The following is a 94,214-nucleotide window of genomic DNA, read 5'->3' as shown; positions in this document are numbered from 1 at the left end:
ATGAATTACGTGTTCACTCTTGAGACTTGGTATTCATTTTTCGTCTTGCGACGTTAAGAAGCCGTATCTTCGAGTGCCCACACAGATTGTCTGATAAATTGTTAAAGAGCAGTGCAACGCGGCTTTCGCTCACCGTTGCGAGGTGGCGTATATTACGCTTTCCCGCTTCAGAGTCAAGCGTTTATTTTCGCTTTTCTCCGTGAGGTTCTGGTCTGAACCCCGCTGACCCGGCGGCCTGTGTGCCGTTGTTCCGTGTCAGTGGTGGCGCATTATAGGGAGTTATTTCTGCCTGACAAGAGGAAATTTAAAATAATTTTCTGAGTGCGCACTTTTTATTCTTTACGTTTATTTTGCCGACGATTTGTTGGTTAAATGGGCTATTTCACGGGCAAAGTGCGCAACCTGTTCCCAGTCGGTGTACACCACTTCTTTACTGGTATCCGTTTCGCCGCCCGACATTTTCATAATAAGCTTGATCATCAGACGGTCATACCAGCGATAGCGGGGATAGCGAAGCGCGCCTGCAATGACGGCACAGTAGTCAGGTCGCCACGGAGAGCTCATTAAAAACTTACGCGCGTAGCTGTTAGTCTGCGGCGTCCGTTTTTCAGCTTTACGCGCCACCAGGTTAACGGAATAAAAGGCGCTCGGCATTCCGTTCAACCGCTTGGCGTATTTCTTAACGAACTCCTGAAAGGCGCTGTGGTAATGGCCATAACGAATAGACGCGCCAATCACTACGCGATCATAGCTATCCCAGTCCGGTTCTTCTGCGCGATGCAGATTAACGACATCGGCCCAGATCCCCATCTCTTTGAGTTCAGAAGCCAGATAAGAGGCAATTTCGCGCGTTTGTCCGTCCCGGGTAGAGAAAAGAATCAATGTTTTCACGTGTTACTCCATTATTCACGCCAGAAAGTCGGGGTAAAAAGTACCAGCAAAGTGAATACTTCCAGACGACCAAATAGCATGTTGGCGATGAGTATCCATTTCGCAACCGGATTCATACTGGCGAAGTTATCAGCAACCACCCCCAGCCCCGGTCCCAGGTTATTAAGCGTAGCCACTACCGAGGCGAAAGCCGAGAAATCATCTACGCCTGTAGCGATAATGGCCAGCATACTGACGATAAATACCAGCGCGTAGGCAGAAAAGAATCCCCAGACGGCTTCCAGAATACGTTCTGGCAGCGCCCGGTTCCCCAGCTTAATACTGTAAACGGCATTCGGATGCACCAGACGTTTGAGTTCGCGGTTCCCCTGTTTAAACAACAACAGTATACGGATGACCTTTAACCCCCCGCCCGTTGACCCGGCGCAACCGCCAATAAACGCGGAACATAGCAGCAAGACGGGCAAAAACAGCGGCCAGCGCGCAATGCTGTCCGTGGTAAACCCTGCCGTTGTCGCCATCGACACAACCTGGAAGAACGCCTGATTTAGCGTTGTCAGCGCCGAGTCGTAGATATTATGGAACCACAGTACCAGCGTGCAGATCACCACCAGCGTCAACTGTACGCCGATGAACATGCGGAATTCCGGATCGCGCCAGTATACCTTCAGGCTACGCCCGCTTAATAAAGAGAAATGCAGGCCATAGTTACAACCGGAGATCAGCAGGAAAATAGCGATGATGGTATTAATAGTGGGACTATCAAAATAGCCTACGCTGGCGTCATGCGTTGAAAAGCCGCCGATAGCGATAGTGGAGAAGCTGTGTCCGATAGCGTCAAACGCGGGCATCCCTGCAAACCATAGCGCCAGCGCGCAGGCTACCGTTAGCAAGACATAGATAAGCCACAGCGTTTTCGCCGTCTCGGCAATACGCGGGCGCATTTTGTTATCTTTCAGCGGCCCCGGCATTTCCGCCCGATAGAGCTGCATCCCCCCGACGCCGAGGATAGGGAGAATCGCCACCGCCAGCACAATGATCCCCATACCGCCAAACCATTGCAGCATCTGACGATAAAAGAGAATGGCGTGCGGTAATGAATCCAGCCCCACCAGCGTAGTGGCGCCCGTGGTGGTTAACCCGGAGAACGATTCAAAAAAAGCATCGGTAATGGTGAGGTTTGGGCTTTCCGAGAAAATAAACGGCAGCGCACCCACGCTGCCCAGCACGGTCCAGAACAGCACCACGATAAGAAATCCTTCGCGGGATTTCAGCTCGCCCTTTTCCCTACGGTTTGGCCACCACAGTATGGAACCGATCGCCAGCGCGACAAAAAAGGTCTGCGTGAACGCTCTTCCTGCGCCATCACGATATATTAGCGCTACCAGTCCCGGGAGAATCATTGTCCCCGAAAATAAGATAACCAGTAGTCCAACGATTCGGGTAATGGCGCGAAAATGCATCTCTGCCGCTTCCTTTATTCTTAAAAATGAGGTGGGGATTATTCTTCAATCGCTAACAATTGCAATGAACCACGGCTAAAATCCGCCAGTTTTGTGGAAAATGCATTCACATGAGCAAAAGGAAGCGCCACCCTGAGCCGAACAGACGCCTGATAATCGCTGGAAACGATCTTCCCGGCAAACTGTCCTAATAATGCTTCGATTCCGGCCAACTGACCGTACTCACACTGCAAAGTATATTCGGTTAATGGCGTCTTGCGTTGTGTGGCAAGCTGACGTAATGCCTGGTTCACACCGCCGCCATAGGCTTTTACCAGCCCGCCCGTACCCAGCAGAATACCACCATAGTAGCGCACGACGACGGCAGTAATTTCTCCGACGCCGCAGCCCATCAATTGCGCAAGCATCGGCTTGCCTGCCGTTCCCGCCGGTTCGCCGTCGTCTGAAAAGCCCAGTTGCTGTGAGTCGTCCGGCGCACCCGCCACCCACGCCACACAATGGTGGCGCGCATCAGGGTGCTCAGCTCTGACTGACTCAACAAACGCTTTCGCCGCGTCTACGCCATCGGTATGCGCCAATAGCGTAATAAAGCGGCTTTTTTTGATCTCTTCAACAACGGTGACCGGCGCTGCAGGGATTAACCAACTGTCCATTACGCCAGTTTTAAATCCCGCGTCATGTTTTCCACGCCGTTTTCGTGGATGACCACGTTATCTTCAATGCGAATACCGCCGAAAGGCTTGAGCGCTTCAATTTTCTGCCAATTGAAGTGCTTGCTGAACGGGCCTTCGCGCCACGGCGCTAACAGCGATTCGATGAAGTAAATCCCCGGTTCGATGGTCAACACCATTCGCGGCTGTAACACACGCGTGCAGCGCAGATACGGGTATTTGGACGGTGCAGCGAGATGCGTACCGGAATCATCCTGCATAAACCCGGCCACATCGTGTACCTGCAGACCCAACGGATGACCAATACCGTGCGGCATAAACGGCCCGGTAAGATCATTTTCCACCATCGCCTCTTCACTCATGTCGGTAATGATTTGATGTTTACGCAGCAGCTTCGCGATGCGCTGATGGAACTGAATATGATAATCCACATAGCTGACGCCCGCCTTCATGGTAGCGATCAGCGCCAACTGTTCATCGTTAACATCTTTCACCAGGTGGGCGTAGTCGTTATCGCTTTTCGCCGACCAGGTCCGCGTCAGATCCGCCGCGTAGCCATTGTATTCCGCGCCCGCATCCAGCAGGAAACTGCGCATTTCAGACGGTGCCTGATGATCCAGTTTCGTGTAATGCAGCACGGCGGCATGTTCGTTCAGCGCCACAATGTTGCTGTATGGAACATCGGTATCGCGATGTCCCGTGGCGGTCAGGTACGCCAGGTTGATGTCAAACTCGCTCATGCCGGAACGGAAGGCCTCTTCCGCCGCACGATGACCGCTCACCGCCATTTTCTGCGCTTCGCGCATACAGGCCAGTTCATAATCCGTTTTATAGGCGCGGTAGTAATGCAGATAGTCGATAACACCTTTCGGGTTGATGTTGCTGGCGGCGATATCCAATTGTAGCGCGCGCTCAGGAACCGGGCCGATATAGCCGATATTGCCACGCGCGGCAGGCAGCTGGCTGCCGATGCCATCCGCTTTCGGTAAGGCGACGACCTCGACTTCTTCTGTCCAGAAGGACGTTGGCAGCGGTTCAACGTTATGCCAGTAATCGACTGGCAGATAAAACCACAATTTGGGTTTGTTGACGCCATCGACCAGCAGCCAGCAATTTGGAACCTGAGTTACCGGCACCCACGCTTTAAACTGCGGATTGACCTTAAACGGATAAGGGTGATCGTCGAGAAAGACGTTGAAAAGCTCGCCGGAATGAATAAGTAACGCATCCAGCTTAAAGCGCGCCAGAACATCGCGCGTCCGTTCTTGTAAGGTAACAATATGATTTTTATAGAGCGCGGCCAGTGATTCCATTTTTTACCCTTCTGTTTTTTTGACCTCAAGTTTCCGCATCTTAGCACATCGCCCCACGAGAGCGTGATCTCTGCCGAGCGTGATCACATCGGCATTTCTTTAATCATTTATTTGCATTTTATTAACACAAAATACACACTTCGCTTCATCTGGTACGACCAGATCACCTTGTGGATTCAGGAGACTGACATGCTTTATAAAGGCGACACCCTGTACCTCGACTGGCTGGAAGATGGCATCGCCGAACTGGTGTTCGATGCTCCAGGCTCGGTCAATAAACTCGACACCGCAACCGTCGCCAGCCTCGGCCAGGCGCTTGAGGTGCTGGAAAAGCAACACGATTTAAAAGGGCTGCTGCTGCGCTCTAATAAAGCGGCCTTTATTGTCGGCGCGGACATCACCGAATTTCTTTCACTGTTCCTCGTCCCCGAAGAGCAGTTAAGCCAATGGCTGCATTTCGCTAATAGCGTCTTTAACCGTCTGGAAGATTTACCCGTACCGACCCTTGCCGCCGTAAACGGCTATGCGCTGGGCGGCGGGTGTGAATGCGTGCTGGCGACCGATTACCGTCTGGCGACGCCAGACCTCCGTATCGGCCTGCCGGAAACTAAACTGGGCATCATGCCGGGTTTCGGCGGCTCCGTTCGTCTGCCGCGTATGCTGGGCGCGGACAGCGCGCTGGAGATTATCGCGGCAGGTAAAGATGTCGGTGCTGAGCACGCGCTGAAAATCGGCCTTGTGGACGGCGTGGTCAAACAAGAGAAGCTAATTGAAGGCGCGATAGCGGTGTTACGCCAGGCCATTACCGGCGATCTCGACTGGAGAGCTAAACGCCAGCCGAAACTGGAACCGTTGAAACTCAGCAAAATTGAAGCAGCGATGAGCTTTACTATCGCTAAAGGCATGGTCGCACAAACGGCGGGTAAACATTATCCGGCGCCGATGACCGCAGTGAAAACCATTGAAGCCGCCGCGCGTTTTGGTCGTGAAGAAGCGCTGAATCTGGAAAATAAAAGCTTTGTTCCGCTGGCGCATACCAATGAGGCTCGTGCGCTGGTCGGTATCTTCCTCAACGATCAATATGTAAAAGGTAAAGCCAAAAAGCTGACCAAAGATATTGAGACGCCGAAACAGGCAGCCGTACTGGGCGCGGGCATTATGGGCGGCGGTATCGCTTACCAGTCGGCCTGGAAAGGCGTACCGGTCATCATGAAAGATATCAACGATAAATCGTTGAACCTCGGCATGACCGAAGCGGCCAAGCTGCTGAACAAACAGCTGGAACGCGGCAAGATCGACGGTCTGAAGCTGGCGGGCGTCATTTCGACCATCCACCCGACTCTCGATTATGCCGGTTTCGATCGTGTAGATGTTGTTGTCGAAGCGGTGGTCGAAAATCCCAAAGTCAAAAAAGCGGTACTGGCGGAAACCGAGCAGAAAGTGCGCCCGGAAACCGTGCTGGCCTCAAATACCTCTACCATCCCGATTGGCGAACTGGCAAGCGCCCTGGAACGTCCGGAAAACTTTTGCGGAATGCACTTCTTCAACCCGGTACACCGGATGCCGCTGGTTGAAATCATTCGCGGCGAGAAGAGTTCAGACGAAACCATTGCCAAAGTCATCGCCTGGGCAAGCAAAATGGGCAAGACGCCGATTGTAGTCAACGACTGCCCCGGCTTCTTTGTTAACCGCGTGCTGTTCCCCTATTTCGCCGGTTTCAGTCAACTGCTGCGCGACGGCGCGGATTTCCGCAAAGTCGATAAAGTGATGGAAAAACAGTTCGGCTGGCCGATGGGCCCGGCCTATCTGCTGGATGTTGTCGGCATTGATACCGCGCATCACGCGCAGGCGGTAATGGCGGCAGGCTTCCCGCAACGGATGCAGAAAGAGTATCGCGATGCGATCGACGCTCTGTTTGATGCTAACCGTTTCGGACAGAAAAACGGTCTGGGCTTCTGGCGCTATAAAGAAGACAGCAAAGGCAAGCCGAAGAAAGAAGAAGATGCCGCGGTGGATGACCTGCTGGCAAGCGTCAGCCAGCCGAAACGCGACTTCAGCGACGACGAGATAATCGCCCGTATGATGATCCCGATGATTAACGAAGTGGTTCGCTGTCTGGAAGAAGGCATTATCGCAAGCCCGGCGGAAGCCGATATGGCGCTGGTCTACGGCCTGGGCTTCCCTCCGTTCCACGGCGGCGCATTCCGCTGGCTGGATACACAGGGCAGCGCGAAATATCTTGATATGGCGCAGCAGTATCAACACCTCGGCCCGCTGTATGAAGTGCCGGAAGGGCTGCGTAATAAAGCGCGCCATAACGAACCTATTATCCCCCGGTTGAACCAGCCCGTCCGGTTGGTTCTCTGAAAACGGCTTAAGGAGTCACAATGGAACAGGTTGTCATTGTCGATGCTATTCGCACCCCGATGGGCCGTTCGAAGGGCGGCGCGTTTCGCAACGTGCGGGCAGAAGATCTCTCCGCCCACTTAATGCGTAGCCTGCTGGCGCGTAATCCGTCGCTTACAGCGGCGACCCTCGATGATATTTACTGGGGCTGCGTACAACAAACGCTGGAGCAAGGCTTCAACATTGCCCGTAACGCCGCGCTGCTGGCAGAAATTCCCCATTCGGTACCGGCGGTCACCGTCAACCGTCTGTGTGGTTCCTCGATGCAGGCGTTACACGATGCAGCGCGAATGATCATGACCGGCGATGCGCAGGTTTGTCTGGTTGGCGGCGTGGAGCATATGGGGCACGTGCCGATGAGCCACGGCGTGGATTTTCACCCGGGTCTGAGCCGCAACGTCGCCAAAGCGGCAGGGATGATGGGGCTAACGGCGGAAATGCTCTCCCGCCTGCACGGCATTAGCCGGGAAATGCAGGACCAGTTCGCCGCGCGTTCTCACGCTCGCGCCTGGGCCGCCACGCAGTCTGGCGCATTCAAAACGGAGATTATCCCGACTGGCGGTCATGATGCAGACGGCGTGTTGAAGCAGTTTAACTACGATGAAGTGATCCGCCCGGAAACCACGGTCGAAGCGCTATCAACGCTGCGTCCGGCATTTGATCCGGTTAGTGGCACGGTCACGGCGGGCACCTCATCCGCGCTTTCCGATGGCGCTGCCGCCATGCTGGTAATGAGCGAAAGTCGTGCCCGTGAGCTGGGCCTGAAACCTCGCGCCCGTATTCGCTCAATGGCAGTGGTGGGTTGCGATCCGTCAATTATGGGTTACGGGCCGGTTCCGGCATCAAAACTGGCGTTGAAAAAAGCGGGACTGTCGGCCAGCGATATCGATGTGTTTGAGATGAACGAAGCGTTTGCCGCACAGATCCTGCCATGCATTAAGGATCTGGGATTGATGGAGCAGATAGACGAGAAGATCAACCTCAACGGCGGCGCGATCGCGCTTGGTCATCCGCTCGGCTGCTCCGGAGCACGTATCAGCACCACGCTTATCAACCTGATGGAGCGCAAAGACGCGCAGTTTGGTCTGGCGACGATGTGTATTGGTCTGGGTCAGGGCATCGCCACGGTGTTTGAGCGGGTTTAATTAAAGATAATGTCCCCTAAATAATTCACGTTGCAGCGCGGCGGCAACTGAGCGAATCCCCGGGCACATAGATAACTATGTGCCCGGGGTGAACAAAGGCAGCCAACAAAGAGGCAGCGTGAGTTATGACGGGGAACAGTTTAGTTGCCGTTTTTCCCGCCCGTCAGGGGCGGGTTTTTTCACCGTGTGGCCTACTCTACTCAGTAAGCGCTTTGGTCAGGCTAAATGGCATAGCCTGATATCCACGCGCACCATGTATTTGCATTTCGACCGCAGGCTCTTTTTCTCCCCATCTGAACTCTTCCAGATACGGGTTAGGCAAGCTAGTAAATGCGCCTACCGACAAATCAAACTCACCACCTGCTGTTGCGGAATACACGAACACAGAATTCTTGTCAGTCTGGTACTCGGTGATAGAGGTTACCGGGCTAAACCACTCGTTCCCGCGCTCTTTACCGTATTGCCAGATCTGTTGGACTGTCTTGTTTTTCTGGTCGATTTTGTAAATCACGGAGCGGCTGTATTTCATACTCTGCATAGCAGGCTGTTCTAAGCCGCGGCCATCGCCATTGTCGAAAGCGGAAAGGTATAAGATATCGCCTTTACTCTTACTATCAATTTTAAAGGCCGTATGTTGCGTCCATGTCCAGTCGAAGTCACCCTCACAGCCACTTTCCTGGCAGGAAATTTTTTGGCCTTTGCTATCCACAGGCGTCAGAATTGCGGCATTAAATGGCGCTTTCCAGCCAGCAGGCGTACCCAGTATCCACTTCACTTTCTTATCGCGACCGATTTTGATAATCGCACTCTGGTGGCGGGAGCTGATGATGATGGAATCATCTTCACTGTCATAGTCGACGCTGTTGACATGCGCCCAGTTGCGGCCAGCCCCACTACCCACGATATCCCCGAATTTGTCGGAGGAGTCCAGCGCCGCCAGATCTTCTTCGCTCAACGTATGGCCGGACTGGCTGGCGTCGATATTCAGGCACACTGCGCCCTGATCGAGGGTTTTCATTATCACATCACGATAAGGATCGAGGATATCAAACAGACGCCATTCATCCACTACCACGCCGTTCTGATCAACTTCGGCAATCACATCACGCACGGTACGAACATTTTTCCCATCAGGACGTTTATAGTTAGAGCTGGCTACACGCAGGAAGTAGTGACCGTTGGCCGCGTTATCCATTGAGTGTGAAAAATCGTTATAATTATCCGGCAGGCGGCGGTTAAAGATTTCACGCCCCATGATATCGTATTTCACATAACGCTGACCGTAGCCCCACGATAGTGCGCCATCCTGGTTTTGTTTAAAGCCCATCATAACGCCAGCACGATAAATTGACTTTAAATCATAAATTGAACTTGGATTCATAAACCAACGAATATCACCGGAGGTGTCGATAATAGCGTTAGCTGTAGTGAAGTTCCATTCTAATGCACCCCCAGTAGGGTTGTTCCAGACAGTACGCGTTCCATTCCCAGACTTATCTTTCGTATTATTCAAAAGATACAAGCGATCTTTAAATTCTGGGGAAACCTTTTTAACATCGATAGTAAAGAGTGCTGATTGTTCTTCTTTTGTACCCGCTGATTCACTATAAGCAGGCGGTGCATACATTTTATAGCTTTCTTTTATATTTTCGGTTTTACTACCCTGGATTCTTGTATATTCAACTTCAACGGTATTGACATAATCCGGGTAAAGACCAAAGACGGGAATACCGCCATACGTTAAAAGGTATTTATTATTAACTTTATACGCGATCTCCTGGCCATTTTCTTTGGGTACAATCCGCACATGCACGTCACGTAACTGGTAACCGCCATTACGAATAACGGCGGTTAACGGCGGTTAACGGCGGTTAACGGCGCGATATCATAGGGGTTCATAACAACTTCGCCAATTTTTCCCTGGACCTGATAGTCCACTTTAGCGCCGCTGGCGCCGCCGATGGCGAAAGCAGTAGAAGGTACTGATGACAAAATTGCAACAGATAATGCGAGAGAAGTTAAAGCATATTTAAATTTCATAACACTCTCCATCTTATAAATAAATAACTAACTTTCCATTTTATGTTTCTTTTATAAAAATAAATGAAGCATATATAATTAACTATTTTTATTGATAGCCTCAGGACATAATATTACTTAATTTATTACACGCAATACAAAGCCTGTAGATATTCAATATCATAACGTTTTATAGTTGACGATTAATTAATATTTAAGAGGACTTTTAGGTAGGCTAACGTAAAAAGGGACGCTACTGCGTCCCATAAAATAGTTAAATAAATGCGAACGCATCGCCAAACAGACGATCTTCCCGCGCGTTACGCTCATGACAGAACAGATCGCGGGCGATTTTCGCCATCTCAAAACGTCCGGCAATATAAATATCGTGCCCCGCCAGCGTACCATAATCCTGCAATACCGCCGTAAGTACCGTTCCTGTACGTCCACGCCAGCCTTCTTCCGGCTGCTCGACCACAGGTTCAATACGCAAATTCGGATGGTTAACAGAGAGTGCTTCCAGCTCAGAGAGATCATAGAGGTGCTTTTCTTCGCGACTACCCCAGTAAATGGTAACATCGCGATTCGGGTTGCGCGCTAATGCCGTCAACAGGATGGAGCGCACATAAGAAAAGCCCGTACCGCCCGCGATCAGAATCAACGGACGCTCTTCATCGTCACGTAGCCAGGCGTCGCCATGCGGAATATCGACGACGATTTCCCGGTCTTTCAGAATCCGATCCATGACCGCCATCGCATACAGATTGAGCTCGGAGGCGCCAATGTGTAATTCAATAAACCCTTTCTCGTCCGGCGTTGAGGCCATCGAAAACGGGCGTTTGTCACGCTCGTCCATTACGACCATCAAATACTGACCAGCGCGGAATGTAAACGCCGCGTCCGGCACTAAACGAACCCGATATACGGTATCGGTGATAGCTTCTACCGAGGTCACTTTACAGCTTAAGGTTGTCATGCGCTCCCTCTGTCGGGTGTCGGGTCAATACCGACATTTTTCAAGCCGAGTCGCCGCAGCCTGAAATGTCGATGTCCGCTTTCAGTTATTTAAAGATAGCCAGCTCATCCCAAATCGCATCAATACGTGCGGTAACTTCAGGATCTTTAACAATAGGACGACCCCACTCGCGTTGGGTTTCGCCCGGCCATTTGTTTGTGGCATCCAGCCCCATTTTTGAACCCAGCCCGGAGACCGGCGAGGCAAAATCCAGGTAATCAATCGGCGTATTTTCAACCAGCACCGTATCCCGCGCAGGGTCCATACGGGTGGTAATCGCCCAGATCACATCATTCCAGTCGCGTGCGTTAACGTCATCATCGCAAACGATAACAAATTTCGTATACATAAACTGGCGCAAAAACGACCAGACGCCCATCATGACGCGTTTCGCATGACCAGCGTACTGCTTTTTCATCGTCACTACCGCCAGGCGGTAAGAACACCCTTCCGGCGGCAGATAAAAGTCGACGATTTCCGGAAACTGTTTTTGCAGAATAGGCACGAAGACTTCATTGAGCGCCACCCCTAATACCGCAGGCTCATCGGGCGGACGCCCGGTATAGGTGGAGTGATAGATGGCATCCTCACGCTGCGTAATATGCGTGACGGTAAAGACCGGAAAGTTATCCACTTCATTATAATAGCCCGTATGATCGCCATACGGTCCTTCCGGCGCCATCTCTCCCGGCTCAATGTAACCTTCAAGGATAATCTCGGCGCTGGCAGGCACTTCCAGATCGTTAGAAAGGCATTTAACCACTTCAGTTTTCGTGCCGCGCAGCAGGCCCGCAAAGGCATACTCCGACAGAGTATCGGGAACAGGAGTCACGGCGCCAAGTATCGTCGCCGGATCGGCGCCCAATGCGACGGAGACCGGGAAACGTTCACCCGGACGCGCGGCTAACCACTCCTGAAAATCCAACGCGCCGCCGCGGTGAGACAGCCAGCGCATAATCAGCTTATTTTTACCTATCAACTGCTGACGATAAATGCCCAGGTTTTGCCGTTCTTTGTGCGGGCCACGCGTTACCGTCAGTCCCCAGGTAATCAGCGGCGCGGCGTCGTCCGGCCAACAGGTCATGACAGGAAGACGCGTTAAATCGACATCATCGCCAGACGCGATTTTCTGCTGGCAAGGCGCGCCGCGTAACCGTTTCGTCGGCATATTCAGCACTTGCTTAAACTGCGGCAGCTTGTCAAACAGATCGCGAAAGCCTTTCGGCGGCTCAGGTTCTTTCAGAAACGCTAATAATTTACCCACTTCCCGTAAGGCGGAAACATCATCCTGCCCCATGCCCATCGCCACGCGTTTTGGCGTGCCAAAAAGGTTGCACAGCACCGGCATGGCGTAACCTTTAGGACTTTCAAACAGCAACGCCGGTCCACCGGCACGCAGCGTGCGGTCAGCGATTTCCGTAATTTCCAGATGAGGATCCACAGGTAGCGTGATGCGTTTTAGTTCCCCCTGTTGCTCAAGTAGCGTCAGGAAGTCGCGTAAATCGTGATATTTCATGGCGTCCATTGTAGCCTCTTGGTAAGCGCATCATTATACGGCGTTCATCATCGGGATGCTGTATTTTTGTTAAATTAGCGTGAACTCTGGCAACCAACGCTAATCCAGATACGGCTTAAAGGATGAAGTGTATAATTAACTTCGCGCATGGCTTTTGCTATGCTTGCGCCCCGAACAAGCGGATAAGAGTCATTATGCAATCCTGGTATTTACTGTACTGCAAACGCGGGCAACTTCAGCGTGCTCAGGAACACCTCGAAAGACAAGCGGTAAGTTGCCTGACACCGATGATCACCCTGGAAAAAATGGTACGCGGAAAACGTACCTCCGTCAGCGAACCGCTCTTTCCTAATTATCTGTTCGTTGAATTTGATCCGGAAGTGATACATACCACTACAATCAACGCCACGCGCGGCGTCAGCCATTTTGTGCGCTTTGGCGCGCATCCTGCGATCGTGCCTTCCAGCGTTATTCATCAGCTTTCTATCTACAAGCCCGAAGGCGTTGTCGATCCTGAAACCCCCTATCCCGGCGATAGCGTCATCATCACGGAAGGCGCATTTGAAGGGCTGAAAGCGATTTTTACCGAACCGGATGGCGAAACGCGTTCGATGTTACTGCTTAATTTACTCAATAAAGAAGTGAAGCAGAGCGTAAAAAACACCGGTTTTCGCAAGATTTAGCGATCGTTCAGAATACAACCTCAAATAAGGTTCTGGCGTTGGCATCTGTCATCGCCGCTAACCATTGCGGATCTTCACCACGCCATAGCGCTATGCGCTCCAGGATGTGAGGCAGATACGCGGGCTCGTTGCGTCGTGACGTTGGTTTCGGCGTAAGATCGCGGGGCAACAGATACGGCGCGTCGGTTTCTATCAGTAGCTTTTCCGCTGGAATAAACGGTAAGAGTTCACGTAGCTCAAGCCCGCGTCGTTCGTCGCAAACCCACCCGGTAATACCGATATAGAGCCCTCTGTCCACACAGGCCTGCATTTGCTGGCGTGAACCGGTAAAGCAGTGCAGTATTGCACCAGGAAGACTATCCAGCCAGGGATCAAGCAATGCCAGAAATCGCTCATGCGCGTCCCGGCAGTGCATAAAGATTGGCATCTGCAATTCGGCGGCAATTTGTAGCTGCGCCTGAAAGGCACGCTCCTGCTCCTGCGGCGTGGAAAAATTGCGATTGAAATCCAGCCCGCACTCACCGATAGCGACGACTTCCGGCTGGTTCGCCAGCGCAATAATGGCGTCTTCAGACGCGGGTGACCACTGACTGCTGTCATGGGGATGGACGCCAGCCGTCGACCAACAATGGGGGTAGCGCCGCGCCAGTTTTAATGCCTGCTGACTTTCATGGATGTTCGTTCCGGTCAGTAGCATACCTTTTACTCCCGCCGCAAACGCACGGGCGACCACATCATCACGATCTTTTGCAAACTGGCTACTGGTTAAATTAACGCCAATATCAAACATGCTTGCCCCCATATGACAACCGCCCTGGCGGGCGGTTGTGTTTAGTCTTCAGTGTGCTCGGCCTTTTCGGTTTCGGCCTCGTTATCTTCGTCGCGCGTCCGTCGCTTACCGACATAAAAGCGTGAGCAGAAAACGCCAATTTCAAACAGGCAGTACATCGGTATCGCCAGCAACGTTTGCGAGAAAACATCTGGCGGCGTAAGCAGCATTCCCACAATGAATGCCCCGACCAGGATATAAGGCCGTTTTTTACGCAAATCTTCTGGCGTGGTGATGCCCATCCAGCACAGCAACACAATCGCCACCGGCACTTCAAAGGCTACGCCAAAGGCCATAAAAAGCGCCATAACAAAGCTAAGATAGCTGGCGATATCTGTCGAAACCTGTACCCCTTCCGGCGCCGTATGCGTCAGGAAACCAAAGGCCAAAGGGAATACGACAAAATAGGCGAAGGCCATACCAATGTAGAAAAGCAGCGAGCTGGATACCAGCAGCGGTACGACCAGACGACGCTCATGCTTATACAGCGCCGGGGCGATAAAGGCCCAAACCTGGTACAAAATGACAGGCGCGGATAAGATCAAAGACACCATGAAGGTGAGTTTGATAGGCGTAAAAAACGGCGACGCCACATCCGTCGCAATCATTGTCGCCCCTTGCGGCATCTGTTTAATCAGCGGTGCGGCGACTAAATGATAAATATCATTGGCGAAATAAATTAACGCCAGAAAAATCAGAAGCACTGCGACGATGCAGTTTAGCAGGCGCTTACGCAACTCGATCAGATGCGTGATAAGCGGTTGAGTATCTTCTACAGCCATGTTTACGGTTTATCACTCGACGAGGGGGAAGATTCGACAACAGGCGCAGCGGATTTCTTCTCGGCGTCTATCGTGGCTACGGAAGCGGTTTCCGTCGACTCAGGCACGTTAGCTTTAACGGGCTCCGGCTTTTGTTCCGGCGCGCTCGCCTGTGTTTCAGCGGCGGCAGGGGTGACGCCCTCATGCTGCGTTTCGTTCCCTTTTACCACCGGATTATGGATGGTATGCGCTTCATCGCTCGCTTGTTCGGGATCGTTAGCGCTGTAGGTGCGTTTCATCGACTCCGCCGCCTGACGCAGTTCATCCATAGATGCTTTCAGCTCGGGAGTCAGATTTTCCAGGCTCGCCTTTTCGACTTTTTTCAGACTGTCCTGGAACTCCTGAAGTTTCAGTTCCTGAGTCAGTTCATTCTGAACCGTTGTCGCAAGGGACCGCAACGCGCGAATCCAGCCCGCTACCGTTTTTACCGCTACTGGCAATCGTTGCGGCCCCAACACAATGAGGCCGATAACGAACACTAACAGCAGTTCGCTAAAACCGATATCAAACACGGATTATACCTGCTCTTTATCTTGGCTTTTAGCGTCTTCCTTTTTCGCTTCGCCTTGCTTATCCGCGATAGATTTAGCGGTAAAATCAGCGTCCTGACTGGTTTTATCCTGTTTGGCATCATCATCGCTCATGGCCTTTTTAAAGCCTTTGATAGACGCGCCAAGATCGGAACCGATGGAACCGAGTTTTTTGGTGCCGAACAGCAGTACGACGATAACGGCAACAATCAACAACTGCCAAATACTGATACCACCCATACATGTTCCTCTGTGATAGATGATGAATTAATAGGGCCGCATTATACACATTATCCTTCGCGCTGCCTCTTTGTTAGCCGCTTTCGCCCGCCCTATTCACATACTTTTACATACGACCGGGACGACATTGACTTGCGGCCTAAGTACTGCCTCGAGTGATAATATGTACCTGCGTGACACAACCGGCGTTGAGCGATAAAAAATCTCAACGAGTTTTACGCCAGCCAACCAGCCAGACAACTACGCCGCCGACCATGAGCCAGCCAGGCATCAATCCCCATTCAGGGCGGTTGACGAGTAAGAATGACCCGCTCAGTAACAGCGTTGCGCCAATTCCCAATAAATAACGAGACTGACTTTGGCGCACATGGTTTACCTGTAACTCGCGCGCAATCTTATCAACACTGTGCTGTAAATATTTGCCCTGGCGCAAACTGTCGTACACCAGTTCAGGTATTTCTGGCATTTTTTCGACCCAGAACGGCGCTTTTTCTTTAAGAGCCCGCGTGAGAGCCGGAATACCCACCTGATCTTTGATCCAAGACTCAAGAAACGGCTTCGCCGTTTTCCACAAATCAAGCTGAGGATAAAGTTGCCGCCCAACCCCTTCAACATACAATAATGTTTTCTGCAACAACACCAGTTGCGGCTGGACTTCCATGTTAAATCGACGCGCTGTATTGAAAAGGTTTAACAACACATGACCAAACGAGATTTCCGCGAGCGGCTTTTCAAAGATAGGTTCACAGACGGTGCGGATGGCAAACTCAAAATCTTCAACGTTGGTATCTGGCGGAACCCAGCCTGAATCGACATGCAGTTCTGCCACCTTTCGGTAATCGCGATTAAAAAACGCGATAAAGTTTTCAGCCAGATAACGCTTATCTTCTTTGTTTAGCGACCCGACGATACCGCAGTCAATGCCGATATATTGCGGGTTTTCAGGGTGTTCATGGCTGACAAAAATATTTCCCGGATGCATGTCCGCATGGAAAAAGCTGTCGCGGAAAACCTGGGTGAAGAAAACTTTAACCCCGCGTTCCGCCAGCAGTTTCATGTTGGTGCCGTTCTTTTCCAGCGCCGCCACATCCGAAACCGGAATGCCGTATATCCGCTCCATCACCATCATGTTCTGGCTACAGTAATCGGAGTACACCTCCGGGATATACAGCATGGGACTATTTTCAAAATTGCGGCGTAACTGAATTGCGTTGGCCGATTCCCGCAGCAGATTCAGCTCATCGATCAGCGTTTTCTCATACTCACGCACCACTTCCGTCGGGCGCAGACGACGCCCATCCGGCAACAGGCGTGGTACCCAGCGAGCAAGGCGATAAATCAGTTTCAGGTCTGCCTGAATTACCGGCAAAATATCCGGGCGAATGACCTTAATAACCACTTCTTTACCGTTTGATTTCAATCGCGCGGTATGTACCTGGGCGATTGACGCCGACGCTAAAGGCTGGATATCAAAGTCGTCAAACCAGGCTTCGACTGGTAGCCCCCCCATCGCCTCTTCAATCTGGGCTTTCGCCAGCCGACCATCGAATGGCGCGACTTTATCCTGGAGCAAAGCGAGCTGATCGGCGATTTGCGGCGGGAACAGGTCACGGCGCGTGGAGAGCATCTGACCAAATTTGATCCAGACCGGTCCCAGCTCTTGCAACGCCAGTCTTAATCGTTCACCCAGCAATTTATCTTTATGCCGGTTTGGCATCCAGAACAGCGAATAGCGCCATAATCGGAGTGGCAGTGTAAGACGCATTCGGGGGATGAGTTCATCAAGGCCGTAGCTTAAAAACGTGCGGATGATGAAATATAGGCGCCGTACTTCACCTGGCGTCATTTGGCCTCCAGTTTTTCCAGCCGTGTGGTCAGAGAATCTACGGCGCGCTCAACAGCCGCGTTTTCTTCGGCAAACCATGCGACTTCCAGCGGGCCAGGCGCCATACGCCACTCTTCAGTGATCGCTTCAGCGGCATAACGCTGCTGGCGTTGAAACCCGTGGCGCAGGAATTTAGCCCCGCCACGCACGACCTTACCGATACTTTCCGCCGCAATATCACCCGTGTATGGCGCCAACAGCTCCGCAGGATCGAATTCGGCGAGATCGGCGAGCGCCACAAAATTTTGCACGACCTGAATATCGCCCTGCACTTCCAGTTCGCCGCTGCGAATAAGCGTGGCCAACTGCTGACGATCGCGTAGTTTTGGCAAAACGCTAGCTTGAGTGATTACCGTACAGTCCGCTTCGCCTTCCCATGCCCCCAGCACATCAACCTGGCGTTCACTGAATACCAGGACTAATGGCGTCGAAAATCCCTTTAGTTTCACACACAGTACTTTTCCCTGTAAGCGCGTTCTGGCTGATTTCAGCGCTGGCGAACGATACAGAAACGTATTGAGGAGACCTTCAATTCCTGCGGTCACTAAGGGTTTAAAAGGCATTCCACCCTCCTAGAATTTATAACCACGGTGCAATGCCACAACGCCCGCCGTCAGATTGTAATAATCCACGCTCTCAAATCCGGCGTCCTGCATCATGGCTTTTAAGGTATCCTGATCGGGATGCATACGGATGGATTCCGCGAGATACCGATAGCTATCCGCATCGTTCGCAACCATCGAGCCAATACGCGGTAAAATATGGAAAGAATAGGCGTCATACGCTTTACTCAGCGGCTCAATGATAGGCTTAGAAAATTCAAGCACCAGTAAACGTCCGCCGGGTTTCAACACACGGAACATTGACCGCAGCGCTTTTTCTTTTTCCGTTACATTGCGCAAACCAAACGAAATGGTAATGCAATCAAACGTATTATCAGGGAAAGGCAGAGCTTCGGCATTCGCCTGCACATACTCTACGTTGCCGATCACGCCGATATTACGCAGCTTCTCACGCCCCATTTTGAGCATGGAATCATTAATATCCGCCAGGATAACTTTGCCAGTCTCCCCGACCATACGTGAAAATTTCGCGGTAAGATCGCCCGTACCGCCCGCTAAATCGAGAACGGTTTGTCCACGACGCACGCCACTGCAATCAATGGTGAAGCGCTTCCACAAACGATGAATGCCAAATGACATTAAATCATTCATCACATCGTACTTTGACGCCACAGAATGAAAAACGTGGGCCACCATGTCAGCTTTCTGCTCTTTAGCGACGGTCTGAAAGCCAAAGTGCGTCGTTTCTTGTGAATCTTCCACCATCTCAGTGCCTGCTTATCGATAAAAATATTCAAGAAGTGTAACAGATTGGGCCAATTTGCCCTACTCTGCGCCAGGACTAAACTACTCCGTATGGGTTAACTTAACTGCTGCTTCACCCGTTCATCATTGGGATAATGTTCATCCTGCCGCCCTTCAGGGATCGATCGTAAACGATATTCTTCATCTTGCGTAACGGCCTGTTCCGCTAAATCCGGATTAATCTCGCGTTTGATTTCCACGCCTAGCCCCCGGAAGGCCTCCGCCTGCGCCAAAACGTTGCCACGCCCCGATGCAAGTTTTTTCATCGCCTGGCGGTAGTTATCCTGCGCTTTATCCAGACTCTGACCGATCGCTGACATATCATCAACGAACAACCGCATTTTATCGTAAAGCTTACTGGCTCTGTCTGCGATGTGCTGCGCATTGCGGCTCTGGTGTTCATAGCGCCACAGGTTGGCGATTGTCCGTAACGCCACCAGCAGCGTCGTGGGGCTTACCAGCATAATGTTATTTTTCAGCGCCTCGGTTATCAGTTCGGGCTGTTTATCTAGCGCCAGCAGGAAAGCGGGTTCTACGGGGATAAACATCAGAACATAATCCAGCGAGCGGAGGCCGGGAAGCTGCTGATAGTCTTTGCGCCCCAGTAAGCGAATATGATTGCGCACCGAGGCGATGTGCTCTTGTAAAGCGGCCTCGCGCGTATAGTCATCTTCAGCGTTAAAGTAACGCTCGTAGGCGACCAACGTCATTTTAGCGTCGATGACCACATCTTTGCCCTGCGGCAAGCGGACGATGACATCCGGCTGCATCCGCGAGCGCGCATCGTTCTCAATACTGACCTGGGTTTCGTATTCGTAGCCTTCACGCAGTCCGGATGCCTCCAGCACCCGCGCCAGCACAACTTCGCCCCAGTTTCCTTGCGCCTTATTGTCCCCTTTCAGGGCGCGCGTCAGGTTGATCGCTTCCTGCGCCATTTGCGCGTTAAGCTGCTGCAAATTACGAATTTCGTGCGCCAGCGTATGCCGCTCCTGCGCTTCTTTGCCAAAACTCTCCTGAACCTGGCGGCGAAAACCGTCCAGTTGCTCACGCAGCGGCGTCAGCAGGCTATTCAGGCTTTGTCGGTTTTGTTCGTCTACGCGACGATTACTGTGTTCAAAAATACGGTTCGCCAGATTTTCAAACTGCTCGCTTAAACGCTGTTCGCTGTTGATCATCTGACGGATTTTGTCTTCCGCGTGTTGTTGAGTCGCTTCCAGACGGGTCGTGACTTCACGCAGATCGGCTTCCAGAGAGGTATTAATACTGTGCAGGCTACGCAGTTCGTTATTAAGTAACTCGCATTCACTGCGCCAGTGCGCTTCTTGCGCTAATTGCTGCCGGGCCGCGCTAAGTTCGATATCCAGCTCACGCCGTTCTTCGATAAGATCGGCGCGGATTTGATCGGCATGCGCTTTCGTCGCCAGCCAGCCAATCACCGCCCCAGCCGCCAGCGCCACGACGGCGCTTATCATAAGAGTAATATCCACAACACCTCTCCTGGAACCACACTGTCCTGCACAAAATAGAATTGTGCTGTATAAACGTCCAGTTTAAAAGGGATTTCCTGCGAGGCGCCACGCAAAAAGAAAAGGCCGAACGCGTCGGCCTTTGCAAAAGAGAGGAGAATTACAGCAGACGACGGGCCGCTTCCACGACGATTTTCACCGCGTGGCTTTCAGTTTGTTTCATCGTTTCCGCATTCGGAATCTCTTGTTGGGTACGGTTGACGATAACGCCCGCCACCATACCTGCGCGTAACCCTTGGCTTGCGCACATGGTTAACAGCGTAGCGGATTCCATTTCGTAGTTCATCACGCCCATCGCCTGCCACTCTTCCATAGAACCTTTGAAGCGACGCACAACGCGGCCAGAATAGGTGTCGTAACGTTCCTGACCCGGATAGAAAGTGTCGGAAGAGGCGGTTACGCCAACGTGAGTCGTGGCGCCAATCGATTTCGCGGCTTCAACCAGCGCAGTGGTGCAGGCAAAGTCGGCAACCGCCGGGAATTCCATCGGCGCAAAATGCAGGCTCGCCCCATCCAGACGTACGGATGCGGTCGTTACCAGAACGTCGCCGACGTTGATGTGCGGCTGAATAGCCCCCGTGGTGCCGATACGCAAGAAGGTACGAATACCCAGTTGCGCCAGTTCTTCCACGGCAATAGAGGTAGACGGGCCGCCGATACCGGTAGAGCAAACGATAACTGCTTTGCCATCCAGCTCAGCGCGCCAGGAGGTGAATTCGCGGTGAGATGCCAGCTTAACCGGCTTATCCATCAGCGCGGCGATCTTTTCCACACGCTCAGGATCGCCAGGGACGATGGCGAGCTGGGCCCCTTGTAAATCGTTTTTGGTGAGGCCGAGATGAAAAACATCAGACTTGGACATATAAAACTCCTCTGTGAATCGGGTTTGTCAGAAGAAGCAAAGAGACACTTTACCTAAGGCATAAAGATATTTTCGTGACAGCCATCACTATGGCGTAAAACAATTGCACTCGTTTACCATTAAAAAGTGATGCGCATCACAATAAATAATCAATATCGCCAGGCATTGCACAAAAGATAGCCGCTTTAAGGCAATGTGGTTTGTTACACACTGTCTATAGTTAAGATTGCGCTATTTTTTAAGGGTACGGAGAATACCATGACAACGACACATCCATCCGGCTTTGCACCTGCAGCTTCCCCACTTGCCCCTACGATGATTCATACGCCTGATGGGGCCATTAGCGCGGGGATAACGTCGATTCCCTCTCAGGGCGACGATATGCCAGCCTATTACGCCAGACCAAAGGCAAGCGACGGCGCGCTGCCTGTGGTCATTGTGGGACAGGAAATTTTTGGCGTACATGAACACATTCGCGATATTTGCCGACGACTGGCGCTGGAAGGCTATCTCGCTATCGCGCCGGAGCTCTATTTCCGCGAAGGCGACCCCAATGATTTCGCCGATATACCCACATTATTGAGCGGGCTGGTGGCTAAAGTACCCGATTCGCAAGTCCTTGCCGACCTGGATCACGTCGCCAGTTGGGCTTCGCGCAACGGCGGGGATGCGCATCGGCTGATGATCACCGGTTTTTGTTGGGGAGGCCGGATTACCTGGCTATACGCCGCGCACAACCCACAGTTAAAAGCAGCGGTAGCGTGGTACGGCAAGCTGGTGGGCGACACGTCACTCAATTCGCCGAAGCATCCCGTTGATATCGCCACCGATCTTAACGCGCCGGTACTGGGTTTATACGGCGGGCAGGATACCAGTATTCCACAGGAGAGCGTGGAAACCATGCGTCAGGCGCTACGCGCCGCTAATGCGAAGGCGGAAATTGTGGTCTATCCCGATGCAGGGCACGCGTTTAATGCCGATTATCGTCCGGGCTACCACGAAGCCTCAGCGAAAGACGGCTGGCAAAGAATGTTGGAATGGTTCGCGCAGTACGGTGGGAAAAAAGGCTAACCACAGCGCATTACGATGTTTGTTGGGCCTACGAGACCGGAGTCGGTGTAGGCTCAACAAATCGTCATCGCCACGTTAGCTATGCTTTACCACAGCATTTTTTATATTTTTTGCCGCTGCCGCAGGGACAGAGATGGTTACGACTGACGGCTCCTGTGTCTTTACGCGCGTCCTGCGCCAGCCAGCGCATGATCGATGCCATCGGATAGCCTTGCGCCAGCAGCTCCCGCCAGACATTCATATACGGCGTAACGTGCTGGAAAAAATGTTTATAGCCCGCACACAAGTAATTATGCGCAGGATGACCGGACGGCGAGACGGCAAAGCGATGCTTCGGACAGCCGCCATGACACGCAAAGCGGTAGTCACAGCGACGACAATCGGCGGTCAGGGTCTCCCGCTTGGCCTCGCCAAACGCAATAGCCCGCTCGCTATTATTTAAGGTTTTGATGCTGTGCTGGTGGATATTCCCCAGCAGATGCTCCGGGTAGACAAAGTGGTCACAGTTGTAGAGATCGCCGTTCGACTCCAACGCGAAGGCATGTCCACAAGTCTCGGAATGTACACACAGTACCGGCTGCTGCGCCGTCCAGGCGGCTAACGCCACGTCAAACATCTGCACATAGACGCGGTCTACGTCGCGACGAACCCAGATATCAAAGATCTGGTTGAGAAATTCGCCATATTGCCACGACGGTACCGTCCATGGCGCCAGCTTTGCCGCGCTTTCGCCGGGCATCACCAGATTAAGTACCGATGAGTTATCGGTGCTCATTCGCTCTACCAGCGGGATAAACTGAATAAAACGCGATCCCGCCGCCAGAAGAAATTCGTAGACGTCTGCTGCATGACCGACGTTATGTTTTCCCACGACGGTTAAGGTATTAAAGTCAACATGGTGCGCTTTAAGCCGCGCCATGGCTGCGACGACCTGTTCATGAGTTCCTTTTCCAGCGCGATTAAGCCGATAGTGGTTGTGTAACGACGCCGGACCGTCGATAGAGAGACCGATGAGAAAATGCTGTTCAGCGAAAAAGCGCGCCCACTCGTCATTCACCAGGATGCCGTTCGTCTGTAACGCATGAGTGATTTTTCGCCCATCGCCGTACTTTTCACACAATGCGACAACCCGGCGGAAAAATGGCAGCCCCATCATGGTCGGTTCGCCGCCCTGCCAGGCAAAGTCAATGCGGTCGCCACTCTGCGCGGCAATATGCTGGCGTATAAACTGTTCCAGCGTCTCGTCCGACATTCGCCAGTTTTTATTGCGTTCCGGGTACAGCGCCTCTTTTTCAAGATAGAAGCAATATGTGCAATCAATATTGCAGATCGCGCCGCCGGGTTTGGCCATTACGTGACAACCTGCTACCGCCATGTCAGACATCTCCGTTAAAAAATAAGGTTCACCAGCGCCATGAGACAATGCGACGTTTATCGTCGCCAGGGAACATAACAGAATGGAAAACCTCGTTTTGTGCTATGAGAGCGCTGGGCGATCATGACAGGAAAAACGATCTGCGAGGCAATAAAATCCGCCGCGCTGCTTCCGGGGACGCTATCCGCCTGGTTGTCATTCATACGGAGAACCTTTTTATTATCAAGATCGCCAAATAGCCAGATCCTGAAAAAGACAGCGCGGAAAATAAGAAAAAGGGAAATGAGAAAAAAGAGGAGATAGAGGCGCTGTTAATCAGGTCAGGCACGGGCGCTACCCGTCAAAGGGTAGCGCCGCATTGCTGCCGGATAAACGCAGCGGCCAGGATGGGTTATTTCGCCTGACGCAGATTGTGCGCCGCTTTGACCATGTTCGCTAACGCCGCGCGGGTTTCAGGCCAACCGCGAGTTTTCAGACCGCAGTCCGGATTCACCCACAGGCGTTGTGCCGGTATACGCTGTGCCGCCTTCTTCAGCAGGGCTTCAATCCACTCGACGCTCGGCACGTTCGGCGAGTGAATATCGTACACGCCCGGCCCGATTTCGTTCGGGTAGTCGAACGCTTCGAACGACTCCAGCAACTCCATATCCGAGCGGGAGGTCTCAATGGTGATCACATCCGCATCCAGCGCGACGATCGAATCCATAATGTCGTTGAACTCGCAGTAACACATGTGGGTGTGGATCTGGGTTTCATCCTTCGCCACCGCCGCGTTAATGCGGAAGGCTTCCACACCCCATTCCAGATAGGCGTCCCAGTCGCTGCGACGCAGCGGTAGACCTTCGCGCAGCGCCGGTTCGTCAATCTGAATAATCCCAATCCCCGCCGCCTCCAGATCCGCGACTTCATCACGCAGCGCCAGCGCAATCTGTTTCGCAATCGTTTCGCGGGTCACGTCTTCGCGGGGGAATGACCAGCAAAGAATAGTCACCGGGCCGGTCAACATCCCTTTTACCGGCTTGTCGGTCAGCGACTGGGCATATTTCGCCCACTCCACGGTAATCGGTGCCGGACGGCTGATATCGCCAATCACTACCGGCGGTTTCACACAGCGGGAGCCATAGCTTTGCACCCAACCATTCTGGGTAAAGACGAAGCCGTCCAGATGCTCGCCGAAGTATTCCACCATGTCGTTTCGCTCGGCTTCGCCGTGTACCAGCACATCCAGCCCTAAACGCTCCTGCTCGATGATAGCCTGTTTGATATGTTCGGCGATGCCGGTGCGGTAGTTATTCGCGTCGAGGTTGCCCTTTTTGAAGTCCAGACGCAGGCCGCGAATTTCCGTGGTTTGCGGAAACGAACCGATAGTCGTCGTCGGCCAGGCGGGAAGTTTAAAGCGGGCGCGTTGCGCTTCAGCGCGCACCTCATACGGATTCTCACGCTGGCTGTCCTGCGCGGTGATCGCCGCCAGGCGTTTTTCTACCGCGGCATTATGTACGCGACGGGAGTGACGACGAGCCTGAATCGGTGCGCTCCATTCCTCAAGCGCCGCCGTTTCGCCGCTGTTCAGCGCATCGCGCAGCAACGCCAGTTCACCGCATTTTTGCAGCGCAAAGGCAAACCAGCTTTTAACTTCCGTATCCAGACGCGTTTCGACGCTGAGATCGATCGGGCTGTGCAGCAAAGAGCAGGAGGATGCTACCCACAGCGCGCGTTTGCCCACAAGGGCGTTAATCTGCGCGTATTTTTCGGTCAAATCGGCGCGCCAGACATTACGCCCGTTAATCAAGCCTGCGGAAAGCAGCCAGTCGACCGGCAGACGTTGATGCAGTTCCGCTACATCATCTTTGCCATGAATGAGGTCAACATGTAGCCCCTGTGCCGGTAGCGCGATAATAGTGTCCAGGTTTGGCGTCACGCCTTCAAAATAGGTCGTCAGCAACAGCTTCACCTGGCCGGCGAGCGCGTCGTAAGCCGGTTTGAAGGCATCCAGCCACGCCTGCGGCAGTTCCAGCACCAGCGCTAGCTCATCAATTTGGACCCACTCAATACCACGTTTTGCCAGTTCAGCCAGCACGTGCTGATACACCGGCAAAATGTCTTTCAGCAACGTCAGGCGGTCAAACGGCTCGCCTTTCACTTTACCCAGCCACAGATACGTGACAGGCCCCAGCAGTACGGGTTTGATCTTATGCCCCAGCGCCAGCGCTTCGTCCACTTCCTCCAGCAACTGTGTCCAGGTGAGTCTGAACTGCTGGCCTTTGCTGAACTCCGGTACTATGTAGTGATAGTTAGTATTAAACCATTTGGTCATTTCCGCTGCCGCCGCCGGTTCGCCGGTTGGCGCGCGACCGCGGCCAATGCGGAACAGAGTGTCGATGTCCACGGAACCGTCGTTGTTCTGATGACGAGCCGGCACATTGCCTAACAGCAGGCTGGTGGTCAGAACATGGTCGTACCAGGCAAAGTCGCCTACCGGTAACAGGTCAATACCCGCTTGTTTCTGCTGCTCCCAGTGACGCGCGCGCAGTTCGCGCCCCACCGCCAGTAACGCTTCACGCGTTGAGTTCCCCGCCCAGTAGCTCTCTTGCGCTTTTTTCAACTCGCGACGCAGGCCAACGCGAGGAAAACCGAGGGTATGAGTCAATATTGTCATTTTACTTCCTCTCTTATTTTATTGAATCTGAAAGTAAAACTCTAAATAGTTCGGCTTGCAGGAAGGCGGCGACACAGCGCATCCCCAGGAGCTTACTGAAGTAAGTGACTGGGGTAAGCAAGGAAGCCAACGCATCTGCAAGTCGAAATATGACGAGTTTTAGACGTCTGGATGTTTACACATCCATAATGTAAAGGTACTGTATATTCCTCAAGCGCAATTTGTTCATGGCGAAGTGAAGGACTTTCATGATCGAAATTAAACATCTGAAAACACTCCAGGCATTGCGGAATAGTGGATCGCTGGCTGCTGCTGCTGCGGTGCTGCACCAGACCCAATCCGCTCTGTCTCATCAGTTCAGCGATCTGGAACAACGCCTTGGCTTCCGCCTGTTCGTGCGTAAAAGCCAGCCGCTGCGCTTTACGCCGCAGGGGGAAGTTCTGCTGCAACTGGCAAACCAGGTGCTGCCGCAAATCAGCCGTGCGCTGCAGGCGTGCAACGAACCGCAGCAAACTCGTCTGCGCATCGCTATTGAATGTCATAGCTGTATTCAGTGGCTGACCCCGGCGCTGGAAAACTTCCGTGCAAGCTGGCCGCAGGTAGAAATGGATTTCACATCCGGCGTCACTTTTGATCCGCAACCGGCCTTGCAACAAGGCGAGCTGGATTTGGTGATGACGTCGGATATTTTGCCGCGCAGCGGGCTGCATTATTCGCCGATGTTTGATTTTGAAGTCCGACTGGTGCTGGCGCCCGACCATCCGCTGGCCAGCAAAACGCAGATTACGCCGGAAGATTTAGCCAGCGAAACGCTGTTGATTTACCCGGTGCAGCGCAGCCGACTGGATGTCTGGCGACATTTCCTGCAACCGGCGGGTATCAGTCCGCTGCTGAAAAGCGTGGATAATACGCTACTGCTGATTCAGATGGTGGCGGCCAGAATGGGTATTGCCGCCCTGCCGCACTGGGTGGTGGAAAGCGTTGAGCGCCAGGGTCTGGTGGTGACCAAAACCCTGGGTGATGGTCTGTGGAGCCGCCTGTATGCCGCCGTGCGCGACGGCGACCAGCGTCAGGCGGTGACCGAGGCGTTTATTCGCTCGACGCGGGATCACGCCTGCGATCATCTGCCGTTTGTGCGGAGCGCGGAGCGACCCATTTTCGATGCACCCACAGCGAAGCCAGGATCACAGCCGCGCCTGTAATAAAGCTTGGCCAGTGGGGCTGCTGATGCCAGATGGCAAGATTAACCAGCAGTCCTGCGGGAACATGCATATTATTCATGATACCCAGCGTCCCGGCGTCTACCTGGGTAGCGCCATAGTTCCACATAAAGTAGCCAATGCCGGACGCCACCACGCCGAGAAACACCAGAATGCTCCATTGCAGCGTGGTTTCCGGCAGCTTTTGCGCGTTCCCCAACAGCGACCACGCCACCGCCGCCACCAAAAACGCTCCCAGATAGAACCACGCAAAGGCGTTGTGCTGCGGCATGGGACGGGTCTCCATCAGACGTTTATACCCCACCATTCCGATAGCGAAACTGATATTAGAAAGCTGCACCAGGAGCAAACCGACCCAAAAATGGTCGGTCACGCGATCGTAGCGAATAATCCCGGCGCCAATCACCGCCAGCAACGCGCTAAATGCATAGCCCCAGCGCAAACGACGCTGACTCATCACATCGTAAATCAGCGTGATATAGAGCGGCGTCAGAACGGTAAACAGCAGCAGTTCGGATACGGTCAGATAGAGGTAAGCATGGAAGCTCAACATATACATGATGCCAAGCTGCATCGCCCCCACCAGCATATACAGGCTGATGGTTTTTAGGTTGTGCCCGCGAGTACGCAAAAACGGCAGAAAAACGAGCGCCGCCAGCCCAACGCGTATCAGCACCGCGAAATAGCTATCGACATGCCCGGCAAGATACTCGCCAAATAGACTAAAGGAGAAAGCCCACAGGATAGTGGTAATGATGAGTAGCGCCACAATGGATGTCTCTTAGAACAGGGAACACCCATTGTAGCGGAGAGTGAAGTTGACAACTGGTCAACTAACAAACAATCACATCAGCGTAAGAAAAGATCGCGCAGGTAATGCGGCACGGCGTTATCCGCGTTGATGCCGATCACCTCAAGTTCGGGATACAGGTCTTTCAGACGCTGGTGCGCATTGCCCATGATGCAGCCTTTGCCCGCCATCGTGAGCATTTCAGCGTCGTTCATTCCGTCGCCAAAGGCGATACACTCTTTCAGGCTGTACCCCATCGCCTGAGCGACCGCCTCCAACGCATGACCTTTCGACACTCCGCCCGCCATCACTTCCAGACAGGTTAGCGTGGAGAAGCTCACGTTTACCCGATCGCCCCAGCGCGCGTTAATCGCCTGCTCCAGCGGCAACAACTTTTCATGAGTGTCGCTGGTGAAAAACACTTTGCTGACGCCCTCCGGCTCCAGCAGCGCAGGCTCAAACAGCGAATAGTTAAATACCGCCTCTTTGAAAAAACGCATTTCATCGGGGCGATGACGATTCATAAACCATTCGTCGTCGCGATAAACGTTAGTCACGATGTCCGGGTTCGCATTCACCACGCCGAACAGGTCGCTGGCAATGTCGCTGTCCAGATTATGCGTAAAAACCAAATTCCCGTCGGTATCGTGCACTCGCGCGCCGTTGGAGGTGATCATGTAAGACTTGATTTCAAGATTATCGCGGATTTGCCCTACATCGACATGATGACGACCAGTGGCAAAGACAAAATGGATGCCGCGTGCGGTCAACAGCTTCAGAGTCTCTTTAGCATAAGGGGACAACGTATGGTCGGGGGAGAGCAGCGTGCCATCTAAATCAGACGCAACAACCTGATACATAATAAAATTTAACCTCTAAGCAAAGCGATTTCCGCTGGATAAATTAGGCTTGTTGAAAAATTCAACAATGGCGTTAAGCGCGACTGAGCGCATGGCGTCCTTTTCAAAAAGGATCTCATGGTACGCGCCTTTGATAACCAGCGGTTTTCCCCCTTCACAAGGGTATCCCGCCGCGGCGCGAATTTCACAAAAACGATCGTGGGTGCGGTTATCCACTACCCGCTCTTCTTCCGCCTGAATCAGTAGCGTAGGCGTCGTGTCATCGCTCGCCCCAGCCAGTACCTGCTCACCCGCCAGAATGCCTTCGCGTACCCAATGCCAGGTGGGGCCGCCAACGCGCAGCTGCGGCTCGTCGGCATAAAATCGTAAGTTGCGCTGATAACGCTGGCGGCTGTGGGTCAGCGCATTCATCCCAAACGGCAACGCCCGCCACTGACCGGTACCAATAGCGTAATCTTCACGGATACGCTGGTGCCCTTCGGCCCAGTCGAGAATATGGCGCACCATAAAGGAAGGCAAGCGTATCACAATACCAAACATCGGCGCGGTGAGCGCAATAGCGTCGCACCGCACACGATGGCGTTGCAGGAACAGGGTGGCTATCGCGCCCCCCATTGAGTGCGCCAGGATATAACGCTTACGCCACGGCCCCGGCTCAATTTCCTGCTGCCAGAACGCCGCTAAGTCCTCAACATAATCGTTAAAATGATCAACGTGGCCCCGATGCGGGTCCGATAACATCCGCCCGGAGCGCCCTTGACCACGGTGGTCGATGATGAAGATATCAAAACCGAGATGAAAAAGGTCATACGCCAGTTCAGCGTATTTTACATAACTCTCAATGCGGCCAGGACAAATGACGATCGTCCGATCGTTAGAATCATTCCGAAAACGGACAAAGCGCACCGGAATGTTACCCACGCCGATAAACTCCGCCTCTTCCCGCTGACGCCAGAAATCGGTCAGCGGCCCCATAGCAAAAGCGGCAAACGCATTTTCTCTTGTTTCCCAGTCATTTTGCTGCTGAAACATCGGGTTTTCGGCCTCGTTTACCAGGTAAAATCGTTTTTTGCGTCGTGCCTGACACAACACAGCGGCAGTAGCGTATTGTGGCACAAAAACAGACAACCAAGGAGTTTCGCATGACCTTTGAATGGTGGTTCGCCTATCTACTGACCTCAACTCTGCTGAGTCTTTCTCCGGGTTCAGGCGCCATCAATACCATGACGACGTCTATCAACCATGGATATCGTGGCGCAGCGGCTTCTATCGCCGGACTCCAGACCGGACTGGGGATACATATCGTACTGGTGGGCGTCGGACTGGGTACGCTCTTTTCGCGCTCGCTCCTCGCTTTTGAAATTCTGAAATGGGCTGGCGCGGCTTATCTTATCTGGCTGGGTATCCAGCAATGGCGCGCCGCAGGCGCTATCGATCTGCATACTCTCGCCCAGACGCAATCGCGGGGTCGGCTGTTCAAACGGGCGATATTTGTCAATCTAACCAATCCCAAAAGTATTGTCTTTCTTGCCGCCCTGTTTCCGCAATTCATCATGCCGCAGCAACCGCAACTGGCGCAGTACCTCATTCTCGGCGTCACCACGATTGTGGTGGATATGATTGTGATGACCGGTTACGCCACACTGGCGCAGCGCATTGCCGCCTGGATTAAAGGACCAAAGCAGATGAAGGCGCTGAATAAAGCGTTTGGTTCGTTGTTTATGCTGGTAGGCGCGCTCCTGGCGTCGGCAAGACACGCGTGATAGTCGTGCCGGACGATGTTTATCCGGCCCGGAGGTAAATTAGCGCGAAATAATCAGGTGAATACCAAAGCCCGCAAACAAAGCGCCGGCAAAGCCATCAATCCATTTCGCCAGACGCTGATAGCCGCGGCGCATTTTCGGCAGCGCGAACAGGCTGGCGACTACGGTAAACCAGGCCAGCGTTTCCAGGGTAATTAACGCGAAAATACCCCAGCGCGCCGCAGCGCCGACGTTATCGCCGACAAACAGTGAAAAAACGGAACCAAAATAGATAATCGCTTTAGGATTCGACAGATTGGTCAACAGCCCTTTGAGAAAACTGCGCCCGCTCTGCGCCAGTTCAATGTGCGGAGAAGACGCCGCCGCATCCTGTTTTTTCAGCGCGCCGCGCAGCATCTGATAGCCCATCCAGCACAGGTACAGGCCGCCGCCTACCATAATGATCGTATGCAGCCAGGCCATTTTTTCGATGATGAGATGCAGGCCAAGCAGCGCCACGCCCGCCCATACCATCACGCCGCAGGTAATGCCCAGTACGCCCATCATCGCTTCTTTACGCGAACGGCTGACAGCAGTTTGAGACACGAAGAAAAAGTCGGGGCCAGGGCTCATTAGCGCAACGATGTGCACCATTGCCACGGTGAAAAATAGCATCAACATAAAAATGGCTCGCGGGGAAATAGTTCAGTGAGTCACCATCCTGGCACTTTTTTGCCGGGCTGACTACTCTTCGTCATCACCATCGACATGCGCGCGGATGAGCGCCATGAATTCTTTCCCGAAGCGCTCCAGTTTGCGCATCCCAACCCCGTTAACGCTTAACATCTCGCTGGCGGAAACCGGCATCTGTTCCGCCATTTCTATCAACGTGGCGTCGTTAAAGACCACATACGGCGGGATATTCTCTTCATCAGCGATAGCTTTACGCAGCTTGCGCAACTTAGCGAACAATTTGCGATCGTAATTACCGCCGAACGATTTCTGCATCACGCGGGGTTTGAGGGCGACAATGCGCGGCACCGCAAGCTTTAGCGGAACGTCTCCACGGAGTACCGGACGCGCGGCATCCGTCAACTGTAATGCGGAGTGCTGCGCAATATTTTGCATTACCAGCCCCAGATGAATGAGCTGGCGAATCACGCTCACCCAGTGCTCATGGCTCTTTTCGCGTCCCATGCCATAAACCTTGAGTTTGTCATGACCGAAATCGCGGATGCGTTGGTTATTCGCGCCGCGGATCACCTCGACAACGTAGCCCATGCCAAAACGCTGGTTAACCCGACCAATGGTAGAAAGCGCAATCTGGGCATCGTTTAAGCCATCATATTGTTTGGGCAGATCGAGACAGATATCGCAGTTGCCGCACGGTTCTTGTCGGCCTTCGCCAAAGTAATTAAGCAATACCAGGCGGCGGCAGGTTTGCGCTTCGGCAAAAGCGCCCATCGCATTCAGCTTATGCCGTTCAATATCCTGAAGCTGTCCGGCTGGTTTCTCTTCCAGACAACGACGTAGCCAGGCCATATCAGCCGGATCGTAAAATAGCATGGCTTCCGCAGGCAGTCCGTCGCGCCCGGCGCGGCCCGTTTCCTGATAGTAGGATTCAATATTACGCGGGATATCGAAATGCACGACGAAACGTACGTTAGGTTTGTTTATGCCCATTCCAAAAGCGACGGTCGCCACCACGATTTGCAGATCGTCGCGCTGAAATTTTTCCTGCACATCGGCGCGAATAGCGTTTTCCAGCCCCGCATGATAGGCCGCCGCGCTAATGCCGCGACTTTGCAAGCGCGCGGCGGTATCTTCCACTTTCGCCCGACTGTTGCAGTAGATGATACCCGATTTGCCGCGTTGCTCCTGAACATAGCGCATTAGCTGGTCGAGCGGCTTAAACTTCTCCATCAGCATGTAGCGGATATTCGGTCGGTCAAAGCTACTGATCTGGATTAACGGATCGTTAAGCCCAAGCAGACGAATAATATCCTGGCGCGTGGTGTCGTCGGCGGTGGCGGTCAATGCCATAAACGGCAAAGCGGGAAAACGCTGGCGAAGCTGACCGAGAGCCGCATATTCCGGACGGAAATCATGTCCCCATTGCGAGATACAGTGCGCTTCATCCACCGCCAGCAATACCGGATTCCAGTGCGCCAGATGATCAAGAAAGTTGTCCAGCATCAGGCGTTCCGGCGCAATATACAGCAGACGAATCTGTCCGGTACGGCACCCCGCCATCACCTCAAGCTGCTGCTCGCGGCTTTGAGTGGAGTTCAGACAGGCCGCCGCCACCCCGTTCGCCAGTAGCTGATCGACCTGGTCTTTCATCAACGAGATCAGGGGCGAAACGACGACGGTCAATCCGTCCAGCAACAACGCGGGGATTTGATAGCACAGAGATTTGCCGCCGCCGGTGGGCATGACGACCAGACAGTCGCGACCGGAGAGCGCAGTATCAATAATCGCTTCCTGGCCCGGGCGAAACTGTTGGTAGCCAAAGGTTTCCTGCAAAACCTGTTTGGCCCCTGATTCCAGACTCAACACTTCCGCCTGCGCCACATTAACCCCGTTCACCATAAATCAAAACAGGCGCTATTTTCAGCGCCTGCGAGAGAAACTGCAATGTTTAAAACACAATCCAATCAGAAGATATCGTTAAGCATCACGCCGACGCCGACACGTGTCTGATTAAAATTATAGTCGATCAGCGATTCGCCATAGCCGCTATACACCTGGGTATAAAGCCGGACATGTTTAGTGACCGGATAGCTTAATCCAACTTCCGCGCCGCCGTAGCCTGTATTCCAGTTGTACTGGCCTTTGGCGCTTAATACCGCCTCGCCCAGGTGATAACCGATTTTAAGCTGGTAATAACCCATATATTTGGTGATGTCCGGATTATCGTCGGTACTGCCAATCACGTACCATGGTTTGACCTCTACCAGCCAGTTACCGTTTTCGGCCATCAGACGGGTATACAGACGGTTCCAGCTACGCGAGGTGGGGTCCGAACGTCCGTTAGAGTCATGGTTGTAGCCCATCTCTACGTCGCGCAGCGTCCAGCCGGCAAAGCGATAATCGGTAGCAAAACCAAGAAAAAGCTGCGGTTCGTAGTTGGTTTCGCGAAACGGCGAAGACTCTTTACTGTTGGAAAGCTGCCACCAGGATTTCTGCGTATAGGAAGCGCCCAGTACCGAGTTCGGCCCCAGTATTCCGCGCCACAGCGGAAACGCCAGGCTCAACTGAAATTTCACTTCATCTTTACGTGCGTTTTCAGACCAGTTGTAGGTACTTATGGCCTCTTTGTTCAGATCGCTGGTGTTCGTGTAGATCAAGTAGTTCGTGTCATAAGGGTAAAGCGTAAAAGGGTTATCATGCTCCTGTAGCATGTTAGCGATGATACTTCCCCGTACTGCAGGCGCATCATGAACCTCTTTTATCGTAGCTTCTTGTGCATATGCCGCTAATGGCAGTAGCGTGGCTGGCAACAACCCTCTCAAAATCGCCCGCATTCTTGACGTTCTCCTGACGAAGTATTTTCAGCTTGAATCATTCTCTGCCAACCATTTTTACATATTTACACACATAGCCGTTAGTTATCCCTTCTTAAAGTAGAAAACAACAATTAAGAAGCATAATATCAACATTTAATTAACCAATGGAGTGTCAGGAATCTATGTCCGCTGTACTTACCGCTGAACAAGCTCTGAAATTAGTGGGTGAAATGTTTGTCTACCACATGCCGTTTAATCGGGCGTTAGGGCTGGAGCTGGAACGCTATGAAAAAGCGTTCGCCCAACTGGCCTTCAACAACCAGCCGATGATGGTCGGCAACTGGGCGCAAAGCATTTTACACGGCGGCGTGATCGCCTCTGCGCTGGATGTCGCCGCCGGACTGGTATGCGTCGGCAGCACGCTAACTCGCCACGAAACCATCAGCGAAGATGAACTACGCCAGCGCCTGTCGCGGATGGGAACGATTGACCTGCGCGTTGATTACCTGCGTCCGGGCAGAGGCAACCGCTTTACGGCCACCAGTAGCCTGCTGCGCGCAGGGAATAAAGTGGCCGTCGCCCGCGTGGAATTACACAATGAAGATCAGCTGTACATCGCCAGCGCCACCGCTACTTATATGGTGGGATAAAAGCAGGTAAACTGTTGTTACACTTCAGATACGAGTTTTCCGGATGGACGCAAAACAAACACGGCAGGGCGTATTACTCGCTCTTGCCGCCTATTTTATTTGGGGGATCGCCCCCGCGTATTTCAAGCTGATCTATTACGTTCCCGCAGATGAGATCCTGACGCACCGCGTGATTTGGTCATTTTTCTTTATGGTGGCGCTGCTTAGCGTCAGCCGGCAGTGGCGACAGGTTAAGCGCTTACTGAAAACGCCAAAGAAGATTTTCCTGCTGGCCCTGTCCGCCGTACTGGTCGGCGGTAACTGGCTATTGTTCATTTGGGCGGTAAATAATCACCATATGCTGGAGGCCAGCCTGGGTTATTTCATTAATCCGCTGGTTAACATCTTGCTGGGGATGATTTTTCTTGGCGAACGCTTCCGTCGAATGCAGTGGCTGGCGGTGATTCTGGCGGTGTGCGGCGTGCTGGTGCAACTCTGGACCTTTGGCTCGCTGCCGATTATCGCGCTGGGGCTGGCGTTTAGTTTTGCGTTTTACGGCCTGGTGCGTAAGAAGATCGCCGTTGAAGCGCAGACGGGTATGCTGGTCGAAACGCTATGGCTGCTGCCGGTCGCGGCAATTTATCTGTTTGGCATCGCCGATAGCCCTACCAGCCATATGGGGCAAAACGCACTATCGTTGAACTTACTGTTAATGGCGGCGGGTGTGGTCACTACGATTCCGCTGTTGTGCTTTACCGGAGCGGCTACGCGTCTGCGTCTTTCTACACTGGGCTTTTTCCAGTATATCGGCCCAACGCTGATGTTTTTACTGGCGGTGACGTTTTATGGCGAAGTGCCGGGCGCGGATAAGATGGTGACATTTGCGTTTATCTGGGTCGCGCTGGCGATTTTCGTGATGGATGCGATTTATACGCAGCGGCGTAAGCATTAAATAATAAAATGGCAGCTATTATCTGGCTGCCATTTTATGTTATTTCTTCTTAGTAAATAGCAATACAATAAATAATATAATATTTGTTACTGGAAACACGCCCAACACACCAATAAACTTATTCCAACCAACAAACGTTAAATAGCGGGCATGGATCTGGCAAAAGCCGAATCCCAACGCTATTCCAATCCCCCTCAAATTTAATGAAGTACAAATCGACAGTACACCGAGCAGGACAATAGCAATCACCCACCATCCAATCCAGGCTTTAATGAATTCGGCTTTAGAAAAAGGGTCTTTACCAAAATAAATTTGCCAGAAATTTTTCTTTTGCATTTTATGAAATCCATTCATTGAAATTGTTAATTACCAGATAATATATTTAATTATTATCGATTGCTGTACAGCGTAATTATCATGACATTAATTACCATTGCTGTCATTAGAAAATTCAGTGTAATATATTTACATGTGAGATCTGAAGTTGGTTATCAATATGGAAAAAATAATATGATTAGGATTATTAAAGATATTTTTCACCCTTCCCCAAGGGATACATTGAAGCGAGCAAAGTTTGTTATTTATACATTATCATCATGGATAATATTATTTACTATAATGCCTAAAAACCAATATCTTAATTTAATATTTATTATTGCCAATACCTATATCCATATTAATATTGGCGCGAAGAGAATCAGAGATTCAGGTTGCAGGGCACTTTATTTCATCGCATTGTCTATAGGTGTAAATGTCTTCTGTACAGTCAGTGTCGCACTCAATGGGGCTGATTGCGATAACATTGGTATACAACTCAATATTGCCTGGGTAATACTCACAACACTACTGCTATCTTTCATCGCTTCTTCAAAACAAGAACTTTCCTCATGATGAAGAACTTCCAACGGACTGGCGGTTAAATCGCCAGTCCGTATATTTTACAGCCAGTTCTTGCGCTTAAAGTACAGATACGGCGCAAGCCCCGCCAGAATCATAAAGATAATCGCGCCTGGATAACCAAAGCTCCACTTCAGTTCCGGCATAAACTCGAAGTTCATCCCATAGCTGGAAGCGACCAGCGTCGGCGGCAGGAACACCACGGAAACCACCGAGAAGATTTTGATAATACGGTTCTGCTCGATGTTGATGAACCCCATCGCCGCCTGCATCAGGAAGTTCACCTTCTGGAACAGCGATTCATTGTGCGGTAGCAGAGATTCGATATCGCGCAGGATCTCACGCGCCTGCTCCAACTGTCCGCCCGGTAAGCGCGCCTTGCGCACCAGGAAGTTCAGCGCGCGCTGGGTATCCATCAGACACAGGCGTACCTTCCAGCCGATATCTTCCAGTTCCGCCAGCGTGGAGAGCGCTTCGTCGTATTCATCGCCCTGATGCCCTTCCATAATGACGCGGCTCAGTTTTTCCAGATCGCTGTAGATGTTTTCGATTTCATCCGCCAACTGTTCAATTTTGGTTTCGAACAGATCGAGCAGTAGTTCGTAAGCATTACCATCGACCATCGCCTGGCTGCGGGCGCGCATACGATACAAACGGAAGGCGGGCAGTTCGCGTTCACGCAGCGTAAACAGACGGCCATCGCGAATAGTGAATGCCACCGTAGAGTTACCGGCATGATCTTCCGCATCTTCGAAGAAGAAGAAGGAGTGGATATGCAGTCCGTCTTCGTCTTCAAAGAAGCGCGCGGATGCTTCGATATCTTCCAGTTCAGGACGCGTCGCCAGACTCTGGCCCAGCTCAGATTGTACGCGCAATCGCTCGTCGTCGTCCGGTTCGACCAAATCGACCCATACGGCATCAATCAGGCTTTGTGACTCCTCGACTTCCAGCCGGGTCAGTCGGTTTTTTTCCAGTTGAAATGCGCTCAGCATGACCGGGACTCCCAATGCGTAAAAATATCGGACAGTTCAGATGGGCACACAGAAACAAATTGGGTTTCAGACCATTAAACAGCCTGACTCAACGCGACGGGAAAAAATGAAAGGTCGCTGACAACCGCTAAGGCTATCAGCAAAAAGGGATAGCCTTAGGAGTTGATCCTGGATGACAGGATAATGAGCCAGTATCTACTGGGTGTGTCCAAGGCGAATGTCCTCTTAGCGTAATCGTGGGCGCATGTTACGCCAGCAAAAATTTGCCGTCAACACGCAACGAAACGCGAAAAAGCAATAATTTCCCCTTATGCAGAAAGGTTAGCAGAGTGAGAGTATTTATCTATGATTTCAGAATATTAACATCAATATATCGCCGGATGGCGGCTTCGCCTTATCCGGCCTACAAATCAAAATGTTAGCCAGCGCGTAGGCCGGATAAGACGCGCCACCCGGCACTATGAGAGTCGGTCAAACCGTTTCCAGCTTCGCATACGCGGCAACCAGCCATTTGATCCCTTGCCCCTGAAAAGCCACCTGCAACCGGCTATGCTCGCCGCTGCCCTCCAGGTTGACAATAGTTCCCTCGCCGAACTTCGCATGGCGCACGCGTTGGCCGAGTTTGTAGCCTGTGTCGTTTTCCGCCAGCGGCGTTCCCATTCGTTGATGGCTCACCGGACGACTGACGGTGGCGCGCAGACGGACCTCTTCCACGCACTCCTCCGGCAACTCGCCGATGAAACGCGACGGGCGATGGTAGACCTCTTTACCGTACAGACGACGCGTTTCGGCATAGGTTAGCGTCAGTTTCTGCATGGCACGGGTAACGCCGACGTAGGCCAGACGACGCTCCTCTTCCAAACGCCCGCCCTCATCCAGCGACATCTGGCTGGGGAACATGCCCTCTTCCATGCCGACAATAAACACCTGTGGAAACTCCAGGCCTTTGGCCGAGTGCAGCGTCATCAGCTGCACCGCATCCTGCCAGGTATCCGCCTGCCCCTCGCCCGCTTCCAGCGCCGCGTGAGAGAGGAAGGCCTGCAACGGCATCAAATCTTCATCTTCGTCGTTGTAGCTGAACTGCCGCGTCGCCGTCACCAGTTCCTCTAAGTTTTCGATGCGCGTCTGGCCTTTCTCGCCTTTTTCTTGCTCATACATGGTGCGCAGGCCGGAATCTTTGATCACTCGGTCAGTCTGCACATGCAGCGGCATGTCGGCGGTTTCCTGCGCCAGGGCGTCGATCAGTTCCATAAAGCGTTGCAGCGCGCTGGCCGCACGCCCGGCCAGGGCTTTTTCCTGTAACAATTCACGGCACGCCTGCCACAATGTTAGCTGGCGATCGCGCGAGGTCTGGCGCACCACGTCCAGCGTGCGGTCGCCGATGCCGCGCGTTGGGGTATTCACCACGCGTTCAAAGGCAGCATCATCGTTGCGATTGGCAATCAAACGCAGATAAGAGAGCGCATCTTTGATCTCCTGGCGTTCGAAGAAGCGCATCCCGCCGTAAATGCGGTACGGCATGCTGGCCTGTAATAACGCTTCTTCCAGCACGCGCGACTGGGCGTTGCTGCGATAAAGGATGGCGCATTGCGCAAGCGCGCCGCCGTTGTCCTGCCAGGTTTTGATACGGTTAACCACAAAGCGCGCTTCATCCAGCTCGTTGAAAGCGCAGTACAGCGATATCGGTTCGCCATCAACGCCGTCAGTCCACAGCTTTTTACCCAAACGCCCGTTGTTGTTTTCAATCAGAGCGTTCGCCGCGCTAAGGATGTTGCTGGTCGAGCGGTAATTCTGCTCCAGACGAATGGTCTGCGCGCCGGGGAAATCATTCAGGAAGCGCTGGATGTTCTCTACCTGGGCCCCGCGCCAGCCGTAGATCGACTGGTCATCGTCGCCAACAATCATCACTTTACCGGTATCGCCCGCCAGCAGACGAACCCAGGCGTACTGAATGTTGTTGGTATCCTGGAATTCGTCCACCAGGATGTTAGTAAACCGCTCGCGATAGTGTTGCAGGATGTGCGGCTTGTTCAGCCATAGCTCATGAGCGCGCAGCAGTAGCTCGGCGAAATCCACCAGACCAGCGCGATCGCACGCTTCCTGATAGGCCTGATACACCTTCTGCCAGGTCTGCTCCACCGGGTTGCCATAGCTTTGGATATGGTGCGGGCGTAGCCCTTCGTCTTTCTGGCTATTGATGTACCACATCGCCTGACGCGGCGGCCACTGCTTCTCATCGAGGTTCATCGCCTTAATCAGGCGTTTAAGCAAACGCATCTGATCTTCGCTGTCGAGAATCTGGAAATCCTGCGGCAAATTAGCGTCCATATGATGCGCGCGCAGCAGGCGGTGCGCCAGACCGTGGAACGTCCCTACCCACATTCCGCCCTGGCTGGTCCCCATCAACTGGCCAATACGATGGCGCATTTCCGCCGCCGCTTTGTTGGTAAAGGTCACCGCCATGATGGAGTATGGCGAGTTGTTTTCTACGCTCAGTAACCAGGCGATACGGTGCACCAGCACGCGGGTTTTCCCGCTTCCCGCGCCCGCCAGCACCAGCATGTTGCTACGTGGCGCGGCCACCGCTTCGCGCTGTTTATCATTAAGGCTGTCGAGCAGGTAAGAAACGTCCATTGGCACCGCCGCGTAAAAACATGAAAACTAAAAACGCCCGGTGGCGCTTCGCTTACCGGGGCTACTTATCGTAGGGCGGATAAGCATAGCGCCATCCGCCAGAATAACTGGGAATTTATACAGAACTACTGGTGATTATATCAGCGAGGTGAGAGATGCCAACCGCGAAATTTCGATATGCGGCAGTAAACGGCTGTCCTGCGTCCGCATCAGGTCGGCATTTTCAGGTTTAATCCAGCAGGCCTGCATCCCACAGCGAATAGCGCCAGCCACATCGGTAGTCAGATCATCGCCGACATGCAGGATCTCGCCGATCGGCACATGCAGTTTTTCCGCCGCCAGGAAATACATGTCGCTAAACGGCTTGGAACGTCCATCCGGGCCGGCGCGCAGTACAAACTTAAAGTAATCGCCGAGGCCAAACAGTTCCGGCTGGGCATTGCCGTTAGTGATCGCCACCAGCGGCCATTTTTTCGCAAGCTGCTGTAACGTCTCATGGGTAGCCTGCGGAACCTCAATCTGGCTGCGCCATTTGGCAAAATGCATCATCGCCGCATTCGCGCCGGCAATGGCCTCCTGCGCCGATAATCCCGCATCCCGCATGGCCTGCTCTATCGCACGATGGCGCCAGCGGGTAACGTCATGATAGATTTCCGGCTCCGCTTCACGCACCGCCTGCCGTATCCGCTGTAAATCGACGTTTTGAAACGAACGTAGCGACGGGTGATAATTTTGCATAAAAGCGAGCGCTTCCTGCTCAGTACGCAAAATCACCGGACGGTTATCATAAAGGGTATCATCCAGGTCAAAGGTGAGCGCGGCAATACGCCCCAAAGGCCGGTAAAAACGCATTATTTCCCCCGTTTAGCGCGCGGATGCGCCGCGTCGTACACTGAAGCAAGATGTTGAAAATCAAGATGAGTATAAATTTGGGTAGTGGAAAGGTTGGCATGACCCAGCAGCTCTTGCACGCCGCGCAGATCGCCGCTCGATTCCAGCATATGGGTCGCGAACGAATGGCGCAGCTTATGTGGATGCACGTGGCTGTTTAGCCCCTGCTTTATGCCCCATTCGGCGAACCGTTTTTGGACATTGCGCGCGGAGATACGCTTGCCGAGCTTCGACAGGAATAACGCCTCTTCATCGCTGGCGAACAGGCCGCGCAGATCCAGCCAGTGCTCAATCCACGTCACCGCGTTACGGCCAATCGGCAGGCGTCGCTCTTTGCTGCCTTTACCCATTACCCACACTTCGCCGGTATCAAGATCGAGGTGCTTTATATCCAGGCCAACCAGTTCGGATAAACGCAGCCCCGCGCCGTACATGACCTCCAGCATCGCCCGGTCACGTACGGCGAGCGGATCGTTAAGATCGATGTCCAGCAGGCGGTTAACGTCGTCGACATCAATATTTTTCGGCAGATGACGCGGCGCTTTCGGTGCGGAGACGCCCTTCGCCGGGTTAGCTTTCAATTCGCCCTGACTGACTAACCAGTCAAAAAAGCTTCGCAATGCCGAGAGACGTAGCGCCAGACTGGCAGGGCCAAGCCCTTTGCGCCGACTGCGCACCGCAAAACTGCGCACAATCGCAGCGTCACATTGTTGCCAGCTTTTCAGCCCGGTTTCTCCGGCTAAAGCGATAATGGCATCAAGCTGACGCTGGTAGTTCAGCAGGGTAATGGGGCTAAGCTGGCGCTCCACGTCTAAATAGCGCAGGAACCGCGAGACATCCAGAGAAAGCGCGACATCCGTCATACGCGTTTAATCCAGCGTTCCAGCAGTTCCGGCAGCATCAGCGCGATCTCCTGTAAAAGCTGCGTCCCCTGCCCCGGCTGATAGTGGTGCGGGTCACGGCTGCTGAAGAGAATCACCCCGAGGTCGCCATCGCTGCCCATCATCGACATAGCTACCGAGCCTACAGCCTTCGCCTCCGGCAAGACCACCAGCAGTTCCGGGCCGTTTAGCGGGCCAAGATAATGCTGCGACTGTCCCAGTCGTTGAATACGCAGCGGCTCGAAGGCCTGACGGTTTAAAGCCAGATGCGTATAGCGCGATGGCGCGCCAAGACGCCACCGATCCGGGAACAAACGCAGCGTCGCGCCGGCAAGCCCCAAATCGCGCGCCCAGCGGTGAAACCGCACCAGCATCTCATCCAGACTATCCGCGGCGACCAGACGGCTTTGCAGATGCAGCAAGCGATAAAACAGGCTTTCATTGGCATGAGCCTGTTCCATCAGCAGCGTCATATTTTCTTCAAGCACATTGATGTGATTACGCGCGCGGGCCATATGCCACTCAACGAGCGAAACCGTTCCCCGCACGGGATGTGGAACACGCATCGCTTCCACGGCATGGGCGTTACGGATAAAAAACTCAGGGTGGTGGCGCAGGTAATCGACGACCGCTCGATCGTCCAGTTCCGTGAGCGTTTCCTGTAGTTCTTCCTCTGGTTGCTTCATAAATGGATAAATCCGTCGTAGATATGTGCCGCCGGACCAGTCATGTATAACGGATGACCCGGACCTTTCCAGGCGATATCCAGCCGACCGCCCGGTAATTCCACGCGTACTTCTTCAGCCAGCAGCCCCTGCTGAATCCCCACGGCAACGGCAGCGCACGCGCCGCTGCCGCACGCGCGGGTCTCCCCTGCGCCGCGTTCATAGACTCGCAGCCGGATATGCTCACGTCTTACAACCTGCATAAAACCAATGTTGGCGCGTTCCGGAAAACGCTCATGGCTTTCCAGAACCGGCCCCAGTGTTTCAACGGCCGCCGTGTCGACGTTATCAACCTGAATGACACAGTGCGGATTACCCATTGAAACCACGCCGCACAATATGGTCTGTTCCGCCGCTCGCATAATATACGTCTTTTCCGCTTTGTTGGCGCGAAAAGGCACCTGCGCGGGTTCAAAGTTTGGCTCGCCCATATTGACGCGTACCAGTTCATCTTCCGTGACGCTCAGTACCATCCGGCCATTCGCGGTACTGACCCGAATGTCGCGTTTATTGGTTAGCCCTTTCAGGCGAACAAATCGCGCGAAACAGCGCGCGCCATTGCCGCACTGCGAGACTTCACTGCCGTCGGCGTTGAAGATGCGGTAATGAAAGTCCAACTCAGGATCATAGGGCGGCTCAACCACCAGCAGCTGATCGAACCCTACGCCCAAGTGTCTGTCGGATAGCCGACGAATCAGTTCCGGCGAAAAAAAGACATTCTGCGTTACCGCGTCGACGACCATAAAATCGTTGCCAAGGCCATGCATTTTAGAGAATTGCATCATTCACTCCGTTCACGCGGGGACAGAAAACTATCCTCAGTAATTGACCTGGGACGGGCCATCTCCCGTTGCGCGATCGTTCTTATCGGGCATCGTGGACTGCGTTTGCGAATCGACTTTTTTCGTCGGCGGCGGCGCATTTTTATCGGCTGGCGGGAAATAAAGCGGCCCTTTCAAACCGCAGCCCGTCAGGCTGAACAGAGTCAGAAGTACAGCGAGTGTCTTAAACACGTTTTTCATTATGGATTGCCTGTAAGTTCATGCTTTCTATTTTCTATCATCGCAGGAGAAGGCGTAAAAGCAAGCGTTTAGGGGCTCTTTATAAAATCTGAAAAGCGGCGCGTTGCCATGATTATTGCGCATTTACATCAGGAAACATGCTTTGCTCATCACTTTAGGTTTACGTACCACGTCCGGATGACCTTATGCAATATCGTAATTTGTTTTGCCTTTTTTCGCTTTCACTTCTGCTACCTCCCGCCTGGGGATGCCGGCTGAGTGAATCTCCGCACAATGTTTATCAACGGCAAGGCAGCGGCGTGGTTTATCTCCAGCCAGAAGAGGAGAACAATCTTTCGTTGCCGGAGGTGAATTTCAAACGCCTGCGTCGGTTACCCAATTCATTGATTAACCCGGCAAATCAGGGCTGGAACTGGATAGCCCAGCCCCCTTCCTGAACCGGGAAATTAACGCCGGAAAAGAGCATGGCTATTTTATGCGTGATAGCCAGCAAGGTCAGGGTATTCATGTCTTTAGCATCAATGGGACGCTAAAAGTCACCAAGCGTTTTGCGTATGACAACCGCTATGTTTATACGTGGATTGGCAGCCAGCTTTACCGAACAGCATCCCCCTGCCCGGATAAGACGCATACTCTGAATAGGAACGTCATGTACACCAATAATAAAGATATCATCATCATAACGCAGGCGCAGGAATGCCAAAAATGACGCCGCTAAACCGTTTTGCGCGTTTGAATAAACATCTGAAAAACGCCCTTCGGGGCGTGGGGATCGGTTCATGCATTTACGTCATTGTTGAAAGCGTTATGCACGGCACGATAAACGGTGTTGAAGCTGCCGGAGTCCTGACGATAAGCGCGGTACTCGGTCTGCTTAGCGCTCTTTTGGATATCAAAGCAAAGCCGCGCGCCCCCTTAATCCTGTTGCATTTTCTCCTCTGCGGCGGCTGCGTCGCGCTGATGGTGGCAATGCTGTCGGCTCTGAACCATTTCCCGGTTAACGCGTCCGTCATACTTATCACCAGTGCGCTATTTATCGTCATTTATCTACCGCTGGGTTTTATCCTTTACCGCTCACAACGGTAATTCGTATCGGTTCCAGAAGCTGACGCTTCCCCTTATACTGGCGCTATCACTCAATAGCGAGATAAAACAATGAACGACAGTGAATTTCATCGCCTGGCTGACGCCCTGTGGCTCACCATTGAAGAATGCCTCGATAGCTGGGACGGCGATAGCGATATCGACTGCGAAATCAACGGCGGCGTGCTGACCCTCAGCTTTGAGAACGGCAGTAAGATCATTATTAACCGTCAGGAGCCGTTGCACCAGGTATGGCTGGCGACCAAACAGAGCGGCTATCACTTTGACCTGAAAGGTGACGAGTGGATTTGCGATCGCAGCGGCGAAACCTTCTGGGAGCTGCTGGAGCAGGCGGCGACGCAGCAAGCGGGTGAAAAGGTGAGTTTTCGCTAAGTTTTAATTCCGCAGGAGAGCCAGAAGAATAGCGCTTTCCTGCATATATTTAACGAGATATGCGGTCGTATTACCAACCCCGAAATGTGAAATACAGCCAGGTTGCCAGAAACAGCGCGGGCCATACACTCAACCAACCAACCCAAAAACCGTAGCGTTGCCAAAAGGTTAGATTAAATAGTGGCTTCTGCTCGGTAAAAAGTTGACGTAACGCTGGTGACCAACGTTTTTCCTTGATTTCATTGCTGCAATGCTTGCATATCGCTAAACCAAACTTATCTCTTTTTCTCGCTTGAGACAAACCACATGTACGGGTCCTTTTTTGGCGAATAATCAACCATACATCCTGATTATTACAATAAGGGCATGTTTCATGTGTGGGTAGGGTTGCCAGAGGCAGCACATCAATATGGTGAGTAATAACAAAAAACATATATCTCTACCCTATTGTTCCAGGTTTCTGGCAACAGCCATTTTAAAAATATCCTGTAACTCATCCGAGTCATAATCGAGATCGTTTAGAGAGATATTCATCACGCGATTACTTTCATGCTTATTCAATAATGACAGAAAATTATTACGCATTTTCTCATTAGTAATTCGCTGACAATAAAGCTCAACATCTTTGACAAAAACGGCCAGCACAGGCGTATTATCGCTAACACGCTCACCAACATAGTCGATTTCATGCCAGTAAACTATTGGTAGTCTGGTTGTGTGTAATGTTACTCCCTCCTGGTTCAACGTTAGCTGTGGCTTTCCTGAAAAGGCAGAGTACCAGTAAGCACTTGCGCCTGCTATCATGAGGAGTATTAAAAAAACACACACCATCTTTAGCATAATACTATAATTTAGAAAGAGGCTCATCATAAGAGCTATAGCTACCACTGAATAAAACAGAGCTAATTTTATTTGTCGTTTCTTATTCACGTAAATAAGAATAGGGTTGTTTATTGACATATAATATCCTTTTATAAAAACATCCATAAGAAACCATTAAAGAGCTTTTGTTTCTAATATGGTTTTTCAAAACATATTTACGAAAACAATGAAGAACGCGATAGCGTTTTGAACGGTCTGAATATTACTACATAAATTGTATAAGAAAAAATATTGTCTAAACCTTGTTCCGCTCAATGAGCATTCTTCGAATGTAGGCTGGATAAGGCGCGTTAGCGCCGCCATCCGGCACAGTATCGCTCTAAAGCCATAACCATATTGATAAGAATAATGGCCGCACATGTGAGCATTAACGCGATAAAAAACAAAAAGGCGATACCGTACAATCCCCATCCCAGGTCATAGAGAAAATGGTAATTGTCGCAGGAGATGATCACATCCAGGCCGGGGCATACTTTTCCCCATCGCCCCCAGTAAGACGCATCCCAGAGTTGCAAACTGGCCATGCTGGCGCATAGCGAGAGCAGGCACCCAGCAGATATAAAACAGAATAACTTATTTATAAGAATGAAGCCGAGGCTGACCATCGCCATGACTATCCCTAACAAAATGAACGCATCTGCCACCTCAAACCTCCTCCTGTAAACCAAATGCGGAGGTCACGGTAACGAAGTTGGGTGAAGTTAATGTGAAGCGGTGAACGCCGGCCGGGCAGCTTTGCCCGGCGCAGCACTTACGAAAAATACTGCTGCAATAGCGGCGCGTCATGATCCTGGTTTGCTGGCGGCACGGTGTTGATAGGCTGCGTACGGAATGGGATCACCTGCGCGCGGCCATCGGTTTTCACTATCTGGTAGAACTGCGGCAGGTTAAAGTTGATAAAACTGGAGCCATACGTGAAGCGATCGTGCGATGACGAATAGAAGCGACTGACGTCGCGCACCAGTTCTTCCTTGCTACCCTCGCAGTGGTGATACACTTCCGCCCGGTTACTTTCATCCAGAATATAAATATTAAAGCCTTTCTCATCGCCCGTTTCTTCAAAGAAGAACTGGATAATCCCTTCGTTGGCGAAGCCATCCACCACTGACGGCAATTTCACCTGGTTGGTTTCCACCTGTACCGACAGCCCGTGCAGCTTGTTATGCGAAATCGCGCCGTAGAATTCGATAGCGTTCTCCAGCTTCTGCACCGAGACATTCAAGCGTTCGAAGAATAGCCCCCACGTCTGCCCGGAAACCCGCAGCGCCTTGAAGCGACCGGTCTCCTGACGGGTGCTGGAAAGACGTAGCTCGATACATTCGGAGACCAGTTGCTGCACGCGGGTGCGAATCAGACCGCGAAGATGCTGACTGTAGCAGAACACCTCCACGCTATCCGGCGGCGCGGCATCCTGGTGCATTTTCCCCAGAATCGTTTTCAGCGCTTCGATCATCGCCTGCTCGCCGTTAAAGTGCAGAGTACGCACTTCGTTCCACGAGTTGCGATATAACAAGTCGATACTGCCTATCAGACAGTTTTGCTCTTCGCCAAAGCTGAAAACGTCCAGCTTACGGAAGTCAAAATGGACCACTTTATTGCGAAACGCCGCCGTCGGGTCATATTCGAGGTTAACGATAATCGCCAGATGGCGAATTTCACAGGGGCTGTAGAGCGCTTTCGGCGTCGGAGCAGGCAAGCGCAGCGGGAAATGGTGCGAAACATCGGCGACCATCTCCTGCAACTTAGGCAGGTCGACAATACCGTTGCCCTTAATAAACAGATGCGTTCGCGACGTCAGCAGGCCGTTGAACCACGCCCACGCGACCAACTTATTAAGATAACGGTTATATTCCAGCGGCTGATGGCTGATGATGGAATCCATGTTCGGCGCGCGGTTGTAGAGATACCAGCCTGAACGGTTGGCACGTCCCGGCGGCACATGGATAAAGGTTAAATTCGGCTCAGACAGATCCGGCGATATCTGCGGGTTCACCAGCGTGACTTTACCCGGCAACGCTTCAAACGCCGCGTACAGCTTACGCGTCAGTACGCCGATATCCTGCGGGCTGGCACTCACGCTGAGGTTGTTGCGCCGCGCAAAGCGAATCAGATTACGATAGCTTTGCATCATTGCGTCGAGCAATTCGTTGTGGGCTTCGCGCACCTGATCGATTTTCCAGTTTGCGCGATTATCGAGCATGGTCAGACGCGCGTCGTCCCATCCCCACTCGCTGACCAACTGGCTTAATACTTCCCGACGCCAGCCTACGCAGGCGCGCTCGCGACTTAATTTCTCGCACACTTTCAGGTAAAAGCAGCGGCGGACTAAATCCAGCCGCGTCGGATCTTCAATCGCCGTCAGGTATTCAGTGACCCGTTCCAGCATCATGCAGTAGGGATCGAGTCCAAACGACACGATTTCACCGTCATGCAGACGTTGTTTAATGTCTTTCGCCAGCAGACGTGGGTTGGGGTATTCCCATGAATAGGCTTCCAGCAACAGCGTTTTCAGCACCGCTTTGTACGGCGAGTCAATGCTCTTGTATAGCTGCCACAGGCTGGCGCCAAAGTACTCTTCGGCGGAGAGCGAGCTTAAGCCCCCCAGATCCAGCCATTCGTTTGGCGTTAATACGCCCTGCGCGTAGAGCGTCATGACATAGTCGTCGTAATGCTCTTCTTCGTCGCACGGCACCATGCTCCACAGGATACGCTTCCCGGCCAGGCGCACAGCGGTACGATAAAACTCATCAAGCAACAGGATATGCTGCGTAGAACCACAGTCTTCCCCGCCCAGACTGCCGCTTTCGTTATGGCGGAAACGGTTCTCGTCGATTAGGAAGAAGCTCACCTCAACGCCAAGCGAGGCGGCCCAGCTTTCCAGCAGGCTACACTTACGTTGCAGCAACTGACGCTCTTCGCCGTCGAGCCAGGACTGATGGCACACCCAGATATCCAGGTCGGACGAGCAGCTCTGCCCGACCGAGGAGGTGCTGCCCATGGTGTAAACGCCGGTAATCGGCAACTCGCCCTTCGGCGGATCCTGCGGCGTCATACCGCGGTACAGCTCAAGTTCGTTCAGATAGTGGCGTTGGGTTTCATCAGGCGTGTAGAAGCAAATACCGCTGGGAACGTTACCATCAAGGTAACCCGGCATCAGTGGATGGTGATAGTGCAATAATGTCGGCAGAAGACTGTAAACCTGCTGAAAAGCGGGTCCCATGGCAGCAAGCGCGCGATCCACACGCAGTTGATTTATGGCATCCAGTCTCTGTTTCAGAGTCTCAATATAGAGGTACAAGACGTATCGCCTGATGTTGCTACCCGTCATGGTGCAGGTCAGTACTTCACCGTCGCCATTCGGGATAAACCGTATGTCAAAAATAACCGTTACCCTTTCTCGCCTGCATATTTTTATCTAATACCGACGAAAAAATGGTCTAAAACGTGATCAATTTAACACCTTGCTCATTGACCGTAAAGAAAGATGCGCTACATACAAGTGTAGCACCGTTCGCTGCGTGTAAATTCTTAAATACGGGCTGGCGGTTTCTCGTCATTATTCACTGTCATTGACGACACTGCGCCTTATCCTCTCACTCACGGTGACCGGAAAACTAACATACTCTCTATAAGGATGTTAGGATGGTCAATGATTGATAATGACGGTAACAAGCATGTTAGACAATGTTTTAAGAATTGCCACACGCCAAAGTCCCCTTGCGCTTTGGCAGGCACATTATGTCAAAGACGCATTGATGGCAACCCATCCGGGACTGACGGTAGAACTGGTGCCGATGGTCACACGCGGCGACGTGATTCTCGATACTCCCCTGGCGAAAGTGGGCGGTAAGGGACTGTTTGTTAAAGAGCTTGAAATCGCGCTGCTGGAAAAACGCGCTGATATCGCCGTGCACTCAATGAAAGACGTTCCGGTGGCCTTCCCGGACGGTCTCGGTCTGGTGACCATTTGCGAGCGCGAAGATCCGCGCGACGCGTTTGTCTCGAATAAATATCACAGTCTGGACGATCTGCCCGCGGGTAGTATCGTCGGGACGTCCAGTTTGCGTCGACAGTGTCAACTGGCGGAACGCCGTCCGGATCTCATTATCCGTTCGTTGCGCGGCAACGTCGGCACACGTCTCGGCAAGCTGGATAACGGCGACTATGACGCCATTATCCTGGCCGTGGCCGGTCTGAAACGCTTAGGTCTGGAGTCGCGCATTCGCACAGCCTTGCCGCCCGACGTTTCGCTTCCTGCCGTAGGCCAGGGCGCCGTCGGGATTGAGTGTCGTCTTGACGACGCGCGAACACAGGCGCTGCTCGCACCGTTGAATCACTCGCAAACCGCGCTACGTGTAACGGCGGAACGCGCTATGAACACCCGCCTGGAAGGCGGATGTCAGGTGCCGATTGGCAGCTATGCAGAAATCATCAACGGTGAAATTTGGTTACGCGCGCTGGTTGGCGCACCGGACGGTTCGGTGATGGTGCGCGGCGAACGTCGTGGTTCTCCCGAGCAGGCGGAGCAAATGGGCATCTCGCTTGCAGAGGAACTGCTGGAAAACGGCGCACGCGCGATTCTGACAGAAGTTTATAACGGCGAGACGCCCGCATGAGTATTCTGATCACCCGCCCCTCTCCCGCAGGGGAAGCGTTAGTGAGCCGTCTGCGCGCACTGGGGCAGGTGGCCTGGAGTTTTCCACTGATTGAATTTGTCGCCGGCCGGGAGCTACCCACCCTGGCCGACCGCCTGGCGACGCTGACGGAAAACGATCTGGTTTTTGCCCTTTCACAGCACGCCGTCGCCTTTGCTCACGCCCAGCTCCAGCGGGATGGCCGAAACTGGCCTGCGTCGCCGCGCTATTTCGCGATTGGCCGCACCACGGCGCTCGCCCTTCATACCGTTAGCGGGTTCGATATTCGTTATCCATTGGATCGGGAAATCAGCGAAGCCTTGCTACAATTACCTGAATTACAAAATATTGCGGGCAAACGCGCGCTGATTTTGCGTGGCAATGGCGGCCGCGAACTGCTGGGCGAAACCCTGACAGCTCGCGGAGCCGAAGTCAGTTTTTGTGAATGTTATCAACGATGTGCGAAACATTACGATGGCGCGGAAGAAGCGATGCGCTGGCATACTCGCGGCGTAACAACGCTTGTTGTTACCAGCGGCGAGATGTTGCAACGGCTCTGGTCGCTGACTCCCGAGTGGTATCGTGAGCACTGGTTACTACGCTGTCGGCTATTGGTCGTCAGTGAACGTCTGGCGCACCTTGCCCGGGAGCTGGGCTGGCAAGATATTAAGGTCGCTGATAACGCCGACAACGATGCGCTGTTGCGCGCATTACAATAACTCTCATAATGGGATGCCATAATGACGGAACAAGAAAAATCCTCCGCCGTGGTTGATGAGACCAGGGAGAGCGTGGAAACCACGCCACAGCCAGTTAATACCGAGAAAAAAAGTAAGAACGGCGCCGCGCTGGTATTAAGCGCGGTGGCGATCGCGATTGCCCTGGCGGCAGGTATTGGGCTTTATGGCTGGGGGAAACAGCAAGCAACCGCGCAAACGGAAACCAGCGATGCGCTGGCGACGCAACTGACCGCCTTGCAAAAGGCGCAGGAGAGCCAAAAAGCGGAGCTGGAAGAGATTATCAAAAAACAAGCGGCGCAGTTAGAAGACGCGAATCGCCAACAGGCGGCGCTGGCGAAACAGCTTGATGAAGTACAACAAAAAGTCGCCACCATTTCCGGCAGCGATGCTAAAACCTGGCTGCTGGCGCAGGCTGATTTCCTGGTGAAACTCGCCGGACGCAAGCTATGGAGCGATCAGGACGTCACTACCGCCGCTGCGCTGCTCAAAAGCGCTGACGCCAGTCTGGCGGACATGAATGACCCCAGCCTGATTACCGCACGACGCGCGATTACTGACGATATCGCCAGCCTGTCATCCGTTGCGCAGATCGACTACGACGGCATTATTCTCAAGCTCAATCAGCTCTCTAACCAAATCGATAACCTGCGTCTGGCGGATAACGATACCGATGGTTCGCCGATGGATTCAGACAGCAGCGAGCTGTCCAGCTCGTTAAGCGAATGGCGCGTTAACCTGCAAAAAAGCTGGCAGAACTTTATGGACAGCTTTATTACCATTCGCCGCCGCGATGATACCGCCGTACCGCTGTTGGCGCCCAACCAGGACGTCTATTTACGCGAAAATATTCGCTCCCGCCTGTTAGTCGCCGCGCAGGCCGTGCCACGCCATCAGGAAGAAACATACCGTCAGGCGCTGGATAACGTTTCGACCTGGGTTCGCGCTTATTACGATACTGACGACGCCGCGACAAAAGCCTTCCTGGAGGAGGTCGATAAATTAAGCCAGCAAAATATTACGATGGATCTGCCGGAAACCCTGGGAAGCCAGGCGATTCTTGAAAAACTGATGCAAACCCGCGTGCGTAATCTGCTGGCGCAACCGACAGTCTCTACGGCAGCGCCTGCCACGCAGACAGACGCTCCGGCAGCCGCGCCGCAAGGAGAATAATGATGCTAAAAGTATTATTGCTCTTTGTGTTGTTGCTCGCGGGTATCGTGGTCGGCCCGATGATAGCCGGTCACCAGGGCTATGTGTTAATCCAGACCGATACCTACAACATTGAAACCAGCGTCACCGGACTGGCGATCATTCTCATCGTCGCTATGGTGGTGCTATTCGCCATTGAGTGGTTACTACGCCGTCTGTTTCGTACCGGCGCACACACCCGCGGTTGGTTTGCCGGTCGTAAACGCCGTCGCGCCCGCAAGCAGACCGAACAAGCGCTGCTGAAGCTGGCGGAGGGCGACTATCAGCAGGTTGAAAAGCTGATGTCAAAAAATGCCGACCATGCTGAACAACCGGTGGTCAATTATCTGCTGGCGGCAGAAGCGGCGCAGCAGCGCGGCGATGAAGCACGCGCTAATCAGCACCTTGAACGTGCGGCAGAGCTGGCGGGGAACGACACCATCCCGGTCGAGATCACGCGCGTGCGCTTACAGCTGGCGCGCAATGAAAATCACGCGGCGCGTCACGGCGTGGACAAACTGCTGGAGGTCACGCCGCGTCACCCGGAAGTTCTGCGTCTGGCGGAGCAGGCCTATATTCGCACCAGCGCATGGAGTTCTTTACTGGATATCATCCCATCCATGGCGAAAGCGCACGTCGGCGATGAAGCGCATCGCGCCATGCTCGAACAACAGGCGTGGATAGGACTCATGGATCAGGCGCGCGCCGAGCAGGGCAGCGAAGGATTACGCACCTGGTGGAAAAACCAAAGCCGTAAAACCCGCTATCAGGTGGCGCTGCAGGTCGCGATGGCCGAGCATCTGATCGAATGTGACGATCATGATATGGCGCAGCAGATTATCATCGACGGTCTGAAACGCCAGTATGACGATCGGCTGGTGCTGCCCATTCCTCGCCTCAGAACCAATAATCCGGAACAACTGGAGAAAGTGCTGCGTCAGCAAATCAAGACGGTAGGCGATCGCCCGCTGTTATGGAGCACGCTCGGCCAGTCGCTAATGAAACACGGTGAATGGCAGGAGGCGACTCTGGCTTTCCGCGCCGCGCTAAAACAACGCCCGGACGCGTATGATTATGCCTGGCTTGCCGATGCGCTTGATCGACTGCATCAACCGGAAGAGGCTGCCGCCATGCGGCGCGACGGCTTGATGCTGACATTACAGAACAATCCCCCGCAGTAATTCCCTCTTGCCCGGTGGCGCTTCGCTTACCGGGCTTACCGCCTACACAAAATCATTCGGGATGCATAAAAAAACGCCTGCCCGGTTAAGGGGCAGGCGTCAAAACAGGTCTGTATGACAACATAAAGGGGTGCTTCACTCAACGTTGTGTCCAGGGTGTTTGATGAGGCGTAAGCGACATCTGTCAGTGGACGATAAGCACCGTAAACGGCTCTGCATCATTCCTGAGTTTATGAGGCCAGAAGGCGAACATAAGAGATGGAATGAGCATCTACCCGTACATTATTGCACATAACGTGCCATCTTTGCACCGCTAAAAAACAGGCGCAGGCGTTAAAAAAACGTAGAGAATTCACGCGATTGACATCCCCCCGCTGCTGGCGAGGTTTTAGCGTGTCGCCCGGCGGAGACAGAACAGGATGCTTTTTACAAAGTGATTATAAATCAATAGATTACTCGTCACCGAATAGCGACAAATGAAGCTTGGGATATCGCCAACAAATCATAATGGCAACACGTGCGGGATAAGGGGTTGAAAAGGAACAGAAAACAAAAAACCCCGCCGAAGCGGGGTTTAAAATTGGTCGGCGAGAGAGGATTCGAACCTCCGACCCACTGGTCCCAAACCAGTTGCGCTACCAAGCTGCGCTACTCGCCGATATACTGCTTTTTTGAATTTTTAGTTCAATTCATTGAGTCGTGGTGCGAGGGGGGGGACTTGAACCCCCACGTCCGTAAGGACACTAACACCTGAAGCTAGCGCGTCTACCAATTCCGCCACCTTCGCGTTTCACAACTCTATATTAATGGGGTGGCTAATGGGATTCGAACCCACGACAACTGGAATCACAATCCAGGGCTCTACCAACTGAGCTATAGCCACCACTGAAACTTTTTACGCGGTATTAAACCACCGCAGCTCAAGCACCTAAATAAATGGTACGCCCGACAGGATTCGAACCTGAGACCTCTGCCTCCGGAGGGCAGCGCTCTATCCAGCTGAGCTACGGGCGCTTAGCGCCGTTGCGGGGGTGGATAATACGGACTTCACACCCCGCTGTCCAGTGCCTTTTTAAATAAAATGCGCGTTTGGTTATGCTTTGCGCATTTTGGCGCTTATTCCCCCACCTTGTGGGCGGTTCCGTGACGATTCAGGCCGAAAACTTTGTAGACCAGCGTGACGGCCAGCAGGAAGATGACGCCGACAAACAGCGACATGCGCGTATCTTCATTAAAGTACATGCCGATTAAAACGCAAACCAGAAACGCCATCGTCAAATAGTTCGCCCACGGAAACATAATGGAACGAAAAGGATGATCCGCAATCGCTTCTTTATGCGCCCGACGAAAGCGCAGTTGGCTAATCAGAATGACAAACCACGGCACCATCCCCGGCAGTACGCTGGCGCTATAAACGTAAACAAAGACGCGCTGCGGATTGGGGATGATGTAGTTCAGGCAAGAACCTACCAGCAAAATCAAAATAGAGAGCGCCACGCCCGCGACCGGCACGCCGTGGCGAGAGACTTTCGCGACTGCCGCCGGCAGTTGACGGTTTTTCGCCAGCGCGTAAAGCATACGCCCACAGCTATACATTCCGCTGTTACAGCCGGAGAGCGCCGCCGTCAGCACGACAAAGTTGATAATGCCTGCCGCGGCGGTGATGCCGATTTTCGCAAAGGTGAGCACAAAGGGACTGCCGTTGCTGCCAATCTCATTCCACGGGAAAATGGTGACGATCACGAAAATCGCGCCAACATAAAAAATCAGGATACGCCACAGCACCTTACCCACCGCGCTACGCAACGTCACCTGCGGATTCTTCGCTTCACCGGCGGTAATACCGATCAACTCAACCCCTTGATAAGAGGCCACCACGATACATAATGCGGTCAGAAAGCCTTTCCAGCCGCCGGCAAAAAAGCCGCCATGCTCGGTCAGATTACCAAAGCCAATCGCCTGGCCGCCGTTACCAAAGCCGAAGAAAATCACCCCCAGACCGATGATGATCATCACAATAATCGTGGTGACTTTGATCATCGCAAACCAGAACTCGATTTCACCATACAGGCGCACCGCAGCCAGATTCGCCAACGCGACCAGTCCGACGGCAATCAGCGCCGGTATCCACTGCGCCATCTCCGGAAACCAGAACTGGACGTAGACCCCAATGGCGGTAATTTCCGAGATCCCGACCGCCATCCACATAAACCAGTATGACCAGGCGGTAAGATAGCCAAAAAAAGGACTCATATACCGGTGGGCGTACACGGCAAAGGAGCCGGTAACAGGTTCCAGAAAGAGCATCTCCCCCATCGAACGCATGATGAAAAAGACGAACAATCCGGCGATGATATACGCCAGCAGCACTGACGGGCCCGCCCATTTCAGCGTACTGGCGGCGCCCATAAAGAGTCCGACGCCGATGGTGCCCCCGAGGGCAATCAATTCAATATGACGAGCTTCCAGCCCACGCTGTAGCTCCGGTTTTTTCTCTGCCATAAATCCTCATGTCGTGTTTGCAACGGTTCCGGTAGTACCGGTTATTGTTATGGGTACATCGATTGTTGCGAATATTTTCTTAAATTTGGACAAATGGCAAATGGAGCATTAAAAAAATGCACTTATTGTGTAATAAATCATCGATTATGTTGTAAATGAGCAGCGCCATAAGCACAATCCGCTGCTCAAGTCATCAGAAGGGAGAATTAGAGATCGCCAGTATAGTGCCAGCGAAGGTAGCGCAGCAGACGCATCTGGCGGGTAATACGCTTCGGTTGCGAAAGCAGACGATACAACCACTCCAGCCCCAGGTTCTGCCATATTTTTGGGGCGCGTTTGACGTGACCGGTAAACACATCATAGGTCCCGCCCACCCCCATATATAACGCATGGGGATGCACTTCCCGACAATCGCGCATGAGTAATTCCTGTTTTGGCGATCCCATCGCGACGGTGACAATTTTCGCGCCGCTGGCATGGATACGCGCAAATAGCGCCTGACGCTGCTCCGGCGTAAAGTAACCATCCTGGCTACCCACAATATTGACGTTCCACTGCGTCCGCAGTTTTGCTTCCGTCTGCGCCAGCACCTCAGGCTTGCCGCCGACAAGAAATACCGGTGTGCCTTCTTTCCCCGCGCGCGCCATTAACGCTTCCCAAAGGTCGGCGCCAGCCACACGAGAAACCTGCGCCTGCGGAAATTTTTTACGTATTGAACGCACCACGCTGATGCCATCGGCATATTTAAATTCCGCCGCCCCTATCAACGCGCGGACTTCCGGATTATCTTCCGCCGTCAGCAGCTTTTCGGCGTTGATCGCCACCAACGTGCCTTGCTTCAGTTGACCATCGGCAAACAGATAATTCAGCGCGTGTGACATGTCGCGCCAGCCAATCAGAGGTAACCCGCGCAGCGAGTAAAGGGGCGCAGCGGCATTATTGGTCATAGTTTTCCTTCCACCTGTGCCTGAGGGAGCGAAGTTGTACGTTTATGAATCAGTCCGGCGCTATCAAATAACCAGAACAGAAGCTTAGCGACCAGCAGGCTGGCGCCAAAAACCACCAGGAAGAAAACCACGCGCGAAACAAACGAATCCAGCCCTTCTCGCGCCAGCACAATCATATTAAAGATGGCGCCAAAGCAGAAACTGTGCAGAATCGCCGCCTTATAGCGATTGGGCTCCCGGTTACCCAGTTCATACAGCCAGTCGAACCATTTGATAATCAGCCCGACGACGATCGCGCCGAGCGGAATAAACAGCGCCCCGCCCATAACCACCAGCGATCCGATAAGCGTTGGCGATATCGCCAGGCCAGAATGGTTGTTCAGGACTTCCCAGGTGAAGTAATTCGCAGAATTCAGCACGATACTGGGTCGCCCCGGCCATAACCAGGTGGGAATAAAGACGTAGAAATCACGCACGATAGGGGCCAGCCCCTGAAAATCGATATTGTGGTAATTTTGCAACAGCAGCGCCAGATTCTCCCACGGCGAAAAGGTATCGCGCGTCAGATAAAGAAACGTATAGAACGCCTCATCGCCGCTCACATTTAATCCGTAGCGTTTGAGCGCCAGCCAGAACATACCGACAATCCCCAGCACGCCCGCCGCCGCCAGCATCCACAGGCTGATCCAGCCCCGAATAATGCCGATAAACAGGAAGATAGCAAACGCAATAATGATGTTAGCGCGCGTGCCGCCGACAATCATGTAGGTCAACAGACCAAACGCGACGGTGCTCACCAGAAAGAACAGCCACGCTTTGCTGTCCTGGCGCAGGAAATAGACCACCAGCATCGCCGGAATGAAGAAATAGAAGAACCGTTTTAACGCCACGCCGGAGACTTCGCTGGAAAATATCTGGCTGTAGGAGTGCAGCCGGAACAGCAAAAAGCCGTTATGCATAAAGAAAATCGCCACGCTCACCAGCGCGATGCCCATCAGGATCACCCAGGTAAGGTGGGTTTCCACCCGGTTCATGGTAAATAGCGGCTTGCGTGGTACATCCACAACGCGTTTGCGTAAACGCGTTTTATAGGTCACGTAATATACGCCGTAGAAACAGGCGGCGGATAATAGAGCCTGCAATAAGATTTCCGGCGGCGCGACGCCAACGTCGAAACGAAATACCAGCACGCTGGTTAGCGGAAAACCAAAAAAGAAGGTCAACAAAAACAGCAACGAAAAGAAAACGTTGAAGTTAAAACGCACGCGGCGGAATTCAAACCAGGTCAGCGTGGCGATAAACAGCGTAGAGAGCAGCCAGACCACCAGCAGCCCGCTGAATTGCATTAAACTCATTCGGCTTCTCCTGCGGCGATTCTCAACGCATTATGCCACGGTTGCAGGTAGTTGGGGCTAAAGAAGGTGATGCCGCTTTTATCTACCGATGCGAGCTGACGCTGCGCCTCGCGCACGACCTGCTCATTAAGATCGTCCGTGGTAAACAGGACGGGCAGATGCTGTTCCGCCATATCCTGCCAGAAAGGATTGTCGCGATTCAGTACGCACGGGATATCGGCCTGAATTAGCAGACACAACGTCCCAATCCCCTGTTGTCGGGCAAAAATAAAATAACCGAGGTCGCACTGACGCAATAGCGCAAGATAGGCATCAAATTCCATTTTTTCGCTAAGAATTTGTAGATTTTCGGCGCTAAATAGCGCCAGGCCGGCCTGACGAACCTCATCAATATAGGCCTGGTTATTGGCCGGATAGCCCATCGGCACCACCACGTTTACCGTATCACCAAACTGCTGATACACCGCCCGTAACGCCGCAATGTGTTGGTTACTGCGATCGCCGGAGTTCCCTACCAAAATGGTCAATTTCCCCGCACGTTGGCGCTCTTTTGCCATAGCATTCAGGGAAGGGTCCATGCGCGTCGGAAAATAGAGCAACTCGCCGCGTACGCCCGGGTGCTGGCGCGCAAAATAGCTGAGATCGCCGCGCGTCGCGAATACGCCCCCTACTCGCCCCTGCGCGATACGACGAAGCGGGTAGAAAAGGCGGAATTTCAGCCCGTTGGACACTTCGTAGAGATCCGCGCCCCAGATATGCCAATAAAACTGGGCTGGCTTAATACCGCCGCTTAACAGCGCCAGCCACAGACTGGTGTTGAACTGACCGTGAAAGAAGAATCTTTGTCGACGATTTGCTTTCGCTTTGGCGATAACCGCCTGCGCCAGCGCTTTCTTACTGCCATAAAAACGAAGCGAGAGCGCCGGACAGCTTTCCGTGAAGCCGTTATCTTCACCGGCAACCATAAATTCGCGCGCGTGCTCGCTTGTGGCAGCCAGCGTATCATTGAAAAACCGCAGCACGGTGTGGTTATGGTGAGGGATATCCGATCCCAGGACGTGAATCAGTACAGTCATGCTCGCCTACGCCAGAGTAAAAATACGCCGCAACAAAGTGAAAAATAGACAATATAGGTGACCATATAAGCCTGTGCCGCACCCAGCGCGCCGTGAGCGGGAATCAGCCAGTTAGCGAACGCCGTTAACAGAATGAACTGGCTAATTTCAGCCAGAATGTAAAATCGCAACGACGCTTTGGCAATCACCAGATAACCGAAAACATAGGCGCCGACTTTCAGCACGTCGCCCACTAACTGCCAGGCGAACAGATCGCGCATCGCGGTGAATTTGGCGGAAAAAAGCAGCCAGATAGTAAAATCGCGCAGTAGCCAGACGGTAAAACTCGCCGCCGCAACCGCCGGTAAAACAAATTTCAGCGCTTTTACCACTTCACGCGTAATGTCCTGTTTTTCCGTCAGGCGTGAGAGCGTGGGTAACAGGTAAACACTGAAGGAGGCGGTGATAAATTGCAGATAGGCGTCAGAAATACTGCTTACGCCCTGCCAGATCCCGACATCGCTCCAGCTATAGTGCGCGGCCAGTTGGTTTCGCATCATCACATAGGCGACCGGCATCGTAACGGAGGTAATCAGCGCCATCAGGGTAAATTTACTGAGCTGCTCTGCCAGACCGTTGTTCCAGGAGGGCTTGAGATAGCGTAGCGGGACGGTGCCGCGCTTAATCAGTATTATACCGGCAGGTACTACTACCAGCGCCGGCACCAGCGCCAGGCCAAGCAGAGCGCCTTCATAGCCGCCGACACGGTAGCAGAGATACCAGGCGGCGACGCCCAAAAAGCTGCCGACAATTAACGATAAGGCATTACCCGACGCGTCACGAAAGCCCTTCATTAGCGCCAGCAGCAGGTTCGCCCAGGCGATCCCCATTTGTACCAGTGCAACCAGACGCACCAGCCCTTGATAGTCCGTGTGACCGAACAATCCCTGGCTAATCGGCGCCGCCGCCAGCAGGAAGACCAGCGCCAGCAGCGTAGAGAACCCCAATACCATCGCGGAGGAGGTTCCCACCACGGTACGTAACTGCGCCGGGTCATCATGATGTTGTGCGACGAGTTTGGTAACGCCGTTAAATATCCCGGCGCCAGCCAATACGCCCAGCACGGTGATCATCTGGCGGAAGTTACCCGCTTGTCCCACGCCCGCCGGGCCAAAAGAGACGGCCAGTAGTTTCACCACCAGCAGTCCGGCGCCAATTTTTACCAGCGTACTGACCGCCGTCCACAGGGAGGCTTTAGCAAGCGACATATCAGGAGAAATAATTTAGCAAAGTAGCAATCACCGTTCGTTGATCGACGGGCGCAAGGTTATAAAACAGCGGCAGACGCAGCAAACGTTCGCTCTCTTTTGTGGTGTAGACATCGTCCCCGATAAACTCGCCGAATTTATCGCCCGCCGGACAATCATGCAGCGGAATGTAATGGAATACCGCCATGATTTCCGCCTCTTTCAGGAAATTAATCAGCGCGCTGCGATCGGCGATATCCCGCAGTTTGATGTAAAACATGTGGGCATTATGCCCGCAGTTTTCCGGAATAGAAGGCAGCTCGATACGCCCGGCGCGCGCCAGCGGCGTTAACGCATCGTAGTAAGTCTGCCACAGCGACAGACGCTGTTGATTGATACGATCGGCGGCCTCCAGTTGCGCCCACAGATAGGCAGCCTGCAGATCGGACATCAAATAACTGGAGCCGATATCCCGCCAGGTGTATTTATCCACCTGACCACGGAAGAACTGGCTACGGTTGGTGCCTTTTTCGCGGATGATCTCCGCGCGTTCAATTAGCGTACGATCGTTGATCAGCGTCGCGCCGCCTTCGCCGCCAGCGGTGTAATTTTTGGTTTCATGGAAGCTAAAACAGCCGATGTGACCGATCGTCCCTAACGCGCGCCCTTTGTACGTGGACATCACACCCTGGGCGGCATCCTCGACAACGAACAGATTATACTTATCCGCCAGCGCCATGATGACGTCCATTTCACAAGCGACGCCAGCGTAGTGTACCGGCACGATAGCACGGGTTTTATCAGTAATCGCCGCCTCAATCAGCGTTTCGTCAATATTCATCGTATCCGGACGAATATCGACAAACACAATTTTCGCGCCGCGCAGGACAAAAGCGTTAGCAGTGGAGACAAACGTAAAGCTCGGCATGATCACTTCATCGCCGGGCTGAATATCCAACAACAGAGCCGCCATCTCCAGCGATGCGGTACAGGAAGGCGTTAGCAACACCTTCGCGCTGCCGAAATGTTGCTCCAGCCACTGCTGGCAACGACGCGTAAAGCCGCCGTCGCCGCACAGTTTGCCGCTGCTCATTGCAGACTGCATGTATTCGAGTTCGGTTCCCACCACCGGCGGCGCATTAAAAGGAATCATGTTGTCACCTGTATAACCAGTACGCAGTGCTTTCGATGTTGGCACCGCTTTGTATGTAACGTTTAAGCGCGGCGGTGTTGCCCAATTGGGTCGCCACCCGCAATGTTGCTTTGCCGCGACTCTGCGCCCAACAGATCGCCGCTTGCATAAGTTCCGCTCCCGCGCCGCGTCCGGCCAACAGACCGATGCGCGCGTCGGTATCATTCAATTCCCGCAGCGAGACGTAACCGCGGATAGCGCCTGTCTCCGTGCGAAGCACCAGGCATTGGTGATCAAACGTGCCGCGTACCGCATTCTCAATCCACTGGGCGTAAAAACGGACGCTGGCGTCGGGCGCATACCACGGCGCGCGAAAACGACTCTGCGTAAACGCCTCTCCGGCCAACTGACGCAAAGCAGGAATGTCTTTAAGGTTTGCAATTTCCGCGCCATGCTGGTCGCGATGCCCTTTTACCGGCAACGCAAAATCCACCTCGCCTTCAACCAAAGAGAATCCCAGCGATTGCAACGCCGACAGCCAGGCGATGTTTTCAGCCGGCACTTTTACCTGCACGCGTTGCCACGCCTGCAGCTCTTCTGGCGTTAATTCGGGCGCTGAGGCATCGATACGCACAATGCCGCTATTCACGCCAAAGAACGTATTTTCCCAGAGTAACGGTTCAATACTGGCGCGGACGGGCACGGAGCAACTCCAGTAAATATTGGCCATAGCCGGTTTTTTCAAGCTGACTGGCGGCGCGTTTCAAACCATCATCATCCAACCAGCCGTTGCGCCAGGCAATCTCCTCCAGACAGGCAATTTTGAAGCCCTGGCGCTTTTCCACCGTCTGCACAAAAGTGCTCGCCTCAATCAGACTGTCGTGGGTGCCCGTATCCAGCCAAGCGAAGCCGCGGCCCAGCAGTTCAACGGTCAGCTTACCTTCCTCCAGATACATCTGGTTGATAGAAGTGATCTCCAGCTCGCCACGCCCGGACGGTTTCACGCGCTTCGCATACTCGACGACCTTGCTGTCATAGAAATAGAGGCCGGTGACCGCCCAGTTAGATTTAGGCTGTTTCGGCTTTTCTTCCAACGAGAGCGCGCGAAAATCATCGTCAAACTCCACGACGCCAAAGCGTTCCGGGTCCATGACCTGATAGCCAAATACCGTAGCGCCTTCGGTACGCGCCGCGACCTGACGGAGTTTGGGGCTAAAACCCTGACCAAAAAAGATATTGTCGCCCAATACCAGGCATGAGGGTTCACCGTTGAGGAACGTTTCGCCAATGATAAAGGCCTGCGCCAGCCCGTCCGGACTGGGCTGCTCGGCATAATGTAAATCGATACCGAATGCTGCGCCGTCGCCCAACAAACGCTGAAAGTCGCGTTTATCCTCCGGCGTGGTGATGATCAAGATCTCACGAATTCCCGCCAGCATTAGCACCGATAACGGATAGTAAATCATCGGTTTGTCGTAGACGGGCAGAAGCTGCTTTGACACGCCGCGCGTAATGGGATGCAACCGGGTACCGGAACCTCCCGCCAGAATGATGCCTTTCATTCGTTTCTCCTCCAGGAGTAAGAACCTGCCGTTTAGCGTTTCAGTCCTAAGCGTTCGCCCTGATAACCGCCATCCTGCACGGGTTTCCACCAGGCCTCATTGGCGAGATACCACTGAACGGTTTTTCGCATCCCGCTTTCGAAGGTTTCCTGCGGCGTCCAGCCCAGCTCGCGGGCGATTTTCGACGCGTCGATGGCATAGCGTAAGTCATGGCCGGGTCGGTCGTCGACGAAGGTAATCAGATCGTGATAATTCGCTACACCCTGCGGTTTTTGCGGGGCCAGTTCCTCCAACAGAGCGCAGATCGTCCTGACCACATCCAGATTTTTACGTTCGTTATGACCGCCGATATTATACGTTTCGCCCACCGCGCCGTTCGTCACCACGTGATACAACGCACGGGCATGATCCTCTACATACAGCCAGTCGCGAATTTGCTGACCGTTGCCATAGACCGGCAATGGTTTACCCGCCAGCGCGTTCAGAATCATCAGCGGGATCAGTTTTTCCGGGAAATGGTAGGGCCCGTAGTTATTAGAGCAGTTGGTGACAAGCGTAGGCAGACCGTAGGTACGTAACCAGGCGCGTACCAGATGGTCACTGCTGGCTTTGGAGGCGGAATAAGGGCTGCTTGGCGCATATGACGTGGTTTCGGTGAAGAAATCGTCTGCAGTATGCAGATCGCCATACACTTCATCGGTGGAGATATGGTGGAAGCGGAACGCCGCTTTAGCGTCCGCGTCAAACGCGGACCAGTAAGCGCGAGCGGCTTCCAGCAAGGTGTAAGTACCAACGATATTCGTTTCAATAAACGCCGCCGGGCCGTCGATGGAACGGTCTACATGGCTTTCCGCCGCCAGGTGCATCACGCTATCGGGCTGATACTGCTGGAAAACTCGCTCCAGTGATGCCCGATCGCAGATATCCACCTTCTCAAAGGCGAAACGGTCGCTTTGCGCCACCGACGCCAGAGACATCAGGTTGCCCGCATAGGTGAGTTTATCCACCACCACCACCGCGTCTACCGTTTCATGGATGATATGCCGCACCACCGCAGATCCGATAAAGCCTGCGCCGCCGGTCACCAGAATGCGTTTCATCAGCGCCAGACTCCTTTGGTATCAACCACATAACGTTGATGAACCGCATCGCCGGGGATAGCTTTAAATTCGTCGTGATCGACCAGCATCACCAGCACATCGGCGGCGGCCAGCGCCGCGTCCAGCTTCGCCAGCGTGCAAAGTCCGTCCAATTTTTTCGGCAACTGACGGATATTCGGTTCGACGACCAGGGTTTCGCCGCTGTGCCAGCGGGCGATACTTTGCGCGATCCCCATCGCCGGGCTTTCGCGCAGATCGTCGATATTCGGCTTAAAGGCCAGCCCAAAACAGGCGATTTTCACTTCGCTGGCGCGTTTATCGGTGGCCGCCAGGCAATCTGCGACCGCGGCTTTTACCTGATCGACTACCCAGTGCGGTTTGCTGTCGTTCACTTCACGCGCGGTGCGAATCAGTCTCGCCTGCTGCGGATTTTGCGCCACAATAAACCACGGATCGACCGCAATGCAGTGCCCGCCAACGCCTGGGCCCGGCTGCAAAATATTGACGCGCGGATGGCGGTTCGCCAGACGGATCAATTCCCAGACGTTAATCCCCTGTTCGGCGCAAATCAGCGACAATTCATTCGCAAAGGCGATATTCACATCACGGAAGCTATTTTCCGTCAGCTTGCACATCTCTGCGGTGCGCGAGTTGGTGACAACGCATTCGCCCTCAAGGAAAATTTTGTACAGCGCGCTGGCGCGAGCCGAACATACTGGCGTCATACCGCCAATCACGCGGTCATTTTTAATGAGTTCCACCATCACCTGACCCGGCAGCACACGCTCCGGACAATAGGCGATATTCACGTCGGCCTGCTCGCCCGCCTGCTGGGGAAAGGTCAGATCCGGGCGCATCCCGGCCAGCCAGCCAGCCATTTGCTCCGTTGCGCCGACCGGCGATGTTGATTCCAGAATCACCAGTGCCCCTTTTTTTAATACCGGCGCAATGGATTTCGCCGCGGCTTCCACATAGGCCATGTCAGGGTCGTGATCGCCTTTGAATGGCGTCGGCACGGCAATCAGGTACGCATCGGCCTCGACAGGTGTCGTCGTCGCACGCAGAAAGCCGCCTTCCACCGCCATCTTCACCACATTGCCCAACGCCGGCTCCACGATGTGAATTTCACCGCGATTTATGGTGTCTACCGCATGTTGGTTGATATCCACGCCGATAACCTGCTTCTGGCGGGAAGCAAAAGCGGCCGCAGTCGGTAATCCGATATACCCCAGCCCAATAACAGAAATGGTCGTAAAACTCATAACGATACCCGATAACTTTTTAACGCCTGTAAAATGCGCGCGCATGATTGCCCGTCACCATAAGGATTATGGGCGCGGCTCATGGTTTGATATTCATTTTCGTCGTGCAGCAGACGCATAACTTCCGCCACAATGCGCCGGGAGTCCGTGCCGATCAGTCTTACCGTACCAGCGGTAACGGCTTCCGGACGCTCTGTGGTTTCACGCATGACCAATACCGGCTTACCTAATGACGGCGCTTCTTCCTGAATACCGCCGGAATCGGTCAGAATGAGCCAGGCGTGATTCATCAGCCAGACAAAAGGTAAGTAGTCCTGCGGCTCAATCAGTACCACGTTTTCAACATGGCCGAGGATACGGTTGACAGGTTCGCTGACGTTGGGATTGAGATGCACCGGATAGACAATTTGCACATTCTGGTTCGCGGCGGCGATTTCCGCCAGCGCCTGGCAGATATGCTCAAAGCCCTGACCAAAGCTTTCACGCCGATGACCGGTCACTAAAATCATCTTCTTATTCGCGTTGAGGAAAGGATACTGCTCGGCCAGTTCAGCCCGTAATATATCGCTCGTCAGAACGCGATCGCGTACCCAGATCAGCGCGTCGATAACGGTATTGCCAGTGACAAAAATGCGCTCATCCGGAATGTTCTCCCGCAACAGATTCTGCCGCGAGTTTTCCGTCGGCGCAAAGTGGTACATCGCCAGATGTCCGGTCAGCGTGCGGTTTGCCTCTTCCGGCCAGGGGGAATAGAGATCGCCGGTTCGCAACCCGGCTTCTACGTGCCCTACCGGAATTCGTTGATAGAAAGCCGCCAGGCTGGTAGCAATCGTAGTGGTGGTATCGCCATGAACCAGCACCACATCAGGTTTAAAATCTGCCAGGATCGGCTTTAATCCCTCCAGAATTCGGCAGGTAATTTCCGTCAACCCCTGTCCCGGCTGCATAATGTTGAGATCGTAATCAGGCACAATAGAAAAAAGAGTTAATACCTGATCAAGCATCTCCCGATGCTGCGCAGTAACGCATACTTTGGCCTCGAAATGAGGATCTTTTTCCAGCGCATGGACCAGAGGCGCCATCTTAATGGCCTCCGGTCGTGTACCAAATACAGTCAGTACTTTCACATCGATTCTCTTCGAATAGACAGTAGGGGCCCAGCCCCCTACTGCAGAGGTGTTGCTAAATCGTGCGGCGACGGGTTAAGGCAACGCCCGCACCGATTAGCGCCCCAACGATACCCCACATGATCATCAGGAAGGCTCGGCGTGGGCTATCACGTTTTACCGGTTCTTCCGGCGTACGCAAATAACGATAGGTCTGAAAACGAGGGTCCAGGGTCGGCCCCACATTAAGCGTATTCAACATTGCCCGATTTTGAAAGTAGTCCAAATCGAACGCAGGGCCAACCGCTTGCAGATTTTCAAGACGCGCCTGCAACATAGGGCGACCGAGTAAAAAAAGCTCTGAGTCCGGTAATTCATCAGCCGGAACATCCGTCGCGCTACGAGAAATATTATGTTGTTCCGCAATTTTGAGCGCCTGCTCAATACTGTTTACACGACGTGAATAGATCGCTTTCGCAACCTCTTCCTGCCGTTTGACCTGCGCTTTCATCTGCACGGTACGCGCAGCCCAGGCACCTTTTAATTCATCATTCAGATGGCTCGCTGCCCGCTGACTGGCGAATGCGACATACTGACGCAGCAGATTATTGGCGTCCGGCGCAGTTTCAGCAATCAGCTTCACGTTGTCATTGATAGCGCGTGTAAAATCGCCTGGCGTAAACTGTATGTTATTGATCAGTTCATCAAGCATCGCCGCATCAGCTTTGCTATTCCCGACCATTCGCTGCTTGTAATAGTCCGTCTGTAACCAGAAATCGCGACGCGTATCCCAGGAGGCAAGCTGCATGATGAACTCTTTATACGCTTCATCCATCACCGAGGGCTTATCGGAAGAAGCAGGATCGGTCTTAATATCCAGGTTGCGCAGAAACTGCTGCTGGGAGTAATAACCGCCCAACATATTTACGGTTGGGCGATCGGTGATCGCCGTCGCACTCCACTCCTGACGAGCAAAAAAGGTATAGGCTAACGCGATAAGGGCAAATAGCAGGCCAATGCCGATAATCCAGAATTTGCCAGCCCATAAAGTACGAAACAACCCGCGAATATCCAGTTCATTTTCAGCGCTCACCGCGCGTGCCCCCGGTAATGGTTGTGTCATCGTATCCTCATTTACTTGGTTAAGTTTGGCCGGTTCTCACGTTGCCTGCGCAGGCGACGCTTCACACGCTTAATAAATCTCGCCACCTTCCAGGCCCGCTTAATGCAGTAGCCATAGAGGAAGAATGCTAGCAAAAAGAGCACCAACATAACCCATTCAGGAACAAAATGAGAGTATTCTGCCGTTACGCCTACTCCCGCCAGAATCGCCGCTGCGAGCGTAATAAGAACAAATGCCTGGCGGGAAGTAAACCCTGCTCGCATAACCAAATGATGAATATGTTGGCGATCAGGGGAAAAGGGGCTCATCCCTTTACGCAGACGGCGATACATAATCGCCACCATATCCATCAATGGAATAGCGATAATCCATAGCGCGGTAACCGGGCTGATAGAGTGAGTTTTCCCCTGCGTCGTTTCCAGTAAGAGCCAGATGACGGTAAAGCCAATCAGTGTACTACCGGCATCGCCCATAAAGACTTTGTAACGCCGCCCCAAAATACCGAGATTAAGCATAATGTAAGGCAGAATCGCGGCGATCATGGCAAAGCACCACATTGCCAGACTAGTCTGACCATCAAACCATAAAATCAGCCCCATCGCCGCAAATGAGACGCTGGATAACCCACCCAGCAGGCCGTCAATACCGTCCACCATATTGAAAGCGTTGATCGCCGCCCATACCGCAAACAGAGTAAGGAAATAGCCAAAGGGGCCAAGCACTAACTCCCAAGGCCCAAAGATGTAACCAAGGCTACCTAAGTGAAGTTTTGCGATAACCATCATTACAACCGCAATAACAGCCTGAACCACAGCACGAATTTTTACACTGATATCAAAACGGTCATCCATCGCACCAACAAAAACCAATACACCAGCGCAAATAAGATATAGCGATAAGTGCGGTATGTAGTAATCCGAGAGGCCAAACATAAAGCAGATTCCTGCAAACACAGAAATCCCGCCGACTAATGGGATAACGCCCTGATGTCGTTTACGAAAGTTTGGTTTATCCACTAAACCAATTTTTATGGCTACTTTTCGCGCAAGAAAAATAAAAATGGTCGTGAATAAAAAAATACTGATTAGCTCAGATAAAGCGGTGAGTAACTTCACAGTGTATGTGCTCTCAGCATATATCATTTCCTTAAAGTATAATGCGTTACGCCAGCTCCTAGAAGAGACCTGTTAGAACATTACACTTTTTACCGCAAACAATGTGTATTGTGCATGGTGTTACTCTGTAGCGCATATCCCGATGACCAGTTTATATGACATGACGCCAGGATGAATCGCAAAACAAAAACGCCACGTAAAAACGTGGCGTTTTCAGGTAAAGACCAGGTTATGAGCGCTTCATCATCTCGAAAAAGTCGTCATTAGTTTTGGTCATCGCCAGTTTGTTAATGAGGAATTCCATCGCGTCAATTTCACCCATCGGATGGATGATTTTACGCAGGATCCACATTTTCTGCAGCTCTTCCTGAGTGGTGAGCAGCTCTTCTTTACGGGTACCGGAACGGTTGTAGTCGATAGCCGGGAAGACACGTTTTTCAGCGATCTTACGCGAGAGATGCAGCTCCATGTTACCGGTGCCTTTAAACTCTTCGTAGATAACTTCGTCCATCTTGGAACCGGTATCGATTAGCGCCGTCGCGATGATAGTCAGGCTACCGCCCTCTTCCACGTTACGCGCCGCGCCGAAGAAACGCTTCGGACGATGCAGGGCGTTAGCGTCCACACCACCGGTCAATACTTTACCGGAAGCCGGCACCACGGTGTTGTAGGCACGCGCCAGACGGGTGATGGAGTCGAGCAGGATGATAACGTCTTTCTTGTGTTCAACCAGACGTTTCGCCTTCTCGATAACCATTTCGGCAACCTGAACGTGGCGGGATGCCGGTTCGTCAAAGGTAGACGCAACCACTTCGCCTTTCACCAGACGCTGCATCTCGGTTACTTCTTCCGGACGTTCGTCAATCAGCAGCACCATCAGCACGCAGTCTGGGTGGTTATACGCGATGCTCTGCGCGATGTTCTGCAGCAGCATGGTTTTACCCGCTTTCGGCGGCGCGACAATCAGACCGCGCTGGCCGCGACCGATCGGCGAAGCCAGATCCAGAACGCGCGCCGTTAAGTCTTCGGTAGAACCGTTACCACGCTCCATACGCAGACGAGAGTTTGCGTGCAGCGGGGTTAAGTTCTCAAAGAGGATTTTGTTACGGGCGTTTTCCGGTTTGTCGTAGTTAACTTCGTTAACTTTCAACAGCGCAAAATAGCGTTCACCTTCTTTCGGCGGGCGAATCTTACCAGAAATGGTATCACCAGTGCGGAGGTTGAAACGGCGGATTTGGCTGGGGGAAACGTAGATATCATCAGGACCGGCGAGGTAGGAGCTGTCTGCAGAACGGAGGAAACCAAATCCATCCTGCAATATCTCCAGCACACCGTCGCCAAAGATATCTTCGCCACTCTTTGCGTGCTGCTTCAGGATGGCAAAAATAATGTCCTGCTTGCGCATACGGGCCAGGTTTTCAAGCCCCATACTTTCGCCGAGAGTGATCAGCTCAGAAACCGGCGTATTCTTTAATTCGGTAAGATTCATAATGGTGTGAGTTCTTAAACTTGGGGTAAATCTCGAACTTAATGTTGTGAATGGTATGGCAGGGTCATCCATGCCTGTTTACGGCTATCAACTCATGTCTGTTCGCTGTCTGGTCACAGGAAAGTACGCAGAACTGAAACGACAAGACGGAATGAGCGAAGAGCCAGGAATCTTTCCACTTCTCGTGCGAGAAAAAACGGGAAGTGACGGATAAAACCAGATTCAAACTTAATAAGGTATGTTTAATTCGAAGTCAATACTAACTTAGCACGACTCAGACCGGGCGTCCAGAGATCCTGACAATTTAAGAATAACGTAAGGACAACAGACGCCACGAAACTGCCTGATACCTTAATCATTCGTCGAATGACAGACGCCTGACCATACAGCGCCTTTGTCATTCGACGTATAAAAGGTATTACGCCAGATTGGCGTCGAGAAACTCTTTCAACTGACCTTTAGACAGTGCGCCTACTTTGGTTGCCGCCACTTCGCCATTTTTAAACAGCAGCAGAGTCGGAATACCGCGGATGCCATATTTAGGCGCAGTACCTGGGTTCTGGTCAATGTTCAGTTTGGCAACGGTCAATTTGCCCTGATATTCGTCAGCGATTTCATCCAGAATCGGAGCGATCATTTTACACGGCCCGCACCACTCTGCCCAGAAATCAACGAGGATAGCCCCGTCCGCTTTGAGTACATCCGTGTCAAAACTGTCGTCAGTCAGGTGAATAATTTTATCGCTCATATATAACTCCACAGGAATAAGCCTGGCGTGTTGGTGTAGCATTAACCAACGAGGTGCTGATGTTAACTTCGCCAACAAAGGTTGACTTTATTTCACCGGATACGCTTTCGTAAAGCAATAGTAAGCTGATATTCTACCACACTATGAGCAAAACACATTTAACAGAACAGAAGTTTTCCGACTTCGCCCTGCACCCACAGGTGGTTGAAGCCCTTGAAAAAAAAGGGTTTTATAATTGTACGCCCATTCAGGCACTGGCCCTTCCGCTAACGCTGGCGGGTCGTGACGTTGCAGGGCAGGCGCAAACCGGTACCGGGAAAACGATGGCGTTTCTGACGTCAACGTTTCATTATTTACTTTCTCATCCCGCGATCGACGATCGCAAGGTGAACCAGCCGCGCGCGCTGATCATGGCGCCGACGCGTGAATTAGCCGTACAAATTCACGCAGACGCGGAGCCGTTGGCGCAAGCGACAGGCTTAAAATTAGGCCTGGCTTACGGCGGCGATGGTTACGACAAGCAGCTTAAAGTGCTGGAAAGCGGCGTTGATATTCTTATTGGTACGACGGGCCGACTGATCGACTACGCCAAACAAAATCACATTAACCTCGGCGCCATTCAGGTCGTCGTACTCGATGAAGCCGATCGCATGTACGATTTGGGCTTTATTAAAGATATCCGCTGGCTGTTCCGTCGTGTGCCGCCGGCTGCGCAGCGTCTGAACATGTTGTTCTCCGCCACCCTGTCTTATCGGGTTCGCGAACTGGCGTTTGAACAGATGAACAACGCCGAATATGTTGAAGTGGAACCGGAGCAAAAGACCGGCCACCGCATTAAAGAAGAGCTTTTCTATCCCTCTAATGAAGAGAAAATGCGTTTACTGCAAACGCTGATCGAAGAAGAGTGGCCGGATCGCGCCATTATTTTCGCCAACACCAAGCATCGTTGCGAAGATATCTGGGGACACCTGGCGGCAGATGGCCATCGTGTTGGTCTGCTGACCGGCGATGTCGCGCAGAAAAAGCGCCTGCGGATTCTGGATGAGTTCACCCGCGGCGATCTGGATATTCTTGTGGCGACCGATGTCGCGGCGCGCGGGTTGCATATCCCCGCCGTAACGCACGTCTTTAACTACGATCTGCCAGACGATTGTGAAGACTATGTTCACCGTATCGGTCGTACCGGTCGCGCTGGCGCCAGCGGACATTCCATCAGCCTGGCTTGCGAAGAGTATGCGCTGAATCTGCCCGCTATTGAGAGCTATATCGGCCACTCGATTCCGGTCAGCAAATACAATCCGGAAGCGCTCATGAACGATCTGCCCAAGCCGTTGCGCCTGACGCGTTCGCGTCCTGGCAATGGTCCGCGCCGCGCTGGCGCTCCGCGTAATCGTCGTCGTTCAGGTTAAGAAAAGTTATGCCATACACAAAATCATTTAGCCTGTATCAAGGCGGCAAGAAAACAAATCCCGATGAGCTTAGGAAGAGTACGCAGCCAACACGGATACAGGTTGAAGGATGAAGTGTATGAATTCCACCTCGTTGTATGCCGCCATTGATCTCGGTTCCAATAGTTTTCATATGCTGGTCGTGCGCGAGGCGGCGGGAAGCATCCAGACGCTGACCCGAATCAAACGTAAGGTGCGTCTGGCCGCGGGTCTGAACAACGACAACCACCTTTCAGCCGAAGCGATGGAACGCGGCTGGCAATGCCTGCGTCTGTTTGCTGAACGTTTGCAGGATATCCCGCAGCCGCAAATCCGCGTGGTTGCCACCGCAACATTGCGTCTCGCCGTTAATGCGGGGGAATTTATCGCGAAAGCGCAGACTATCCTTGGTTGTCCGGTGCAGGTTATCAGCGGCGAAGAAGAGGCGCGGCTGATTTATCAGGGAGCCGCTCATACCACCGGCGGCGCAGATCAGCGACTGGTGGTGGATATCGGCGGCGCCAGCACTGAACTGGTTACCGGCACTGGCGCGCAAACCACGTCGCTGTTTAGCCTGTCGATGGGCTGCGTAACGTGGCTTGAACGCTATTTTAGCGATCGTAATCTGGCGCAAGAAAACTTTGATGATGCGGAGAAAGCCGCGCGCGATGTACTGCGTCCGGTCGCCGATGAACTGCGTTTTCATGGCTGGAAGGTCTGCGTGGGTGCCTCCGGCACCGTACAGGCATTGCAGGAAATCATGATGGCGCAGGGGATGGACGAGCGCATTACGCTCGCCAAACTACAGCAGCTGAAACAACGCGCGATACAGTGCGGACGTCTGGAAGAGCTGGAAATCGAAGGCCTGACGCTGGAGCGCGCGCTGGTTTTCCCAAGCGGGCTGGCTATTCTGATCGCCATATTTACCGAGCTGAACATCCAGAGCATGACGCTGGCAGGCGGCGCGTTACGCGAAGGGCTGGTGTATGGGATGTTGCATCTGGCGGTAGATCAGGATATCCGCAGCCGCACGCTGCGAAACATTCAGCGTCGGTTTATCGTCGATACCGATCAGGCGAATCGCGTGGCGAAGCTGGCAGATAACTTCCTCAAACAGGTAGAAAATGCCTGGCATATTGAGCCTATCAGTCGTGAACTGTTGCTGAGCGCTTGCCAATTGCATGAGATCGGTCTGAGCGTTGATTTTAAACAGGCACCCTATCATGCCGCCTATTTAGTACGCCATTTGGATCTGCCTGGCTATACGCCCGCGCAGAAAAAGTTGCTCGCCACCCTCTTACTGAACCAAACCAATCCGGTCGATCTCTCTTCGCTTCATCAGCAAAACGCGGTACCGCCCCGTGTTGCGGAACAGCTATGCCGTTTGCTGCGACTGGCGATTCTTTTTGCCGGTCGCCGTCGTGACGATCTGGTACCAGAAATTACGCTACAGGCGCTAAATGAAAATCTGACGTTAACCTTGCCTGGCGACTGGCTGGCGCACCACCCGCTGGGTAAAGAGTTGATTGATCAGGAAAGCCAGTGGCAAAGCTATGTACACTGGCCGCTGGACGTTCGCTAACCGTAGTTTGATTGCCGGATGACGCTTCGCTTATCCGGCCTACGATTTCGCTCGCTTTGCCGCCATCATGGCTTTCAGATTAGCCAGGTGACTTTGCCCTTTTTGCATTCGCTCCTCCGCGCTTACCACTTTGCGCTCCTGCTCCCAGATTAAATCATCCTGCGGTAGTTCTAACAGGAAGCGGCTGGGTTCCGGGCGCACCAGTTCCCCATACTGACGGCGCTCTTTACATAATGTAAAGGTGAGCTCTTTCTGCGCACGAGTGATCCCGACATAGGCCAGCCGACGCTCTTCCTCAATATTGTCTTCGTCAATGCTGCTTTGATGCGGCAAAAATCCTTCTTCCATTCCCACCATATAGACATACGGGAATTCCAGTCCTTTCGACGCATGAAGCGTCATCAACTGTACCTGATCCAGCTCTTCTTCGCTCTCGCCGCGCTCCATCATATCGCGCAGCGTAAAGCGTGTAACCACCAGGGTGAGCGTCATCGGCTCATCGAGTTCGTTGCCTTCCAGCATCTCAGTCATCCAGCTAAAGAGCTGGTTAACGTTTTTCATACGCATTTCCGCCGCTTTGGGGCTCGGCGAGGTTTCGTACAACCAGGATTCATAGTCAATACCGTGGATGAGATCGCGCACGGCGGCGACAGGCTCACGTTCGGCCAGACGCTGGATTTCCCCCAGCCAGTGGGTAAAACGCGTCAATGAATCGTAACCACGTCCGGTCAGCTTCTGGCTAAGCCCCATATCAAAGCTGGCGGTAAAAAGGCTTTTATTACGCGTCATTGCCCATTCACCCAGCTTTTGCAGAGTGGCCGGGCCGATTTCGCGTTTTGGCGTATTCACGATGCGCAGGAAAGCGCTGTCATCATCCGGGTTGGTCAACACCCGCAGATAGGCCAGCAAGTCTTTAATCTCCGGACGGGAGAAAAATGAGGTGCCGCCGGAAATTTTGTACGGAATGCGGTTCTGCATGAGGAATTTTTCAAATACCCGCGACTGATGATTCCCGCGATACAGAATGGCGTAATCCTTGTACTGGGTCTTGTTCACAAAGTGATGGGCAATCAGTTCGCCGGTAACGCGCTCAGCTTCATGCTCTTCATTGTTTGCGCTTAACACTTTGAGTTCCGCGCCGTAACCGAGTTCGGAAAAGAGGCGCTTTTCAAAGACGTGCGGATTGTTGGCGATGAGAATATTTGCCGCTTTCAGGATGCGGCCCGAAGAACGATAGTTTTGCTCCAGCTTAATCACCTGCAGCGCCGGAAAATCCTGGCTCAGTAACACCAGGTTTTGCGGACGCGCCCCGCGCCAGGAGTAGATAGACTGATCGTCATCGCCTACGACCGTAAAGCGCGCGCGTTGCCCAACCAGCAGCTTAACCAACTCATACTGGCTGGTGTTAGTATCCTGATATTCATCCACCAGCAGATAACGAATTTTATTCTGCCAGCGCTCGCGCACCTCGTCATTGCGTTGCAGCAGCAGCGTCGGCAGCAAAATCAAATCATCAAAATCGAGAACGTTACATGCCTTCATATGGGCGTCGTAAAGCCCGTAGCAGTGGGCAAAAATACGATCGCGTTCACCTTTCGCCCCCGCCGCTGCCTGTGCAGGCGTTTTGAGATCGTTTTTCCAGTTGGAGATCGTGGAGATCAACTGTTGCAACAGAACCTTGTCGTCTTCGATCAGGCCTTCGGTCAGCTCTTTGAGCAAGGCGACCTGGTCGGTATCGTCAAACAATGAAAAGTTCGATTTCATCCCCAGCGCAGCGTACTCGCGCTTAATAATATCCAGCCCTAGCGTATGAAAGGTGGAGATCATCAAACCGCGCGCTTCCTTACGGCCGAGCGTCTGCCCGACACGTTCTTTCATCTCACGCGCTGCCTTGTTGGTAAACGTCACCGCCGCAATATGCCGGGCCTGATAGCCGCATCCGCGGATCAGGTGGGCGATTTTATTGGTAATTACGCGAGTTTTACCAGAACCCGCTCCTGCCAGCACCAGGCAGGGTCCGGTGACGAATTCGACAGCGTGTTGTTGGCCAGGATTTAAACGCATAGGAATAGTGCTCAATCTTCGAACGGGGGAGGGATTGTAGCAGAAAGCGAGGCCCAGAGAAGACCAGGCTGCTTTTTCAGGCAGCCTGGAAAAGGTCAATCAGCAGGCTCTGGCGGCAAGCGACGTATAGCCATTACGCTGTGCGCTCTTGATCCAACTGTAAGAACCCATTAGCGCGATCGCCGTCAGCAGAACATACTCAAGCGACATCGCATAAACGCCCTGTACTGCATAGATCACGACGCTAATTACATCAATAATCACCCACAGCAGCCAGTTTTCCACGTACTTGCGGGTCATCAGCACCATCGCCGCAATCGACAACACCAGCATGGTGGAATCCCAGAACGGGAACGCGTCCGGCTGGAGTTCAGGCATCGCCACCTGCATACCTACCGTTTGCAGCAGAGCGAGCATAACGCGGGTCAACATAGCGAAGACCGGATCGATAAACCACGTCATCAGCAGAATGCTAATAATACATATGCCCCCCAACCTCCATGTTTGTTGACAAGAAAGCCAGCGTACTTTCAGAGCGGCTTCCCGGGCGTCATTCTGCCGGCTCCATGCGTACCAGCCGTAAATATTCGCCGCAAAGAAAAACACCTGAAGTAGCAAGCTGGCATACAGTTGAATCTGAAAAAAGATGGCGGCAAACAGAGTGACGTTAATCAAGCCAAACAGGTAATTAATGATTTTTTCCCGGCTGGCGCACCAGATGCACAATAAGCCAAAGACGGTACCGATAGCCTCAATCCACGATAGCGCATACCCACCCTCGCCGAGAGGAATGTTGACCATTACATTGTTAATGCTGAAAAAGTCCATCATTGCTCTCCTTGCAAACTATCGAAATAAATGGCCTGAAGCGCCAGAGAAATCTGGCGCTCTTCACCTTGCTGGCACAAGGTTTCCTGCTGAACATAATGGTTAATGCTGCTCTCCAGACAGCCACTATGCGCGACGACCACGTTTAGCAACGACGCGGTACGCAGCCCACGTAACGCTCCCACCACCATCAGCGCGGCGGTTTCCATATCCGCGCCGAGAACTCCCCTGGCCGACCATTCGGCATCCAGTTCAGCTTCGCGATCGGTATAAAAACTGTCATGGCTGCGCACCAGCCCGCAAACGGCAGAGATGTTCATCTGTTTCGCCTGCTGTATCAGCGTGGCGGTAAGATAAGGGTCCGCACAGGCCGGATAACTGGCGGGCGCATAGGTTTTGCTGGCGCCGTCGTCAGCCACCGCGCCGCAACTACCGATACGGATTAGCGTGTTGACGCCAACCTGGCGTAACTCCTCAATGGCGATAGCGGTTGACGGTCCGCCGATTCCCGTGGAGAGCACGACTATTTCAACCCCCTGGTACCAGCCGCGCGCCGCGCGAAACTCCCGGTTTTGCCCCAGAATCTCAGCCTTATCAAGAAAACGGGCGATTCTATCCACCCGCCCGGGATCGCCGGGCAAAAGCGCATATTTCGCGCGGGTCATGCTTGTGTTAAGCCGAATATGGGGTTGCATCTCCCTCTCCTTATTGTTCTGAGAGGTTCAGATTTCCGCCTCCTGTTTGAGTTTTTCAGGAGCCAGTAAAATGATCCGCTCACCGTCGGTATCGATAATGTTCAGCGATTTCAGATCGTGCAGTATCCGGTTGATACTGCGCGTCGCCGCCGCAAATTCCTGACCAAGATTCTGCTTATCAAGCAAAATAGTGGTTGATTCATATTGTTGATAACGCAGCCATAATGCCTGGCATACGCGCTGATGCAGCGAGTACAAATTGTCGCTACTGGCCTTTTTCGACAACTGGTAATACTGTTGGCTGAAAAACCGCAGCATTCGCTGGTTAAAGTGGTTATCCAGCGCCAGCCAGCGGCAAAAATGTGCTTGCGGCAGGCTAAGTAGCTGTACATTGCCGACGGCTACGACAGAACAGATGTAATGCCGCGACTCAAATATCTCTAGCTCGCCCAGCATGTCTCCTTTGCCATAACGCGCCTGCCGGTAACGGCGTCCATCTTCAGCTTCGTAAAAAACATCCACTTCGCCGGCCACGATGAGCGAAAATTGCTGGCATGTTTCCCCCTGGCGGCAGATAAGCGCGCCGCGGGAAATGTCGTCAAATCGCCAGCACTGCATGATTTCCAACGGGCAGTATTTGAGTAATTCATAGAGCACTGGGTCGCGTACGACCTGGCGTAGCCCTAAAAGCCAGTCGTCTGGAAATTCTGCGTTTTTCATTATGTTCATGGTATCTCGCCCCTTGTCAGAAAGGACAGGACCGTCGTCCCGCCCATCCGAAATACGCCCGCTAAAAATGCCGCTTATCTCCCGGTTCATTAAATCAGGCGGGACATCTGTCCTGTAATGGCGAAGAGTATATGTCTGACGGCCTAAGGAGTGATAAAGTGACGGCCAATCTTTGCGACGTGAGAACACAATAATGGCAAAAATGGCAGCAGCACTGCATATTCTTGTAAAAGAAGAGAAACTGGCTTTAGATCTTCTGGAGCAAATTAAAAACGGCGGCGATTTTGAGAAGCTGGCGAAGAAGCATTCTATCTGCCCATCCGGTAAAAAAGGCGGTCATTTAGGCGAATTTCGTCAGGGCCAGATGGTTCCGGCATTCGATAAAGTAGTCTTTTCCTGCCCGGTACTGGAGCCAACCGGCCCACTGCATACCCAGTTCGGTTACCACATCATTAAGGTATTGTATCGTAAATAAAAAGCCGGGTGGCGGCTACGCCTTACCCGACCTACATCGTCTGCTTGATTTTGTCGGTCGGGTAAGCGCTAGCGCCACCCGACAAGGTATATCAACCCGCTACCGCAATACGCTTCATATCCGTCATATAGCCGCGCAGTTTCTTACCTACCTGCTCAATCGCATGACTACGAATCGCGTCGTTCACGTCGCGAAGCTGTGCGTTGTCTACCGCGCCTTCCGGGATAGCACTACCCAGATCGCCCGGTTGCAATTCCGCCATAAACGGTTTCAGTAGCGGTACGCAAGCGTAAGAGAACAGGTAGTTACCGTATTCTGCGGTATCGGAGATAACCACGTTCATTTCGTACAGGCGCTTACGGGCGATGGTGTTGGCAATCAGCGGCAACTCGTGCAGTGATTCGTAGTAAGCGGATTCTTCGATGATGCCGGAATCGACCATGGTTTCGAACGCTAGCTCAACGCCCGCTTTCACCATCGCGATCATCAGAACGCCTTTATCGAAGTACTCCTGCTCGCCGATTTTACCTTCAAACTGCGGCGCGGTTTCGAACGCGGTTTTACCGGTCTCTTCACGCCAGGTCAGCAGTTTCTTATCGTCGTTCGCCCAGTCAGCCATCATGCCGGAAGAGAATTCGCCGGAGATGATGTCATCCATGTGTTTCTGGAACAGCGGCGCCATAATCTCTTTCAGCTGTTCGGACAGCGCGTAAGCACGCAGTTTCGCCGGGTTAGACAGACGGTCCATCATCAGGGTGATGCCGCCCTGCTTCAGCGCTTCGGTGATGGTTTCCCAGCCGAACTGAATCAGTTTTTCGGCGTATGCCGGGTCGGTGCCTTCTGCCACCAGCTTGTCGAAGCACAGCAGAGAACCGGCCTGCAGCATACCGCACAGAATGGTCTGCTCGCCCATCAGGTCAGATTTCACTTCCGCCACGAAAGAAGATTCCAGTACGCCCGCACGGTGACCGCCGGTGGCCGCAGCCCAGGCTTTAGCAATCGCCATACCTTCGCCTTTCGGATCGTTTTCCGGGTGAACGGCGATCAGCGTTGGCACACCGAAGCCACGCTTGTATTCTTCACGTACTTCGGTGCCCGGGCACTTCGGTGCCACCATCACCACGGTGATGTCTTTACGGATCTGCTCGCCCACTTCGACGATGTTGAAGCCGTGGGAGTAACCCAGCGCTGCGCCGTCTTTCATCAGCGGCTGTACAGAACGTACAACGTCGGAGTGCTGTTTGTCCGGCGTAAGGTTAACCACCAGGTCAGCCTGCGGGATCAGCTCTTCGTAGGTGCCTACTTTGAAGCCGTTTTCGGTCGCTTTACGCCAGGAGGCGCGCTTCTCAGCAATAGCTTCTTTACGCAGGGCGTAGGAAATATCCAGACCGGAGTCACGCATGTTCAGGCCCTGGTTCAGACCCTGAGCGCCACAGCCGACGATGACCACTTTTTTACCCTGCAGGTAGCTCGCGCCGTCGGCGAATTCGTCGCGGCCCATAAAGCGACATTTACCCAGCTGCGCCAGCTGCTGGCGCAGATTCAGTGTATTAAAGTAGTTAGCCATGATGGTGTACTCCGTGATGTTGTGTTGTCGCGCTTATTGTTCGGTTTACAGATTGCTATCTGTGCGAATGAACCCACATTACAACAGGAAATTTATTGCGGAAATTGATATATTCACAACGTTATGTTGCGGTTTATGCAACGTCAAAAATCGGAGGTCTGTCTGTGGATTTACGCGATCTAAAAACCTTCCTGCATCTGGCGGAAAGCCGCCATTTTGGCCGCAGCGCGCGGGCGATGCATGTCAGTCCTTCCACCCTTTCCCGACAGATTCAGCGGCTGGAAGAAGACCTCGGCCAGCCGCTGTTTGTGCGCGATAACCGTACGGTCACGCTGACCGAAGCGGGTGAAGAGCTGCGAGTGTTTGCCCAACAGACGCTTTTGCAATATCAGCAGTTGCGCCATACCCTCGATCAGCAGGGGCCGTCCCTTTCCGGCGAACTCCATATCTTCTGTTCAGTGACTGCGGCGTACAGCCACCTGCCGCCGATTCTCGACCGTTTTCGCGCCGAACACCCTTCTGTTGAAATCAAATTGACGACCGGAGACGCCGCCGATGCGATGGAAAAGGTGGTAACGGGAGAAGCGGACCTGGCAATCGCCGGCAAACCAGAAACGCTGCCCGGCGCGGTGGCGTTTTCGATGCTGGAAAATCTGGCGGTGGTGCTGATCGCCCCGGCGCTGCCCTGCCCGGTGCGTAATCAGGTGTCGGTTGATAAGCCCGACTGGTCAACGGTGCCGTTTATCATGGCCGATCAGGGACCGGTACGCCGCCGCATTGAGCTGTGGTTTCGCCGCCATAAAATCAGCAATCCGCAGATTTACGCCACCGTCGGCGGTCACGAAGCGATGGTCTCAATGGTGGCGCTGGGCTGCGGCGTGGCGCTGCTGCCGGAAGTGGTGCTGGAAAACAGTCCGGAGCCGGTGCGCAACCGGGTGATGATTTTAGAACGCAGTGATGAAAAAACGCCGTTTGAGCTTGGCGTCTGCGCGCAAAAAAAGCGGCTGCATGAGCCGCTAATTGATGCGTTCTGGAAGATTTTACCGAATTAGTTTTACGGCCCTACCATTACCCGAACAGGCTTCCCAATACGGCTAAGCATATTCACCAGAGCATCAATGGTGAATTTGCTGCATTTCTTGTTGACGACATCCGAAACGCGCGGTCGGGATATATGCAAAACTGTAGCAACCTCGACTTGCTTCATCTGGTTTTGCGTAATCCAGAGGGTAATTTCTTCCATTAGCTGTTGTTTAATGGCTAACGTGTTTTCGATTTCATTCAGGGAATCAGCGTAAAACTTTTCTGCGTCCTGCTTATGAAACCCCAAATCAGCAAAAACATTACCGCCAGATGGCGTCACATGGCGAATATCACTATCAGTTTTGGCAATCACAAGCTGTTTCTCCGTTGTTGCACCACCCGGTTATAACGCGTTCTGGCGATGTTTTTATCATGCTGACTGGTTTGTTGCGTCTGTTTTTGGAAACTATGCAAAACGTAGAGTGCTTCTGCAAACTTAGCGACATACATAACGCGATAGATACCATTGTTGTTACGAATACGAATTTCATTTACCCCAGCCCCAATTTCTGAAAACGGTTTCCAGTCATCGGGTTCAATTCCATACTGAATTTTGTGAAGCTGATAACCGACTGCTTTACGTACCGTTATGGGAAAAGCCAGGAGATCCTCCAGAGAAGATCCCACCCATCGAATTTCTTTTTCATTGGAGAGAGCTCGGGTGAGTAACATAACATCTTTTTGTATAAAATTTTATACATTGTTTTTAGCAGGTGCAAGTGATGGCGGTGCTAACGATATGGTGAGCCGAGTTTCACCACAAGCAGATTGGGCGCCTTCTGGAAAACGTCTCGCAAAATGAAATGAGTGGATGCTCCGGGCTGGCAGGAAAGCCCAATAACTGAGGGAAGATAATATCTGGATATTAGGCCCACTTTACTTTGTGGGCCCGAAAAACTAAACGCTGAATTAACCCGCCAGAAAGAACCGGAACGCCGGGTTATTGCTCTCATCATGGCATTCATAGCCCAGTTCATGCAGCCGGGTTTCGAAATCCGGCTCATGATCGCCTAACTCGAACGCCGCCAGCACGCGGCCATAATCGGTACCGTGGCTGCGGTAATGGAATAGCGAAATATTCCAGTGCGTGCCAAGCGTATGCAGGAATTTGAGCAACGCGCCGGGCGACTCCGGAAATTCGAAACTATACAAACGCTCCTGTAATGGCTTGGAGGGGCGCCCGCCGACCATATAGCGCACATGCAGCTTCGCCATTTCATCGTCGGAGAGATCCACTACGCTATAACCGCCGTCGCACAGTTGGGTGATAATCTCTTTTCGTTCCTCCAGCCCCTGACTGACGCGTACGCCGACAAAAATACAGGCATGTTTCGCGTCGGCAAAACGGTAGTTAAATTCGGTGACCATACGCCCGCCAAGCAACTGGCAGAATTTGAGGAAGCTCCCCTTTTCTTCCGGAATGGTCACCGCCAGTAACGCTTCGCGCTGTTCCCCCAGCTCGCAGCGTTCAGACACATAGCGCAAGCCGTGGAAGTTGACGTTGGCGCCGGAAAGGACGTGCGCCAGGCGTTCGCCGCGAATATTGTGCTGGGCGATATATTTTTTCATCCCCGCCAGCGCCAGCGCGCCGGACGGCTCCGCCACCGCACGCACATCTTCAAACAGGTCTTTCATCGCCGCGCAGATCGCGTCGCTATCGACTGTAATAATGTCGTCGAGATATTCCTGGCACAGGCGGAAGGTTTCGTCGCCGATGCGTTTTACCGCCACGCCTTCAGCAAATAACCCAACGCGCGGGAGATCCACTGGATGACCGGCTTCCAACGCCGCTTTCAGGCAGGCGGAATCCTCCGCTTCGACGGCAATCACTTTGATTTGCGGCATCAATTGTTTGATCAGTACCGCTACGCCCGCCGCCAGGCCGCCGCCGCCAACCGGCACAAAGACACGATCGAGATGCGAATCCTGCTGAAGCAGTTCCAGCGCCAGCGTGCCCTGCCCGGCGATCACCATTGGGTGATCAAACGGCGGCACCCAGGTAAAACCCTGCTGCTGCGCCAGCTCAATAGCTTTCGCTTTCGCTTCATCAAAATTAGCGCCGTGCAACAGCACTTCGCCGCCAAAACCGCGTACCGCATCGACTTTAATATCCGCCGTTGCTTTTGGCATGACGATCAGAGACTTCACGCCAAGCCGCGCGGAGGAGAACGCCACGCCCTGTGCATGGTTCCCCGCCGACGCGGTAATCACGCCGTGGGCTTTTTGTTCTTCGGTCAATCCGGCCATCATCGCGTAAGCGCCGCGCAGCTTAAAGCTATGTACCGGCTGCCGGTCTTCGCGTTTGACGAGAATAACGTTGTCCAGACGTGACGAGAGCTTTTCCATTTTTTGCAGCGGCGTCACCTGCGCCGCTTCGTATACTGGCGCGCGTAGCACCGCGCGCAGATACTCCGCCCCTTCCGGCGCGACTGACAGAGGTTGAGATTCCGCCATCATCAACCTCCCAGTTTCGATTTATCGCGCACCGCGCCTTTATCGGCGCTGGTCGCCAGGCTGGCGTAGGCACGCAGGGCAAACGAAACCTGACGCTGACGATTTTTCGGCGTCCAGGCTTTATCGCCGCGAGCTTCCTGCGCCTCGCGGCGTGCGGCGATTTCAGCCTCGCTCAACTGCAACTGAATGCTGCGGTTCGGGATATCAATCGCAATGGTGTCGCCATCTTCAATCAGCGCAATAGTGCCGCCGCTGGCCGCTTCCGGCGAGACGTGGCCGATGGAAAGACCCGAAGTACCGCCGGAGAAACGCCCATCGGTGATGAGCGCGCAGGCTTTGCCCAGCCCCATCGACTTCAGGAAACTGGTCGGATAGAGCATTTCCTGCATTCCCGGCCCGCCTTTCGGCCCTTCGTAGCGGATTACGACCACATCGCCTTCCACTACTTTGCCGCCGAGAATCGCCTCTACCGCATCGTCCTGGCTTTCGTAAACTTTGGCAGGACCGGTAAATTTAAGGATGCTGTCATCCACGCCCGCGGTTTTTACGATGCAGCCGTTTTCGGCGAAGTTGCCATACAGCACCGCCAGACCGCCGTCTTTGCTATAGGCATATTCCAGCGAGCGGATGCAACCCGCTGCGCGGTCGTCATCCAGCGAATCCCAGCGACAATCCTGAGAGAACGCCTGGGTAGTACGGATACCGGCAGGGCCAGCACGGAACATTTTTTTAACCGCTTCGTCCTGCGTAACCGTGATGTCGTACTGTTCCAGCGTTTGCGGCAGCGTCAGGCCTAATACGTTTTTCACGTTGCGGTTCAGCAGCCCGGCGCGATCCAGCTCGCCTAAAATACCCAGCACACCGCCGGCACGGTGAACATCTTCCATATGGTATTTCTGGGTACTTGGCGCCACTTTACACAGCTGCGGCACCTTGCGGGACAGCTTGTCGATATCACTCATGGTGAAGTCGATTTCCGCTTCCTGCGCCGCCGCCAGTAGATGCAGAACGGTATTGGTCGAACCGCCCATCGCAATATCCAGCGTCATCGCATTCTCAAACGCCGCCTTGTTGGCGATGTTACGCGGCAGTGCGCTTTCGTCATCCTGCTCGTAATAGCGTTTAGTCAGTTCAACAATCCGCTTACCAGCATTGAGGAACAACTGCTTCCGGTCAGCATGGGTCGCCAGCAGCGAGCCGTTGCCCGGCTGCGACAGGCCCAGCGCTTCGGTCAGGCAATTCATGGAGTTAGCGGTAAACATGCCGGAGCAGGAGCCGCAGGTTGGACAGGCGGAGCGTTCAACCTGGTTACTTTGATCGTCAGAGACTTTCGGGTCCGCTCCCTGAATCATGGCATCAACCAGATCGAGCTTGATGATCTGATCGGACAGTTTGGTTTTCCCGGCTTCCATCGGGCCGCCGGAGACAAAGATCACCGGAATATTCAGGCGCAGCGAGGCCATGAGCATCCCTGGGGTGATTTTGTCGCAGTTGGAGATACACACCATCGCGTCAGCGCAGTGAGCGTTCACCATGTACTCCACGGAGTCGGCGATCAGCTCGCGCGACGGCAGTGAATAGAGCATACCCCCGTGCCCCATGGCGATCCCGTCATCCACGGCAATAGTGTTGAACTCTTTCGCCACACCGCCGGAAGCTTCAATCTGTTCGGCGACCAGCTTACCGAGATCGCGCAGATGAACGTGACCCGGCACAAACTGAGTGAATGAGTTCACCACGGCGATAATCGGTTTGCCAAAATCACTGTCGGTCATTCCGGTGGCGCGCCACAGCGCGCGGGCACCCGCCATATTACGACCATGAGTGGTGGTGGCGGAACGGTACTTAGGCATGCTTTATTTACTCCCCATCTTTTCCCTTCATACTTCACGCCACAGGTGCGTTGGCTGCCTCACTCCAGTCACTTACTACAGTAAGCTCCAGGGGATTCGCTGCGTTGCCGCCTTCCTGTGACGCAAATTATTTTGGGAAAATATTAATTTTATTTATTATGAAATTACCGGATCCAACCAGCCCCATTTATCCTCGGTTTCTCCAGTGAAGAGACCAAAGAAGGCTTGTTGGATACGCTTGGTAACAGGGCCGCAACGGCCTTCGCCTACCTGGATACCATCAACGCTGCGTACCGGAGTAATTTCTGCCGCAGTTCCGGACATAAACACTTCGTCGGCCAGATACAGCGATTCACGGGACAGCACCTGCTCACGCACTTCAATACCCAGCTCTTTCGCCAGTTTGATGATCGCGTCGCGAGTAATGCCTGGCAGCGCGGAAGAGGTAAACGGCGGAGTAAACAGCACGCCATCTTTTACCTCAAACAGGTTTTCGCCTGCGCCTTCGGATATATAGCCGTTTACATCCAGGGCGATGCCTTCCTGATAGCCGTGGCGGCGCGCTTCGCTACCCACCAGCAGTGAGGAAAGATAGTTCCCGCCCGCTTTGGCGGCGGTCGGAATGGTGTTCGGCGCAGCGCGGTTCCAGGAAGAAACCATCGCATCGATCCCCTGATCCAGCGCTTCGGCGCCCAGGTATGCCCCCCACGGGAACGCGGCGATGATGACGTCAGTGGTGTATCCCGGGGGCGGGTTAACGCCCATACCGACATCGCCTACAAATACCAACGGACGGATATAGGCGCTGGTCAGATTATTTTTACGAATTACGTCGCGGCAGGCTTCCATCAGCTCATCAATGCTCTGGGAAACCGGAAAACGATAAATTTTTGCTGAGTCGCGCAGGCGCTGCATATGTTCACGATGACGAAACACTACCGGGCCTTTGTGAGAGTCGTAGCACCGAATCCCTTCAAATACCGACGTACCGTAGTGCAGCGCGTGAGACATTACGTGAACCTTCGCGTCTTCCCAGCGCACCATCTCGCCATTGAACCAAATGTAATCAGCTTTTTTCGTCGTCATTTTTCTTCCTTTTGCGCTCAGGCGCGGATTTGTTGTGATGTGGCAGCGCTCTGGCAGATTGCGACATGCGCAACATCTACCAGTTTACTTAACTGACTAAACAGTAAGTCGACCGACCGGGGACTGGCAACGGTCAATTCAATATTTATATTCTGCGCATCGGTCGCGGCTTCCATATTCATGGAGCACACCTGAAAACCACGATGGCGCACCACGCGTAAAACACGTTCTAAGGTTTCTGGATTAAAGCGTGCCGATACATTGACCTGATGTTGCATCATGATAATTTCTCCAGCATTTCAGAGTTACTGGCGCCAGGCGGCACCAACGGCCAGACATTTTCAAGTTCGTCGATTGAGACGTGAAGCAGGTACGGCCCTTCGCTTGCCAACATCGTGTCGAGTGCCGCTTCAACCTGGTCTTTACGAGTAATGTGCTGGCCTGGAATGCCGAAGGTGCTGGCCAGCATGAGGAAATCGGGGTTATCGGTCAGGGTGGTTTCGCTATATCGCTCCTGGAAAAACAGTTGCTGCCATTGTCGAACCATCCCTAACCGCTGGTTGTCGAGTAAGACTATCTTCAACGGTAACTGCTTGCGTTTTACGGTGCCCAACTCCTGAACATTCATCATGAAGGAGCCGTCACCGGAGATACAGATAACGGTATCATTCGGTCGCGCTACCTGCGCGCCAACGGCCGCCGGTAAGCCGAATCCCATCGTCCCCAGACCGCTGGAAGTGATGAAGTTCTCCGGGCGGGTGTAAGTCATATGCTGGGCTGACCACATCTGATGCTGCCCCACATCCGTCGTCACCACACTGTCTGCGGGTTTGCGTTCCGACAATTGCTTCAACAACAACGGCGCATAGATAGTCTCGCCAGGATGGTCATAGCGCCAGGCGTGTTCTGCGCGCAGCTCTGCACAAGACTGACGCCATGCGTCGATCTTCAGCGGTTGCTGTAATGCCGGCAACAGCGAATTTAAATCGCCCTGCAACGCGACGTGTGCCTGACGCAGTTTGTTCATTTCCGCCGGGTCGATATCCATATGGATTACGCTGGCGTTAGGCGCAAACGTATTCAGCTTACCGGTCACCCGGTCATCAAAACGTGCACCCACTGCGATCAGTAAATCACACTCTTGCACCGCGAAATTAGCCGCTTTAGTACCGTGCATTCCCAGCATGCCCAGATAGTACGGATAATCAGCTTCAACAGCCCCCAGACCTTTCAGCGTGCAGGTAACTGGCATTTGCGTTACCTCGATAAATTTACGCAGCGCCGGAACCGCCTTCGCCATACCAACACCACCGCCGACGTACAGCATGGGTTTTTTCGCCTGTTCCAGCATCTGGCGCGCCTGTTCCACATCAGCCTGCGGGAAAGTCGCTTCGTTATCGACGGTAGTAAACCAGGGTTCCAGCTCACCGCTGGCCAACTGGATATCTTTCGGGATATCCACCAGAACGGGTCCGGGACGGCCAGCGTTGGCGACTTCAAAAGCCTCCGCCATGATGCGCGGCAACTCTGCCAGCGACTGCACCAGGAAGCTGTGTTTGGTACAGGCCAGCGACAGCCCTAACACATCCACCTCCTGGAACGCATCGGTACCGATGAACGGGGCGGAAACCTGACCCGTGATCGCGACAACGGGGACCGAATCTAACAACGCATCCGCCAGGCCAGTGATCAGGTTAGTGGCGCCAGGGCCCGAGGTGGCGATACAAACACCGGTTTTGCCAGTAGAACGGGCATAACCGATTGCCGCCATTGCGGCACCCTGCTCGTGTCGGCACAACAAATGCTCCACACCACCGTCATACAACGCGTCGTAAACCGGCATAATTGCGCCGCCAGGATAACCAAATACGGTTTTCACCCCCTGCGCTCGCAAAGCATGTACCACCCACTGTGCCCCGTTCATAGTTACATCCCCGTCGTAAATCTTGAGAAACAGAATTTTATGCTGTTATTCACGCTCTGCTCCTCGCTTAAGTTTTTCAGGCCAAAAAAAAACCCCGGACCTTTCGGTGCGGGGGTCTTAGTTCGTTAAGGCTTGATTTCTAAGCCTTTCCTCGTCCAAGTGCAGCCCCGCACGGTGGGATAATAATCACCACCACGCTAATCACGACCAGGCTAATCACTCGTAGAAGGGCTGTCATTTTTGTCTATTCTTGCATCTTGTTCGAAGGAATACCTAAAGAGTTACCATAGGTTTTGCCAATAGCACAAGATATTTTTTTAACCACGTTTCAGATAATGCAGGTGAATGCCTAAAAGGGCTTTGTTTTTTATAAGAAAAATTAGCAACTGAAAAATTTTCACGTTTTCCTCCCCCTTTTGGTGCGCTTTACACCCTGTTTTCCTTCTTTTCGCTTCTGCGAGCGTTCTTCCAGTTTGATGTTTCTTACCTGAAAATGACGCCAAAATTCAGGAATCAGCCGCTAAAAAACAAAAAGTCAGTAATTCGATTTTCTCTTCTATTCCGCATAATCCACGTAACAGGAGGGATTATGTCACTGGCGATTGTTCATACTCGCGCCGCACTTGGCGTCAATGCGCCGCCTATCACTATAGAGGTGCATATCAGTAATGGATTACCGGGATTAACCATGGTTGGCCTACCGGAAACCACGGTAAAAGAGGCGCGTGACCGGGTACGTAGTGCGATTATTAATAGCGGATATGAATTTCCGGCTAAAAAAATAACTATTAACCTTGCTCCAGCCGATCTACCGAAAGAGGGCGGAAGGTATGACCTGCCTATTGCTGTTGCGCTTCTGGCCGCGTCTGAGCAGCTTACAGCGTCGAATCTTGAGGCATATGAGCTGGTGGGTGAGTTAGCGCTTACAGGCGCATTACGCGGCGTTCCTGGCGCAATATCAAGTGCAACGGAAGCCATCAGGGCCGGCAGAAATATTATCGTCGCAACAGAGAACGCGGCGGAGGTTGGGCTTATCAGCAAAGAAGGATGTTTTATCGCCGATCATCTACAAACCGTCTGCGCCTTTCTGGAAGGGAAACACGCCCTGGAAAGACCTTTAGCTCAGGATATGGCATCGTCTACCGCAACTGCCGATCTTCGCGATGTGATCGGTCAGGAGCAGGGTAAACGCGGCCTGGAGATTACAGCGGCAGGGGGACATAATCTGCTATTGATCGGCCCGCCGGGTACGGGTAAAACCATGCTGGCCAGTCGACTGAGCGGGATTCTTCCACCATTAAGCAATGAAGAGGCGTTGGAAAGCGCCGCGATCCTCAGTCTGGTTAATGCCGATACGGTACAAAAACGATGGCAGCAACGTCCCTTTCGCTCACCTCATCATAGCGCCTCACTTACTGCTATGGTCGGCGGCGGCGCAATACCCGCCCCGGGAGAGATATCGCTGGCGCACAACGGAATTTTATTCCTTGATGAATTGCCTGAATTTGAACGACGCACACTGGATGCGCTACGTGAACCTATAGAATCCGGTCAAATTCATTTATCCCGTACCAGAGCGAAAATAACGTACCCTGCCAGGTTCCAGTTAATCGCCGCAATGAATCCCAGCCCGACCGGACATTATCAGGGAAACCATAATCGCTGCACGCCAGAACAGACACTACGTTACCTTAATCGGTTGTCAGGCCCGTTTCTTGATCGTTTTGACCTTTCGCTTGAGATACCGCCTCCTCCGCCCGGGATTCTTAGCCAACACGCCTCAAAGGGTGAGAGCAGCGCTACGGTAAAAAAGCGGGTCATCGCCGCCCATGAACGGCAGTACCGACGCCAGAAGAAGTTAAACGCGCGTCTGGAGGGTCGCGAAATCCAAAAATATTGTGTTTTACATCACGATGACGCCCGCTGGCTTGAAGACACGCTGGTGCATCTTGGATTATCCATTCGCGCCTGGCAGCGTTTACTAAAAGTTGCCAGAACCATTGCCGACATAGAACTGGCTGACTAGATCTCGCGTCAGCATTTGCAGGAGGCGGTAAGCTATCGGGCGATAGACAGGTTGTTAATTCATTTGCAAAAGCTGTTGGCGTAAAAAAAGGGCATTACGCCCTTTTTATTGTCTATGGAAAACCCCCAGCTAGGCTGGGGGTTCCGGAAAGCTTTCAGCTTTAAGCCAGTTATTAAAACCCCTTTTGATTTGTTAAAACATCTTGCGGTCTGGCAACTGCAAAAGTTCAACAAGAAATCAAAAGGGGGTCCCAATGGGGGACGAAAAGAGCTTAGCGCACACCCGATGGAACTGTAAATATCACATAGTTTTCGCGCCAAAATACCGAAGACAGGCGTTCTACGGAGAGAAGCGTAGAGCGGTAGGCAGCATTTTAAGGAAACTATGTGAGTGGAAAAATGTGAACATTCTGGAAGCGGAATGCTGTGCAGATCATATCCATATGCTTCTGGAGATCCCGCCGAAGATGAGCGTGTCAGGGTTTATGGGTTATCTGAAGGGAAAAAGTAGCCTGATGCTTTATGAGCAGTTTGGCGATTTGAAATTCAAATACAGGAACAGGGAGTTCTGGTGCAGAGGGTACTACGTCGATACGGTGGGTAAGAACACGGCGAAGATACAGGATTACATAAAGCACCAGCTTGAAGAGGATAAAATGGGTGAGCAGTTATCGATCCCTTATCCTAGCAGCCCGTTTACGGGCCGTAAGTAACGAAGTTTGATGCAAATGTCAGATCGTATGCGCCTGTTAGGGCGCGGCTGGTAAGAGAGCCTTACAGGCGCATCAGAAAAACCTCCGGCTATGCCGGAGGATATTTATTAATCATCAGCTTCGGTGTAGTCTTCTGCGCCTTCAACTTGCGGCTTGCCGCCAGACAAGGTGTGGAAGCGTTTTGGACGCTTGATACGCGTCATATACTTGGACCAGACGCGTTCTGCATCCGTTACCGGCTCGCGTTCACCGCGACATACCGCTACAAACAGCTTCTCTTCTTCAGTCACAGGCTCACGCTTGCCAAGATCCAGATCATTAAAGGCATGACCATGACGCTCAAGCAGTTGTGCCTCTTTAATCGTGAAATCACCGTGACGAGAGAATCCACGTGGATAATGTTTATTGTCAAAATATCGATTAGTCGTCGTAAAGCTTTCCGCCATCCTGCACGCTCCTAATTCTTTGTCTGAGCTATTTATGGCGCGGAGTATTAGTTACGCTTGACAGAGTGTAAAACAAAACATTTAAATCATAACGAAAAATAATTTTGTGGAGAGCACAGTGGATACGGAATTGTTAAAAACTTTCCTGGAAGTTAGCCGGACACGCCATTTCGGGCGGGCCGCAGAAGCACTTTACCTGACGCAATCCGCGGTGAGCTTTCGTATCAGGCAACTGGAGAATCAACTGGGCGTAAACCTTTTTACGCGGCACAGAAACAATATCCGTTTAACCACGGCTGGCGAAAAACTTTTACCGTATGCGGAAACGCTGATGAATACGTGGCAGGCGGCACGTAAAGAGGTGGCGCATACCTCACGCCATAACGAGTTTTCCATCGGCGCCAGCGCGTCTTTATGGGAGTGTATGCTTAACGCCTGGCTGGGTCGACTGTACCAACTACAGGAGCCGCAAAGCGGCCTGCAGTTCGAAGCCAGAATCGCTCAACGGCAATCGCTTGTGAAGCAACTTCATGAACGCCAGCTTGATCTCCTCATTACTACCGAAGCGCCCAAAATGGATGAGTTCAGCAGTCAGCTGTTAGGGCACTTCACTTTGGCGTTATATTGCAGCAGCCCTGCCCGTAAGAAATCAGAACTCAATTATCTGCGGCTGGAGTGGGGACCAGACTTCCAACAGCATGAAACAGGGCTGATCGCAGCAGATGAAGTACCGGTATTAACAACCAGCTCAGCCGAACTCGCCCGACAGCAGCTTAGCGCATTAAATGGCTGTAGCTGGCTTCCTGTAAACTGGGCAAATGAAAAGGGCGGATTACATACCGTTGCCGACAGCGCAACGCTTTCACGGCCGCTATACGCCATTTGGCTGCAAAACAGCGATAAATACTCGCTGATCTGCGATCTGTTAAAAACGGATGTGCTGGATGAACAATGAAAATGATGAAAAGAAAAAGAAGGGAACTTACGATTACCTGATCAGATAATCAGGTAATTTCAGGCAAAAAAAAATCCTTAGCAGATGCTAAGGATTATTTCTGGCAGGGGCGGAGAGACTCGAACTCCCAACACCCGGTTTTGGAGACCGGTGCTCTACCAATTGAACTACGCCCCTAATTAGGGTGGCGGAACGGACGGGACTCGAACCCGCGACCCCCTGCGTGACAGGCAGGTATTCTAACCAACTGAACTACCGCTCCACCGAATTCTTTTACAACCACTTATTTTTACATCAATTTACTGCTTAATTTGATGCCTGGCAGTTCCCTACTCTCGCATGGGGAGACCCCACACTACCATCGGCGCTACGGCGTTTCACTTCTGAGTTCGGCATGGGGTCAGGTGGGACCACCGCGCTACTGCCGCCAGGCAAA

The 94,214-nt window shown here is 52.9% G+C and carries 88 protein-coding genes, 6 tRNA genes, 1 rRNA gene and 4 pseudogenes; 24 read left to right on the top strand and 75 right to left on the bottom strand.

Translation table 11 applies throughout. The annotated features are described in order from the left end of the window. Positions 1-345: 345 nt before the first annotated feature. From hemG to pepQ, 4 genes are read right to left on the bottom strand one after another with little or no spacing between them, the layout of a single operon-like run. Positions 346-891: a menaquinone-dependent protoporphyrinogen IX dehydrogenase gene (gene hemG, locus J4685_RS21290; RefSeq protein ID WP_000853979.1), complete on the bottom strand. Its 546-nt coding sequence runs from the start codon at positions 889-891 to the stop codon at positions 346-348. Between the two features lie 11 nt (positions 892-902). Then, positions 903-2,354, bottom strand: coding sequence for a Trk system potassium transporter TrkH (trkH, locus tag J4685_RS21285; protein ID WP_000545688.1), 1,452 nt, complete (start codon positions 2,352-2,354; stop codon positions 903-905). A gap of 38 nt (positions 2,355-2,392) precedes the next feature. Further along, positions 2,393-3,007, bottom strand: coding sequence for an IMPACT family protein (locus J4685_RS21280; protein ID WP_000378895.1), 615 nt, complete (start codon positions 3,005-3,007; stop codon positions 2,393-2,395). Beyond that, positions 3,007-4,338, bottom strand: coding sequence for a Xaa-Pro dipeptidase (pepQ, locus tag J4685_RS21275; protein ID WP_000444529.1), 1,332 nt, complete (start codon positions 4,336-4,338; stop codon positions 3,007-3,009). The genes J4685_RS21280 and pepQ overlap by 1 nt, the downstream gene beginning before the upstream one ends. A gap of 189 nt (positions 4,339-4,527) precedes the next feature. Here pepQ and fadB point away from each other — a divergent pair. Together fadB and fadA are read left to right on the top strand one after the other, a co-directional pair. Further along, positions 4,528-6,716 (top strand): annotated as a pseudogene (gene fadB / locus J4685_RS21270) (fatty acid oxidation complex subunit alpha FadB). A 9-nt stretch (positions 6,717-6,725) separates the two neighbouring features. Further along, positions 6,726-7,889 (top strand): acetyl-CoA C-acyltransferase FadA, encoded by a 1,164-nt coding sequence (gene fadA / locus J4685_RS21265; protein ID WP_000438778.1) that lies wholly within the window; start codon positions 6,726-6,728, stop codon positions 7,887-7,889. A 196-nt stretch (positions 7,890-8,085) separates the two neighbouring features. On the opposite strand, the pseudogene J4685_RS21260 reads toward fadA, so the two are convergent. From J4685_RS21260 to ubiD, 3 genes and pseudogenes are all read right to left on the bottom strand, one after another. Further along, positions 8,086-9,929, bottom strand: a pseudogene (locus J4685_RS21260) (aryl-sulfate sulfotransferase). A 253-nt stretch (positions 9,930-10,182) separates the two neighbouring features. Continuing rightward, positions 10,183-10,884, bottom strand: coding sequence for an NAD(P)H-flavin reductase (fre, locus tag J4685_RS21255; RefSeq protein WP_000209839.1), 702 nt, complete (start codon positions 10,882-10,884; stop codon positions 10,183-10,185). Positions 10,885-10,969: 85 nt separating this feature from the next. Next, entirely contained in the window at positions 10,970-12,448 is a 1,479-nt protein-coding gene (gene ubiD, locus J4685_RS21250) for a 4-hydroxy-3-polyprenylbenzoate decarboxylase (protein WP_000339770.1), read from the bottom strand. Positions 12,449-12,633: 185 nt separating this feature from the next. Between ubiD and rfaH the strand changes: the two genes are divergently transcribed. Beyond that, the gene (gene rfaH, locus J4685_RS21245) at positions 12,634-13,122 is read left to right on the top strand and encodes a transcription/translation regulatory transformer protein RfaH (protein WP_001192410.1); all 489 of its coding nucleotides are present in this window, start codon (positions 12,634-12,636) and stop codon (positions 13,120-13,122) included. Between the two features lie 7 nt (positions 13,123-13,129). Here the strand turns inward: rfaH and tatD are convergent, their stop codons facing one another. The 9 genes from tatD to udp all read right to left on the bottom strand — a co-directional run bounded on the left by tatD (position 13,130) and on the right by udp (position 21,182). Beyond that, a complete protein-coding gene (gene tatD / locus J4685_RS21240; RefSeq protein ID WP_000459637.1) occupies positions 13,130-13,912 on the bottom strand; it encodes a 3'-5' ssDNA/RNA exonuclease TatD in 783 nt (260 codons plus the stop codon). A 41-nt stretch (positions 13,913-13,953) separates the two neighbouring features. Beyond that, the gene (gene tatC / locus J4685_RS21235; protein WP_000257554.1) at positions 13,954-14,733 is read right to left on the bottom strand and encodes a Sec-independent protein translocase subunit TatC; all 780 of its coding nucleotides are present in this window, start codon (positions 14,731-14,733) and stop codon (positions 13,954-13,956) included. A gap of 2 nt (positions 14,734-14,735) precedes the next feature. After that, the gene (gene tatB, locus J4685_RS21230; RefSeq protein ID WP_000459612.1) at positions 14,736-15,284 is read right to left on the bottom strand and encodes a Sec-independent protein translocase protein TatB; all 549 of its coding nucleotides are present in this window, start codon (positions 15,282-15,284) and stop codon (positions 14,736-14,738) included. 3 nt (positions 15,285-15,287) lie between these two features. Further along, complete coding sequence (gene tatA / locus J4685_RS21225) at positions 15,288-15,542, bottom strand: Sec-independent protein translocase subunit TatA (RefSeq protein ID WP_000508972.1); 255 nt, start codon at positions 15,540-15,542, stop codon at positions 15,288-15,290. A 205-nt stretch (positions 15,543-15,747) separates the two neighbouring features. Beyond that, positions 15,748-17,388 carry a ubiquinone biosynthesis regulatory protein kinase UbiB gene (gene ubiB, locus J4685_RS21220; RefSeq protein WP_000187559.1) on the bottom strand — a complete coding sequence of 547 codons (1,641 nt, stop codon included), beginning with the start codon at positions 17,386-17,388 and terminating at the stop codon, positions 15,748-15,750. Beyond that, complete coding sequence (ubiJ, locus tag J4685_RS21215; protein ID WP_001116097.1) at positions 17,385-17,990, bottom strand: ubiquinone biosynthesis protein UbiJ; 606 nt, start codon at positions 17,988-17,990, stop codon at positions 17,385-17,387. Before ubiJ ends, ubiB begins: the two co-directional genes overlap by 4 nt. A gap of 9 nt (positions 17,991-17,999) precedes the next feature. Then, the gene (gene ubiE, locus J4685_RS21210) at positions 18,000-18,755 is read right to left on the bottom strand and encodes a bifunctional demethylmenaquinone methyltransferase/2-methoxy-6-polyprenyl-1,4-benzoquinol methylase UbiE (protein ID WP_000229009.1); all 756 of its coding nucleotides are present in this window, start codon (positions 18,753-18,755) and stop codon (positions 18,000-18,002) included. A gap of 95 nt (positions 18,756-18,850) precedes the next feature. Continuing rightward, positions 18,851-20,281, bottom strand: coding sequence for a DNA recombination protein RmuC (gene rmuC / locus J4685_RS21205; RefSeq protein WP_000355562.1), 1,431 nt, complete (start codon positions 20,279-20,281; stop codon positions 18,851-18,853). A 139-nt stretch (positions 20,282-20,420) separates the two neighbouring features. Further along, a complete protein-coding gene (gene udp / locus J4685_RS21200) occupies positions 20,421-21,182 on the bottom strand; it encodes a uridine phosphorylase (RefSeq protein ID WP_000045169.1) in 762 nt (253 codons plus the stop codon). 258 nt (positions 21,183-21,440) lie between these two features. Here udp and J4685_RS21195 point away from each other — a divergent pair, with 258 nt between their 5' ends. Then, entirely contained in the window at positions 21,441-22,253 is an 813-nt protein-coding gene (locus J4685_RS21195; protein WP_000213954.1) for a dienelactone hydrolase family protein, read from the top strand. Positions 22,254-22,332: 79 nt separating this feature from the next. Here the strand turns inward: J4685_RS21195 and J4685_RS21190 are convergent, their stop codons facing one another. Both J4685_RS21190 and metE read right to left on the bottom strand, forming a co-directional pair. Further along, positions 22,333-23,676 (bottom strand): anaerobic sulfatase maturase, encoded by a 1,344-nt coding sequence (locus J4685_RS21190; RefSeq protein ID WP_000017941.1) that lies wholly within the window; start codon positions 23,674-23,676, stop codon positions 22,333-22,335. A 343-nt stretch (positions 23,677-24,019) separates the two neighbouring features. Beyond that, complete coding sequence (gene metE, locus J4685_RS21185) at positions 24,020-26,284, bottom strand: 5-methyltetrahydropteroyltriglutamate--homocysteine S-methyltransferase (protein WP_000154177.1); 2,265 nt, start codon at positions 26,282-26,284, stop codon at positions 24,020-24,022. A gap of 248 nt (positions 26,285-26,532) precedes the next feature. On the opposite strand from metE, the gene metR reads away from it, so the two are divergent. Continuing rightward, entirely contained in the window at positions 26,533-27,486 is a 954-nt protein-coding gene (metR, locus tag J4685_RS21180) for an HTH-type transcriptional regulator MetR (RefSeq protein ID WP_000569786.1), read from the top strand. Here the strand turns inward: metR and J4685_RS21175 are convergent. The 3 genes from J4685_RS21175 to pldB form a co-directional block, all read right to left on the bottom strand. Next, positions 27,374-28,273, bottom strand: a complete 900-nt coding sequence (locus J4685_RS21175; RefSeq protein WP_001196257.1) for a carboxylate/amino acid/amine transporter — start codon at positions 28,271-28,273, stop codon at positions 27,374-27,376. The two genes, metR and J4685_RS21175, sit on opposite strands and share 113 nt — an antisense overlap. 80 nt (positions 28,274-28,353) lie before the next feature. Next, the gene (yigL, locus tag J4685_RS21170) at positions 28,354-29,154 is read right to left on the bottom strand and encodes a sugar/pyridoxal phosphate phosphatase YigL (RefSeq protein WP_000285338.1); all 801 of its coding nucleotides are present in this window, start codon (positions 29,152-29,154) and stop codon (positions 28,354-28,356) included. 15 nt (positions 29,155-29,169) lie between these two features. Continuing rightward, positions 29,170-30,186, bottom strand: a complete 1,017-nt coding sequence (gene pldB / locus J4685_RS21165; protein ID WP_000487685.1) for a lysophospholipase L2 — start codon at positions 30,184-30,186, stop codon at positions 29,170-29,172. A gap of 110 nt (positions 30,187-30,296) precedes the next feature. Here pldB and rhtB point away from each other — a divergent pair, with 110 nt between their 5' ends. Then, on the top strand, positions 30,297-30,917 hold the full coding sequence (gene rhtB / locus J4685_RS21160; protein ID WP_000142523.1) for a homoserine/homoserine lactone efflux protein: 621 nt from the start codon (positions 30,297-30,299) through the stop codon (positions 30,915-30,917). A 39-nt stretch (positions 30,918-30,956) separates the two neighbouring features. On the opposite strand, the gene rhtC is transcribed toward rhtB, so the two are convergent. The 3 genes from rhtC to pldA all read right to left on the bottom strand — a co-directional run bounded on the left by rhtC (position 30,957) and on the right by pldA (position 34,423). Beyond that, entirely contained in the window at positions 30,957-31,577 is a 621-nt protein-coding gene (rhtC, locus tag J4685_RS21155) for a threonine export protein RhtC (RefSeq protein WP_000928814.1), read from the bottom strand. A gap of 63 nt (positions 31,578-31,640) precedes the next feature. Then, positions 31,641-33,470 carry an ATP-dependent DNA helicase RecQ gene (gene recQ, locus J4685_RS21150; RefSeq protein WP_011233218.1) on the bottom strand — a complete coding sequence of 610 codons (1,830 nt, stop codon included), beginning with the start codon at positions 33,468-33,470 and terminating at the stop codon, positions 31,641-31,643. 83 nt (positions 33,471-33,553) lie between these two features. Continuing rightward, positions 33,554-34,423, bottom strand: a complete 870-nt coding sequence (pldA, locus tag J4685_RS21145; protein WP_001201692.1) for a phospholipase A — start codon at positions 34,421-34,423, stop codon at positions 33,554-33,556. 164 nt (positions 34,424-34,587) lie between these two features. Here pldA and yigI point away from each other — a divergent pair, with 164 nt between their 5' ends. Further along, positions 34,588-35,055, top strand: coding sequence for an acyl-CoA thioesterase YigI (yigI, locus tag J4685_RS21140; RefSeq protein ID WP_001277136.1), 468 nt, complete (start codon positions 34,588-34,590; stop codon positions 35,053-35,055). A 43-nt stretch (positions 35,056-35,098) separates the two neighbouring features. After that, positions 35,099-35,986 carry an EamA family transporter RarD gene (gene rarD / locus J4685_RS21135; RefSeq protein ID WP_000339081.1) on the top strand — a complete coding sequence of 296 codons (888 nt, stop codon included), beginning with the start codon at positions 35,099-35,101 and terminating at the stop codon, positions 35,984-35,986. A 39-nt stretch (positions 35,987-36,025) separates the two neighbouring features. Here rarD and J4685_RS21130 read toward each other — a convergent pair whose 3' ends face one another. Beyond that, entirely contained in the window at positions 36,026-36,322 is a 297-nt protein-coding gene (locus J4685_RS21130) for a hypothetical protein (protein ID WP_001170054.1), read from the bottom strand. Between the two features lie 174 nt (positions 36,323-36,496). Between J4685_RS21130 and J4685_RS21125 the strand changes: the two genes are divergently transcribed. Continuing rightward, positions 36,497-36,877 carry a hypothetical protein gene (locus tag J4685_RS21125; protein ID WP_000619297.1) on the top strand — a complete coding sequence of 127 codons (381 nt, stop codon included), beginning with the start codon at positions 36,497-36,499 and terminating at the stop codon, positions 36,875-36,877. A gap of 47 nt (positions 36,878-36,924) precedes the next feature. Here the strand turns inward: J4685_RS21125 and corA are convergent, their stop codons facing one another. The 8 genes from corA to lptM form a co-directional block, all read right to left on the bottom strand. Further along, positions 36,925-37,875: a magnesium/cobalt transporter CorA gene (gene corA / locus J4685_RS21120; protein ID WP_000947139.1), complete on the bottom strand. Its 951-nt coding sequence runs from the start codon at positions 37,873-37,875 to the stop codon at positions 36,925-36,927. 155 nt (positions 37,876-38,030) lie between these two features. Beyond that, complete coding sequence (gene ysgD, locus J4685_RS22645; RefSeq protein WP_212723238.1) at positions 38,031-38,087, bottom strand: YsgD/CorL family protein; 57 nt, start codon at positions 38,085-38,087, stop codon at positions 38,031-38,033. 259 nt (positions 38,088-38,346) lie between these two features. Continuing rightward, positions 38,347-40,509 carry a DNA helicase II gene (uvrD, locus tag J4685_RS21115; protein ID WP_000383436.1) on the bottom strand — a complete coding sequence of 721 codons (2,163 nt, stop codon included), beginning with the start codon at positions 40,507-40,509 and terminating at the stop codon, positions 38,347-38,349. 135 nt (positions 40,510-40,644) lie between these two features. Next, a complete protein-coding gene (gene yigB / locus J4685_RS21110; RefSeq protein ID WP_001213560.1) occupies positions 40,645-41,361 on the bottom strand; it encodes a 5-amino-6-(5-phospho-D-ribitylamino)uracil phosphatase YigB in 717 nt (238 codons plus the stop codon). Further along, entirely contained in the window at positions 41,361-42,263 is a 903-nt protein-coding gene (gene xerC / locus J4685_RS21105; RefSeq protein ID WP_000132867.1) for a tyrosine recombinase XerC, read from the bottom strand. The genes yigB and xerC overlap by 1 nt, the downstream gene beginning before the upstream one ends. Continuing rightward, on the bottom strand, positions 42,260-42,967 hold the full coding sequence (locus J4685_RS21100; RefSeq protein WP_000812763.1) for a DUF484 domain-containing protein: 708 nt from the start codon (positions 42,965-42,967) through the stop codon (positions 42,260-42,262). Before J4685_RS21100 ends, xerC begins: the two co-directional genes overlap by 4 nt. Then, positions 42,964-43,788 carry a diaminopimelate epimerase gene (dapF, locus tag J4685_RS21095; RefSeq protein ID WP_001160671.1) on the bottom strand — a complete coding sequence of 275 codons (825 nt, stop codon included), beginning with the start codon at positions 43,786-43,788 and terminating at the stop codon, positions 42,964-42,966. The genes J4685_RS21100 and dapF overlap by 4 nt, the downstream gene beginning before the upstream one ends. A 36-nt stretch (positions 43,789-43,824) precedes the next feature. After that, positions 43,825-44,028, bottom strand: coding sequence for an LPS translocon maturation chaperone LptM (gene lptM, locus J4685_RS21090; RefSeq protein ID WP_000799903.1), 204 nt, complete (start codon positions 44,026-44,028; stop codon positions 43,825-43,827). A gap of 185 nt (positions 44,029-44,213) precedes the next feature. On the opposite strand from lptM, the gene J4685_RS21085 reads away from it, so the two are divergent. The 4 genes and pseudogenes from J4685_RS21085 (at position 44,214) to cyaY (ending at position 45,504) form a co-directional block, all read left to right on the top strand. Further along, a complete protein-coding gene (locus J4685_RS21085; protein ID WP_001594384.1) occupies positions 44,214-44,465 on the top strand; it encodes a hypothetical protein in 252 nt (83 codons plus the stop codon). Further along, positions 44,435-44,737, top strand: a pseudogene (locus J4685_RS21080) (hypothetical protein); the annotation flags it as partial. The gene J4685_RS21085 and the pseudogene J4685_RS21080, both read left to right, overlap by 31 nt. Further along, a complete protein-coding gene (locus J4685_RS21075; RefSeq protein WP_001125565.1) occupies positions 44,725-45,114 on the top strand; it encodes a DUF3021 family protein in 390 nt (129 codons plus the stop codon). The pseudogene J4685_RS21080 and the gene J4685_RS21075, both read left to right, overlap by 13 nt. A 69-nt stretch (positions 45,115-45,183) precedes the next feature. Continuing rightward, positions 45,184-45,504, top strand: a complete 321-nt coding sequence (cyaY, locus tag J4685_RS21070; RefSeq protein WP_000999916.1) for an iron donor protein CyaY — start codon at positions 45,184-45,186, stop codon at positions 45,502-45,504. Between the two features lie 70 nt (positions 45,505-45,574). Here the strand turns inward: cyaY and J4685_RS21065 are convergent, their stop codons facing one another. The 4 genes from J4685_RS21065 to cyaA all read right to left on the bottom strand — a co-directional run bounded on the left by J4685_RS21065 (position 45,575) and on the right by cyaA (position 49,684). Continuing rightward, a complete protein-coding gene (locus J4685_RS21065) occupies positions 45,575-45,937 on the bottom strand; it encodes a hypothetical protein (RefSeq protein ID WP_001641751.1) in 363 nt (120 codons plus the stop codon). An 11-nt stretch (positions 45,938-45,948) separates the two neighbouring features. Next, a complete protein-coding gene (locus tag J4685_RS21060) occupies positions 45,949-46,491 on the bottom strand; it encodes an STM3941 family protein (RefSeq protein ID WP_001727010.1) in 543 nt (180 codons plus the stop codon). Between the two features lie 185 nt (positions 46,492-46,676). After that, positions 46,677-47,030, bottom strand: a complete 354-nt coding sequence (locus J4685_RS21055; protein WP_000752581.1) for a hypothetical protein — start codon at positions 47,028-47,030, stop codon at positions 46,677-46,679. 107 nt (positions 47,031-47,137) lie between these two features. After that, the gene (cyaA, locus tag J4685_RS21050; RefSeq protein ID WP_000281717.1) at positions 47,138-49,684 is read right to left on the bottom strand and encodes a class I adenylate cyclase; all 2,547 of its coding nucleotides are present in this window, start codon (positions 49,682-49,684) and stop codon (positions 47,138-47,140) included. A 376-nt stretch (positions 49,685-50,060) separates the two neighbouring features. On the opposite strand from cyaA, the gene hemC reads away from it, so the two are divergent. The 4 genes from hemC to hemY are packed head-to-tail and all read left to right on the top strand — an operon-like array spanning position 50,061 to position 54,129. Then, entirely contained in the window at positions 50,061-51,002 is a 942-nt protein-coding gene (gene hemC / locus J4685_RS21045; RefSeq protein WP_001521319.1) for a hydroxymethylbilane synthase, read from the top strand. Then, positions 50,999-51,739, top strand: coding sequence for a uroporphyrinogen-III synthase (gene hemD / locus J4685_RS21040; RefSeq protein WP_000025494.1), 741 nt, complete (start codon positions 50,999-51,001; stop codon positions 51,737-51,739). The genes hemC and hemD overlap by 4 nt, the downstream gene beginning before the upstream one ends. A gap of 21 nt (positions 51,740-51,760) precedes the next feature. Next, positions 51,761-52,930 (top strand): uroporphyrinogen-III C-methyltransferase, encoded by a 1,170-nt coding sequence (gene hemX, locus J4685_RS21035; protein WP_000138955.1) that lies wholly within the window; start codon positions 51,761-51,763, stop codon positions 52,928-52,930. Between the two features lie 2 nt (positions 52,931-52,932). Then, positions 52,933-54,129: a protoheme IX biogenesis protein HemY gene (gene hemY, locus J4685_RS21030; RefSeq protein ID WP_011233216.1), complete on the top strand. Its 1,197-nt coding sequence runs from the start codon at positions 52,933-52,935 to the stop codon at positions 54,127-54,129. Positions 54,130-54,710: 581 nt separating this feature from the next. Here hemY and J4685_RS21025 read toward each other — a convergent pair. The 20 genes from J4685_RS21025 to trxA form a co-directional block, all read right to left on the bottom strand. Continuing rightward, positions 54,711-54,787: transfer RNA gene (locus J4685_RS21025), tRNA-Pro, on the bottom strand. Positions 54,788-54,829: 42 nt separating this feature from the next. Next, positions 54,830-54,916 (bottom strand) — tRNA-Leu (locus J4685_RS21020). A gap of 20 nt (positions 54,917-54,936) precedes the next feature. Then, a tRNA-His gene (locus tag J4685_RS21015) sits at positions 54,937-55,012 on the bottom strand. Between the two features lie 54 nt (positions 55,013-55,066). Continuing rightward, positions 55,067-55,143: transfer RNA gene (locus J4685_RS21010), tRNA-Arg, on the bottom strand. Positions 55,144-55,245: 102 nt separating this feature from the next. Continuing rightward, positions 55,246-56,631 carry a bifunctional threonine/serine APC transporter ThrP gene (gene thrP, locus J4685_RS21005; RefSeq protein ID WP_000818378.1) on the bottom strand — a complete coding sequence of 462 codons (1,386 nt, stop codon included), beginning with the start codon at positions 56,629-56,631 and terminating at the stop codon, positions 55,246-55,248. A gap of 206 nt (positions 56,632-56,837) precedes the next feature. Further along, on the bottom strand, positions 56,838-57,578 hold the full coding sequence (gene wecG, locus J4685_RS21000; protein ID WP_000183626.1) for a lipopolysaccharide N-acetylmannosaminouronosyltransferase: 741 nt from the start codon (positions 57,576-57,578) through the stop codon (positions 56,838-56,840). After that, a complete protein-coding gene (gene wzyE, locus J4685_RS20995) occupies positions 57,575-58,933 on the bottom strand; it encodes an ECA oligosaccharide polymerase (RefSeq protein ID WP_000055605.1) in 1,359 nt (452 codons plus the stop codon). Before wzyE ends, wecG begins: the two co-directional genes overlap by 4 nt. Further along, entirely contained in the window at positions 58,930-60,009 is a 1,080-nt protein-coding gene (locus J4685_RS20990; protein ID WP_000217201.1) for a TDP-N-acetylfucosamine:lipid II N-acetylfucosaminyltransferase, read from the bottom strand. The genes wzyE and J4685_RS20990 overlap by 4 nt, the downstream gene beginning before the upstream one ends. After that, positions 60,006-61,256, bottom strand: a complete 1,251-nt coding sequence (wzxE, locus tag J4685_RS20985) for a lipid III flippase WzxE (protein ID WP_000050287.1) — start codon at positions 61,254-61,256, stop codon at positions 60,006-60,008. The genes J4685_RS20990 and wzxE overlap by 4 nt, the downstream gene beginning before the upstream one ends. A gap of 1 nt (position 61,257) precedes the next feature. Further along, positions 61,258-62,388 (bottom strand): dTDP-4-amino-4,6-dideoxygalactose transaminase, encoded by a 1,131-nt coding sequence (rffA, locus tag J4685_RS20980; protein WP_000612079.1) that lies wholly within the window; start codon positions 62,386-62,388, stop codon positions 61,258-61,260. Positions 62,389-62,392: 4 nt separating this feature from the next. Further along, positions 62,393-63,070, bottom strand: coding sequence for a dTDP-4-amino-4,6-dideoxy-D-galactose acyltransferase (gene rffC / locus J4685_RS20975; protein ID WP_001145163.1), 678 nt, complete (start codon positions 63,068-63,070; stop codon positions 62,393-62,395). Beyond that, the gene (gene rfbA / locus J4685_RS20970; protein WP_000676077.1) at positions 63,048-63,929 is read right to left on the bottom strand and encodes a glucose-1-phosphate thymidylyltransferase RfbA; all 882 of its coding nucleotides are present in this window, start codon (positions 63,927-63,929) and stop codon (positions 63,048-63,050) included. Before rfbA ends, rffC begins: the two co-directional genes overlap by 23 nt. Before the next feature lie 32 nt (positions 63,930-63,961). Then, complete coding sequence (gene rffG / locus J4685_RS20965; protein ID WP_000822157.1) at positions 63,962-65,029, bottom strand: dTDP-glucose 4,6-dehydratase; 1,068 nt, start codon at positions 65,027-65,029, stop codon at positions 63,962-63,964. Continuing rightward, positions 65,029-66,291 carry a UDP-N-acetyl-D-mannosamine dehydrogenase gene (wecC, locus tag J4685_RS20960; protein ID WP_000011241.1) on the bottom strand — a complete coding sequence of 421 codons (1,263 nt, stop codon included), beginning with the start codon at positions 66,289-66,291 and terminating at the stop codon, positions 65,029-65,031. Before wecC ends, rffG begins: the two co-directional genes overlap by 1 nt. After that, complete coding sequence (gene wecB, locus J4685_RS20955; RefSeq protein WP_000866683.1) at positions 66,288-67,418, bottom strand: non-hydrolyzing UDP-N-acetylglucosamine 2-epimerase; 1,131 nt, start codon at positions 67,416-67,418, stop codon at positions 66,288-66,290. Before wecB ends, wecC begins: the two co-directional genes overlap by 4 nt. A 55-nt stretch (positions 67,419-67,473) precedes the next feature. Next, positions 67,474-68,520: an ECA polysaccharide chain length modulation protein gene (gene wzzE / locus J4685_RS20950; RefSeq protein ID WP_000193413.1), complete on the bottom strand. Its 1,047-nt coding sequence runs from the start codon at positions 68,518-68,520 to the stop codon at positions 67,474-67,476. An 11-nt stretch (positions 68,521-68,531) separates the two neighbouring features. Then, positions 68,532-69,635 (bottom strand): UDP-N-acetylglucosamine--undecaprenyl-phosphate N-acetylglucosaminephosphotransferase, encoded by a 1,104-nt coding sequence (gene wecA / locus J4685_RS20945; RefSeq protein ID WP_000771937.1) that lies wholly within the window; start codon positions 69,633-69,635, stop codon positions 68,532-68,534. A 229-nt stretch (positions 69,636-69,864) separates the two neighbouring features. Further along, positions 69,865-71,124 carry a transcription termination factor Rho gene (rho, locus tag J4685_RS20940; protein WP_001054532.1) on the bottom strand — a complete coding sequence of 420 codons (1,260 nt, stop codon included), beginning with the start codon at positions 71,122-71,124 and terminating at the stop codon, positions 69,865-69,867. Between the two features lie 87 nt (positions 71,125-71,211). Then, positions 71,212-71,295 (bottom strand): rho operon leader peptide, encoded by an 84-nt coding sequence (locus J4685_RS20935; RefSeq protein WP_134820045.1) that lies wholly within the window; start codon positions 71,293-71,295, stop codon positions 71,212-71,214. A 247-nt stretch (positions 71,296-71,542) separates the two neighbouring features. Further along, positions 71,543-71,872, bottom strand: a complete 330-nt coding sequence (gene trxA, locus J4685_RS20930; RefSeq protein WP_001280776.1) for a thioredoxin TrxA — start codon at positions 71,870-71,872, stop codon at positions 71,543-71,545. A 143-nt stretch (positions 71,873-72,015) separates the two neighbouring features. Here trxA and rhlB point away from each other — a divergent pair, with 143 nt between their 5' ends. Together rhlB and gppA are read left to right on the top strand one after the other, a co-directional pair. Continuing rightward, a complete protein-coding gene (gene rhlB, locus J4685_RS20925; RefSeq protein ID WP_000047528.1) occupies positions 72,016-73,281 on the top strand; it encodes an ATP-dependent RNA helicase RhlB in 1,266 nt (421 codons plus the stop codon). A gap of 118 nt (positions 73,282-73,399) precedes the next feature. Further along, positions 73,400-74,881 carry a guanosine-5'-triphosphate,3'-diphosphate diphosphatase gene (gene gppA, locus J4685_RS20920; RefSeq protein ID WP_001089445.1) on the top strand — a complete coding sequence of 494 codons (1,482 nt, stop codon included), beginning with the start codon at positions 73,400-73,402 and terminating at the stop codon, positions 74,879-74,881. Between the two features lie 39 nt (positions 74,882-74,920). Here the strand turns inward: gppA and rep are convergent, their stop codons facing one another. From rep to J4685_RS20900, 4 genes are all read right to left on the bottom strand, one after another. After that, complete coding sequence (gene rep, locus J4685_RS20915) at positions 74,921-76,945, bottom strand: DNA helicase Rep (RefSeq protein WP_001238839.1); 2,025 nt, start codon at positions 76,943-76,945, stop codon at positions 74,921-74,923. Between the two features lie 99 nt (positions 76,946-77,044). Further along, complete coding sequence (gene pnuC / locus J4685_RS20910; RefSeq protein ID WP_011233214.1) at positions 77,045-77,773, bottom strand: nicotinamide riboside transporter PnuC; 729 nt, start codon at positions 77,771-77,773, stop codon at positions 77,045-77,047. Then, positions 77,773-78,468, bottom strand: coding sequence for a nucleoside phosphorylase (locus J4685_RS20905; RefSeq protein ID WP_001182431.1), 696 nt, complete (start codon positions 78,466-78,468; stop codon positions 77,773-77,775). The genes pnuC and J4685_RS20905 overlap by 1 nt, the downstream gene beginning before the upstream one ends. A 27-nt stretch (positions 78,469-78,495) precedes the next feature. After that, positions 78,496-79,197, bottom strand: coding sequence for a Crp/Fnr family transcriptional regulator (locus tag J4685_RS20900; protein ID WP_001024343.1), 702 nt, complete (start codon positions 79,195-79,197; stop codon positions 78,496-78,498). A gap of 193 nt (positions 79,198-79,390) precedes the next feature. Here J4685_RS20900 and ppiC point away from each other — a divergent pair, with 193 nt between their 5' ends. After that, positions 79,391-79,672 carry a peptidylprolyl isomerase PpiC gene (gene ppiC / locus J4685_RS20895; protein WP_001096806.1) on the top strand — a complete coding sequence of 94 codons (282 nt, stop codon included), beginning with the start codon at positions 79,391-79,393 and terminating at the stop codon, positions 79,670-79,672. A gap of 91 nt (positions 79,673-79,763) precedes the next feature. Here the strand turns inward: ppiC and ilvC are convergent, their stop codons facing one another. After that, on the bottom strand, positions 79,764-81,239 hold the full coding sequence (ilvC, locus tag J4685_RS20890) for a ketol-acid reductoisomerase (RefSeq protein WP_000024943.1): 1,476 nt from the start codon (positions 81,237-81,239) through the stop codon (positions 79,764-79,766). A gap of 164 nt (positions 81,240-81,403) precedes the next feature. Between ilvC and ilvY the strand changes: the two genes are divergently transcribed. Further along, positions 81,404-82,291, top strand: coding sequence for an HTH-type transcriptional activator IlvY (gene ilvY, locus J4685_RS20885; RefSeq protein WP_000365798.1), 888 nt, complete (start codon positions 81,404-81,406; stop codon positions 82,289-82,291). 2 nt (positions 82,292-82,293) lie between these two features. On the opposite strand, the gene J4685_RS20880 is transcribed toward ilvY, so the two are convergent. From J4685_RS20880 to ilvL, 9 genes are all read right to left on the bottom strand, one after another. Beyond that, complete coding sequence (locus tag J4685_RS20880; RefSeq protein ID WP_000560825.1) at positions 82,294-82,635, bottom strand: helix-turn-helix domain-containing protein; 342 nt, start codon at positions 82,633-82,635, stop codon at positions 82,294-82,296. Then, positions 82,632-82,949 (bottom strand): type II toxin-antitoxin system RelE/ParE family toxin, encoded by a 318-nt coding sequence (locus J4685_RS20875; RefSeq protein ID WP_000535853.1) that lies wholly within the window; start codon positions 82,947-82,949, stop codon positions 82,632-82,634. Before J4685_RS20875 ends, J4685_RS20880 begins: the two co-directional genes overlap by 4 nt. Positions 82,950-83,231: 282 nt before the next feature. Continuing rightward, complete coding sequence (gene ilvA, locus J4685_RS20870; RefSeq protein WP_010989250.1) at positions 83,232-84,776, bottom strand: threonine ammonia-lyase, biosynthetic; 1,545 nt, start codon at positions 84,774-84,776, stop codon at positions 83,232-83,234. A gap of 2 nt (positions 84,777-84,778) precedes the next feature. Continuing rightward, complete coding sequence (gene ilvD / locus J4685_RS20865; protein ID WP_001127439.1) at positions 84,779-86,629, bottom strand: dihydroxy-acid dehydratase; 1,851 nt, start codon at positions 86,627-86,629, stop codon at positions 84,779-84,781. A gap of 156 nt (positions 86,630-86,785) precedes the next feature. Continuing rightward, positions 86,786-87,715, bottom strand: a complete 930-nt coding sequence (gene ilvE / locus J4685_RS20860) for a branched-chain-amino-acid transaminase (protein WP_000208527.1) — start codon at positions 87,713-87,715, stop codon at positions 86,786-86,788. A gap of 17 nt (positions 87,716-87,732) precedes the next feature. Then, positions 87,733-87,996 carry an acetolactate synthase 2 small subunit gene (gene ilvM, locus J4685_RS20855; protein WP_000983260.1) on the bottom strand — a complete coding sequence of 88 codons (264 nt, stop codon included), beginning with the start codon at positions 87,994-87,996 and terminating at the stop codon, positions 87,733-87,735. After that, a complete protein-coding gene (gene ilvG / locus J4685_RS20850) occupies positions 87,993-89,639 on the bottom strand; it encodes an acetolactate synthase 2 catalytic subunit (protein WP_001012562.1) in 1,647 nt (548 codons plus the stop codon). The genes ilvM and ilvG overlap by 4 nt, the downstream gene beginning before the upstream one ends. A gap of 2 nt (positions 89,640-89,641) precedes the next feature. Then, positions 89,642-89,692, bottom strand: coding sequence for a peptide IlvX (gene ilvX, locus J4685_RS20845; protein ID WP_192930503.1), 51 nt, complete (start codon positions 89,690-89,692; stop codon positions 89,642-89,644). Between the two features lie 86 nt (positions 89,693-89,778). Then, positions 89,779-89,877 (bottom strand): ilv operon leader peptide, encoded by a 99-nt coding sequence (gene ilvL / locus J4685_RS20840; protein WP_001311244.1) that lies wholly within the window; start codon positions 89,875-89,877, stop codon positions 89,779-89,781. A gap of 351 nt (positions 89,878-90,228) precedes the next feature. Here ilvL and J4685_RS20835 point away from each other — a divergent pair. Next, a pseudogene (locus J4685_RS20835) lies at positions 90,229-91,749 on the top strand (YifB family Mg chelatase-like AAA ATPase). A 169-nt stretch (positions 91,750-91,918) separates the two neighbouring features. Further along, a complete protein-coding gene (gene tnpA / locus J4685_RS20830; RefSeq protein WP_000502114.1) occupies positions 91,919-92,377 on the top strand; it encodes an IS200/IS605-like element IS200F family transposase in 459 nt (152 codons plus the stop codon). Positions 92,378-92,484: 107 nt separating this feature from the next. Here the strand turns inward: tnpA and maoP are convergent, their stop codons facing one another. Then, positions 92,485-92,823, bottom strand: a complete 339-nt coding sequence (maoP, locus tag J4685_RS20825) for a macrodomain Ori organization protein MaoP (RefSeq protein WP_000840996.1) — start codon at positions 92,821-92,823, stop codon at positions 92,485-92,487. A gap of 106 nt (positions 92,824-92,929) precedes the next feature. Between maoP and hdfR the strand changes: the two genes are divergently transcribed. Then, the gene (gene hdfR / locus J4685_RS20820; protein WP_001541181.1) at positions 92,930-93,778 is read left to right on the top strand and encodes an HTH-type transcriptional regulator HdfR; all 849 of its coding nucleotides are present in this window, start codon (positions 92,930-92,932) and stop codon (positions 93,776-93,778) included. Between the two features lie 101 nt (positions 93,779-93,879). On the opposite strand, the gene J4685_RS20815 is transcribed toward hdfR, so the two are convergent. The 3 genes from J4685_RS20815 to rrf form a co-directional block, all read right to left on the bottom strand. After that, positions 93,880-93,955 (bottom strand) — tRNA-Trp (locus tag J4685_RS20815). An 8-nt stretch (positions 93,956-93,963) separates the two neighbouring features. Next, positions 93,964-94,040 (bottom strand) — tRNA-Asp (locus J4685_RS20810). 54 nt (positions 94,041-94,094) lie between these two features. After that, positions 94,095-94,210: ribosomal RNA gene (gene rrf / locus J4685_RS20805) — 5S ribosomal RNA — on the bottom strand. Positions 94,211-94,214: the final 4 nt, after the last annotated feature.

Origin of the sequence: Salmonella sp. 32100201201700099SM (genome assembly GCF_017572645.1) — a bacterium.
Classification (GTDB): domain Bacteria; phylum Pseudomonadota; class Gammaproteobacteria; order Enterobacterales; family Enterobacteriaceae; genus Salmonella; species Salmonella enterica.
Note: the sequence above shows the minus strand (reverse complement) of the source record. Positions and strands in the feature narration are given on the sequence as shown.

Excerpts from the sequence above, each read along its gene's own strand:
- udp (WP_000045169.1), bottom strand. The coding sequence starts at position 21,182 with ATGTCCAAGTCTGATGTTTTTCATCTCGGCCTCACCAAAAACGATTTA.
- pldB (WP_000487685.1), bottom strand. The coding sequence starts at position 30,186 with ATGTTTCAGCAGCAAAATGACTGGGAAACAAGAGAAAATGCGTTTGCC.
- trkH (WP_000545688.1), bottom strand. The coding sequence starts at position 2,354 with ATGCATTTTCGCGCCATTACCCGAATCGTTGGACTACTGGTTATCTTA.
- wecC (WP_000011241.1), bottom strand. The coding sequence starts at position 66,291 with ATGAGTTTTACGACCATTTCTGTTATTGGGCTGGGGTATATCGGATTA.
- ppiC (WP_001096806.1), top strand. The coding sequence starts at position 79,391 with ATGGCAAAAATGGCAGCAGCACTGCATATTCTTGTAAAAGAAGAGAAA.
- fadA (WP_000438778.1), top strand. The coding sequence starts at position 6,726 with ATGGAACAGGTTGTCATTGTCGATGCTATTCGCACCCCGATGGGCCGT.
- J4685_RS21100 (WP_000812763.1), bottom strand. The coding sequence starts at position 42,967 with ATGAAGCAACCAGAGGAAGAACTACAGGAAACGCTCACGGAACTGGAC.
- rhlB (WP_000047528.1), top strand. The coding sequence starts at position 72,016 with ATGAGCAAAACACATTTAACAGAACAGAAGTTTTCCGACTTCGCCCTG.
- wzxE (WP_000050287.1), bottom strand. The coding sequence starts at position 61,256 with ATGTCGCTTGCTAAAGCCTCCCTGTGGACGGCGGTCAGTACGCTGGTA.
- hemC (WP_001521319.1), top strand. The coding sequence starts at position 50,061 with ATGTTAGACAATGTTTTAAGAATTGCCACACGCCAAAGTCCCCTTGCG.
- thrP (WP_000818378.1), bottom strand. The coding sequence starts at position 56,631 with ATGGCAGAGAAAAAACCGGAGCTACAGCGTGGGCTGGAAGCTCGTCAT.
- metE (WP_000154177.1), bottom strand. The coding sequence starts at position 26,284 with ATGACAATATTGACTCATACCCTCGGTTTTCCTCGCGTTGGCCTGCGT.
- ubiE (WP_000229009.1), bottom strand. The coding sequence starts at position 18,755 with ATGGTGGAAGATTCACAAGAAACGACGCACTTTGGCTTTCAGACCGTC.
- J4685_RS21195 (WP_000213954.1), top strand. The coding sequence starts at position 21,441 with ATGACAACGACACATCCATCCGGCTTTGCACCTGCAGCTTCCCCACTT.
- ilvM (WP_000983260.1), bottom strand. The coding sequence starts at position 87,996 with ATGATGCAACATCAGGTCAATGTATCGGCACGCTTTAATCCAGAAACC.
- dapF (WP_001160671.1), bottom strand. The coding sequence starts at position 43,788 with ATGCAATTCTCTAAAATGCATGGCCTTGGCAACGATTTTATGGTCGTC.
- wecG (WP_000183626.1), bottom strand. The coding sequence starts at position 57,578 with ATGACCAATAATGCCGCTGCGCCCCTTTACTCGCTGCGCGGGTTACCT.
- metR (WP_000569786.1), top strand. The coding sequence starts at position 26,533 with ATGATCGAAATTAAACATCTGAAAACACTCCAGGCATTGCGGAATAGT.
- J4685_RS20905 (WP_001182431.1), bottom strand. The coding sequence starts at position 78,468 with ATGCAACCCCATATTCGGCTTAACACAAGCATGACCCGCGCGAAATAT.
- pnuC (WP_011233214.1), bottom strand. The coding sequence starts at position 77,773 with ATGGACTTTTTCAGCATTAACAATGTAATGGTCAACATTCCTCTCGGC.
- rffG (WP_000822157.1), bottom strand. The coding sequence starts at position 65,029 with ATGAAACGCATTCTGGTGACCGGCGGCGCAGGCTTTATCGGATCTGCG.
- pldA (WP_001201692.1), bottom strand. The coding sequence starts at position 34,423 with ATGCGGGCGATTTTGAGAGGGTTGTTGCCAGCCACGCTACTGCCATTA.
- J4685_RS21085 (WP_001594384.1), top strand. The coding sequence starts at position 44,214 with ATGCAATATCGTAATTTGTTTTGCCTTTTTTCGCTTTCACTTCTGCTA.
- fre (WP_000209839.1), bottom strand. The coding sequence starts at position 10,884 with ATGACAACCTTAAGCTGTAAAGTGACCTCGGTAGAAGCTATCACCGAT.
- J4685_RS21280 (WP_000378895.1), bottom strand. The coding sequence starts at position 3,007 with ATGGACAGTTGGTTAATCCCTGCAGCGCCGGTCACCGTTGTTGAAGAG.
- hemD (WP_000025494.1), top strand. The coding sequence starts at position 50,999 with ATGAGTATTCTGATCACCCGCCCCTCTCCCGCAGGGGAAGCGTTAGTG.
- tatC (WP_000257554.1), bottom strand. The coding sequence starts at position 14,733 with ATGGCTGTAGAAGATACTCAACCGCTTATCACGCATCTGATCGAGTTG.
- rffA (WP_000612079.1), bottom strand. The coding sequence starts at position 62,388 with ATGATTCCTTTTAATGCGCCGCCGGTGGTGGGAACCGAACTCGAATAC.
- rep (WP_001238839.1), bottom strand. The coding sequence starts at position 76,945 with ATGCGTTTAAATCCTGGCCAACAACACGCTGTCGAATTCGTCACCGGA.
- J4685_RS21075 (WP_001125565.1), top strand. The coding sequence starts at position 44,725 with ATGCCAAAAATGACGCCGCTAAACCGTTTTGCGCGTTTGAATAAACAT.
- hemY (WP_011233216.1), top strand. The coding sequence starts at position 52,933 with ATGCTAAAAGTATTATTGCTCTTTGTGTTGTTGCTCGCGGGTATCGTG.
- J4685_RS20990 (WP_000217201.1), bottom strand. The coding sequence starts at position 60,009 with ATGACTGTACTGATTCACGTCCTGGGATCGGATATCCCTCACCATAAC.
- yigI (WP_001277136.1), top strand. The coding sequence starts at position 34,588 with ATGTCCGCTGTACTTACCGCTGAACAAGCTCTGAAATTAGTGGGTGAA.
- ilvC (WP_000024943.1), bottom strand. The coding sequence starts at position 81,239 with ATGGCTAACTACTTTAATACACTGAATCTGCGCCAGCAGCTGGCGCAG.
- ilvA (WP_010989250.1), bottom strand. The coding sequence starts at position 84,776 with ATGGCGGAATCTCAACCTCTGTCAGTCGCGCCGGAAGGGGCGGAGTAT.
- maoP (WP_000840996.1), bottom strand. The coding sequence starts at position 92,823 with ATGGCGGAAAGCTTTACGACGACTAATCGATATTTTGACAATAAACAT.
- corA (WP_000947139.1), bottom strand. The coding sequence starts at position 37,875 with ATGCTGAGCGCATTTCAACTGGAAAAAAACCGACTGACCCGGCTGGAA.
- uvrD (WP_000383436.1), bottom strand. The coding sequence starts at position 40,509 with ATGGACGTTTCTTACCTGCTCGACAGCCTTAATGATAAACAGCGCGAA.
- gppA (WP_001089445.1), top strand. The coding sequence starts at position 73,400 with ATGAATTCCACCTCGTTGTATGCCGCCATTGATCTCGGTTCCAATAGT.
- rhtB (WP_000142523.1), top strand. The coding sequence starts at position 30,297 with ATGACCTTTGAATGGTGGTTCGCCTATCTACTGACCTCAACTCTGCTG.
- J4685_RS20900 (WP_001024343.1), bottom strand. The coding sequence starts at position 79,197 with ATGAACATAATGAAAAACGCAGAATTTCCAGACGACTGGCTTTTAGGG.
- J4685_RS21065 (WP_001641751.1), bottom strand. The coding sequence starts at position 45,937 with ATGTTTTTTGTTATTACTCACCATATTGATGTGCTGCCTCTGGCAACC.
- tatD (WP_000459637.1), bottom strand. The coding sequence starts at position 13,912 with ATGTTTGATATTGGCGTTAATTTAACCAGTAGCCAGTTTGCAAAAGAT.
- cyaY (WP_000999916.1), top strand. The coding sequence starts at position 45,184 with ATGAACGACAGTGAATTTCATCGCCTGGCTGACGCCCTGTGGCTCACC.
- J4685_RS21060 (WP_001727010.1), bottom strand. The coding sequence starts at position 46,491 with ATGGATGTTTTTATAAAAGGATATTATATGTCAATAAACAACCCTATT.
- rfbA (WP_000676077.1), bottom strand. The coding sequence starts at position 63,929 with ATGAAAGGCATCATTCTGGCGGGAGGTTCCGGTACCCGGTTGCATCCC.
- wzyE (WP_000055605.1), bottom strand. The coding sequence starts at position 58,933 with ATGAGTTTAATGCAATTCAGCGGGCTGCTGGTGGTCTGGCTGCTCTCT.
- yigL (WP_000285338.1), bottom strand. The coding sequence starts at position 29,154 with ATGTATCAGGTTGTTGCGTCTGATTTAGATGGCACGCTGCTCTCCCCC.
- ilvG (WP_001012562.1), bottom strand. The coding sequence starts at position 89,639 with ATGAACGGGGCACAGTGGGTGGTACATGCTTTGCGAGCGCAGGGGGTG.
- ubiD (WP_000339770.1), bottom strand. The coding sequence starts at position 12,448 with ATGGACGCCATGAAATATCACGATTTACGCGACTTCCTGACGCTACTT.
- ubiB (WP_000187559.1), bottom strand. The coding sequence starts at position 17,388 with ATGACGCCAGGTGAAGTACGGCGCCTATATTTCATCATCCGCACGTTT.
- J4685_RS21130 (WP_001170054.1), bottom strand. The coding sequence starts at position 36,322 with ATGCAAAAGAAAAATTTCTGGCAAATTTATTTTGGTAAAGACCCTTTT.
- tatA (WP_000508972.1), bottom strand. The coding sequence starts at position 15,542 with ATGGGTGGTATCAGTATTTGGCAGTTGTTGATTGTTGCCGTTATCGTC.
- ubiJ (WP_001116097.1), bottom strand. The coding sequence starts at position 17,990 with ATGCCTTTTAAACCCTTAGTGACCGCAGGAATTGAAGGTCTCCTCAAT.
- rarD (WP_000339081.1), top strand. The coding sequence starts at position 35,099 with ATGGACGCAAAACAAACACGGCAGGGCGTATTACTCGCTCTTGCCGCC.
- hemX (WP_000138955.1), top strand. The coding sequence starts at position 51,761 with ATGACGGAACAAGAAAAATCCTCCGCCGTGGTTGATGAGACCAGGGAG.
- rho (WP_001054532.1), bottom strand. The coding sequence starts at position 71,124 with ATGAATCTTACCGAATTAAAGAATACGCCGGTTTCTGAGCTGATCACT.
- wzzE (WP_000193413.1), bottom strand. The coding sequence starts at position 68,520 with ATGACACAACCATTACCGGGGGCACGCGCGGTGAGCGCTGAAAATGAA.
- pepQ (WP_000444529.1), bottom strand. The coding sequence starts at position 4,338 with ATGGAATCACTGGCCGCGCTCTATAAAAATCATATTGTTACCTTACAA.
- tnpA (WP_000502114.1), top strand. The coding sequence starts at position 91,919 with ATGGGGGACGAAAAGAGCTTAGCGCACACCCGATGGAACTGTAAATAT.
- ilvD (WP_001127439.1), bottom strand. The coding sequence starts at position 86,629 with ATGCCTAAGTACCGTTCCGCCACCACCACTCATGGTCGTAATATGGCG.
- rfaH (WP_001192410.1), top strand. The coding sequence starts at position 12,634 with ATGCAATCCTGGTATTTACTGTACTGCAAACGCGGGCAACTTCAGCGT.
- yigB (WP_001213560.1), bottom strand. The coding sequence starts at position 41,361 with ATGCGTTTTTACCGGCCTTTGGGGCGTATTGCCGCGCTCACCTTTGAC.
- ilvE (WP_000208527.1), bottom strand. The coding sequence starts at position 87,715 with ATGACGACGAAAAAAGCTGATTACATTTGGTTCAATGGCGAGATGGTG.
- ilvL (WP_001311244.1), bottom strand. The coding sequence starts at position 89,877 with ATGACAGCCCTTCTACGAGTGATTAGCCTGGTCGTGATTAGCGTGGTG.
- trxA (WP_001280776.1), bottom strand. The coding sequence starts at position 71,872 with ATGAGCGATAAAATTATTCACCTGACTGACGACAGTTTTGACACGGAT.
- lptM (WP_000799903.1), bottom strand. The coding sequence starts at position 44,028 with ATGAAAAACGTGTTTAAGACACTCGCTGTACTTCTGACTCTGTTCAGC.
- rhtC (WP_000928814.1), bottom strand. The coding sequence starts at position 31,577 with ATGTTGATGCTATTTTTCACCGTGGCAATGGTGCACATCGTTGCGCTA.
- J4685_RS21125 (WP_000619297.1), top strand. The coding sequence starts at position 36,497 with ATGATTAGGATTATTAAAGATATTTTTCACCCTTCCCCAAGGGATACA.
- xerC (WP_000132867.1), bottom strand. The coding sequence starts at position 42,263 with ATGACGGATGTCGCGCTTTCTCTGGATGTCTCGCGGTTCCTGCGCTAT.